Annotated in this window: 103 protein-coding genes and 1 riboswitch (1 of these 104 only partly in view); of the genes, 60 read left to right on the top strand and 43 right to left on the bottom strand. The window is 69.9% G+C overall.

The features are described from left to right. The 7 genes from AB4112_RS00515 to AB4112_RS00485 form a co-directional block, all read left to right on the top strand. Positions 1 to 1,275, top strand: the 3' portion of a protein-coding gene (locus tag AB4112_RS00515; RefSeq protein WP_309797563.1) for a SulP family inorganic anion transporter. It extends 447 nt beyond the left edge of the window; 1,275 of the gene's 1,722 nt are visible here — the last part of the coding sequence; the start codon falls outside the window, past its left edge; its stop codon occupies positions 1,273 to 1,275. Between the two features lie 104 nt (positions 1,276 to 1,379). Then, complete coding sequence (locus AB4112_RS00510) at positions 1,380 to 2,123, top strand: ImuA family protein (protein WP_441716546.1); 744 nt, start codon at positions 1,380 to 1,382, stop codon at positions 2,121 to 2,123. Continuing rightward, complete coding sequence (locus AB4112_RS00505) at positions 2,038 to 3,579, top strand: Y-family DNA polymerase (protein WP_309797568.1); 1,542 nt, start codon at positions 2,038 to 2,040, stop codon at positions 3,577 to 3,579. The genes AB4112_RS00510 and AB4112_RS00505 overlap by 86 nt, the downstream gene beginning before the upstream one ends. Further along, positions 3,579 to 6,815 (top strand): error-prone DNA polymerase, encoded by a 3,237-nt coding sequence (locus AB4112_RS00500; RefSeq protein WP_441716544.1) that lies wholly within the window; start codon positions 3,579 to 3,581, stop codon positions 6,813 to 6,815. Before AB4112_RS00505 ends, AB4112_RS00500 begins: the two co-directional genes overlap by 1 nt. A 157-nt stretch (positions 6,816 to 6,972) precedes the next feature. Further along, positions 6,973 to 7,296, top strand: a complete 324-nt coding sequence (locus AB4112_RS00495) for an ArsR/SmtB family transcription factor (protein ID WP_441716542.1) — start codon at positions 6,973 to 6,975, stop codon at positions 7,294 to 7,296. Then, entirely contained in the window at positions 7,293 to 7,829 is a 537-nt protein-coding gene (locus tag AB4112_RS00490; protein WP_441716540.1) for an SRPBCC family protein, read from the top strand. The genes AB4112_RS00495 and AB4112_RS00490 overlap by 4 nt, the downstream gene beginning before the upstream one ends. A 14-nt stretch (positions 7,830 to 7,843) precedes the next feature. Next, entirely contained in the window at positions 7,844 to 8,209 is a 366-nt protein-coding gene (locus AB4112_RS00485) for a hypothetical protein (protein WP_441716538.1), read from the top strand. Between the two features lie 6 nt (positions 8,210 to 8,215). Here the strand turns inward: AB4112_RS00485 and AB4112_RS00480 are convergent, their stop codons facing one another. Then, the gene (locus AB4112_RS00480) at positions 8,216 to 8,950 is read right to left on the bottom strand and encodes a FadR/GntR family transcriptional regulator (RefSeq protein WP_309797576.1); all 735 of its coding nucleotides are present in this window, start codon (positions 8,948 to 8,950) and stop codon (positions 8,216 to 8,218) included. Positions 8,951 to 9,063: 113 nt separating this feature from the next. Between AB4112_RS00480 and AB4112_RS00475 the strand changes: the two genes are divergently transcribed. From AB4112_RS00475 to rpmB, 6 genes are all read left to right on the top strand, one after another. Further along, entirely contained in the window at positions 9,064 to 10,143 is a 1,080-nt protein-coding gene (locus AB4112_RS00475; RefSeq protein ID WP_441716537.1) for an ABC transporter ATP-binding protein, read from the top strand. A 13-nt stretch (positions 10,144 to 10,156) separates the two neighbouring features. Continuing rightward, on the top strand, positions 10,157 to 11,083 hold the full coding sequence (locus tag AB4112_RS00470; RefSeq protein WP_309797580.1) for a carbohydrate ABC transporter permease: 927 nt from the start codon (positions 10,157 to 10,159) through the stop codon (positions 11,081 to 11,083). 5 nt (positions 11,084 to 11,088) lie between these two features. After that, the gene (locus AB4112_RS00465) at positions 11,089 to 11,955 is read left to right on the top strand and encodes a carbohydrate ABC transporter permease (RefSeq protein ID WP_309797582.1); all 867 of its coding nucleotides are present in this window, start codon (positions 11,089 to 11,091) and stop codon (positions 11,953 to 11,955) included. Between the two features lie 74 nt (positions 11,956 to 12,029). Further along, positions 12,030 to 13,343: an extracellular solute-binding protein gene (locus AB4112_RS00460; protein ID WP_441716535.1), complete on the top strand. Its 1,314-nt coding sequence runs from the start codon at positions 12,030 to 12,032 to the stop codon at positions 13,341 to 13,343. A gap of 73 nt (positions 13,344 to 13,416) precedes the next feature. Continuing rightward, positions 13,417 to 14,937: an arabinosylfuranosidase ArfA gene (gene arfA / locus AB4112_RS00455; protein ID WP_309797585.1), complete on the top strand. Its 1,521-nt coding sequence runs from the start codon at positions 13,417 to 13,419 to the stop codon at positions 14,935 to 14,937. A gap of 131 nt (positions 14,938 to 15,068) precedes the next feature. Further along, entirely contained in the window at positions 15,069 to 15,362 is a 294-nt protein-coding gene (gene rpmB / locus AB4112_RS00450; RefSeq protein ID WP_309797586.1) for a 50S ribosomal protein L28, read from the top strand. A gap of 119 nt (positions 15,363 to 15,481) precedes the next feature. On the opposite strand, the gene AB4112_RS00445 is transcribed toward rpmB, so the two are convergent. Next, positions 15,482 to 16,129, bottom strand: coding sequence for a CatB-related O-acetyltransferase (locus AB4112_RS00445; protein ID WP_309797588.1), 648 nt, complete (start codon positions 16,127 to 16,129; stop codon positions 15,482 to 15,484). A gap of 166 nt (positions 16,130 to 16,295) precedes the next feature. Between AB4112_RS00445 and AB4112_RS00440 the strand changes: the two genes are divergently transcribed. Then, entirely contained in the window at positions 16,296 to 16,967 is a 672-nt protein-coding gene (locus AB4112_RS00440; RefSeq protein ID WP_441716532.1) for a glutathione S-transferase family protein, read from the top strand. 213 nt (positions 16,968 to 17,180) lie between these two features. On the opposite strand, the gene AB4112_RS00435 is transcribed toward AB4112_RS00440, so the two are convergent. Further along, positions 17,181 to 17,969: a carnitinyl-CoA dehydratase gene (locus tag AB4112_RS00435; RefSeq protein WP_441716530.1), complete on the bottom strand. Its 789-nt coding sequence runs from the start codon at positions 17,967 to 17,969 to the stop codon at positions 17,181 to 17,183. Continuing rightward, positions 17,959 to 20,034, bottom strand: coding sequence for an acetate--CoA ligase family protein (locus AB4112_RS00430; protein WP_441716528.1), 2,076 nt, complete (start codon positions 20,032 to 20,034; stop codon positions 17,959 to 17,961). The genes AB4112_RS00435 and AB4112_RS00430 overlap by 11 nt, the downstream gene beginning before the upstream one ends. 128 nt (positions 20,035 to 20,162) lie before the next feature. Between AB4112_RS00430 and AB4112_RS00425 the strand changes: the two genes are divergently transcribed. Beyond that, complete coding sequence (locus AB4112_RS00425; RefSeq protein WP_309797595.1) at positions 20,163 to 20,495, top strand: endonuclease domain-containing protein; 333 nt, start codon at positions 20,163 to 20,165, stop codon at positions 20,493 to 20,495. Positions 20,496 to 20,623: 128 nt separating this feature from the next. On the opposite strand, the gene AB4112_RS00420 is transcribed toward AB4112_RS00425, so the two are convergent. Next, positions 20,624 to 21,775: an acyl-CoA dehydrogenase family protein gene (locus tag AB4112_RS00420; RefSeq protein ID WP_441716526.1), complete on the bottom strand. Its 1,152-nt coding sequence runs from the start codon at positions 21,773 to 21,775 to the stop codon at positions 20,624 to 20,626. 90 nt (positions 21,776 to 21,865) lie between these two features. Between AB4112_RS00420 and AB4112_RS00415 the strand changes: the two genes are divergently transcribed. Beyond that, entirely contained in the window at positions 21,866 to 22,813 is a 948-nt protein-coding gene (locus AB4112_RS00415) for a GlxA family transcriptional regulator (protein WP_441716524.1), read from the top strand. Here AB4112_RS00415 and AB4112_RS00410 read toward each other — a convergent pair. Beyond that, complete coding sequence (locus tag AB4112_RS00410; protein ID WP_309797602.1) at positions 22,782 to 23,777, bottom strand: nitrilase family protein; 996 nt, start codon at positions 23,775 to 23,777, stop codon at positions 22,782 to 22,784. The two genes, AB4112_RS00415 and AB4112_RS00410, sit on opposite strands and share 32 nt — an antisense overlap. A 74-nt stretch (positions 23,778 to 23,851) precedes the next feature. On the opposite strand from AB4112_RS00410, the gene AB4112_RS00405 reads away from it, so the two are divergent. Continuing rightward, entirely contained in the window at positions 23,852 to 24,730 is an 879-nt protein-coding gene (locus tag AB4112_RS00405; RefSeq protein WP_309797604.1) for a LysR family transcriptional regulator, read from the top strand. Here AB4112_RS00405 and AB4112_RS00400 read toward each other — a convergent pair. The 5 genes from AB4112_RS00400 to AB4112_RS00380 form a co-directional block, all read right to left on the bottom strand. Next, positions 24,727 to 25,917, bottom strand: a complete 1,191-nt coding sequence (locus tag AB4112_RS00400; protein ID WP_309797605.1) for an MFS transporter — start codon at positions 25,915 to 25,917, stop codon at positions 24,727 to 24,729. The two genes, AB4112_RS00405 and AB4112_RS00400, sit on opposite strands and share 4 nt — an antisense overlap. Continuing rightward, a complete protein-coding gene (locus AB4112_RS00395) occupies positions 25,914 to 26,492 on the bottom strand; it encodes an NADPH-dependent FMN reductase (RefSeq protein ID WP_441716521.1) in 579 nt (192 codons plus the stop codon). The genes AB4112_RS00400 and AB4112_RS00395 overlap by 4 nt, the downstream gene beginning before the upstream one ends. A 118-nt stretch (positions 26,493 to 26,610) precedes the next feature. Continuing rightward, on the bottom strand, positions 26,611 to 27,501 hold the full coding sequence (locus tag AB4112_RS00390; protein WP_309797609.1) for a LysR family transcriptional regulator: 891 nt from the start codon (positions 27,499 to 27,501) through the stop codon (positions 26,611 to 26,613). 190 nt (positions 27,502 to 27,691) lie between these two features. Then, positions 27,692 to 28,732: an aldo/keto reductase gene (locus AB4112_RS00385; protein WP_309797611.1), complete on the bottom strand. Its 1,041-nt coding sequence runs from the start codon at positions 28,730 to 28,732 to the stop codon at positions 27,692 to 27,694. Positions 28,733 to 28,840: 108 nt separating this feature from the next. Then, entirely contained in the window at positions 28,841 to 29,455 is a 615-nt protein-coding gene (locus tag AB4112_RS00380) for an arylesterase (RefSeq protein WP_441716911.1), read from the bottom strand. 175 nt (positions 29,456 to 29,630) lie between these two features. Here AB4112_RS00380 and AB4112_RS00375 point away from each other — a divergent pair, with 175 nt between their 5' ends. From AB4112_RS00375 to AB4112_RS00350, 6 genes are all read left to right on the top strand, one after another. Further along, positions 29,631 to 30,299 carry an ABC transporter ATP-binding protein gene (locus AB4112_RS00375; protein ID WP_441716518.1) on the top strand — a complete coding sequence of 223 codons (669 nt, stop codon included), beginning with the start codon at positions 29,631 to 29,633 and terminating at the stop codon, positions 30,297 to 30,299. Beyond that, positions 30,296 to 32,821 (top strand): ABC transporter permease, encoded by a 2,526-nt coding sequence (locus AB4112_RS00370; protein ID WP_309797616.1) that lies wholly within the window; start codon positions 30,296 to 30,298, stop codon positions 32,819 to 32,821. The genes AB4112_RS00375 and AB4112_RS00370 overlap by 4 nt, the downstream gene beginning before the upstream one ends. Positions 32,822 to 32,949: 128 nt before the next feature. Beyond that, a complete protein-coding gene (locus AB4112_RS00365; protein WP_309797619.1) occupies positions 32,950 to 33,705 on the top strand; it encodes a Bax inhibitor-1/YccA family protein in 756 nt (251 codons plus the stop codon). Between the two features lie 80 nt (positions 33,706 to 33,785). Then, positions 33,786 to 34,457, top strand: coding sequence for a fused DSP-PTPase phosphatase/NAD kinase-like protein (locus tag AB4112_RS00360; RefSeq protein WP_309797621.1), 672 nt, complete (start codon positions 33,786 to 33,788; stop codon positions 34,455 to 34,457). Positions 34,458 to 34,514: 57 nt separating this feature from the next. Then, positions 34,515 to 34,799 (top strand): type II toxin-antitoxin system Phd/YefM family antitoxin, encoded by a 285-nt coding sequence (locus tag AB4112_RS00355; protein ID WP_309797623.1) that lies wholly within the window; start codon positions 34,515 to 34,517, stop codon positions 34,797 to 34,799. Between the two features lie 5 nt (positions 34,800 to 34,804). Beyond that, a complete protein-coding gene (locus AB4112_RS00350; RefSeq protein WP_309797625.1) occupies positions 34,805 to 35,134 on the top strand; it encodes a type II toxin-antitoxin system RelE/ParE family toxin in 330 nt (109 codons plus the stop codon). 75 nt (positions 35,135 to 35,209) lie between these two features. Here the strand turns inward: AB4112_RS00350 and AB4112_RS00345 are convergent, their stop codons facing one another. Continuing rightward, positions 35,210 to 36,277 (bottom strand): saccharopine dehydrogenase family protein, encoded by a 1,068-nt coding sequence (locus AB4112_RS00345; protein ID WP_309797626.1) that lies wholly within the window; start codon positions 36,275 to 36,277, stop codon positions 35,210 to 35,212. Positions 36,278 to 36,588: 311 nt separating this feature from the next. After that, positions 36,589 to 37,488: an aldose 1-epimerase gene (locus AB4112_RS00340; RefSeq protein WP_309797628.1), complete on the bottom strand. Its 900-nt coding sequence runs from the start codon at positions 37,486 to 37,488 to the stop codon at positions 36,589 to 36,591. Positions 37,489 to 37,607: 119 nt separating this feature from the next. Between AB4112_RS00340 and AB4112_RS00335 the strand changes: the two genes are divergently transcribed. From AB4112_RS00335 to thiD, 12 genes are all read left to right on the top strand, one after another. Next, a complete protein-coding gene (locus AB4112_RS00335) occupies positions 37,608 to 37,763 on the top strand; it encodes a hypothetical protein (RefSeq protein WP_309797630.1) in 156 nt (51 codons plus the stop codon). Between the two features lie 116 nt (positions 37,764 to 37,879). Further along, the gene (locus tag AB4112_RS00330; protein WP_309797633.1) at positions 37,880 to 38,617 is read left to right on the top strand and encodes a FadR/GntR family transcriptional regulator; all 738 of its coding nucleotides are present in this window, start codon (positions 37,880 to 37,882) and stop codon (positions 38,615 to 38,617) included. A 29-nt stretch (positions 38,618 to 38,646) separates the two neighbouring features. Next, a complete protein-coding gene (locus AB4112_RS00325) occupies positions 38,647 to 40,395 on the top strand; it encodes an IlvD/Edd family dehydratase (RefSeq protein WP_309797635.1) in 1,749 nt (582 codons plus the stop codon). A gap of 66 nt (positions 40,396 to 40,461) precedes the next feature. Continuing rightward, positions 40,462 to 41,238, top strand: a complete 777-nt coding sequence (locus tag AB4112_RS00320) for an SDR family NAD(P)-dependent oxidoreductase (protein WP_309797638.1) — start codon at positions 40,462 to 40,464, stop codon at positions 41,236 to 41,238. A 10-nt stretch (positions 41,239 to 41,248) separates the two neighbouring features. Beyond that, the gene (gene araD1, locus AB4112_RS00315; protein WP_309797640.1) at positions 41,249 to 42,253 is read left to right on the top strand and encodes an AraD1 family protein; all 1,005 of its coding nucleotides are present in this window, start codon (positions 41,249 to 41,251) and stop codon (positions 42,251 to 42,253) included. A 135-nt stretch (positions 42,254 to 42,388) separates the two neighbouring features. Further along, positions 42,389 to 43,117: an SDR family NAD(P)-dependent oxidoreductase gene (locus AB4112_RS00310; protein ID WP_309797642.1), complete on the top strand. Its 729-nt coding sequence runs from the start codon at positions 42,389 to 42,391 to the stop codon at positions 43,115 to 43,117. A gap of 4 nt (positions 43,118 to 43,121) precedes the next feature. Then, the gene (locus AB4112_RS00305; RefSeq protein ID WP_309797643.1) at positions 43,122 to 44,120 is read left to right on the top strand and encodes a phosphotransferase family protein; all 999 of its coding nucleotides are present in this window, start codon (positions 43,122 to 43,124) and stop codon (positions 44,118 to 44,120) included. Next, positions 44,117 to 45,391, top strand: a complete 1,275-nt coding sequence (gene eno, locus AB4112_RS00300) for a phosphopyruvate hydratase (protein ID WP_309797644.1) — start codon at positions 44,117 to 44,119, stop codon at positions 45,389 to 45,391. Before AB4112_RS00305 ends, eno begins: the two co-directional genes overlap by 4 nt. A 42-nt stretch (positions 45,392 to 45,433) precedes the next feature. Next, positions 45,434 to 46,786: a DNA recombination protein RmuC gene (gene rmuC / locus AB4112_RS00295; protein WP_309797646.1), complete on the top strand. Its 1,353-nt coding sequence runs from the start codon at positions 45,434 to 45,436 to the stop codon at positions 46,784 to 46,786. 74 nt (positions 46,787 to 46,860) lie between these two features. Continuing rightward, positions 46,861 to 48,300 (top strand): aldehyde dehydrogenase family protein, encoded by a 1,440-nt coding sequence (locus AB4112_RS00290; protein WP_309797647.1) that lies wholly within the window; start codon positions 46,861 to 46,863, stop codon positions 48,298 to 48,300. Positions 48,301 to 48,439: 139 nt separating this feature from the next. Further along, a riboswitch (TPP riboswitch) is annotated at positions 48,440 to 48,534 on the top strand. 64 nt (positions 48,535 to 48,598) lie between these two features. Then, entirely contained in the window at positions 48,599 to 49,276 is a 678-nt protein-coding gene (gene thiE / locus AB4112_RS00285) for a thiamine phosphate synthase (protein WP_309797649.1), read from the top strand. Further along, positions 49,273 to 50,091, top strand: coding sequence for a bifunctional hydroxymethylpyrimidine kinase/phosphomethylpyrimidine kinase (gene thiD / locus AB4112_RS00280; RefSeq protein ID WP_309797650.1), 819 nt, complete (start codon positions 49,273 to 49,275; stop codon positions 50,089 to 50,091). Before thiE ends, thiD begins: the two co-directional genes overlap by 4 nt. A gap of 4 nt (positions 50,092 to 50,095) precedes the next feature. Here the strand turns inward: thiD and AB4112_RS00275 are convergent, their stop codons facing one another. The 5 genes from AB4112_RS00275 to AB4112_RS00255 form a co-directional block, all read right to left on the bottom strand. Beyond that, positions 50,096 to 50,917, bottom strand: a complete 822-nt coding sequence (locus AB4112_RS00275) for a hypothetical protein (RefSeq protein WP_309797652.1) — start codon at positions 50,915 to 50,917, stop codon at positions 50,096 to 50,098. Positions 50,918 to 51,061: 144 nt separating this feature from the next. After that, complete coding sequence (mmsB, locus tag AB4112_RS00270; RefSeq protein ID WP_309797654.1) at positions 51,062 to 52,282, bottom strand: multiple monosaccharide ABC transporter permease; 1,221 nt, start codon at positions 52,280 to 52,282, stop codon at positions 51,062 to 51,064. A gap of 11 nt (positions 52,283 to 52,293) precedes the next feature. Then, positions 52,294 to 53,847 carry a multiple monosaccharide ABC transporter ATP-binding protein gene (mmsA, locus tag AB4112_RS00265; protein WP_441716509.1) on the bottom strand — a complete coding sequence of 518 codons (1,554 nt, stop codon included), beginning with the start codon at positions 53,845 to 53,847 and terminating at the stop codon, positions 52,294 to 52,296. Positions 53,848 to 53,952: 105 nt separating this feature from the next. Beyond that, complete coding sequence (gene chvE, locus AB4112_RS00260) at positions 53,953 to 55,008, bottom strand: multiple monosaccharide ABC transporter substrate-binding protein (RefSeq protein WP_309797656.1); 1,056 nt, start codon at positions 55,006 to 55,008, stop codon at positions 53,953 to 53,955. Positions 55,009 to 55,389: 381 nt separating this feature from the next. After that, entirely contained in the window at positions 55,390 to 55,821 is a 432-nt protein-coding gene (locus AB4112_RS00255; protein ID WP_441716507.1) for a 2'-5' RNA ligase family protein, read from the bottom strand. A 184-nt stretch (positions 55,822 to 56,005) separates the two neighbouring features. Here AB4112_RS00255 and murJ point away from each other — a divergent pair, with 184 nt between their 5' ends. The 3 genes from murJ to AB4112_RS00240 all read left to right on the top strand — a co-directional run bounded on the left by murJ (position 56,006) and on the right by AB4112_RS00240 (position 58,862). Then, positions 56,006 to 57,541 (top strand): murein biosynthesis integral membrane protein MurJ, encoded by a 1,536-nt coding sequence (gene murJ, locus AB4112_RS00250; RefSeq protein WP_441716505.1) that lies wholly within the window; start codon positions 56,006 to 56,008, stop codon positions 57,539 to 57,541. A 62-nt stretch (positions 57,542 to 57,603) separates the two neighbouring features. After that, positions 57,604 to 58,605 carry a tryptophan--tRNA ligase gene (trpS, locus tag AB4112_RS00245; protein ID WP_441716503.1) on the top strand — a complete coding sequence of 334 codons (1,002 nt, stop codon included), beginning with the start codon at positions 57,604 to 57,606 and terminating at the stop codon, positions 58,603 to 58,605. Then, positions 58,602 to 58,862: a TfoX/Sxy family protein gene (locus AB4112_RS00240; RefSeq protein WP_309797662.1), complete on the top strand. Its 261-nt coding sequence runs from the start codon at positions 58,602 to 58,604 to the stop codon at positions 58,860 to 58,862. Before trpS ends, AB4112_RS00240 begins: the two co-directional genes overlap by 4 nt. Positions 58,863 to 59,089: 227 nt before the next feature. Here the strand turns inward: AB4112_RS00240 and cysC are convergent, their stop codons facing one another. Genes cysC through AB4112_RS00225 form a run of 3 tightly spaced genes read right to left on the bottom strand, consistent with a single transcriptional unit; the run spans position 59,090 to position 62,526 of the window. Further along, positions 59,090 to 60,988, bottom strand: a complete 1,899-nt coding sequence (cysC, locus tag AB4112_RS00235) for an adenylyl-sulfate kinase (RefSeq protein ID WP_441716501.1) — start codon at positions 60,986 to 60,988, stop codon at positions 59,090 to 59,092. A gap of 1 nt (position 60,989) precedes the next feature. After that, positions 60,990 to 61,784, bottom strand: coding sequence for a sulfate adenylyltransferase subunit CysD (gene cysD / locus AB4112_RS00230; RefSeq protein WP_309797667.1), 795 nt, complete (start codon positions 61,782 to 61,784; stop codon positions 60,990 to 60,992). A gap of 16 nt (positions 61,785 to 61,800) precedes the next feature. Continuing rightward, positions 61,801 to 62,526, bottom strand: coding sequence for a phosphoadenylyl-sulfate reductase (locus tag AB4112_RS00225; protein ID WP_309797669.1), 726 nt, complete (start codon positions 62,524 to 62,526; stop codon positions 61,801 to 61,803). A 123-nt stretch (positions 62,527 to 62,649) separates the two neighbouring features. On the opposite strand from AB4112_RS00225, the gene AB4112_RS00220 reads away from it, so the two are divergent. From AB4112_RS00220 to AB4112_RS00205, 4 genes are all read left to right on the top strand, one after another. Next, positions 62,650 to 64,368: an NADPH-dependent assimilatory sulfite reductase hemoprotein subunit gene (locus tag AB4112_RS00220; protein WP_441716498.1), complete on the top strand. Its 1,719-nt coding sequence runs from the start codon at positions 62,650 to 62,652 to the stop codon at positions 64,366 to 64,368. Next, on the top strand, positions 64,368 to 64,937 hold the full coding sequence (locus AB4112_RS00215; RefSeq protein WP_441716496.1) for a precorrin-2 dehydrogenase/sirohydrochlorin ferrochelatase family protein: 570 nt from the start codon (positions 64,368 to 64,370) through the stop codon (positions 64,935 to 64,937). The genes AB4112_RS00220 and AB4112_RS00215 overlap by 1 nt, the downstream gene beginning before the upstream one ends. A gap of 62 nt (positions 64,938 to 64,999) precedes the next feature. Next, positions 65,000 to 65,284, top strand: coding sequence for a hypothetical protein (locus AB4112_RS00210; RefSeq protein ID WP_441716494.1), 285 nt, complete (start codon positions 65,000 to 65,002; stop codon positions 65,282 to 65,284). Between the two features lie 27 nt (positions 65,285 to 65,311). Next, a complete protein-coding gene (locus AB4112_RS00205) occupies positions 65,312 to 65,665 on the top strand; it encodes a hypothetical protein (protein ID WP_441716492.1) in 354 nt (117 codons plus the stop codon). 49 nt (positions 65,666 to 65,714) lie between these two features. Here the strand turns inward: AB4112_RS00205 and AB4112_RS00200 are convergent, their stop codons facing one another. Beyond that, a complete protein-coding gene (locus AB4112_RS00200; RefSeq protein ID WP_309797678.1) occupies positions 65,715 to 68,840 on the bottom strand; it encodes an efflux RND transporter permease subunit in 3,126 nt (1,041 codons plus the stop codon). A gap of 25 nt (positions 68,841 to 68,865) precedes the next feature. After that, positions 68,866 to 70,038, bottom strand: coding sequence for an efflux RND transporter periplasmic adaptor subunit (locus AB4112_RS00195; protein ID WP_441716490.1), 1,173 nt, complete (start codon positions 70,036 to 70,038; stop codon positions 68,866 to 68,868). 239 nt (positions 70,039 to 70,277) lie between these two features. Here AB4112_RS00195 and AB4112_RS00190 point away from each other — a divergent pair, with 239 nt between their 5' ends. The 5 genes from AB4112_RS00190 (at position 70,278) to AB4112_RS00170 (ending at position 74,917) form a co-directional block, all read left to right on the top strand. Next, positions 70,278 to 71,198, top strand: coding sequence for a sulfite exporter TauE/SafE family protein (locus AB4112_RS00190; RefSeq protein ID WP_309797682.1), 921 nt, complete (start codon positions 70,278 to 70,280; stop codon positions 71,196 to 71,198). A gap of 3 nt (positions 71,199 to 71,201) precedes the next feature. Further along, the gene (locus tag AB4112_RS00185; protein WP_441716488.1) at positions 71,202 to 71,951 is read left to right on the top strand and encodes a TIGR02186 family protein; all 750 of its coding nucleotides are present in this window, start codon (positions 71,202 to 71,204) and stop codon (positions 71,949 to 71,951) included. 25 nt (positions 71,952 to 71,976) lie between these two features. After that, on the top strand, positions 71,977 to 72,480 hold the full coding sequence (locus AB4112_RS00180) for a universal stress protein (protein ID WP_309797686.1): 504 nt from the start codon (positions 71,977 to 71,979) through the stop codon (positions 72,478 to 72,480). 288 nt (positions 72,481 to 72,768) lie between these two features. Then, positions 72,769 to 73,746, top strand: a complete 978-nt coding sequence (gene corA / locus AB4112_RS00175; RefSeq protein WP_309797688.1) for a magnesium/cobalt transporter CorA — start codon at positions 72,769 to 72,771, stop codon at positions 73,744 to 73,746. A gap of 250 nt (positions 73,747 to 73,996) precedes the next feature. Next, complete coding sequence (locus AB4112_RS00170) at positions 73,997 to 74,917, top strand: LysR family transcriptional regulator (protein WP_441716485.1); 921 nt, start codon at positions 73,997 to 73,999, stop codon at positions 74,915 to 74,917. Here the strand turns inward: AB4112_RS00170 and AB4112_RS00165 are convergent. Continuing rightward, positions 74,914 to 75,810, bottom strand: coding sequence for a DMT family transporter (locus AB4112_RS00165; protein ID WP_441716483.1), 897 nt, complete (start codon positions 75,808 to 75,810; stop codon positions 74,914 to 74,916). The two genes, AB4112_RS00170 and AB4112_RS00165, sit on opposite strands and share 4 nt — an antisense overlap. A gap of 88 nt (positions 75,811 to 75,898) precedes the next feature. Between AB4112_RS00165 and AB4112_RS00160 the strand changes: the two genes are divergently transcribed. After that, the gene (locus AB4112_RS00160) at positions 75,899 to 77,302 is read left to right on the top strand and encodes an aminotransferase-like domain-containing protein (protein ID WP_441716481.1); all 1,404 of its coding nucleotides are present in this window, start codon (positions 75,899 to 75,901) and stop codon (positions 77,300 to 77,302) included. 152 nt (positions 77,303 to 77,454) lie between these two features. On the opposite strand, the gene clpA is transcribed toward AB4112_RS00160, so the two are convergent. From clpA to AB4112_RS00145, 3 genes are all read right to left on the bottom strand, one after another. After that, positions 77,455 to 79,794 carry an ATP-dependent Clp protease ATP-binding subunit ClpA gene (gene clpA / locus AB4112_RS00155; protein ID WP_441716479.1) on the bottom strand — a complete coding sequence of 780 codons (2,340 nt, stop codon included), beginning with the start codon at positions 79,792 to 79,794 and terminating at the stop codon, positions 77,455 to 77,457. A gap of 37 nt (positions 79,795 to 79,831) precedes the next feature. After that, on the bottom strand, positions 79,832 to 80,170 hold the full coding sequence (gene clpS / locus AB4112_RS00150) for an ATP-dependent Clp protease adapter ClpS (RefSeq protein WP_309797697.1): 339 nt from the start codon (positions 80,168 to 80,170) through the stop codon (positions 79,832 to 79,834). Positions 80,171 to 80,370: 200 nt separating this feature from the next. Further along, positions 80,371 to 80,907, bottom strand: coding sequence for a phasin family protein (locus AB4112_RS00145; RefSeq protein WP_441716477.1), 537 nt, complete (start codon positions 80,905 to 80,907; stop codon positions 80,371 to 80,373). A 386-nt stretch (positions 80,908 to 81,293) separates the two neighbouring features. Here AB4112_RS00145 and AB4112_RS00140 point away from each other — a divergent pair, with 386 nt between their 5' ends. Then, a complete protein-coding gene (locus tag AB4112_RS00140; RefSeq protein ID WP_441716475.1) occupies positions 81,294 to 82,409 on the top strand; it encodes a D-alanyl-D-alanine carboxypeptidase family protein in 1,116 nt (371 codons plus the stop codon). Between the two features lie 468 nt (positions 82,410 to 82,877). On the opposite strand, the gene pheT is transcribed toward AB4112_RS00140, so the two are convergent. The 4 genes from pheT to rpmI form a co-directional block, all read right to left on the bottom strand. Next, a complete protein-coding gene (gene pheT / locus AB4112_RS00135; protein ID WP_441716473.1) occupies positions 82,878 to 85,280 on the bottom strand; it encodes a phenylalanine--tRNA ligase subunit beta in 2,403 nt (800 codons plus the stop codon). Between the two features lie 43 nt (positions 85,281 to 85,323). After that, positions 85,324 to 86,400: a phenylalanine--tRNA ligase subunit alpha gene (gene pheS / locus AB4112_RS00130; protein WP_441716471.1), complete on the bottom strand. Its 1,077-nt coding sequence runs from the start codon at positions 86,398 to 86,400 to the stop codon at positions 85,324 to 85,326. Positions 86,401 to 86,532: 132 nt separating this feature from the next. Beyond that, complete coding sequence (gene rplT / locus AB4112_RS00125; RefSeq protein ID WP_309797710.1) at positions 86,533 to 86,898, bottom strand: 50S ribosomal protein L20; 366 nt, start codon at positions 86,896 to 86,898, stop codon at positions 86,533 to 86,535. 18 nt (positions 86,899 to 86,916) lie between these two features. Further along, complete coding sequence (gene rpmI, locus AB4112_RS00120) at positions 86,917 to 87,117, bottom strand: 50S ribosomal protein L35 (protein ID WP_309797712.1); 201 nt, start codon at positions 87,115 to 87,117, stop codon at positions 86,917 to 86,919. A 201-nt stretch (positions 87,118 to 87,318) separates the two neighbouring features. Between rpmI and AB4112_RS00115 the strand changes: the two genes are divergently transcribed. From AB4112_RS00115 to pgmG, 7 genes are all read left to right on the top strand, one after another. Next, complete coding sequence (locus AB4112_RS00115) at positions 87,319 to 88,515, top strand: aspartate aminotransferase family protein (RefSeq protein ID WP_309797714.1); 1,197 nt, start codon at positions 87,319 to 87,321, stop codon at positions 88,513 to 88,515. Next, positions 88,508 to 89,425 (top strand): ornithine carbamoyltransferase, encoded by a 918-nt coding sequence (argF, locus tag AB4112_RS00110; RefSeq protein ID WP_309797715.1) that lies wholly within the window; start codon positions 88,508 to 88,510, stop codon positions 89,423 to 89,425. Before AB4112_RS00115 ends, argF begins: the two co-directional genes overlap by 8 nt. Positions 89,426 to 89,427: 2 nt before the next feature. Continuing rightward, positions 89,428 to 90,327 carry an Hsp33 family molecular chaperone HslO gene (locus AB4112_RS00105; RefSeq protein ID WP_441716468.1) on the top strand — a complete coding sequence of 300 codons (900 nt, stop codon included), beginning with the start codon at positions 89,428 to 89,430 and terminating at the stop codon, positions 90,325 to 90,327. A 60-nt stretch (positions 90,328 to 90,387) separates the two neighbouring features. Continuing rightward, positions 90,388 to 90,972 carry a hypothetical protein gene (locus tag AB4112_RS00100; protein ID WP_309797720.1) on the top strand — a complete coding sequence of 195 codons (585 nt, stop codon included), beginning with the start codon at positions 90,388 to 90,390 and terminating at the stop codon, positions 90,970 to 90,972. 128 nt (positions 90,973 to 91,100) lie between these two features. Further along, on the top strand, positions 91,101 to 91,973 hold the full coding sequence (locus AB4112_RS00095) for a UTP--glucose-1-phosphate uridylyltransferase (RefSeq protein WP_309797722.1): 873 nt from the start codon (positions 91,101 to 91,103) through the stop codon (positions 91,971 to 91,973). A gap of 65 nt (positions 91,974 to 92,038) precedes the next feature. After that, complete coding sequence (locus AB4112_RS00090) at positions 92,039 to 93,361, top strand: UDP-glucose dehydrogenase family protein (RefSeq protein ID WP_309797724.1); 1,323 nt, start codon at positions 92,039 to 92,041, stop codon at positions 93,359 to 93,361. A 38-nt stretch (positions 93,362 to 93,399) separates the two neighbouring features. Then, on the top strand, positions 93,400 to 94,794 hold the full coding sequence (pgmG, locus tag AB4112_RS00085) for a phosphoglucomutase/phosphomannomutase PgmG (RefSeq protein ID WP_441716465.1): 1,395 nt from the start codon (positions 93,400 to 93,402) through the stop codon (positions 94,792 to 94,794). Positions 94,795 to 94,928: 134 nt separating this feature from the next. Here the strand turns inward: pgmG and AB4112_RS00080 are convergent, their stop codons facing one another. The 7 genes from AB4112_RS00080 to AB4112_RS00050 all read right to left on the bottom strand — a co-directional run bounded on the left by AB4112_RS00080 (position 94,929) and on the right by AB4112_RS00050 (position 101,046). Then, on the bottom strand, positions 94,929 to 95,438 hold the full coding sequence (locus AB4112_RS00080) for a GNAT family N-acetyltransferase (protein ID WP_309797728.1): 510 nt from the start codon (positions 95,436 to 95,438) through the stop codon (positions 94,929 to 94,931). Continuing rightward, positions 95,435 to 96,064, bottom strand: coding sequence for a bifunctional 4-hydroxy-2-oxoglutarate aldolase/2-dehydro-3-deoxy-phosphogluconate aldolase (eda, locus tag AB4112_RS00075; RefSeq protein WP_309797730.1), 630 nt, complete (start codon positions 96,062 to 96,064; stop codon positions 95,435 to 95,437). The genes AB4112_RS00080 and eda overlap by 4 nt, the downstream gene beginning before the upstream one ends. 269 nt (positions 96,065 to 96,333) lie before the next feature. Continuing rightward, complete coding sequence (locus AB4112_RS00070) at positions 96,334 to 97,260, bottom strand: sugar kinase (protein ID WP_441716462.1); 927 nt, start codon at positions 97,258 to 97,260, stop codon at positions 96,334 to 96,336. Positions 97,261 to 97,295: 35 nt separating this feature from the next. Next, positions 97,296 to 98,315, bottom strand: coding sequence for an aldo/keto reductase (locus tag AB4112_RS00065; protein WP_441716461.1), 1,020 nt, complete (start codon positions 98,313 to 98,315; stop codon positions 97,296 to 97,298). Positions 98,316 to 98,345: 30 nt separating this feature from the next. Beyond that, positions 98,346 to 99,338: a Bug family tripartite tricarboxylate transporter substrate binding protein gene (locus tag AB4112_RS00060; RefSeq protein ID WP_309797736.1), complete on the bottom strand. Its 993-nt coding sequence runs from the start codon at positions 99,336 to 99,338 to the stop codon at positions 98,346 to 98,348. A 132-nt stretch (positions 99,339 to 99,470) separates the two neighbouring features. Continuing rightward, positions 99,471 to 100,244, bottom strand: coding sequence for a FadR/GntR family transcriptional regulator (locus AB4112_RS00055; protein WP_309797738.1), 774 nt, complete (start codon positions 100,242 to 100,244; stop codon positions 99,471 to 99,473). A gap of 49 nt (positions 100,245 to 100,293) precedes the next feature. After that, positions 100,294 to 101,046, bottom strand: coding sequence for an SDR family oxidoreductase (locus AB4112_RS00050; RefSeq protein ID WP_309797740.1), 753 nt, complete (start codon positions 101,044 to 101,046; stop codon positions 100,294 to 100,296). Positions 101,047 to 101,112: 66 nt separating this feature from the next. Between AB4112_RS00050 and AB4112_RS00045 the strand changes: the two genes are divergently transcribed. After that, positions 101,113 to 101,892, top strand: coding sequence for a 2-keto-4-pentenoate hydratase (locus tag AB4112_RS00045; RefSeq protein WP_309797741.1), 780 nt, complete (start codon positions 101,113 to 101,115; stop codon positions 101,890 to 101,892). Between the two features lie 79 nt (positions 101,893 to 101,971). Beyond that, positions 101,972 to 102,778 carry a class I SAM-dependent methyltransferase gene (locus AB4112_RS00040; protein WP_309797743.1) on the top strand — a complete coding sequence of 269 codons (807 nt, stop codon included), beginning with the start codon at positions 101,972 to 101,974 and terminating at the stop codon, positions 102,776 to 102,778. A 34-nt stretch (positions 102,779 to 102,812) separates the two neighbouring features. On the opposite strand, the gene AB4112_RS00035 is transcribed toward AB4112_RS00040, so the two are convergent. Beyond that, positions 102,813 to 105,248 carry a transketolase gene (locus tag AB4112_RS00035; protein ID WP_441716458.1) on the bottom strand — a complete coding sequence of 812 codons (2,436 nt, stop codon included), beginning with the start codon at positions 105,246 to 105,248 and terminating at the stop codon, positions 102,813 to 102,815. Between the two features lie 175 nt (positions 105,249 to 105,423). Between AB4112_RS00035 and AB4112_RS00030 the strand changes: the two genes are divergently transcribed. Both AB4112_RS00030 and AB4112_RS00025 read left to right on the top strand, forming a co-directional pair. After that, positions 105,424 to 106,743, top strand: coding sequence for a DUF1800 domain-containing protein (locus AB4112_RS00030; RefSeq protein ID WP_309797747.1), 1,320 nt, complete (start codon positions 105,424 to 105,426; stop codon positions 106,741 to 106,743). A gap of 4 nt (positions 106,744 to 106,747) precedes the next feature. Next, complete coding sequence (locus AB4112_RS00025; RefSeq protein ID WP_309797749.1) at positions 106,748 to 107,947, top strand: DUF1501 domain-containing protein; 1,200 nt, start codon at positions 106,748 to 106,750, stop codon at positions 107,945 to 107,947. 26 nt (positions 107,948 to 107,973) lie between these two features. Here AB4112_RS00025 and AB4112_RS00020 read toward each other — a convergent pair whose 3' ends face one another. The 4 genes from AB4112_RS00020 to moaB all read right to left on the bottom strand — a co-directional run bounded on the left by AB4112_RS00020 (position 107,974) and on the right by moaB (position 111,657). After that, on the bottom strand, positions 107,974 to 108,177 hold the full coding sequence (locus AB4112_RS00020) for a hypothetical protein (protein WP_309797751.1): 204 nt from the start codon (positions 108,175 to 108,177) through the stop codon (positions 107,974 to 107,976). A 72-nt stretch (positions 108,178 to 108,249) separates the two neighbouring features. Then, complete coding sequence (gene leuA / locus AB4112_RS00015) at positions 108,250 to 109,920, bottom strand: 2-isopropylmalate synthase (RefSeq protein ID WP_309797753.1); 1,671 nt, start codon at positions 109,918 to 109,920, stop codon at positions 108,250 to 108,252. Between the two features lie 295 nt (positions 109,921 to 110,215). Next, positions 110,216 to 111,118 carry an alpha/beta hydrolase family esterase gene (locus tag AB4112_RS00010; protein WP_309797754.1) on the bottom strand — a complete coding sequence of 301 codons (903 nt, stop codon included), beginning with the start codon at positions 111,116 to 111,118 and terminating at the stop codon, positions 110,216 to 110,218. 5 nt (positions 111,119 to 111,123) lie between these two features. Continuing rightward, positions 111,124 to 111,657 carry a molybdenum cofactor biosynthesis protein B gene (gene moaB / locus AB4112_RS00005; RefSeq protein WP_441716455.1) on the bottom strand — a complete coding sequence of 178 codons (534 nt, stop codon included), beginning with the start codon at positions 111,655 to 111,657 and terminating at the stop codon, positions 111,124 to 111,126. Between the last annotated feature and the right edge of the window lie 459 nt (positions 111,658 to 112,116).

Raw genomic sequence — 112,116 nt, 5'->3', positions numbered from 1 at the left:
TCGCAGCTGCCGGGGCTGCTGGGCCTGCCGGCGCAGGACGGCAGCACGCCGCAGCGCATCGCCGAGACCGTGGCGCAGCTGGGGCAGGTCAATCCCTGGAGCGCGGCGCTGGGGATCGGCGTCTTCCTGGCGGTGTTCGGCGCCGAGCGGATCAGCCCGCGCATTCCGGGCGCGCTGATCGGCCTGGTGGCGGCGACGGCCGCGGTGGTCGCCTTCGGCCTCGAGAATCGCGGCGTCGCGGTCCTCGGCCCCCTTCCCGGCGGCCTGCCGCAGCCGGCGCTGCCGGCGGTGGATTTCGACGAGCTGCGCCGCCTGGTGTCCCTGGCGCTGATCGTCGCGCTGGTCGTCATGGTGCAGACGGCCGCCACCAGCCGCTCCTTTCCGCCCCAATCCGGCGCGCCGCCGGCGCTGAACCGCGATTTCATCGGCGTCGGCGCCGGCAGCATCCTGTCCGGCCTGTTCGGGGCCTTTCCGGTGAACGCCAGCCCGCCGCGCACCGCCACCGTGGCCGAGACCGGCGGCCGGTCGCAGGTCGCCGGCCTGGTCGCCGCCGCCATCGTGCTGGCCCTGGCGCTGCTCGGCGGCGGGCTGCTGTCGCATGTCCCGCATGCGGCCCTGGCCGGGGTCCTGGTGTTCGTGGCCCAGCGGGTCGTCCGGGTCCCGACCTTCGTCGCCGTCTACCACCAGGCGCCGGGCGAGTTCGCCCTGATTCTGGCCACCGCGGTCGCCATCGTGGTGCTGCCGATCCAGGCCGGAGTCGCCGTCGGCATCGGCCTGTCGCTGCTGCACGGCATCTGGGCGATCACCCGCGCCCAGCCGATCGAGTTCGAGAAGGTGCCGCAGACGTCGATCTGGTGGCCGCCCGCCGCCGGCTCCCATGGCGAGACGCTGCCCGGGGTCGCCGTCATCGCCTTCCAGGCCCCGCTGAGCTTCCTCAACGCCGGGACGTTCGAGGCCGGCATCGGCCGCCTGATCGACGCCAGGCGGGACGCGCTGCGCCTGGTGATCCTGGAGGCCAGCAGCATCATCGAGATCGACTATTCCGCGGCCCGCAGCCTGGCCGGGGTGATCGCGCAGTGCCGCGTCGCGGACATCACCTTCGCCATCGCCCGGCTCGAATCGGTCCGCGCGCAGCAGGCCCTGTCCCGCTTCGGCATCCTGGCGCAGATCGGCCCGGACCATGTGTTCCATAGCGTCGACGAAGCGGTGAGGGCGCTGGCCGGCCCGCCCCCCGATCCGGCACCCGGTGCAGGGCACGCATCAGCGAGTCCCTGAGGCCGCGCAAAGCCGCCGTTTCCCTGGGCCCGCCGCCCCGGGCTTGACTCTGCAGCGCTGCAGTGGATTCATACAAGAACAAATATAGAACATCTGTGAGCGCCATGTCCGCCCTCGCCGCCCTGCGCGAGCGCCTGAACCGCTATGGATCCGCCGTCGAGGATCCCGGAATCCTGCCGCTCGACCTGCCGCCGATCGATGCCCGCCTGCCGCGCGGCGGGCTGGCGCTCGGCCGGCTGCACCGGGTCGCCGCGGCCGGCGGGGGCGGGGCCGCCGCAGGGGCGACCGCGACCGGCTTCGCTGCCCGGCTGCTGGCCCGGCTGCAGCGACGCGGGCCGGTGCTGTGGTGCACGACGAGCGACGACCTCTATCCGCCGGCGCTGGCCGCGCTGGGCCTGGCGCCCGACCGGCTGATCCTGGTGCGGCCGCGCGACGAGAAGGGCGTGCTGGCGGTGGTGGAGGAGGCGCTGCGCACCCCCGGCTTCGGCGCCGTGCTGGCCGAGGCGGTGCGGGCCGACCTGCTGGCCGAGCGGCGGCTGCAGCTGGCCTGCGAGACCCGGGGCACCACCGCCCTGCTGCTGCAGCGCGAGCTGCTGGCGCCCCGCCTCGGCCGTACCGCCGCCAGCGCCGCGGTGACGCGCTGGGCGGTGGCCCCGGCGCCCAGCGGCGGCACCGCCACCTGGGTCGGGCCGGTGCGGTGGGAGCTGGCGCTGACCCATTGCCGCGGCGGCGCGCCCGGCCGCTGGATCGTGGAGACAAAGGATGGGACGGATCGTCTCGCTGTGGTTGCCGAACTGGCCGATCACGCGGCTGAAGCTGACCACGCCGGAGAACGCCTGGCCGGCTGAGCCGGTCGCGGTCGTCGAGACCATCGGACAGCGGCGCCAGGTCGTCGCCGTCGACGACCGCGGCTGGGCCGCCGGCATCCGGCCGCAGCAGAAGGCGACCGACGCCCGCGCCGTGCTGCCCACCCTGGCCCTGATCCCGGCGGACCACGCCGCCGACGCCCGCGCCCTGGCCCGTCTGGCCCGCTGGGCCGGCCGCTACAGCCCCGCCGTGGCGCCCTGCCCGCCCGACGGGCTGTGGATCGACATCACCGGCTGTGCCCATCTGTGGGGCGGCGAGGAAGGCTTGGTCGACGACCTGGCCGGACGGCTGCGGCGGCGCGGCCTGCCCGGCCGCATCGCCGTCGCCGGCAGCTTCGGCGCCGCCTGGGCCCTGGCGCATCACGGCCGCGCCGAACGGCCGATCCACATCCTGCCCGACGGCGAGGAACGGGCCGCCCTGTCCCCCCTGCCCGTCGCGGCGCTGCGGCTGGACGAGGATGCGGTGCAGGCGCTGCGCCGGATCGGCCTGACCAAGGTCGGCGACCTGCTGGCGGCGCCGCGCCCCGGCCTGGCCCGCCGCTTCGGCGCCCGGCCGCTGCTGCGGCTGGACCAGGCGCTGGGCCGGGCGGAGGAGACGGTCGGCTTCCGCCGGCCGCCGACGCCCTGGTTCGCCCGCTTGGCCTTCCCCGAGCCGGTCGGCACGCCGGAGGACCTGCAGCGCGCCATCGCGGTGGTGACGGCGGAGCTCTGCGCCCGGCTGGAGGCCCGGATGATGGGCGCCGCCCAGTTCGCCGCCGACTTCCACCGGGTCGACGGGCGGCGCCAGACCGCCGCCATCCGCACCGCTTTGCCGGTCCGCGACGCGGCGCGGGTCGCGCGCCTGCTGGCCGAGCGGCTGGACCGGGTCGACCCCGGCTTCGGGGTCGAGGTGGTGACCCTGCGGGCCGACCGGGTGGCGCCGCTGGACGGGCGCCAGACCGGGCTGAGCAAGCTGGAGGACGAAGGGGCCGCGATCGGCGACCTCGCCGGCTTCGTCGACATCGTCGGCAACCGCATCGGCTTCGACCGGATCTGGCGGCCGGCCGCGGTGGAGAGCCATCTGCCCGAACGCTGCGTCGCCGCCGCGCCGCCGCTGGCCCCGGCCGAGGTCACGGCCTGGCCCGAGGGCTGGGTGCGCCCGCTGCGCCTGCTGCGCCGGCCGGAGCCGATCGAGGCGATCGCCCAGGTGCCGGACGACCCGCCCAGCACCTTCCGCTGGGCCGGGGCGACCCACAAGGTGCGCCGCGCAGACGGGCCGGAGCGGATCGCCTATGAGTGGTGGCGCCGGACAAAGCCGGAGGACCGGAGCGAGCCAGAGATGATCCGCGACTACTACCGGGTCGAGGACGAGGCCGGCCGCCGTTTCTGGGTTTACCGCGCCGGGCTGTACCGCACCGGCGAGAGCGCGCGCTGGTTCCTGCACGGGGTGTTCGACTGATGGTCGATTATGCCGAGTTGCAGGTCACCACCAACTTCTCCTTCCTGCGCGGCGGGTCGCACCCGGCGGAGCTGGTGGAGACGGCGATCCATCTCGGCCTGTCCGCCATCGCCGTCACCGATCGCAACAGCCTGGCCGGGGTCGTGCGCGGCCATGTCGCCGCCAATCGCGACGCGGACCGGCAGAAAGCCCGCCGCATCCCCTACATCGTCGGCTGCCGGCTGGACTTCACCGATGCGCCGAGCCTGCTGTGCTATCCGACCGATCTCAAGGCCTATGGCCGGCTGTGCCGGCTACTGACCATCGGCAAGCGCCGGGCGAAGAAGGGCCAGTGCGACCTGGCCTTCGCCGACCTGCTGCCGTTCAGCGACGGCCAGATCCTGGTGGCGCTGCCGCCCGATACGCTTGACGACGGCTTCGCCGGCCATCTCGACCGGCTGCGGTCGGATATGGGGAAACGGGTCTATCTGGCGGCCAGCCATCGCTATCGCGGCGATGACGCCCGGCGGCTGGAAGACCTCCGCGACCTCGCCTTCCGCACGCGGGCGCCCCTCGTCGCCACCAACGACGTGCTGTACCACCTGCCGGAGCGGCGGCGGCTGCAGGATGTCGTCACCTGCATCCGCGAGCACTGCACGATCGACGAGGCCGGCTGGCGGCTGGAGGCCAATGCCGAGCGGCACCTGAAGACGCCGGACGAGATGGCCCGGCTGTTCCGCGACCATCCCCAGGCGCTGGAGCGGACGGTCGAGATCGCCGAACGCTGCCGCTTCGACCTGGATGAGCTGTCCGCCAAGTACCAGTACCCCGAGGAGATCACCCCCGACGGCGAGCCGGCGCAGGCCCGGCTGGAGCGCATGACCTGGGAGGGGGCGACAACCCGCTATCCCCAGGGTGTGCCGGCCGATCTGCGTAGCCAGATCGAGAAGGAGCTGGCGCTGATCGGCGGGCGCGAATACGCGCCCTTCTTCCTGACCGTGGCCGACATCGTCGCCTTCGCCAAGAGCCAGCACATCCTGAACCAGGGCCGCGGCTCGGCCGCCAACAGCGCCGTCTGCTTCTGCCTGGGCATCACCTCGGTCAACCCGGTCGAGGTCAACCTGCTGTTCGAACGCTTCATCAGCGAGGCGCGCCACGAGCCACCCGACATCGACGTCGATTTCGAACATGAGCGGCGCGAGGAGGTGATCCAGCACATCTACCAGAAGTTCGGCCGGCACCGCACCGGGCTGACCGCGACCGTGATCTGCTACCGAACCCGCGCCGCGGTGCGCGACGTCGGCAAGGCGATGGGCCTGTCAGAGGACATGATCGGCGCCCTGTCGGGATCGGTCTGGGGCTGGAGCATGACCGGATTGGACGAGGACCAGGTGCGCGAGGCCGGGCTGGACCCGGCCGACCCGCGGCTGCGCCTGGCCCTGACGCTGAGCTGCGAGCTGATGGGATTCCCGCGGCATTTGAGCCAGCACACCGGCGGCTTTGTCTTCGCCCGCGACCGGCTGGACGAGCTGGTGCCGATCGAGAATGCGGCGATGGACGATCGCACCGTCATCTGCTGGGACAAGGACGACATCGAGGCGCTGGGCATGCTGAAGGTCGACGTGCTGGCGCTGGGCATGCTGACCGCGCTCAAGCGCTGTTTCGACCTGATGGAAACGCATTACCCCGATAATTTCCGGGAACGGCCGAAGCTGGGCCGGAGGCCGACCGACAAAGCGGTCTTCGACATGCTGAGCCGGGCCGATTCGATCGGCGTGTTCCAGGTCGAATCCCGGGCCCAGCAGTCGATGCTGCCGCGGCTGAAGCCGCAGACCTATTACGACCTGGTGATCGAGGTTGCGATCGTCCGGCCGGGACCGATCCAGGGCGACATGGTGCATCCCTATCTGCGCCGCCGCGACGGCATCGAGCCGGTGAGCTACCCGAAGGACGAACTCAAGGAGGTCTTGGAGAAGACCCTGGGCGTGCCGCTGTTCCAGGAGCAGGGCATGAAGCTGGCCATTGTCGCCGCCAAGTTCAGCCCGGCCGAGGCCGACAACCTGCGGCGGGCGATGGCGACATTCAAGAATGTCGGCACCATCCACCAATACGAGACCCGCTTCGTCGAGGGCATGGTCGCCAACGGCTATGAGCGCGACTTCGCCGAGCGCTGTTTCAGCCAGATCAAAGGCTTCGGCAGCTACGGCTTCCCCGAGGCGCATGCCGCCTCCTTCGCCCTGCTGGTCTATGAGAGCGCCTGGGTGAAGCACTATCACCCCGAGGTGTTCTGCTGCGCCCTGATCAACTCCCAGCCGATGGGCTTCTACGCCCCGGCGCAGCTGGTGCGCGACGCCCGCGAGCATGGCGTCGAGGTTCGCCCGGTCGACGTCAACCGCAGCGACTGGGACTGCACGCTGGAGCCGACCGGGGGCCGCGACCACGCCCTTCGGCTGGGCCTGCGCCTGGTGAAGGGACTGAGCCAGGACGAGGGCGGCGAGATCGTGCGGCACCGCGAGGCCGGATACGCTTCGCCGGCCGATCTCGTCCGCCGCGCCGGCGTCTCGGCCCGCGCCCTGAACCGGCTGGCCGAGGCCGCCGCCTTCGGCTCGATGGGGCTGGACCGGCAGCAAGGGCTGTGGGCGGTGGCCGGCATCGCGGGCGAGGCCCTGCCGCTGTTCGCCGCCCGGCCGGCCCAGCTGGCGCTGTTCGAGGAGCCGCAGGCGGCGCTGCCGCCCCTGCCACCCGGGCTGGAGGTGCTGGAGGACTACGCCACCACCGGCCTGTCCCTGACCCGCCACCCGCTGGCCCTGCTGCGCCCGGCGCTGGCGCCGCTGGGCATCGTCCCCATCCGGACGCTGCGTGATGATGCGACCCGGGACAGCGCCCGCATCCGCCTCGCCGGCATCGTGCTGTTCCGGCAGCGGCCGCAGACCGCCAAGGGCACCATCTTCGTCACCATCGAGGATGAGAGCGGCGCCGCCAACCTGGTGGTCTGGGCCGACGTGTCGGAGAAGTACCGCCGCGCCGTCTATGCCGGGCGCCTGCTGGCCTGCGAGGGCCGGGTGCAGAAGGTGGGCGAGGGCGAGCACATGGTGATCCATGTCGTGGTCGAGCGTTTCGTCGACTGGAGCGACCAGTTGCCCGTCCTGGCCAAGGGCACCGATCAGGTGGTGCTCGACCCCGCCCATCAGGGCCGCCCGCGCGCCGAGGCCGGGCGCGGCCATCGGGTGACCCTGCGCAGCCGCGATTTCAAATAGGCCGGCCGGAAGCCCCCTCTCCGTCATTGCGAGGAGGCGAAGCCGACGAAGCAATCCATGCCAGGCGGCGCCATGGATTGCTTCGCTGCGCTCGCAATGACGGCTGAGTCTATAATTAAGAATTGACTTATTTAAGTTTCAACTTCATAAGAAACCCATGAACGCCTTCGCCGCCCTGGCCGACCCCACCCGGATGCAGATCGTGGAGATGCTGGCGGCAGGGGAGCGGACGGCCGGCGACATCGCCGCGCAGTTCGCCATGAGCGGCCCGGCGATCTCGCAGCATCTGAAGGTGCTTCGCGAGGCCGGGCTGATCACGGTCCGCGCCGAGGCGCAGCGGCGCATCTACGCGCTCGATCCCCGCGGCTTCGGCGCGCTGGACGACTGGCTGCAGCACATCCGCCGCTTCTGGGGCGGCCGGCTGGACGAGCTGGAACGGCAGCTGCGCGCCACCCCCGGAACAGAAGGACAGGAACCATGAGCGATTACGGCGCCATCACCGCCCCCGGCACGGTCCGGTTCGAGCGACTGCTGCCCGGCCCGATCGAGCGGGTCTGGGCCTATCTGACGGAATCAGACAAGCGCGGCACCTGGCTGGCCACCGGCGCCGTCGAGCCCCGAATCGGCGGCCAGGTGGAGCTGCGCTTCCTCCATTCCGGGCTGTCGCCGCTGCCGGACGAGATCCCGGCCAAGTACAAGTCGCTGGAGAAGGGCGCCGACTCCACCGCCCGGGTGACGCGGTGGGAGCCGCCACGGCTGTTGAGCCACAGCTGGCCCGGCGGGGACTCCGAGGTGACCTTCGAGCTGACGCCGCAGGGCGAAGACGTGTTGCTGGTGCTGACCCACCGCCGCCTCGGGACGGAAAAGATGCCGAGCGCCGCCGGCGGCTGGCACACCCATCTCGGCATCCTGGTCGACCGGCTGCACGGCCGGGTGCCGCAGCCCTTCTTCCTCACCCACACGCCGCTGGAGGCCGAGTACGAGAAGCGCGTCGCCTCGGCGTCACAATCCTGATCGGAGGGACTGCCATGACCACCGCATTCGCCGGCGGCCGCAACATCGCGCTGAAGGTGCCGCCGCACCAGTACGACGCCACGGTCCGGTTCTACCGCGACGTCATCGGCCTGAAGCCGCTGGACAACCACCCGCCCGCCATCGGCTTCGAATTCGGCGCCAACCAGCTGTGGATCGACCGGGTCGACGCCATCAGCCAGGCCGAGCTGTGGCTGGAGATCGTGGCCGAGGACGTGCCCAGGGCGGCGGAGCATTTCGCCACGGCCGGCGTGGTGAGGCGCGACGAGATCGAGCGCCTGCCGGACGGCTTCGACGGCTTCTGGATCTCCGACCCAGCCGCGATCATCCACATCGTCACCGCCAAAGACAGCCAGTACTGAGGGCCTTTACGCCCCCTTCGGCGCCGTGGTCAGCGGCAGCAGCCGGGCCTGTGACGCTTCCAGCAGCCGGGCCATCGCCGCCGCCGCCCGCTCCGGCTCGCGGCCGATGATGGCGGTGCGCACCGCGTCGTGCAGCGCCACATCCTCGCTCGGCTTGGCCGCATGGCGCTGCAGCATCTCGGAGGAGACGCGCAGCGCCGACTTCACCGCGGCGCCGATGGTCACGAACAGGCCGTTGTGCGAGGCGGTGATGATGGCGAGGTGGAACTCCAGCGCCGATTCGGACCCCACCTTGACCGGCTGGTTCTCCTCATAGGCCCGCGCCAGCTGGCGGAAATGATGCTCGATCAGCGCGTGGTCCTCGGCCGTGCCGTCGCGCGCCGCCAGGAACGACGCCCGGGGCTCGAAGCACTGGCGCATCTCGTAGATGTCCTCGACGATCTTGGCGTCGAACTGGGCCAGCAGCCGCCACGACAGCACGTCGCGGTCCAGCAGGTTCCATTCGCCGAAGGGCAGCACCCGCGTGCCCGTCTTCGGCGACACTTCGATCAGCCGCTTGCCCGCCAGGTTCTTGATCGCCTCGCGGATCGTGGTCCGGCTGACGCCGTAGATCTGGCACAGCTCGCCCTCGATCGGCAGCGAGTCGTTCGGCCGGAATTCGCCCGACACGATGCGCATCCCCAGGCTGTTCGAGATCTGGCTGCTCATCGTCCCGACCAGGATCAGCTCACGCTCCAGCATCCGACCGTCTCCACCTGCCCCCTCTCGAATAGGCCGGGGAAGGCCCGTTGACAAAACCCATCGATCGCCGCGATGATCGAATCATATGATAATACCATTGGGGAGGAAATGGCGTGGCCGACATCGAGATCCGGGGTGTCAGCAAGCGCTTCGGGCCGGTCACGGTGTTCGACGGCCTGTCGCTGTCGATCACGTCGGGTGAGTTCGTCGTCTTCCTCGGGCCGTCCGGCTGCGGCAAGTCCACCCTGCTGCGCATGATCGCAGGGCTGGAGAGCGTCGACGGCGGCGAGATCCACATCGGCGCCGCCCGGGTCGACACCCTGCCGCCCGGCGCCCGCCAGGTGGCGATGGTGTTCCAGCACTACGCCCTGTACCCCCATATGACGATCTTCGAGAACATGGCGTTCGGGCTGCGCAACATCGGCCTGAAGCGGCTGGAGATCGAAGCCCGGGTCCAGGAAGCCGCCCGGACGCTGGAGATCGAGCCGCTGCTGCAGCGCAAGCCGGGCCAGCTGTCCGGCGGCCAGCGCCAGCGCGTCGCCATCGGCCGCGCCATCGTCAAGGAACCCCGCGCCTTCCTGTTCGACGAGCCGCTGTCCAACCTGGACGCCGCCCTGCGCGTCCGCACCCGGGTCGAGCTGGCCCGGCTGCACCGCCGGCTGCGCGCCACCATGATCTTCGTCACCCATGACCAGGTCGAGGCCATGACCCTGGCCGACCGCATCGTGGTGATGAACGAGGGCCGGATCGAGCAGGTCGGCACGCCGATGGAGATCTATGCCCGCCCGGCCACCCGCTTCGTCGCCCGTTTCGTCGGCGCCCCCGCAATGACCTTCCTAGACGTCACCGTGGTCGGCGAGGATGGCGGCGCGGTGCTGCGCCTGCCCGACGGCACCGAGCTGCGGACCCCCGTGTCGCCCGACGGCCTGCCGGCGCACCAGCCGGTGACGCTGGGGCTGCGGGCCGAGGCGGTGCGGGTCGACGGCCAGGGCGCCACCCGCGGCACGGTCGAAGTGGTCGAGCGGCTGGGCGACCGCACCCATCTGCATGTCCGGCTACGCGACGGGTCGACCCTGATCGCGGAGGATGGCGGCGCCAGCGACGTGGCCGTCGACGACCAGGTGGCTCTGCGCATCGACCCCGCCTCCGCCCACCTGTTCGGCGCCGACGGCCTGGGCCGTCACGCCGCCTGAGGGGAGGATGGCCGTGACCGACGCCACCGCCCCGGCCCGCACCATCGAACGGGCCCGCCGCGCCGGCGGCGCCTGGATCGGGCCGGACTGGCGCAACATCGGCTTCGTGCTGCCCTTCCTGGCGGTCTATGTGGCGCTGCTGGTCTGGCCGCTGTTCGACGGCATCTGGATCAGCCTGCAGAAGTTCGACATGTTCGACGGCACCGGTGCCTATGCCGGGCTGGCCAACTACAAGCGGCTGTTCGCCGACAAGATCTTCCTCGGCACCATCGAAAACACCGCGCTGTTCGTGGTGATGACGGTGCCGGCCTTCGTGGTCATCGGCCTCGGCCTGGCCCTGGCGCTGAACCGGCCGACCCGGATCGCGGCCGTGCTGCGGGCGACCTTCTTCGCCACCTCGGTGCTGTCGGTCACCATCGTCACCATCGTGTGGAAGATGGTGTACCTGCCGGACCGCGGCCTGCTGACCAACATCCTCGCCGTGTTCGGGCATGAGCCGATCGCCTTCCTGAGCAGCCAGACCCTGGCGCTGCCCGCCATCGCCATCGCCACGGTGTGGTGGGGCATCGGCCTGCCGATGATGCTGTTCCTGGCGGCACTGCAGCAGATCCCGCGCGAGCTGTACGAGGCCGCGGCGCTGGATAGCGCCGGCCGCTGGCGGTCGTTCCGGCACATCACCCTGCCTTCGATCCGGCGTACCACCGTGCTCGTGGCGGTGGTCGAGATCGTCTACCAGTTCCAGCTGTTCGGGCAGTCGCTGCTGCTGACCCGGGGCGGGCCCAACAACGCCTCGCGCCCGATCGTGCAGTTCATCTACGAGACGGGCTTCCGCGACTGGGACCTCGGCTACGCCGCCGCGGCGTCGGAGGTGCTGTTCGGGCTGATGCTGATCGCTGCCATGGCGCAGTATCTGCTGACCCGCCGCCGCGGCGAGGGGTGACGGCCATGGCCATGACAGCAACCCAGGGCACGGCCGGCCAAAGCATGGTGGGGCGCAGCCTCGGCGACCGGCTGATCCTCGCGGCCATCATCGCCCTGGTCATCGTCTGGATCGTGCCGATCGCCTGGATCGCCGGCCTGTCGTTCAAGCCCAACAGCGAGCTGATGGCCAGCACCGGCACGCTGTTCCGGGCGCCCTACACGCTGAAGAACTACACCGACATCCTCGCCAGCTCCGGCGTGTTCCGCTGGATCCTGAACAGCGTCGTCGTCGCGCTGGGCCAGACCGTCGGGGTGCTGGTGCTGGCCTCACTGGCCGGCTACGGCTTCGCCCGCACCCAGTTCCCCGGCCGCGGCGTGCTGTTCGCACTGGTGCTGATCGGCCTGGCGGTGCCGGAGCAGGCGGTGATCATCGCCCGGTTCCAGACCTTCAACGACCTGAAGCTGCACAACTCCTATCTCGGGCTGATCCTGCCGCATCTGTCCGCGCCGTTCGGCGTCTTCCTGATGACGCAGTACTTCAAGGCGATCCCGCGCGAGCTGGACGAGGCGGCGATGCTGGACAACGCCTCGCGGTTCAAGACCTTCTGGCGCGTGCTGCTGCCGCTGACCGTGCCGGCCCAGGCGACGCTGGGGATCTTCACCTTCCTGGCCGCCTGGAACGACTACCTGTGGCCGCTGATCTCCGCCACCAAGCCGGAGATGTTCACCCTGACCGTCGGCCTGGCCTCGACCCAGACCAACTTCGCCCAGTCCGAGGGCCTTGGCTTCCTGATGGCGCAGTCGGTCTTCGCCGGGCTGCCGGTGCTGATCGTCTACCTGTTCTTCCAGAAGTACATCGTCACGGCCGTCGCCGGGGCCGCCATCCGCTGAGGCGGCGGCCCCGGGGAACGGGAGGCTTTCGATACCGGCGCCGCACCAATGCCGCCGGAACCGTGGAGGAAATCATGAGAGGCAGCATCACCCTGGCCCTGTTATTCCTGGCTGGCGCCGCCGCCCCGGCCTGGGCGCAGGACAAGACCGAGATCTCTCTGTCGCGCTTCTTCGGCGCCTGCGAGGCCGATTACGGCAGCGTCACCGACGTCGCTCAGGCGCATGGCGAATGCGGGATCATCACCGCGCTGATCAACAAGTTCAACGCCGAGAGCAAGGACGTCCACGTCAAGGTCGATATCGTCGAATGGCCCGGCTACGACCAGCTGACCGCCCGGCTGCGGTCCGGCGAGGCGCCCACCATCTCGGTGATGCACGAGTCGGTGATCTCCGACTACGCCTCGCGCGGCCTCCTGGAGCCGCTGGATGACGGCCTCAAGGCCGCCGGCGTCGACACCGCAGACTTCACCGACGCGGCCCGGACGGGGGTGACCAAGGACGGCAAGGTCTACGCCCTGCCCTTCGACACGCACACCTGGCTGTGGCACATCAACATGAACCTGTTCAAGCAGGCCGGGCTGGTGGCCGCCGACGGCAAGCCGATCCTGCCGAAGTCGCCGGACGAGCTGCTGGCCCAGGCCAAGCAGTTCCGTGAGAAGACCGGCAAACCGTACTTCGTCCAGGCGCTGGCGAACGAGCAGGCGAACTACACCCGCACCCTCTACACCCTCCTGTACCAGCAGAATTCCGACTTCTTCGCCGATCCCACCAAGATCAACCTGCAGACGCCGGAAGCGAAGAATGCGGTGACGCTGTTCAAGGCGATCTACGACGACGGCGACACCACCAAGGACCAGGACTACGCGGCGGCGACGGCCGGCTTCGCCCAGGGCGACGGCGGCGTCTACATCATGGGCACCTGGCTGATCGACAGCTACACCCAGGAGGCCGCCAAGGCCAGCGGCGCGCTGAGCGGCGGCTATGCCGTGATGCCGTTCCCGCAGATCTACGGCAATCCCAAGGTCTGGGCCGACGGCCACAGCTGGGTGGTGCCGAAGGCCGACCTGGACGACGCCCACCGGAAGGCCGCCTTCGAGGTCCTGAAGTTCCTGTGGGACAACGACTTCGAATGGGCCCGCACCGGCCACCTGCCGGTCCGCAAATCGGTGGCCGCGTCCCAGTCCTTCCTCGACCTGCTGCACCGCAGCGACATCGTCAGCCTGACCAAGGACGGCACCGCCCTGCCGCAGGCGGTGAAGCGGCAGTTCGGCCTGCAGTCGATCATCCAGGAGGAGTTCACCGCCGCGGTCCAGGGCGGCAAGTCCATCGACCAGGCCCTGGCCGACGCCGAAAGCCGCTGCAACGAGCTGCTGGCCAACGCCAAGTAACGCGCACCCGGCCATGCCCCGCCGCGGGCATGGCCGTTTCCCTCATCTCCCATCAGACCGAGACGGGCATTCCATGATCTCCGCAAGGCTCATCGTCGATCGCGACTTCGTCCTCTCCGACCTCGACCGCCGCGTCTTCGGCGCCTTCGTCGAGCATATGGGCCGCTGCGTCTATGGTGGCATCTTCGAGCCCGGGCACCCCACCGCCGATGCCCGCGGCTTCCGCGGCGACGTGCTGGAGCTGACCAAGGAGCTGGGGCCGACCATCATCCGCTACCCAGGCGGCAACTTCCTCTCGGGCTACAACTGGGAGGACGGGGTCGGGCCGGTGGAGGACCGCCCGGTGCGGCGCGACCTGGCGTGGTTCTCGACCGAGACCAACCGCTTCGGCACCAACGAGTTCATGGAGTGGTCGCGCGCCGCGGGCATCGAGCCGATGTTCGGCGTCAACCTCGGCACCCGCGGGCCGGACGAGGCGCGCCGCTTCCTGGAATACTGCAACCACGAGGGCGGGTCCGAGCTGTCGGAGCTGCGCAAGTCGCACGGCCATGCCGCGCCGCACGACGTCAAGTTCTGGTGCCTGGGCAACGAGATGGACGGGCCCTGGCAGATCGGCGCCAAGACCGCCGAGGAGTACGGCCGCACCGCGCTGGAGACCGCCAAGGTGATGCGCTGGATCGACCCGACCATCCAGCTCGCCGCCTGCGGCTCGTCCCACCGCAACATGCCGAAATACGGCGCCTGGGAATACGAGGTGCTGGACCACTGCTACGACCAGGTCGACTTCATCTCGCTGCACACCTACTTCAACAACAACGCCGATTCGGCGCCGGAGTATTTCGGCGTGATCGAGCTGATGGACGCCTTCATCAAGGAGGTGGCGGCGATCTGCGACGCGGTCGGGGCCAAGCGCCGGTCGCACAAGAAGATCATGCTGTCCTTCGACGAATGGAACGTCTGGTACAAGACCCACAAGATCGAGCACATGCGCAAGCCGGGCTGGCCCGAGGCGCCGGCCCTGATCGAGGAGGTCTACAACGCCGAGGACGCGCTGATCGTCGGCGGCGCGCTGATCGCCCTGATGAACAACGCCGACCGGGTGAAGACCGCCTGCATCGCCCAGCTGGTCAACGTCATCGGCCCGATCATGACCGAGACCGGCGGCCCGGCCTGGCGCCAGACCATCTTCCACCCCTTCGCCCTGGCCGCCCGCTTCGGCCATGGCAGGGTGCTGCGGACCCAGGTCGAATCGCCGAGCTACGGCGCCACCTCGTTCCCGGAGATCCCGTATCTCTACGCCACCGTGGTCGACAATCCGGCCGACGGCACCACCGCGATCTTCGCCCTCAACCGCAGCCTGTCGGACCCGCTGGAGCTGAATGTCGAGCTGCGCGGCCTGGGCGCCGACCGTCGGCTGGTGACGGCGACCGAGATCCACCATTCCAACCTGAAGGCGGTCAACACCAAGGACGCGCCGAACACCGTGGTGCCGATGGCGAACCCCGATGTGACGGTGGATGGCGAGCGCCTGCGGGCGAAGCTGAAGCCGGCCTCGTGGAACGTGATCGTGACCCGGAGCGTGCCGCGGGCGTAGTCTGCGCCCCGCTTCGATGAGGGGCCGCGACGAACGGCTTGACGTCGGCGGTGCGGCCCCTTATACGAACGCCCTCGTCCCGGCAGCGATGCCGGGGCAATTATTTTTGACCGTGCTTAAGGATACGTGCCATGGCGCGACGCTGCCAGGTGACCGGCAAGGGCGTGATGAGTGGTAACAACGTCAGCCATGCCAAGAACAGGACCCGCCGTCGGTTCCTGCCGAACCTGCAGACCACTTCGCTGGTCTCGGAGGTTCTCGGCGTGTCCGTCCGGATGCGGCTGAGCACCAACGGCATCCGCACCATCGAGCATCGCGGTGGCCTCGACGGCTACCTCGCCAGCGCCGCCGATTCGGCCCTGGACGCCGAGCTGCGTGGCCTGAAGCACCGCATCATCAAGGCCCAGGCCGCTCAGGCCGCCTGATCAGCCGGTTTCGCGGCCCCCCGGGCCGCGGCAAGCTGCGATCAAGCCCGCGACCGCGTCGCGGGCTTTTTCATGCCCTTTGCGGGCCGGTCTCGCCGCCCGGTCTACGCACGCCCCCATCACGCGCGCTTCAGCAGGCGCCGGAAGATGCCCGCGAACCAGCCCGTGGCGGCGACGTCGGCCGCGGTGTCCAGCCCGCCTTTCTCCACGGCGGAGAGGAATGCCTCGATATCCCCGCCCATGAGCAGCGGGATGAAGCGCCCGACCTTCTCGTCCGGCCAGGTCCACCACGCGACGTCCAGGAGACGCTCGACGATCTCCGGCTCGAACCGCGTCCGGACCGCGCGCGCCGGATTCCCGGCAACGATCGCATAGGGGGCGATGTCGCGCGTGACCATCGCCCGGGCGCCCACCACCGCACCATCACCGATCGTGACGCCGGACATGATGGTGCACCCGTCGCCGAGCCAGACGTCGTTTCCGATCAGCACGTCCCCCTTGGTCGCGGGGTGTCCTGCGATGGCGGCAGCCTCCGGCCACCGCTCGATCGCACTGAAGGGATAGGTGCTCACCCAGTCGGTGCGATGATTGCCGCCGAGGAAGATCGTCACCCCTTCCGCGATCGAGCAATAGCGCCCGATGCGCAGCCGGGCCGCCTCGCCCCACCATCGGATCGACGGCGTGCCATAGGTGTGGTCGCCGATCTCGAAGCCGGATTGCGCGACGAGATCGGCGAGGATGGTCTTTGTGTAGAACGAGGTGGTCACCGGCTTCTCCCTTGCCCAGGAGGGATAGAGACCGGCGAGCCGGCCTGTCAAACGGCCATGGCCGCTGACGGCGCCGCCTGTGATGGAACCGTTCGTTTGACGGCATTGTCAGGCCTCATCCCGTTCGCGTAATGTTCTTGTCCTGCGAATCGGAAGGGGCTGCGCGATGGCGATGACGCTGTATTCCGGGCCGCTGAGCCTGTTCTCGCGCAAGGTCGAGATCGCCCTGGTCGAGAAGGCCCTGGCTTGCGAGCGGGTGCTGGTGCCGTTCAGCCAGACCGAGGGCTACGCCCCCAAGCACCCGGCGGTGCTGGCTGCCAACCCCAAGGCCCAGGTGCCGGTGCTGGTCGATGGCGCCCTGACGCTGTTCGATTCGACCGTGATCCTGGAATATCTCGAGGACGCCTATCCGGCGCCGCCGTTGTACCCGCGGGACCCCGCCGACCGCGCCCGCTGCCGGCTGGTCGAGCTGGCGGCCGACGAGGTGGTGATGCCCGACGTCCGCCCGCTGATGCATCGCAGCGAGCCGCCCGACCCGGCGCGGCTGGAGGCGCAGGAGGCCGCCGCCCGCACCGCCGAGGACGCGCTGCGCCGCCATTGGCGCCGGCTGGACGGGCAGCTGGCCGGGCGCGAGTTCTTCTTCGACGCGCTGACCGTCGCCGACATCGCGATGTTCATGACCGTGCTGTTCGCCCTGCGGCTGCACGGCCCCCGGCTGGACGAGTGTCCCGCTTTGGCCGGGTGGTACGAACGCCTGAGCGCCCGTCCGGCCTTCGCCAGGGTGGCGGCGGAGGTGGCGGCGGCGGATCGGGAGCTGTCGCCACATCTGGGCGGGTAGGCCGGCTCCTTCCCCCTCACCCGGCTTTTCGAGTCCCCCCTCCCCCTGCGGGAGGGGGTAGGGGGAGGGGGTTCTCTCGGCGGGTACCGGCGACAATCCAGCGGCCGCAGCGAGAACGGAGACAATCCTACCCATAGGCGCGCGGACGCGCGCAGACCCCTCCCCCTATCCCCCTCCCGCAAGGGGAGGGGGACTCCTTCAGGTTCGGCCTGCCTACCGCCCCTTCCACACCGGCTTGCGCTTCTCGGCGAAGGCGCGGGCGCCTTCCAGTTGGTCTTCGCTGTCGTAGAGCGTCGCCACGGTCGGGAAGCCGCGGGCCATCACCCGGGCCAGCGCCGCCTGGGCCGGCATCGCTTCAGTCTCCCGCGCCACCTCCTTGATCGCGGCGAAGACCAGCGGCGGGCCGTCGGCGAGGTGGCGGGCCAAGGCGCGGGCGCGGTCCATCAGCACCGCCGCCGGCACCACCGCGTTGACCAGGCCCCAGCGCAGCGCCTCCTCCGCCTCCATCCAGCGGCCGGTGTAGAGCAGGTCCATCGCCACGTGATAGGGGATGCGGCGCGGCAGCTTGATCGTCGCCGCATCCGCCAGGGTGCCGGCATTGATCTCCGGCAGCGAGAACCGGACATGGTCGGCGGCCAGGATCAGATCGGCCGACAGCGCCAGTTCGAAACCGCCGCCGACCGCCATGCCGTTGACCGCCGCGATGACGGGCTTGTTCAGGCCCGGCAGCTCCTGCAGCCCGGCGAAGCCGCCGATGCCGTAATCCTCGTCCGGGCGGATGCCCTCCGCCGCCACCGCCTTCAGGTCCCAGCCGGCGGAGAAGAACCGGTCGCCGCCGCCGGTGACGATGGCGACGCGCAGGTCGGGATCGTCGCGGAAGCCGGCGAAGACCTCGCCCATCCGCCGGCTGGTGGCGCTGTCGATCGCATTCGCCTTGGGGCGGTCCAGCACCACCTCCAGCACGGCGCCGTCGCGGGTGACGCGTAGGGGATCATCGGTCATCGGGGTCCTCCACCAGTCGCAGCAGCACATCGGCGGCGACGGCGCCGCGGGGGGTCACGATCAATGGGTTGACGTCGAGTTCGGCCACTCGGCCGGCCTGGGCCAGCGCGAAATCCTGGATCGCCAGCACGGCGTCGACCGCGGCATCAAGGTCGCCGGACGGCCGGCCGCGATGTCCGGCGATCAGCTTTGCCACCTTCAGCGCCCCGATTGCCGCCGCGATTTCCGCCCGCGCCGCCGGCAGCAGCAGGATCCTGGTGTCGCCGACCAGCTCGACCAGCGTGCCGCCGGAGCCGAGCACGAGATGCAGTCCGATCTGCGGGTCGCGGCCGACGCCGACGATCAGCTCCGCCACCGCATCGCCGACCATGCGTTCGACCAGCAGCGCCTCGCCCAGGCCCGCCAGGGCTTCGGCCGCCTGCCGCACCGCGACGGCATCGGCCAGGTTCAGCCGCACCGCACCGAGTTCGGTCTTGTGCGCCAGGGCGGCGCCGGTGGCCTTGAGCACGACCGGGAAGCCGATCCCTTCGGCCGCGGCCACCGCCTCATCCACCGTCCGAGCCAGCCGCCCCTCCGGCACCGGCACGCCATGGCCAGCCAGGCAGCGCTTGCCGTCCCATTCCGACAGGGTGCGGACGGCACCCGGACGCAATGACACCGCCGGGGCGGGATCCGTCCGGCCGGCGTCGCGCAGCACATCGCCCACCGCCGCCGCCACGGCGATGGCCGCCAGCGCATCATCGATGCCCAGCAGCGGCGCGACGCCGGCGGCGACCAGCGCCTCGGCCCGGTCCTCCGGCAGCGCCTCGGGCAGCGAGGCGACCAGCACCCCCTTCCGCCCGGTGCGGTGCACGGCCGCCACCAGCGCCTCCAGCGACGGCAGCCAGGCCGCGTCGCTGCAGCGGTCGCCGCGCGGCAGGTCGAGGACCAGCAGCGTCAGGTCGAATTCCGCCGCCATCATCGCCGAGAAGGTCTCGGTCATGGCCGGGGCGTTGGCCCAGATGAAGGTGTGGTAGTCGAAGGGGTTGGAGACCGTGACCAGCGCCGACACCGTCGTCGCCACCCGGGCGGTCTGCGCCGCATCCAACGGCCGGAAGCGCAGCCCGGTGCCGAGCACGGCATCGGCGATCAGCGCCGCCTCGCCGCCCGAGCAGCTCATCGAGGCGATGTCGCGGCCGGGCAGCGGGCCCACGACATGCAGCAACTTCAGCGCCTCCAGCAGCACCGGCAGCGAGGTGACGCGGACCACGCCGATGCGCTGCAGGAAGGCGTCCATGACGGCATCCGCCCCTGCCAGCGAGGCGGTGTGGCTGAGGGTCAGCCGCGCCCCTTCCGGCGACCGGCCGGTCTTCAGCGCCAGGATCGGCACGCCCTGCCGCCGCGCCCGCGCCGCAGCCCGGGCCAGGGCGGCGGGGTCGGCCAGCCCTTCGATGTGCAGGCCGATGGCGGTGACCCGGGGGTCGTCGAGGAAGGCCTCGACCATCTCGCCCAGACCCGCCACCGCCTGGTTGCCCAGCGTGGCGACATACGCGATCGGCAGGCCGCGCCGCTGCATCGTCAGGTTGATGGCGATGTTGCTGGACTGGGTGACCAGGGCCACGCCGCGCTCCACCCGCTGCCCGCCATGCTGGTCGGGCCACAGCAGCGCGCCGTCGAGATAGTTGATCACGCCGTAGCAGTTGGGGCCGAGCACCGGCATCGCCCCGGCGGCCGCCACCAGCCCCGCCTGCAGATCCGCCCCCTCGGCCCCGACCTCGGAGAAGCCGGAGGCGTAGCAGATGGCCCCGCCGGCGCCGCGTGCGGCCAGGGCCGCCGTGATCTCGACGGTGGCATGCCGGTTGATGCCGAGGAACACGGCGTCGGGCGCATCCGGCAGGTCGGCGACCGAGCGGAAGGCGGGCAGGCCTTCGACCATGTCGTGCTGCGGATGCACCGGCCAGATCTCGCCGGCGAAGCCCATGCGACGGCTCTGCCGGATCACCTCAGCCGCAGGTTTCCCGCCGATCACCGCGATCGAGCGCGGGCGCAGCAGGCGGGAGAGGTCGAAGCGTCGGGGCTGGGTCATGCCCGAGCCTCCGCGTGTACAGAGCTATGGCCCCTAGGCTTCTCGTCATTGCAAACTTGAGTCCCCCCTCCCCTTGCGGGAGGGGGGTAGGGGGAGGGGGTTCCCTCAGCAAGAGAAGGCCTGCCCGGATGGCCGACCGTCGCGTCCAGTTCCTGCGCCGGCATCTGACGGAGGCCGAACGCCTGCTGTGGCACCAGCTGCGCGATAGGCGGGTCGGCGGTGTCCGCTTCCGGCGGCAATATCGGCTGGGTGCCTATGTCGTCGACTTCGTCTGCCTTCCGGCCCGGCTGGTGATCGAGGTCGATGGGCCGTCGCACGAGTTCACCGCGGAGGCGGATGGGCGGAGGACCCAGTGGCTGGAGAGCCAGGGCTTCCGTGTCGTTCGCCTTTCCAATGAGCAGGTCATGAGCAACCTTGCGGGGTCGGTTCAGACGATCGAGGTCGCCTTGGCGAGCAGTTGAACCGGCCTGCGCCAACGGCGCGAACCCCCTCCCCCTACCCCCCTCCCGCAAGGGGAGGGGGGACTGAATTGGGTGGCAGCCGCTCGAGACTGGAGCAATCAGAGAATTCAGCATCCAGGCCATCTCGCTCAAGCCCCCAGCGGGCGCAGCAGGTCGCGCGCGATGATGTGGCGCTGGATCTCGCTGGTGCCGTCCCAGATCCGCTCCACCCGCGCGTCGCGCCAGAAGCGCTCGATCGGCAGATCGTCCATCAGCCCCATGCCGCCATGGATCTGCAGCGCCGCGTCGGTGACCCGGCCCAGCATCTCCGACGCGAAGAGCTTGGCCTGGCTGATCGCGCGGTTGGCGTCCTGGCCCTGGTCGATGCGCCAGGCGGCGGACAGGGTCAGCCAGTCGGCCGCATCGATCTCGGTGATCATGTCGGCCAGCTTGAAGCCGGTGCCCTGGAAGCGGCCGATCGGCTGGCCGAACTGCTTGCGCTGGGCGGCATAGAAGAGGGCCAGGTCGAAGGCGCGGCGGGCGCGGCCGACGCACATCGCCGCCACCGTCAGGCGGGTGGCATGCAGCCAGGTGTTGGCCAGGTCGAAGCCCCGCCCCTCCTCGCCCAGCATCTGCGCCGCCGGCACCCGGCAATCGTCGAAGGTCAGCGTCGCATTGTGGTAGCCGCGATGCGAGACCGAGGCGTAGCCGGGATGGATTCCGAAGCCTGGCGTGTCGCGGTCGACCAGCAGGCAGGAGATGCGCTTGCGCCCGGCCGCATCCTCGCCCGTCGCCACGAACAGGATGACGAAATCGGCGACATCGGCATGGCTGATGAAATGCTTGGTGCCGTTGATCACCCAGTCGCCGCCATCCGGCCGGGCGGTGCAGGACATGCCGCGCAAATCGGAGCCCGCATCAGGCTCGGTCATCGCCAGGGCGTCGACCTTCTCGCCGCGGACGCAGGGCAGCAGGTACCGCTCGCGCTGCTCCGGCGTGCCGGCGCACAGGATGTTGGAGGGCCGGCCCCAGAACACCGTCAGCGCCATGGACGCGCGGCCCAGCTCGCGCTCCAGCAGGGTGAAGGTCAAATGGTCGAGGCCGCCGCCGCCGAATTCCTCGGGGATGTTGGGGGCGTAGAAGCCGAGGTCGCGGACCTTGTGCTGGATCTCGCGGCCGACCTCCAGCGGCACCTGGCCGGTGCGCTCGACCTCCCGCTCCAGCGGCTGCAGCTCGTGCTCGACGAAGCCGCGCACCGTGTCGACCACCAGTTGCTGCTCTTGGCTCAGTCCGAAATCCATCATCGCCTCCCAGGCTTTCCCGGAGGCTATTGCGGCCCGGCATCTACGGGCGATACCATTTCGGATCAGAACGATACGGAATCGGATGTCATGAGCGGGCCGCGCCGCATCGCGATCCTGGTCCTCGACGGGTTCTCCAACCTGACCCTGGCGGCGCTGATCGAGCCGCTGCGCGCCGCCAACCGGATGGCGGGGCGGCCCCTGTTCGCCTGGACCGTGCTGAGCGAAAGCGGCGGCCCGGTGGCCAGCAGCAGCAACCTGCGGCTGGAGGCCGATGCGGCGATGGCGGCGGCCGGCGAGGCCGACGACCTGTTCGTGGTCGCCAGCTACGAGGCCGAAGCCCGGGCGACGCCCGCGGGCCGGCGCTTCCTGCGGGCGGCGGCCCGGCGCGGCACCATGATCGCCGGGCTGGAATCCGCGCCCTATGTGCTGGCCCTGGCCGGGGTGCTGGACGGCCACCGCGCCACCACGCATTGGGAGGATCTGCGCGACTTCGCCGAGCGCTTCCCGGCCGTGGACGCCGTGCCCGACCGCTTCGTCATCGACCGCCGCCGCATCACCGCCGGCGGCGCGCTGCCGACGCTGGACCTGATGCTGGATCTGCTGCGGCGGGAGCAGGGGTTGAGCCTGGCGCTGGCCGTCTCCAGCACCTTCCTGTACGAGGGCGCGCATCCCGGCCACGACCCGCAGCACATGGTCGCCGCCGGAAGGCTGGCCTGGCAGGACCCGCTGCTGGTGCGGGCGATCCGGCTGATGGAGGCGAACATCGAGGCGCCGCTGCCGGTCGAGGCGATCGCGGCCACGCTGGGCATCGGCCCGCGCGCCCTGCTGCAGCGCTTCACCGCGACGCTGGGCACCGGCCCCAAGGCCTATTACGCCGAACTGCGCCTGACCCTGGCCCGACGCCTGCTGGAAAACACCGATCGGTCGGTCAATGATATCGCCGCCGATTGCGGCTTCGCCTCCGGCTCAGCCCTCGCCCGCGCCTTCCGCACCCGCTACGGGGTCAATCCGGCGAGGGCGCGGCGGGCCGCTTGACCACCGGCTCCGGCGAGAACCGGGCCTGGCGGGGATCGAGCTCATGGCCCTGGCGTTCGGTCAGCAGGCCGTAGAGCTCCGGCCGCCGGCCGCGGATCCAGCGCCGGCCGGTCGCCAGCGGCAGCAGGTCGAGGTCGAGATCGGCCACCACCATGGCGTCGTCCGCCACGCCGGTCTCGGCCAGGATGCGGCCATAGGGGTCCAGCACCATGGCGTTGCCGGTGCGCACCTCGCCGTCGTCCTCGCCGACGCCGTTGCTGAACAGCAGGAACAGGCCGTTGTCATGCGCCCGCGCCGGCAGCCAACGCATCAGCCAGCCGCGGCCCTTCGGCCCGGCGAACTCCGCCTCGATCGCCGCGGGATCCTCGTGCCGTCGATGCCACAGGTCAGGGTCGATCAGCCCCATGGCGTGAGGGCTGCGCGAGGCGCAGCCGCCGGTCTGGTGCGGGGCCAGCAGGACCTCGGCGCCCAAGAGGGCCGTGGCGCGCGCATTCTCCACCAGGTTGTTGTCCCAGCAGATCAGCACGCCCAGCCGCACGCCCCAGGGCGTGTCGAACACGGTGTAGCGGTTGCCGCTGGCGATGTGGTCGCTTTCGAAGGCGTGCAGCTTGCGGTGGCAATGCACCGTGCCGTCGGGCAGGCAAACGGCGTAGGAATTGTAGAAGCGGCCGTCACCGCCCACCTCGACCAGCCCGGCGCCGATCGCCATGCCGTGCTGCGCCGCCAGTTCCTGCAGCACCGCGACGGACGGCCCGTCCGGCACCGGCTCGGCCAGGGCGGCGATGGCGTCACGATCGAGGTTGCGGACATGCCAGTAGCCGGTGATGCACATCTCCGGAAAGGCCAGGATCTTCATGCCATCCGCCGCGGCGGCCGTGGTGAAATGGCGGATGCGGGACAGGTTGTACGGTTTGTCACCGGCACGGTGATGGAACTGGACGGTGGCGGCGCGCAGCAGGGTCATCACGGCCTCGCGGGATGTCGATGGCGAGACTCTAGCTGCCCGGCGGCCTGTGCGTGGACTATCATCCCTGCACCATGCCCGATCGAAACCGCACAGCCCGGCTGGACTGGGACGATGTCCGCTACGCCGTCGCCCTCGCCCGGCACGGCAGCCTGTCCGCCACCGCCCGGGCGCTGGGGGTCAACCACGCCACCGTGTCGCGCCGGCTGGACGGGCTGGAGCGGGCGCTGGGCCGGCCGCTGTTCGACCGCCGCCCCGACGGCTATCGCCCGAATGCGGCCGGCGCCGCGGTGCTGGCCGAGGCCCAGGCGATGGAGGACGGCGCCCTGGCCCTGCTGCGCCGGCTGGACCATGCCGAGGACGGCCTGGCCGGCCGGGTGCGGCTGACCACCGCCCGGGCGCTGGCGCTGGGCTTCCTGATCGACCGGCTGGGGGACTTGCGGGCGCGTTGGCCTGACATCGACCTGGAGCTGGTGCTGGAGACGCGGATCACCAGCCTGGCCCGGCGCGAGGCCGACATCGCGCTCCGACTCGGGCGGCCGGCGGACAGCGCCCTGGTCGGGCGGCGGGTGGCGACCATCGCCTATGCCGCCTACGCCGCGCCGGCGATCGCGGCCACCGACGGCGCCCCCCTGATCGGCGACGATGGCGCGGATGCGGCGTCGGAGACGGCGTGGCTGATCCGCCGCCATCCCGGCCGCCGCGTCGCCTTTGCCTGCAACAGCCAGCTGGCCCAGGCCGCCGCCGCCCGCGCCGGCTGGGGCGTGGCGCTGCTGCCGCGCTATCTCGGAGATCCCGATCCCGGGCTGGTGCCGGTCGATCTCGGCGCCCTGCCGCCGCCCCGCGAGATCTGGCTGCTGATCCGCCCCGATCTGACCGATGTGCCGCGGGTGCGGGCAGTGGCGGATGCGCTGGTGGACCTGTTCGCGGCGAACCGGGCGCGGTTCGGCTAGATCAGGAACACCCGCCGCAGCCGGACGGCGACCGCGATGCCGATCAGGCCCGCGACCGCCACCGGGATCGCCGCGGCGGGCCAGCCGGCGGCATCGACCGCACCGCCGACCACCACCGGGGCGACCACCTGGCCGAGAGCGCTGCCCTGCATCACCAGCCCGACCACCATCGGCCCCAGATCCGGCCGCGGCGCCGCCAGGGAGGCGCCGCCGATGACGCTGGCCGGCAGCAGGCCGGCCACACCGGAGAACAGGACGCAGAGCAGGAACACCGCGGTCGGCGGCAAGGCGAGCCAGAAGATCGCGACGCCGCTGAGGGCCATGACGGCGCAGGCGGCCGCGACCAGGGCCCAGCGCGCCGTGCCGCGGCCCAGCAGCAGGCCGGCGGCAAGGTTGCCCAGCACATTGGCACCGACCGCGACGGCGCTGAGCGCGCCGGCCACGGCGACCGACACGCCCATCCGCTCCGCCAGCAGCACCGGCAGGAAGCCGACCAGGGCGAAGTACATCACGTTGTAGAGGGTGAAACTGGCGGCCAGCAGCAGCGGGCCGGACGAGGTCACGGTCAGCACCGCGTCGCGGCCGGCGGCGCGCCAGGACAGGGCGGCCGCAGTGCCACGCGGCACCAGCAGGAGCAGCAGCAGGACGAAGGCGGCGGCCAGCACCGCGTTGGCGACCCAGAACGGCCGCCACCCCGCCAGGGCGGCACCCAGCAGCAGGGCGATCGCCATGCCGGCGGGCATGTAGGCGCTCCAGATCCCGAAGGCGAGGTCGCGATCCCCCGCGGCGGCGATGCGCTGCAGCAGGGCCGGTGCCGCGACCGACACCAGCAGGAACCCCAGCCCTTCCACGACCCGGGCGCCCAGCAGCAGGGCGAAGCTGCCGGCCAGCGCCCCCACCAGCCCGCCGACGGCCAAAGCGAGCAGGCCCAGCGCCAGCAGCCGGCGGTCGCCGAACCGGCTGACCGCAGCCCCGGCCGGAATGCCGCCGACCACGCCGAGCACCGCGAAGACCGACAGGACCCAGCCGGCGGCCTCCAGCCCCAGCCCGAACTCGGTGCGCAGGGCCGGCAGGGTGATCACGCCCTTGCCGACCTGCAGCGCGGTGACCACGCCGCAGGCGACGACGATGCCGGCGGCGATCCAGTCGGTCCGCAGCGGCCGGGCGGCGACGGCCGGCGCGGTCACGCCACCCGCTCCGCCGCCGGTCCCTGGATCCGGCGGGTCCACACCACCAGCCCGTCCAGCATCCGGCCGATGATCGCCCGCGTCGGTTCGTCGGCCAGCCGCAACGTCTCGTCGAATTTGCCCCCGGCCTGGCCGACGAACACCTCGGGCCGGTTCAGCACATGCATGCCGGTGCCGATCGCGACCTCGCGCAGATGCATCTGCGCCCGCACCGTGCCGAGGCCGGGGGAGGCCCCGAACAGGGCGACCGGCTTGCCCTCGAGCACCGATTCGCCATGGGGACGCGACGCCCAGTCCAACGCGTTCTTCAGGGCCGGGGCGAAGGAGCCGTTGTATTCCGGCACCGCCAGCAGCAGGGCGTCGGCGGCCACGATCTTCGCCTTGAGCGCCGCGACCGCCGCGGGGATTCCGTCCGCCTCCACATCCTCGTCGAAGAACGGCAGGCCGTTGAGCGGATGGATGTCCAGCACCGCACCGGCCGGCAGCATTTCGCCGGCGGCGCGCAGCAGGGCAGTGTTCAGCGAGCCCCGGCGCAGGCTGCCGGACAGGCCGAGGATGCGGATGCGGTTCGACATGACGAGCCCTTCCGAGAGGCGCCGGCAGCGGTGCCGGCCGATGCTCAATCTGGGCCGGATGCCCGCCGGCACCTATCGGCGAGCTTCGTATGCGCCCCATACGATTCCGTATAGGCGATCAGGCCGGGTTGAGCTCTGCCGCGCGGGTCTTCAGCATCGCGACCGCGAAGTCGATGAAGGCGCGGATGCGCGGCACATCCCGCAGATCGGCATGCACCCCCATCCGCACCGGCTGGGTCGGGCACGGCAGCGGCGTGTCGATGCGCCGGAGCGCCGCCCGTCCGTCGCCCAGCAGGCGCGGCAGGGCCGCCATCGCCGCGCCGGTCTCGGCGGCGGCCAGTTGCGAGCCGAGGCCGCTGCTGCGCAGGATCACCCGGGCCGCCGGCGCGGTCGCCTGCAGCCAGACCGACTGCACCGGCCGGCCGGCGAATTCATACATGGTGACCACGGCATGGCCGGCGCAGCCGGCCGCGAAGTCGGGATCCCCGTGCCGGTCGAGATAGGCCGGCGCGGCGTAGAGGCCGTAGCCGATCTCGGCCACCTTGCGCTCGACCAGATCCTCCTGCTGGAACGGGCCGAAGCGGAAGGCAATGTCGGCCTCACGCCGCGACAGGTTGAACACGCGCGGCTCGACCAACAGTTCCACCGCCACCAGCGGGTGCAGCGCGCCGAACCGCGCCGCGATCGGGGCGATGACGCCATCCCCCAGCCAGTCCAGGCTGGTGACGGAGATCGGGCCCTGCAGGCCGGTATCGCGCGCCGCGATGCGCCGTTCGACCGCCAGGGCGCCGTCTTCCATGCGCTGCAGCCCGTCGACCAGCGCGGCGCAAAGGGGTGTCGGCGACAGGCCGCTGGCGCCGCGTTCGAACAGCTTGACCCCGATCCGCCGCTCCAGCCCGTCGAGCCGTCGGCTGACCGTCGGCTGGGTGGTGCCCAGAACCCGCGCCGCGGCGCTGAGCGACCCGTGCCGGGCCACGGCGAAGGCGAATTTCAGATCGTCCCAATCCATGCGCGATGACTCCGGCCGGCCGGAGTCATCTATACGCTGTTGTATGGGGCGTGCAGACTATTTTAGATGTCATGCCACGGCTTGACCGTGCAATCCAGGGGCGGCCAGAGCGGCTCTCGGTGGCCCCTGGATTGCCCGGTCAAGCCGGGCAATGACAGGAAGAAGGCAATCGTGGTGGTGGGCTGTTCCCTCAGGGACAGGGGTTGGGGAACGCCGTGTGGATCGCCTCGATCCCCTCCAGCACCTCTGGCGACAACGTGATGTCGGCCGCGGCGATGTTGGCGCGCAGATGGTCCATCGAGGTGGCGCCGATGATCACCGAGGTCATGAACGGCCGCGACAGGGCATAGGCGATCGCCATCTGCGCCGGGTCCAGCCCATGGTCGCGCGCCAGGGCGATGTAGCGCTTGGTCGCCGGCTCGGCGTTCAGCCGGTCGTAGCGCGACTTGCGGCGGTCGACGTCGCGGCGCGACCCCGGCGGCACCTGGCCGTCGAGATACTTGCCGGTCAGCGTCGCGGCGGCGAGCGGGGCGTAGCCCAGCAGGCCGACCGCCTCGCGATGGGCGCATTCCGCCAGCCCGACCTCGAAGCTGCGGTTCAGCAGGTTGTAAGGGTTCTGGATCGAGACCGGGCGCGGCAGGCCCAGCCGGTCCGACGCCTCGACGAAGCGCATCAGGCCCCAGGGCGTCTCGTTCGACAGGCCGACATGGCGGATGCGCCCGGCCTTCACCTCGTCGGCCAGCGCCGCCAGCGTCTCCTCCGGCGCGACGAAATCCTCCGCCTGGTCATGGGCGTAGCCGAGCTTGCCGAAGCTGTTCACCGACCGGTTCGGCCAATGCAGCTGGTACAGGTCGATCCAGTCGGTCTGCAGCCGCTTCAGGCTGGCCTCGACCGCGGCCTTGATATTCCTGGCGTCGAGCCGGGGCTTGCCGTCGCGGATATAAGCCATGTGGCCGCCCGGGCCGCTGATCTTGGAGGCCAGGAACACCTGGTTGCGCTTGCCGGTGCGGGCGAACCAGCTGCCGATGATCCGCTCGGTGCTGCCATAGCTCTCGGCCGTCGGCGGCACCGAATACATCTCGGCCGTGTCCCAGAAGGTGACGCCGCGGTCGAGCGCGTAGTCCATCTGGGCGTGGCCTTCGGCCTCGGTGTTCTGCGTGCCCCAGGTCATGGTGCCGAGGCAGATCGCGCTGACGTCGAGACCGGTGCGGCCGAGCGGACGCTGTTCCATCGAGAAGGGCTCCGGAAGGGCGGTTCGGGACTTAGGTCGGACGATTCCGCCCGATCCTCGCTCTATACCCGGAAACGCCGCCGCACGGAACCGCCCGCGGCGGCGGCCTTACCCGGTCTTGGCAAAGCCGCCGGCCTTGATCAGCGAAACCACGGCGGGGGTGATCCGGTCGACGATGACCTTCACCCCGGCCGCGTTAGGGTGCATGCCGTCAGCCTGGTTCAGCGCCGCCTGGGCCGCCACCCCGTCGAGGAAGAAGGGGTACAGCGGCACGCCATGGGCCTTGGCCAGATCGGGATAGATCGCGTCGAAGGCCGCGCCATAGGCGGGCCCCAGATTGGGCGCGGCCAGCATGCCGGCCAGCAGGGTCGGGATCTTGGCATCGCCCAGCCTGGCCAGGATCTTGTCGAGATTGGCGCGGACGGCGGTCGGGTCGACGCCGCGCAGCATGTCGTTGGCGCCGAGTTCGACCAGGGCGAGGTCGGGCTTGTCGGCCAACGCCCAGTCCAGCCGGTCCAGCCCGCCGGCGGTGGTGTCGCCCGACACCCCGGCGTTCAGCACCCGGACGTCGTAGCCCTGCGCCTTCAGCGCTGCCTCCAGCTGCGTCGTGAAGGCGTCCGCCTCACTCAGGCCCAGACCGGCGGTCAGGCTGTCACCCAACGCCAGGATGCGGATCGCCTCGGCCTGGGCCTGGCCGGCCGATCCGACCGCCAGGCCGAACACCAGGGCCAACGCCGCCGCATTGAAAAGCCGCCGCGGGGTGCTATTTGTCCGAAGTTGACGGAAAGACCACGGAATGCGCATGGACGGGACTTCTCCTGCACCGCCGACCGAGTCCGGAGCGGCGCGCGCAGGGGGCGCGGCGCCGACGATCCGGCTGACGGATGTGCATCTTGAATTGGCGAGCGCGGCCGGCCCCGTCAACATCCTCCGTGGAATCGACTTGCGCGTCGGCGCCGGCGAGGTGGTGTCGATCGTCGGCCCCTCCGGCTCCGGCAAGTCCAGCCTGATGATGCTGCTCGGCGGGCTGGAGCGGCCGACCAAAGGCCGCATCGCCGTCGCCGGCCGCGACCTGACGGCGCTGGGCGAGGACGCCCTGGCGCTGTTCCGCCGCGACCATGTCGGCATCGTGTTCCAGAACTTCCACCTGATCCCGACCATGACGGCGCTGGAGAATGTCGCCATCCCGCTGGAGTTCGCCGGCACCGCCGACGCCTTCGACCGGGCGGCGGAGCGGCTGCGCGCCGTCGGGCTGGGCCATCGCCTGACCCATTATCCCGGCCAGCTCTCAGGCGGCGAGCAGCAGCGCACCGCCCTGGCCCGCGCCTTCGCCGCCGACCCCGACGTGATCCTGGCCGACGAGCCGACCGGCAATTTGGACGGCGAGACCGGGCGGCAGGTGATCGAGCTGATGTTCGACCTGTCGCGCAAGCGCGGCGCCACCCTGCTGCTGATCACCCACGACCCGGCGCTGGCGGCGCGGTGCGACCGCATCATCCGGCTGGTCGACGGCCGCATCGCCGATGACGGCACCGCCACCTCCGCCGCGCTGGCGAAGCTGCGATGACCCTCGCCGTCGCCGCCCGCCTGGCCCGGCGAGAGCTGCGCGGCGGGCTGAAGGGCTTCCACATCTTCCTGGCCTGCCTGGCGCTGGGCGTCGGCGCCATCGCCACGGTGCAGTCGGTCGCCGACGGCATCCGCAGCAGCATCGCCCAGGACGGCCAGGCCATCCTGGGCGGCGACGTGGCGCTGCACCGGCTGTACGAGCCGGCGACCGCGGCGGAGCGGGCCGAGCTGGATGCCGCCGGCCGGGTGGCCGAGGTGGTCGAGACCCGCGGCATGGCCCGCAGCCCGAAGGACGAATCGACCACGCTGGTCGAGCTGAAGGCGGTCGACGGCGCCTATCCGCTGTACGGCAAGGCCGAGCTGGACGAGGGCGGCGACCTGCAGGCCGCCCTGGCGCAGCGCGACGGCGTCTGGGGCGCGGTGGCCGACCCGGAGGTGGCGGCGCGGCTGGGCCTGGCCGTCGGCGACCGGATCGCGGTCGGCGATGCGGTGCTGCAGCTGCGCGGCACCATTGCGCGCGAACCCGACAAGGCGGGCGGCAACGGCTTTTCGATCGGCCCGCGGCTGATGATCGGCCGCGGCGCGCTGGACGCGACCGGGCTGGTCCAGCCCGGCTCGATGCTGGCCTACGATTATCGCCTGGCGCTGCCGCGCGGCAGCGACGCCCACGCCTTCGCCACCGGTCTGAAGACTCGCTTCCCCGACGGCACCTGGCGGATCCGCGACGACCGCGACGCGGCGCCGTCGCTGCGCCGGACCATCGACCAGCTGACCATGTACCTGACCCTGGTCGGGCTGACCGCGCTGCTGGTCGGCGGCGCCGGGGTCGGCAACGCGGTGCGCGCCTGGCTCGACGCCCGGCTGGCCACCATCGCCACGCTGAAATGCCTGGGGGCGCCCGGCCGGCTGATCTTCGAGACCTATCTGATCCAGGTGCTGGTGCTGGCCGGCCTGGGCATCGTCATCGGCTTGGGCGTCGGCGCTGCGGCCCCGCCGGCCGTGGCCGCCCTGATCGACGGGCTGCTGCCGGTGGAGACCAGGATCGGCGTCTATCCCGGTGCCCTGCTGCTGGCCGCCGGCTTCGGCCTGCTGACCGCCCTGACCTTCTCGCTGTGGCCGCTGGCCCGCGCCGCCCGCACCCCGGCCGCGGCGCTGTTCCGCGACCGGGTGGCGCCGCGCCACATCCGCCCCGCCGCCATCTTCATCGCCGCCACCGCGCTGTGCGGCGCGGCGCTGGCCGCCCTGGCCGTGGCCACCGCCTCCGACACGATGCTGGCCGCGATCTTCGTGGCCGGCGCCATCGCCGCGATCGGCCTGTTCCACGGCACTGCGCTGGGCGTCATGGCGCTGTTGCGCCGGGCGCCGCGGCCGCGCCGGCCGGGCCTGCGGCTGGCCCTGGCCAACCTGCACCGGCCGGGCGCGCCGACGCCGCAGATCGTGCTGTCGCTCGGGCTGGGCCTGACCGTGCTGGCGGCGATCGCCCTGATCCAGGGCAACATGGACCGCCAGATCCAGGACACCCTGCCCGGCGCCGCGCCGTCCTTCTTCTTCGTCGATGTCCAGAAGTCGCAGAAGGACCAGTTCGACGCCCTGATCCAGGGCACATCGGGCGCCAGCGACCTGGCCGAGGTGCCGAGCCTGCGGGGCCGCATCGTCTCGGTCAACGGCGTGCCGGTGGAGAAGGCGGTGGTCGACCCCAAGACCGCCGGCTGGGTGCTGCGCGGCGACCGCGGCATCACCTACGCCACCGCCAAGCCGCCCAAGGACAAGATCCTGCAGGGCGAATGGTGGCCGGCCGATTACGACGGCCCGCCCAAGGTCTCGACATCGCAGGAGATCGCCGGCGCCTTCGGGCTGAAGCCGGGCGACCGCATGACCCTGAACGTGCTGGGCCGCGACATCGACGCCGAGGTCGCCAACATCCGCGAGATCGACTGGGGCACGCTGGGCATCAATTTCACCCTGATCATGTCGCCGAAGCCGCTGTCGGCCGCGCCGCACACCTGGCTGGCCACGGTGAAGGTGCCGCCGGCGGCGGAGCCGGGGCTGCAGCGGGCGGTGACCGACGCCTTCCCCAACGTCACCACGGTGCGCCTGAAGGATGCGCTGGAGACGGTGAACGCGCTGCTGTCCCAGATCGGCACCGCGGTGCGGTCCACCGCCGGCATCACCCTGCTGGCCGGCGCGCTGGTGTTGGCCGGGGCGGTCGCGGCCGGACACCGGCGGCGGATCTACGACGCGGTGGTGCTGAAGGTGCTGGGCGCCACCCGCGGCGACGTGATGCGCGCCTTCCTGATCGAATACGGGCTGCTGGGCCTGCTGACCGCCGCGATCGCCTGCGTCCTCGGCACCATCGCCGCCTGGGGCGTTCTGACCTATGTCATGAAGATCGGCTGGACCTTCCTGCCGCTGACCCTGCTGGGCACCGCCGGCCTGTGCGTCGCCATCACCCTGGGCTTCGGCTTCCTCGGCACCTGGGTCGCGCTGGGCCAGAAGGCGGCGCCGCTGCTGCGCAACGAATAGGCCGGTTGAGGCCTTTCTGGACCGGCTTCACCTGAGGCCCTTCGGCGCAGGCCGCACCTGTTGTATGTTGGCCCCGCGCTGCCAATATTTCAGCCGCGTGGTTCTTCACCACCCATAGAGGTTTTGAGATGGCCTTCGATCCACAGGGCCGTTACGCGACGGGGCCGGGCGCCAATGCGCACGCCATCGAGCGTGCGGCGTTCGACGAGGGTCTGCGGCAGTACATGCTGCGGATCTACTGGTACATGGCTGGGGGCCTGCTGATCAGCGGCATCACCGCCGCGCTGGTGATGTTCACCCCGCTCGGCGGCACCTTCCTGGCCGTGAACGCCTTCGGGCGGGTCGGCCTGACCGGGCTGGGCTGGGTTGCGCTGCTGGCGCCGATCGGCCTGATCTTCTGGATGAGCATGGGCATCCGCTCGATGAGCGCGTCCACGCTGCAGACTCTGTACTGGGCGTTCGTCGCCCTGCAGGGCATCGGCCTGGCGCCGGTGCTGATGGCCTATACCGGCGAGAGCGTGGTGCGGGTGTTCTTCATCACCGCGGCGTCCTTCGCAGGCCTGAGCCTGTACGGCTACACCACCAAGCGCAGCCTGTCGGCCTTCGGCTCGTTCCTGGTGATGGGCCTGTTCGGCATCATCATCGCCAGCCTGGTCAACATCTTCCTGGCCTCGAGCGGCCTGGCCTTCGTCATCAGCGTGCTCGGCGTGCTGATCTTCGCCGGCCTGATCGCCTACGACACCCAGCGGCTGAAGGAGCAGTATGCCGAGGGGCAGGGCCATGAGGTCGAGACCAAGACCGCGGTCTGGGGCGCCCTCACGCTGTATCTGAACTTCCTCAACCTGTTCATGTTCCTGCTGCGGCTGCTCGGCAACCGCAACTGAGCGAGCAGACCATAGCCGCAGACAGCCCGGCGGTCCCATCCGCCGGGCTTCGTCTTTCTGGGCCCCCCATCGACATGGACATGACCGACGCCGTTCCCGATCAGCCCCGAAAGGGCTGGGGCCGCCTGGCCGACGCGTTCGACAGCTGGATCGTCGACCATTGCGCGTTCCGCACCTTCGTCAACACGCGGGTCGAGTTCGCGCCCGGCGTGTGGCGCTCGGGCCAGCCCCTGCCCTACCAGATCCGCGGCATGGCCCGCGACGGCATCCGCACCATCATCAACCTGCGCGGCCCACGCGACTGCGGCTCGTACCGCCGCGAGGCCGAGGCCTGTCGCCGCCACGGCATCACGCTGGTCGACCTGACCCTGAAGTCGCGCGACGCGCCCAAGGTCAGCGTGCTGCACCAGATCCGGCGGGTGCTGGACGCGGCGGAGCATCCGATCCTGGTGCATTGCAAGTCCGGCTCCGACCGCGCCGGGCTGATGGCGGCGCTGATCCTGATGACGCGCGAGGGCCGCCCGGCCGCCGAGGCGCTGCGGCAGCTGCACTGGCGCTACCTGCACTTCAAGAAGTCGCCGACCGGCCTGCTCGACCGCTTCATCGAGGCCTATGCCGAGGCCGATGCGCGCGAGCCGATCGCCTTCTGGGACTGGGTCGACACCGGCTACGACCGCAAGGCGGTGAAGGCCTCCTTCGTGCCCAGCGGCATCGCCACCATGATCGTCGACGGGCTGCTGGGGCGGGAGTAGCCGACTTTCCGCAGGTCCGAATTCGGTCTATATTCGGACTGAGCCCAGGAGGCCGCGATGAAACTGTCCGACCGCATCAAGCCGATCAGCTATCTGAAAGCCCATGCCCCGGAGGTGATCCAGGGGCTGCGGGAGGGGCAGGAGCCCTTCATCATCACCGTCAACGGCGAAGCCAAGGCGGTGCTGCAGGACATCGACAGCTACGAAGAGACCCAGGAAACGCTGGCGCTGCTGAAGATCCTGGCGCTGGGCGAGCGCGACTATGAAGCGGGCAGGTTCCGGCCGGCCGAGGACGTCTTTGCCGACCTGGAAGCCCGCCTCGAGGCCCGCCTCAAGGATTGATCCCCGTGTCCCTGCCGGTCATCGTGCTGCGGGAAGCGGAACGGGACCTCGAAAGCATTGTCGACTTTATCGCCGAGCACGATTCAGCGGAGAACGCTCGTCGTATCCTCCGATCCCTGAACGACGTGATCCGGCGGCTGGCAAACCTGCCATCACGCGGCAGCATCTCGAAGGAATTGCGCGCCCTCGGACTGGCTCAGTTCCGCGAGGCCCACCACAAGCCCTACCGCATCATCTATCGGATCCGCGAGGACGCGGTGGTCGTCCATTGCGTTGTCGACGGGCGGCGCGACATGCAGAGCCTGCTGCGGCACCGATTGCTGCAAATGCCCTGAGCCAAATGAAAAGGTCGCGACCTCGGCCGCGACCTTTCCCGTTTCTTCCCTAAACCCGATTCTTGTGCCCGGTTCTCAGGCGTAGTGCTGGCCGAAGCGGTTGGCCAGGAAGTCGGACAGGTTGGCCTGCTCCTGCCGCACGAAGCCGCTCTGCGGCAGCTGGCCGGCGCGGTGCAGGTCGACCATGGCACAGATGCCCGCCGCGGTGGTGACCTGGATCGCGCTCCAAAGCTGGCCGCCGATCTCCTTGGCGTAGACCTTCTTGGCGTAGGTCTCCTGCATCAGCCGGCCGTCCTTCTTGCCCCAGGCGGTGACGAAGATCAGGACCACGTCCTGCTTGGTCATCGGGATCGAGGCCTCGAGCACGTCCTTCAGGATGTCGCGGCGCTGCCCCAGCTGCAGCTCGTTGACCAGGATCTTGACGATGTCGCGATGGCCGGGATAGCGCACGGTCTTGTAGTTCAGGAACTTGACCTTGCCCTCCAGCGTCTCGCACAGCGTGCCCAGGCCGCCCGAGGTGTTGAACGCCTCGTAGTCGATGCCGTCGAGCGAGATGTGCTCCATGCCCTCGAGCGGCAGCACCTCGCGCAGCTCGCCCTCATGGATCGCCTCGCAGGGGTTGCAGTACTCGTTGATCAGGCCGTCGGTCGACCAGGTCAGGTTGTACTTCAGCGCGTTCGACGGATAGACCGGCAGGGCGCCGACGCGCATGTGCACGGTGTGCAGCTCGTCGAAGCGCTTGGCCAGGTCGTAGCCGACGATCGAGATGAAGCCCGGGGCCAGGCCGCATTGCGGGGTGAAGGCGGTCTTCGCGCCCTCGGCCAGGGCCTTGACCCGGCGGGTGCTCTCGACGTCCTCGGTCAGGTCGAAGTAATGGGCGCCGCGGTCCTTCGCCGCCTCGGCGATCAGCGGCGTCAGGTGGAACGGCGCGGCCGAGATCACGACGTCGTGGCCGGACACCGCGTCGCGCAGCGCCTGGGCGTCGTCGAAGCGCAGCTGGCGCTTGGCGACATTGCCCTCGAGCCGGTCGAGCATGCCCTGATCCTGGTCGCCGACGGTGAGCTGGTAGTCCCCGGTGGCGGTCAGCAACGCGGTGATGCAGGTGCCGATCTTTCCCCCGCCGAGCAGCAGAACCTTGGTCATGGCGCGTGTCCCTCACAAACGGACGCCCCGGGGCGAGGTCGCGCCGGGGCGGTACGGATGGATGAGGTCTACATCAGCCGGAAAGCCGCAGAAAGCCTGGTGAACAGCCGTTCCGGAAGGTGCGCGCGGGGGCCGGGCGACCTTCGAGTCGCCGGCCGATCCGGGGCGCCGAGCAAGATAATTAGCCGACCTGAAATTGTGAGTCAGATGGCATTCAACACTGATTCTTCGACGTAGGTTGGGTTCGCCTCGACGAACCCAACGCGCCACAGAAAGATGTTGGGTTCGCTGGCGCGAACCCACCTACACCGCTACGCCACCACCTCCGGCCGCAGGCGGATCACGCCGCGCAGCACCTCGCCGGGCTGCAGCACCGTCGTCCCGGTGTCGGTGCGGCCGGCCTCGGCGAGATTGAAGGCGTCGGTGATGTTGCTGACCGGCTCGACGCAGACATAAGGGTCGTCGGGTGCGTAGCAGACCAGGAAGTCGAGCGGCGCCTCGGCCTCGATCGCGATCCAGGCCCGCCGCTCCGGCCACTCGATCACCGCCCGGCGGTCCCAGTCGGTGAAGGTGTTGTCGGTCCGCACATCCTCCGGCCGGAAGCCGCGGCGCAGGTCCTTGCCCGGCGGCGGCTCGACCAGTTCCAGCGGCATCACCTCGGCGTCATTGGCCCACATCCCGGTGATCCCGGCGGTAACGGTGGTGGCGGGGGTGCGCGGGAAGTAGAGGTGCTGGCCCAGCCCGGCCGGCATCGCCGTATCGCCGGTGTTCTCGACCGAGATCGCCAGGTCGAGCCCGGCCTCGCTCAGGGTGAAGTCCTGCCGGGCATGATAGGGGAAAGGCCAGGCGTCGGCCGCGTGGTCGTAGCCGATGGCGCAGTGGGTCGCCGACTGTTCCAGCACCCGCCAGGGCCGCTGCCAGCCATAGCCGTGCAGTTGATGCCGTTCCGCCGCCGTGTTCAGGGGCAGCGCCACCTCCCGCCCCTGGAAGCGGAAGCGGCCTTCGCGGATCCGGTTCGAGAACGGGGTCAGCGGGAAGTTGCCGAGGCCGAGCGGGTCGCCCGCCGCCAGAGCGGCGGCGGTGGCCGGCCGCAGCCAGTCGCGCCGGGCTTCCCCGGTGCCGGTCCAGTAGGCGGCGATCCCGCCGCCGATCGCCGGCACAAGGTCGAGGCCGCTCGCCCCCGCCCGCAGCCGCACCGTCTCCACCGCCATTCCGTTTCTCCCTTTCGGCAATGCTTGACGCCGATCTTGAGACAGCCCAATACTCTATTTGTATGATGAATAGCAAAGAGCACGATCGGCAAGTCTGATCGTGCCGCTGGGGAAAGGCCGTGGTCGAGAAGAGCGATGAGAATGCCGTCTCCATGGACGGCATCCGGATGGTCTACGTCAAGACCATTGCCCTGCGCGACGCCAGCCTGCAGGTCGGCCGCAACGGGATCGCCGGGCCGCGGCCGCCGCTGATCCGGAAAGGCTTCCGCCAATGACGGGCGTGCCCTACCCGCCCGTGACGGCGGATCCCGCCGCGCCCGGGCGCGACAAGGGGGAAGACCATCCGGCCGAACCGCTCCCCCCAGGCGGCCAGCCACCGCGGGCGAGAGTCATGGTCGAGCATTCCCGCAGCAGCAAGACCTTCTCCCGCCGGTCGCTGCACGGCCAGATCGCCTACGACATCGGCGTGCGGATCGTGCGCGGCGACGTGCAGCCCGGCACCGTGCTGCCGAACGAAGCCGACCTGTCGGTGCAGTTCTCGGTCAGCCGCACCGCGCTGCGTGAGGCGATCAAGGTGCTGGCGGCCAAGGGGCTGGTCGAATCCCGGCCCAAGACCGGCACAAGGGTGCGGCCGCGCGACGAATGGAACATGCTGGACCCCGACCTGCTGGCCTGGCAGTTCGCCACCCAGCCGATCGAGCGCCTGGCCAAGGACCTGTTCGAGATCCGCCAGGTCATCGAGCCCGCGGCCGCGTCGATGGCGGCGGAGCGCGCGACCGACACCCAGCGCGAGGCCATCGCCCGCGCCTTCTCGGACATGGAGGCGGCGCCGGACGGCGACGCCTCGATCGAGCCCGACCTGCGCTTCCACCAATCGATCCTGGCGGCCTCGAACAACGAGTTCCTGCACCCGCTCGGCGCCCTGATCGAGACCGCGATGGCAACCAGCTTTCGCATCACCAACAACGAACCCGGCGCGCTGCAGATCTCGCTGCCGCGCCACCGCGCGGTGCGCGACGCAATCCTGGCGCGGGAGCCGGAGGCGGCGCGCCAGGCGATGCGCGTCCTGCTCGAAGATGCGGTGGAGGATCTCCGCCGCGCCCTGCCGCACATGATTCCAACGCCCTGACCACAGCCTAGCCAGACAAGGACCCCGTGATGGCTGACGACGCCAGCGACAACAACAACAAGAAACCCCTCCGCTCTGCGGCCTGGTTCGGCCCGCACGACAAGGACGGCTTCCTCCATCGCAGCTGGATGCGCAACCAGGGTTTGCCGGACCATGTGTTCGACGGCCGCCCGGTGATCGGCATCTGCCAGACCTTCTCCGAGCTGACCCCCTGCAACGCGCATTTCCGCAAGCTGGCGGAGCATGTGAAGCGCGGCGTGTGGGAGATGGGCGGCTTCCCGCTGGAGTTCCCGGTGTTCTCGACCGGCGAGACCAACCTGCGGCCGACCGCGATGCTGTACCGCAACCTGGCGGCGATGGATGTCGAGGAGGCGATCCGCGCCAACCCGATCGACGGCGTCGTGCTGCTGACCGGCTGCGACAAGACCACCCCGTCGCTGCTGATGGGCGCCGCCAGCTGCGACATCCCCGCCGTCGTCGTTTCCGGCGGGCCGATGCTGAACGGCCGCTACCAGGACCAGACCATCGGGTCGGGCACCAGCGTCTGGCAGTTCGACGCCGACGTGAAGGCCGGCGTCATCAGCCTGCAGCAGTTCATGGAGGCCGAGGCCGGGCAGTCCCGCTCCGCCGGCCACTGCATGACCATGGGCACGGCCAGCACCATGAATTCGATGGCCGAGGCGCTGGGCATGAGCCTGACCGGCTGCGCCGCGATCCCGGCGGTCGACGCCCGCCGCTACGTCATCGCCCACATGACCGGCCGCCGCATCGTCGAGATGGTGCATGAGGACCTGCGCATCTCGAAGATCCTGACCCGCGAGAACTTCCTGAACGCCATCCGCGTCAACGGCGCCATCGGCGGGTCGACCAACGCGGTCATCCATCTGCTGGCCATCGCCGGCCGCGTCGGCATCCAGTTCGAACTGAAGGACTGGGACGAGTTCGGCCGCGACGTGCCGACCCTGGTCGACCTGATGCCGTCGGGCCGCTTCCTGATGGAGGATTTCTACTACGCAGGCGGTGTCCCCGCGGTGACCCGGGCGCTGGGCGAGAACGGCATGCTGTTCAAGGACGCCCCGACCGTCACCGGCAAGTCGATGTGGGAGAACGTCAAGAACACCGCCAACTGGAACCCGGAGGTGATCCGGGCCTGGGACAACCCGCTGGTGAAGCAGGGTGGCATCACCGTGCTGAAGGGCAACCTGGCGCCGGACGGTGCCGTGCTGAAGCCCTCCGCCGCCACGCCGGAGCTGATGCAGCATCGCGGCCGCGCCGTCGTGTTCGAGAACATCGAGCACTACAAGGCACGGGTGGACGACCCCGATCTCGACATCGACGAGACCTGCATCATGGTGCTGAAGAACTGCGGCCCGAAGGGCTATCCCGGCATGGCCGAGGTCGGCAACATGGCGCTGCCGCAGAAGGTGCTGAAGAAGGGCGTGCGCGACATGGTCCGCATCTCCGACGCGCGCATGAGCGGCACGGCCTACGGCACGGTGGTGCTGCACACGGCGCCGGAAGCGGCCGCCGGCGGCCCGCTGGCCCTGGTGCAGGACGGCGACATGATCGAGCTGGACGTCGCCAACCGGCGCCTGCATCTCGAGGTCTCGGACGAGGTGCTGGCCGAGCGGCGCAAGCTGTGGTCGCCGCCGGAGCCGACGATGAAGGGCGGCTACCAGTCGCTGTATGTCCAGCACGTGATGCAGGCCGACAAGGGCGCCGACCTCGACTTCCTGGTCGGCAGCCGCGGCCATGCCGTGCCGCGCGACAGCCACTGACGATCGAACCGCAGGCCCGCCCCTGATCGGGGCGGGCCGCTCTCTATTCTGGCCAAGCGGATCATCATGACCGACTACGCAAGTTATCCATCGCTGCGCGACAAACCCGTCTTCGTGTCGGGCGGCGGCAGCGGCATCGGCGAGAGCATCGTCGAGCATTTCTGTCGCCAGCAGGCGCGCGTCTTCTTCGTCGATATCAACGAGGAGGCGTCGACCGCCCTGGTCGACCGGCTGAAGGCCGAGGGCCTGGCCGCGCCGGTGTTCCGCCGCTGCGACCTGCGCGACATCGCCGACCTGCGCAAGGCGGTGGCCGAGGCCAAGGAGGCCGTCGGGCCGATCCGCATCCTGGTCAACAACGCGGCGCACGACCAGCGCCACGCCCCCGAGACGGTCGAGCCCGACTATTGGGACGACCGCATGGCGGTGAACCTGCGCCACCAGTTCTTTGCCGCCCAGGCGGTGCAGCCGATGATGCAGGCGGCCGGCGGCGGTTCGATCATCAATTTCGGCTCGGTCTCCTGGCGGCTGAAGCAGGGCAACATGCCCGCCTACACCACGGCCAAGGCCGGGGTCGAGGGGCTGACCCGCGGCCTGGCCCGCGACTGGGGCAAGCAGCACATCCGGGTCAACACCGTGATGCCGGGCTGGGTCATCACCCAGCGCCAGAAGGATTTGTGGCTGACACCGGAGGCCGATGCCCGCCGGGCCGAGGACCAGTGCATCCCCGACTATGTGATGCCGGTGCACCTGGCCCAGATGGTGCTGTGGCTGTCCGCCGATGATAGCGCCCTGTGCACCGGCCAGACCTTCGTGGTCGATGCCGGCTGGGCCACGGGATTGTGAGGCAAAAAAGATGAACCTGATCCAGATCCGCACCCAGGCCGGCGAACGTCGCGTCGGCGTCGTCTCCGGCGGCGGCGACACGCTGAAGCTGCTGTCGGTCTTCGAGACCACCTACGACCTCGCCCAGGCGGCGATCGGCGCGCGCAAGGGCATTGCCGAGCTGGTCGCGGCCGATGAGGGCGACGGCACCGACTCCTACGCCGCCGTCATCGCCGAGGGCCGGCTGCTGGTGCCGCTAGACCATCCCGACCCGGCGCATTGCATCGTCACCGGCACGGGGCTGACCCATCTCGGCAGCGCCGACGCCCGCGACCAGATGCACAAGACTCTGGGCGAGGCGGAAAAGCTGACCGACAGCATGAAGATGTTCCGTGACGGCATCGCCGGCGGCAAGCCGGCCGGGGGCCAGGCGGGCGGCAAGGCCGGGGTCCAGCCGGAATGGTTCTACAAGGGCGACGGCTCGATCGTGGTCGCCGGTGAGCAGCCGCTGACCATGCCCGACTTCGCCCTGGACGGCGGCGAGGAGCCGGAGATCACCGGCTGCTACCTGGTCGGGCCGGACGGCACGCCCTGGCGCGTCGGCTTTGCCATCGGCAACGAGTTCTCCGATCACATCACCGAGCGGCAGAACTACCTGCTGCTGGCCCATTCCAAGCTGCGGCAGTGCTCGGTCGGGCCGGAGCTGCTGATCGGCCCGCTGCCGGACGACGTGCGCGGCACCAGCCGGATCACCCGCGGCAACCAGGTGATCTGGGAGAAGCCGTTCCTGAGCGGCGAGGCCAATATGAGCCATTGGATCGCCAATCTGGAGCACCACCACTTCAAATACGGCCTGTTCCGCCGGCCCGGCGACGTGCACCTGCACTTCTTCGGCACGGCGACGCTGAGCGTCACCGACGGCATCAAGCCCGAGCCCGGCGACCGCTTCGAGATCGAGGCCGCCGCCTTCGGCCGGCCTTTGCGCAACCCACTGGCGCGCGCGGCGGAGGAGACGGTCGTGGTGCGGGCGCTGTAGGCTCGGGGCACGGACCACTCCCTTACTGTCATTGCCGGGCTTGACCCGGCAATCCAGAGGGTCTCGACAGACTCTGGATGCCCGGGCCAGGCCCGGGCATGACAGGCAGAAACGACGGAAGACGGGGAAACGCAGATGAACAGGATCGACCTCGACGGCAAGATCGCCGTCGTCACCGGCGGGGCGCAGGGCATCGGCCGCGCCGTCGCCGAACGCTTCATCGCCTCCGGCGCCCGGGTGGTGCTGTGGGACCGCGACCAGGCGCTGGTCGAGCAGACGGCGAAGGCGATGGGCGCCACCGGCACCGCCATCGACGTCACCGACGCGGCCGCGATCGCCGCCGCGGTCGAGGCCCAGGGCCAGATCGACATCCTGATCAACAACGCCGGCATCGCCGGGCCTTCGGTGAAGACCTGGGACTATCCGATCGACACTTGGCGCCAGGTGATCGAGCTGGACCTGAACGCGGTCTACTACTGCTGCCGCGCGGTGGTGCCGGGGATGATCGCCCGCGGCTATGGCCGCATCGTCAACGTCTCGTCGATCGCCGGCAAGGAGGGCAACCCGAACGCCAGCGCCTATTCCGCCGCCAAGTCGGGCGTGATCGCCCTGACCAAGTCGCTGGGCAAGGAGTTGGCCGGCCAGGACATCGCGGTCAACTGCGTCACCCCGGCCACCGCAAAGACCCGGATCCTGGAGCAGATCAGCCAGGAGCATATCGACTACATGCTGTCGCGCATCCCCCGCGCCCGCTTCCTGAAGGTCGAGGAGGCGGCGTCGATGATCGCCTGGCTGTGTTCGGCCGAGAACAGCTTCACCACCGGCGCCGTGTTCGACCTGTCCGGCGGCCGCGCCACCTATTGACCCGATGACGGCCCCCGACCTGCTGCCGGCCCTGCGCCGGATGGGGCTGGCGGGCCCGGGCGAGACGCCGCGCTTCACCGCGCTGACCGGCGGCGTCTCCTCCGACATCTGGCGGGTCGACCTGGCCGCCGGCCCGGTCTGCGTCAAGCGGGCCCTGCCGAAGCTGCGGGTCGCGGCCGACTGGCAGGCGCCGGTGGTGCGCAACCTGTATGAGGCGCGCTGGATGCGGGTGGCCGCCGGCATCGTGCCGCAGGCGGTGCCGGCCCTGCTGGGCCAGGACGATGCCGCCGGCGCCCTGGCCATGGCCTATCTGGCGCCGGAGGACCACCCGGTGTGGAAGGCCCAACTGCGCGACGGCCAGGCCGATCCGGCGGTCGCGGCCGAGGTGGGACGGCGGCTGGTCAGGATCCATGCGGCGACGGCGGCGGATCCGGGTCTGGCGGCCGAATTCCCGACCGACGGCATCTTCTACGACATCCGGCTGGAGCCCTATCTGGTCGCGACCGCGGCCGCGCATCCGGATTGCGCCGACGCGCTGTTGGCCCTGGTCGAGACCACGCGGGCGACCAAGCGGGCGCTGGTCCATGGCGACGTCAGCCCGAAGAACATCCTGATCGGACCGCAAGGCCCGGTGTTCATCGACGCCGAATGCGCCTGGTGGGGCGACCCGGCCTTCGACCTCGCCTTCTGCCTGAATCATTTGCTGCTGAAGGGGCTGTGGCGGCCCGAATCGGCCGGGCAGTTCCTGGCTTGCTTCGACGCGCTGGCCGTCGCCTATCTCGCCGGCGTGGACTGGGAACCGGCCGCCGCCTTCGAGGCCCGCGCCGCGCGGCTGCTGCCCGGGCTGCTGCTGGCCCGGGTCGACGGCAAGTCCCCGGTCGAATACCTCACCGACTCCGCACAGAAGGACCGGGTGCGCCGGGTGGCGAAACCGCTGCTGCTGGCCCCGCCGAACAGACTGGCCCAGATCCGCATCGCCTGGGCCGAGGAGTTGAGCCTGTGACCCGCACCACCATCGCCGAGATCCGTGGCCGCCGCGTGTGGGACAGCCGCGGCCGGCCGACCGTGGAGGCCGAGATCCGGCTGGAGGGCGGCGCGATCGGCCGCGCCATCGCCCCAGCCGGGGCCTCCACCGGCTCGGGCGAGGCGCTGGACCGGCGCGACGGCGGCACCGGCTTCGGCGGCCATGACGTGCGCGGCGCGGTCGATGCGGTGAATGGTGAGATCGCCCGCGCCCTGGCCGGCTTCGACGCTTCCGACCAGGCCGGGCTGGACCAGGCCCTGATCGGCCTGGACGGCACCGCGAACAAGGCGCGGCTGGGCGGCAACGCCACCATCGCCGTGTCGATGGCCACGGCCCATGCTGCCGCGGCCGCCGCCGGCCTGCCGCTGTGGCGCCATCTCGGCGGCGACGATGCCGTGCTGCTGCCCCTGCCGGAGATCCAGATCTTCGGCGGCGGCGCCCATGCCGGACGGCGGCTGGACCTGCAGGACTTCATGGTGATCTGCCCCGGCGCCGGCAGCTTCGCCGAGGCGCTGGACTGGACCGCGGAGGTCTACCGCGCCGCCGGGTCGCTGATGGCCGAGTCCGGCAAGCTGTGCGGCGTCGCCGACGAAGGCGGCTTTTGGCCGGCCTTCGCCGATTCGGCCGAGGCGCTGGACATGCTGGTCCGCGCCATCGAGACCGCCGGCCGCCGGCCGGGCGATGAGGTCGCGATCGCGCTGGATGTCGCCGCCTCCGAATTCGGCCGCGACGGCCGCTACCGCTTCGAGGGGCGGGAGCGCGACACCGGCGAGATGGTCGAGCTGGTCGCCGGCTGGACCCGGCGCTGGCCGATCCTGTCGGTCGAGGACCCGGTGGCGGAGGACGATGCCGCCGGCTTCCGGGCCATCACCGCGGCGATCGGCGACCGGGTGCAGATCGTCGGCGACGATTTCCTGGTCACCGATGCGGCGCGGGTGCGCGAGGCCGCGGCGACACGGGCCTGCACCACCGTGCTGATCAAGCCGAACCAGCGCGGCACCCTGACCGAGACCAGGGCGGCCTGGGATGCGGCGAAGGCGGTCGGGCTGACCGGCATCGTCTCCGCCCGCTCGGGCGAGAGCGAGGACACCACCATCGTCGACCTGGTGGTCGGCTGGGGCGTCGGCCAGCTGAAGGTCGGGTCCTTCGCCCGGTCGGAGCGGATGGCGAAATGGAATGCGGCGCTGCGGATTGAGGAGGCGCTGGGCGGCCGCGCCATCTTCGCCGGCCGAAGCACCTTGCGCGGGTGAGCGGTCTGGGGTGTTCTGCCGGTCCCGCATCCGGATGAGCTTATGAATTTCGACCTCGCCTCGATCGATCTCCGCATCCTCGGCCTCGTCATCCTCGGCGTCGCGCTGCTGACCCTGCTGGTCGCGCTGTTCCGGCGGACCCGGCTGGATCTGAGCCCGCTGACCGGCGCGATCGAGGATCTGCGCCGCGACCTGGGCCGGGTGGAGCAGGAGTTGCAGACGGCGGAGCGTCGCGCCGAAGCCTCGGCCGAGGCCCGCGACAGCCGCCAGCGGCAGGAGATCGCGGCGTCCCTGCGCCACACCGGCGAGACGCTGGTCGGCGCGATGCGGGCGATCGGCGAGACCCAGCAGACCCGGCTGGACACCGTCGCCACCCGGCTGCAGGCCCTGTCCGAATCGATGGCGCAGAGCCAGGGCCGGCTGCGCGAGACGCTGGACCTGAACCTGCAGAAGCTGCGCCAGGAGAATGAGGCGAAGCTGGAGCAGATGCGCGCCACCGTCGACGAGAAGCTGCAGGCGACGCTGGAGACCCGGCTGCAGGCCCAGTTCCAGACCGTGAGCGAGCGGCTGGAGCGGGTGCATCAGGGCCTGGGCGAGATGCAGGTGCTGGCCGGCGGCGTCGGCGACCTGAAGAAGATGCTGTCCGGCGTGAAGACCCGCGGCACCTTCGGCGAGGAGCAGCTGGACGCCCTGCTGGAGCAGGTGCTGACCGAGGACCAGCTGGTGCGCAACGCCCGGCCGCGGCCGGATAGTTCCGAGACGGTGGAGTTCGCCATCCGCCTGCCCGAAGGCGTGCTGCTGCCGGTCGACAGCAAGTTCCCGCAGGAGGATTACGAGCGGCTGAACCTGGCGCTGGAGGCCGGCGATACCGTGGCGGCCGAGGCGGCAGGCCGGCAGCTGGACCGGCGGATCCGCGACGAGGCCAAGAAGATCGCCACCAAATACATCTATCCGCCTGTCACCACCGATTTCGCGGTGCTGTTCGTGCCGACCGAGGGGCTGTTCGCCGAGATCCTGCGCCGGCCCGGCCTGCGCGAATCGGTGCGCGAGCAGTACCGCGTCACCATCCTGGGCCCGACCACGCTGGGCGCCTTCCTGTCCAGCCTGCGCATGGGCTTCCGCACCCTCGCCATCCAGCACAAATCGGCCGAGATCTGGCAGGTGCTGGGCGCGGTCAAGGCGGAGTTCCAGAGCTATGGCGAGCTGATGGACAAGGTCGGCAAGAAGCTGCAGGAAGGGCAGAACGTGATCCAGCAGATCGGCACCCGCACCCGCGCCATCCACCGCAAGCTGCGCCAGGTCGAGGAACTGCCGATGGACAAGGCGGCGCCGCTTCTGGAGCTGGACGTACCCGAGGCCGACATGCCGGCCATGACGGAAGACGAAACGCCATAGCCTTGTTGCATCGGATATCGGCACGACCTATCCAGTAGCCATTCATCCGACAATAGGTCGAGAGAGGGAACGAAATGAGCGTCCACGCCAATTACATCGCCGGATCCTGGGTCGAAGGCCCGGACGCCGCGAAGAACGTGAACCCGTCGGACCTGTCGGACGTGGTGGGCGAATACACCCGCGCCGACCGCGCCCAGGCGGAGCAGGCGATCGCCGCGGCCCGCGCCGCCTTCCCGAAGTGGTCGATGACCACGCTGCAGGAGCGGCACGACCTGCTGGACAAGATCGGCAACACCATCCTGGCGAAGAAGGAAGAGCTGGGCCGGCTGCTGTCGCGCGAGGAGGGCAAGACCCTGCCCGAGGGCATCGGCGAGGCCGCCCGCGCCGGCCAGATCTTCAAGTTCTTCGCCGGCGAGGTGCTGCGCATCCAGGGTGAGAAGCTGGCCTCGGTCCGCCCCGGCATCGATGTCGAGATCACGCGGGAGCCGATGGGCGTCATCGGCCTGATCACGCCGTGGAACTTCCCGATCGCGATCCCGGCCTGGAAGATCGCCCCGGCCCTGGCCTACGGCAACTGCGTCGTGTTCAAGCCGGCCGACCTGGTGCCGGGCAGCGCCTGGGCCCTGTCGCAGATCATCATCGACTCCGGCGTGCCGTCCGGTGTGTTCAACCTGGTGATGGGCCGCGGCTCGGTGGTCGGCGAGGCCTTCGTCGCCAGCCGCGATATCGACGCCATCAGCTTCACCGGCTCTGTCGGCACCGGCCGCGCCATCGCGGTGCGCTGCGCCGAGATCGGCAAGAAGGTGCAGCTCGAGATGGGCGGCAAGAACCCGATGGTCATCCTCGACGATGCCGACCTGAACACCGCCGTCGGGGCCGCCACCAACAGCGCCTTCTTTTCCACCGGCCAGCGCTGCACCGCCTCGTCCCGCCTGATCGTGACCGAGGGCATCCATGACCGCTTCGTCGCGGCGATGACCGAGAAGCTGAAGTCGCTGAAGGTCGACAACGCGCTGAAGCAGGGCACCGAGATGGGCCCGGTGGTGGACCAGAGCCAGCTGGACCAGGACCTGTCCTACATCGACATCGGCGTCAAGGAAGGCGCCAAGCTGGCCTTCGGCGGCGAGCGGCTGAACCGCGAGACCGAGGGCTTCTACCTGTCCCCGGCGCTGTTCATCGAGACCACCAACGACATGCGGATCAGCCGCGAGGAGATCTTCGGGCCGGTCGCCTCGGTGATCCGGGTCAAGGACTACGAGGCTGCACTGGCAACGGCGAACGACACCGAATTCGGCCTCTCCGCCGGCATCGCGACCTCGAGCCTGAAATACGCCAGCCACTTCAAGCGGGCCAGCCAGGCCGGCATGGTGATGGTGAACCTGCCGACCGCGGGCGTGGATTATCACGTGCCGTTCGGCGGCCGGAAGGGCTCCAGCTACGGCCCGCGCGAACAGGGCCGCTACGCCGCGGAGTTCTACACGGTGGTGAAGACCGCTTATACCTTCCCAGGCTGATCGGCTGAAGGCCGATCATGGCCTCGGGCTGATCTGACGCAGGCTGATCAATGCAAAGGGCCCGGCCGGCGACGGCCGGGCCCTTTCATTTGGCCGGGCGCGCTTGACACCCCGCCCGGCCCTTGCGAGCCTCGGCCCTGGAAGTGACACGGGGTGCCCGCGCTCGGGCTGAGATCATACCCGTCGAACCTGATCTGGGTCATGCCAGCGAAGGGAACCGTCACGCGATGCCTGGCCCACGGGCCATGATCCTCTTGGATCGATCGCCGACGCCCCCTTCGCCACGGCGGAGGAATGGATGAGCACGGCATTTCAGGCATTCGGATCGACCGGGCGGCGACGCTTCGACCTGTCGGTCTATCTCGTCACCGACACCCGGCTGAGCGGCCCGCGCGGCGTCGCGGCGGTGGCCGCGGCGGCGGTGCGGGGCGGCGTCACCCTGGTGCAGCTGCGCGACCCCGACGCCACCACCCGGTCCCTGATCGAGGCGGCGCGGCAGCTGCAGGCGGTGCTGGCGCCGCTGGGCATCCCGCTGATCGTCAACGACCGGGTCGACGTGGCCCTGGCGGTCGGCGCCGACGGCGTGCATCTGGGCGACCGCGACATGCCGGCGGAGACCGCGCGCCGGCTGCTAGGCCCTGAGCTGATCATCGGCGTCACCGTGCATGACGCGGCGGAGGCGCGGGCGGTCGATGCCGCCATCGCCGACTACGCCGGCATCGGCCCGGTCTTCGCCACCTCGACCAAGGCCGAGGCGCGGCCGGCGATCGGCGTCGACGGCTTCCGCACCCTGCGCGAGCAGGTGCCCCTCCCCGTGGTCGGCATCGGCGGCATCGATGCGGCCCTGGCCGCCGCCGTGGTCGCGGCCGGGGCCGACGGCGTCGCCGTGGTCTCGGCGATCTGCGCCGCCGCCGACCCGGAGGCCGCCGCCCGGGCGATCCGCGGGGCGGTGACCAACGGGCGGGGAACGGCGTGATCCCCGCCGGCACCATCCCCAACGTCCTGACCATTGCCGGCACCGACCCGTCCGGCGGCGCCGGCATCCAGGCCGACCTCAAGGCGTTCTCCGCCCTCGGCGCCTACGGCACCACGGTCATCACCGCGCTGGTGGCCCAGAACACCCGCGGGGTCGAGGCGGTGGAGCTGGTGTCGCCGGCCTTCGTGACCCGGCAGATCGACTGCCTGCTGGCCGATGTGCGGATCGACGCGGTCAAGATCGGCATGCTGGCCACCGCCGGGATCGTGCGCGCGGTGGCCGACGCGCTGCGCCGGCACGGGCTGACCCAGGTGGTGGTCGACCCGGTCATGGTGGCCAAGAGCGGCGACCGGCTGCTGCGCCAGGACGCCGTCTCCGCCCTGCGCGAGGAGATCCTGCCGCTGGCCGCGTTGGTCACCCCGAACCTGCCGGAGGCGGCCGACCTGCTGGACCGGCCGGCGGCCGCGCGCCGGGCGGAGATGCCGGAGACCGCGGCGGCGCTGCTGGCACTGGGGCCGCGCGCGGTGCTGCTGAAGGGCGGGCACCTGGAGGACGAGGCGGAGAGCCCGGACCTGCTGCTGGGCCCGGCCGGCGCCGTCATCCTGACCGCGCCGCGCATCGCCACCCGCAACACCCACGGCACCGGCTGCACCCTGTCGGCCGCGATCGCCGCCCTGCTGCCGCAGCGTCCCGACCTGGAGACGGCGGTGCGCGAGGCGAAGTCCTATCTGACCGGGGCGCTGCAGGCCAGCGGCCGCCTGTCGGTCGGCGGCGGCCACGGCCCGCTGCACCATTTCCACGCGCTATGGGGCTGACCGGTCAGGCGGCCGCCGCCTGATCCCGCTGCTGCGCTTCGAGCAGCCCCGCCCGCTCCGCCTCGGTCAGCTCGATCCGGGTCAGCCCGGCATCGAGCAGGAACGGAACGCCGCCCGCCGCGCCGGTCACGGCGAGCGCGCGCTTGCCCTTGGCGTCGAGCGTGAACGGCAGGAAGTCCTTGGCGGTCATCACATTCGCCTTGGCCTCACGGCCGGCGGACGGATAGCTGAACCGCCAGGCGATGGATTTCCGGACCTTCTGGCGGGTCCGGATGGTCACCGCCACTGGGGTCAGCTTCTGGCCGTCCAGCGCCAGGGCCTGCCGCTCGCCGCGATGCTGGCCGATCGAGGCGCGGACCATCCCGATGACGCCGACGACCAGCAGCACCACGGCCGCCGCGAAGCAGAGGACCCGGTCCCAGAAATAGTCGAGCCCCAGGGTCGTGGTCAGCAGATGCGGGTCGTCGGCGCTCTGCACCACCTCGGTGTCGTAGTCGCCGGAATGGATGTCGAGGAAGAAGTAGGAGACGTCGGAGCGGAAGGCGGTGCCGTCCGGGCCGGGCGCGGTCAGGGTGGCATCGCAGAAGGTGATGGCCAGTCTTGTCTGGCAGCTGCCGTCCGCAACCTCACCGTCCTGCGCGATTGCCGGATTCTGGCGGATCCGCGCATCGTTCAGCAGCGGCGGCGCCATCCACACGAACAGGGCGGCAAGCATTCCCAGCAGGATCACCTCGACGAAGACGAGCATGATCACGCGACGCACCGTCTTCGGCTTGGGCGCGTTCACCCGCAGCGGCCGGGTCGGGAAGGCGGACAGGGTCTGCATGCGGGAACTCGTCGTCAGTGATTTCTGTGGGCGGGCGGGTCGATACCGCCCGCCCGCAGAAAGCGACTGAAGAGGATTTTGTTCCCGCCCCGACGCTGGCGACCGACTTCGCCGACCTCGCGATCGGCTTCGCCGACGCGGGGATCAGCCCTTGTTCTTGTTGTAGACGTCGAAGGCCACGGCGGCGAGCAGCACCAGGCCCTTGATCACCATCTGCAGGTCGATGCCGAGGCCGAGGATCGACATGCCGTTGTTCATCACGCCCATGATGAAGGCACCGATCACCACACCGGTGATCTTGCCCACGCCGCCCGAAGCCGAGGCGCCGCCGATGAAGCAGGCGGCGATGGCGTCGAGCTCGAACTGGTTGCCGGCCTGCGGCACCGCCGAGGTCAGGCGCGCCGTGGTGATCAGCCCGGCCAGCGCCGCCAGCACCCCCATGTTGACGAAGGTCAGGAACACCAGCCGTTCGGTGTTGATGCCGGACAGCTTGGCCGCCTTCTCGTTGCCGCCCACCGCGTAGATGCGGCGGCCGAGCGTGGTGCGGGTGGTGACGAAGGCGTAGAGCACCACCAGAACGCCCATCAGGATCAGGATGTTGGGCAGGCCGTTGTAGGTCGCCAGCAGGTAGCCGAGCCCGGCCAGGGCCACCAGCGTCGCCACGTTCTTGATGACGAAGAACAGCAGGGGCTCCTGCTCGACGCCGTGCTGGATCTCGTTGCGCCGGTTCTTGATGTTGAACCAGACCAGGATCAGCGGCACGGCCAGGCTGATCAAGAGCGTGGTGATCCAGACCTTGCCGTTGCCGGTGAACAGCTCCGGCACCGAGCCGAACGGCTCGGCGATGAAGCCCGAGGACATCTTCTGGAACTCGACCGGCACCGGCCCGGCGCGCTCGCCGTTCAGCACCATGATGCAGAGGCCGCGGAAGGCCAGCATCCCCGCTAGGGTGACGATGAAGGACGGGATCTTGCGGTAGGCGACGAAATAGCCTTGGGCGGCCCCGATCACCGCGCCCAGCACCAGGCAGGCGATGGCGGAGAGCCAGGGGTCGACGCCCTCCCACACCATGAGCGCGCCGCCGACCGCGCCGACGAAGCCCGCGATCGAACCGACCGACAGATCGATATGGCCGCTGACGATGACCAGCAGCATGCCGAAGGCCAGCACGATGACGTAGGCGTTCTGCTGGATCAGGTTGCTCAGGTTCAGGGGGGTGAACAGCCGACCGTCGGTCGCGAACTGGAAGAAGACCATGATCGCGACCAGCGACAGCAGCATCGCGTATTCGCGGATGTTGTTCTTCAGGAACTCGCCGATCCGGGTGTTCACCCGAGTCTGCAGGGCAGTGGTTTCGGTGGTCATCGCCTTGGTCCCTAGGCCCGTTCTCTCGAGCGCATGATCGCCCGCATGATGTTTTCCTGAGAGGCTTCCTTCGCCGGCATCTCGGCGACAAGGCGGCCCTCGTTCATGACGTAGATCCGGTCGCACATGCCCAGCAGTTCGGGCATCTCCGACGAGATCATGATCACGCCCTTCCCGGCCGCGACCAGCTGGTTGATGATGGTGTAGATCTCGTATTTGGCGCCGACATCGATGCCGCGGGTCGGCTCGTCGAGGATCAGCACCTCGGGCCCCGCGAACAGCCACTTGCTCAACACCACCTTCTGCTGGTTGCCGCCGGACAGGTTGACCGTCCGCTGCTGCACGCCGGAGGAGCGGATGTTGAGCTTGCGCCGGTAGTCGAAGGCGACGCCGAGCTCACGCATCTCGTCGATGATGCCGCGGCGGGCCACGCCGGGAAGGCGGGCCAGCGGGATGTTGTGCTGGATCGAATCGCCCAGCACCAGGCCCAGCTGCTTGCGGTCCTCGGTGACGTAGGCGAGGCCGGCGGCGATCGCCTTGGGCACGGTGCCGAGGTCGGCCGGCTGGCCGCGCATGGTGGCGGTGCCGGTGATCTTCTGGCCGTAGGACTTGCCGAAGACGCTCATGGCGAATTCGGTCCGCCCCGCCCCCATCAGCCCGGCGATGCCCACCACCTCGCCGGCCCGGACATGCAGGTCGATGCCCTTGATCATCTGCCGGTCGCCATGCAGCGGGTGGTAGACGCTCCAGCCCTTCACCGCGAGCAGGGTCTCGCCCGGCTCCGGCTCGCGCCCGGGATAGCGGTCGGTCAGGTCGCGGCCGACCATGCCCTTGATGATGCGGTCCTCGTTGACCACGCCGCCGCGCGCGTCCAGCGTCTCGATGGTCGAGCCGTCGCGCAGGATGGTGATCGAATCCGCGACCTTGGTGATCTCGTTCAGCTTGTGCGAGATCAGGATCGAGGAGATGCCCTGGCGCTTGAACTCCAGCAGCAGCTCCAGGAGCGCGTCGCTGTCGCTCTCGTTCAGGCTGGCGGTCGGCTCGTCGAGGATCAGGAGCTTCACCTCCTTCGACAGGGCCTTGGCGATCTCGACCAGCTGCTGCTTGCCGATGCCGATATTGGTGACCAGCGTCGCCGGGTTCTCCTTCAGCCCGACCTTGCCGAGCAGCGCCCGCGCCCGGACCAGCGTCTCGTTCCAGTCGATGACGCCCCGGGTCGCCACCTCGTTGCCGAGGAACAGGTTCTCGGCGATCGACAGGAGCGGCACCAGCGCCAGCTCCTGATGGATGATGATGATGCCGGCGTGCTCGCTGTCCGCGATCGAGCGGAACTGTCGTTCCCGCCCCTCGAAATGGATTCCGCCTTCATAGGTGCCGTGCGGATAGACGCCGGACAGGACCTTCATCAGCGTCGACTTGCCGGCGCCGTTCTCGCCGACCACGGCATGGATCTCGCCGCGCCTGACCGCGAGATTGACGTCACTGAGCGCTTTCACGCCCGGGAACGTCTTGGTGATGCCGCGCATCTCCAGGATCGTATCGACCGTAGGATTAATCGTATCCACCTCAAGGCTCCGCTCGCCACGGGCGCCGACCTGCCGCTTGGGCGCGGCAGATGCAACGGCAGGGCCCCGCGCCCGGAGGCGCGGGGCCCTGGGGGCATTGTCAGATTACTTCAGTTGGGCGGCGGTGTAGTAGCCGCTGTCGACCAGGGTCTTCTGGACGTTGGCCTTGGTCACCGGCACCGGAATCAGCAGGTAGGACGGCACCACCTTGACCCCGTTGTTGTAGGTCTTGGTGTCGTTGACCTTCGGCTCGGCGCCCGACATCACGGCGTCGATCATGTCCACCGTCACCTTGGCGAGGTCGCGCGTGTCCTTGAACACGGTCGAGTACTGGTCGCCGGCAAGGATCGACTTGACCGACGGGACCTCGGCGTCCTGGCCGGAGACGAAGGGCAGCGGCCGGTCGCCCGAGCCGTAGCCGACCGCCTTCAGCGAGGCGATGATGCCCATCGACAGGCCGTCATAGGGCGACAGCACCGCGTCCACCTTCTTGTCGCCGTAATAGGCCGACAGCAGGTTGTCCATGCGGGCCTGGGCAGTGTTCGGGTCCCAGCGCAAGATGCCGACCTTGTCCATGCCCATCTGGCCGCTGGGCACCACCACCTTCTTGCTGTCGATGTAGGGCTGCAGCACCGACATCGCGCCGTTGTAGAAGAAGAAGGCGTTGTTGTCGTCCGGCGAGCCGCCGAACAGCTCGACATTGAACGGGCCCTTGCCGTCCTTCAGGCCGAGCGCGTCGACCAGCGAACCCGCCTGCAGCACACCGACCTGGAAGTTGTCGAAGGTGGTGTAGTAGTCGACATTCGGCGTGTCGCGGATCAGGCGGTCATAGGCGATGACCTTGATCCCGGCATCATGCGCCTGCTGCAGCACCGAGGTCAGCGTGGTGCCGTCGATCGACGCGATCACCAGCACCTTGGCGCCCTTGGTGACCATGTTCTCGATCTGGGACAGCTGGGTCGGGATGTCGTCGCCCGCATATTGCAGGTCGGCGCTGTAGCCCTTGGCCTGCAGCGACTTGACCATGTTGTCGCCGTCGGCGATCCAGCGCGCCGAAACCTTGTTCGGCATGGAGACGCCGACGAGGCCCTTGTCGGCCGCCTGTGCCTGGGAGGCGAGGGCGAACAGCCCCACCGCCAGCGCCGCGATTGCGGATTTCATCGTGCTCAAATGTCTCTCCCTCGATTTTGTGTTGAGCCGCCGGAGGGACCGAAATGGTACGGTTCCGGTGGCCGGTTTCGACGTGGATGGTCCAGGGGCACCGCCCCCGGTCATCTAAGCCGAACCATTCGCTTTCATGCGCTTGGGTGGAGTGTGGCGCCCGCGGCCCCGGCAAGACAAGGCCGTCGCGACGCCCGGCAGCCGTCCTGGCGCGATGGCCGGGCCGGTCGCGGCCGAAGGGTCAAGGTCGGCGCCCCGTGATTGATCTGGAATGCATGTCGTCCTCCCTGGCTCGGGCGCGGTTCGGCCGCGCCATCAATCCTCATACAAATAGGCCGCCACTTTCCTTCGGCGCCGGGATGCTGTCAAGCGGCGCCCGCGTCACCCGGTGAAAGGAAGCGTCGCCACCGGGCGGATGCTGTCGGCCGTGCAGCGCAGCACCGTCACCGCCTCGATCCGCCCGGCGATGGAGAGCCCGTCCCTCCGGATGTCATTCGCCAGCGCGGCCGCGCCGGCCGCATCGGCAAACCGGGCCACCGTGATGTGTGGGCAATAGGGCAAGTCAGGGCGCAGGGCCGGGGCCAGCGCGCCGGTGTAGAGTCGGTCGTGCAGCGCCGTGAGCGCGACGCGGCCGTGGCCGGGCAGCAGGAAGACCAGGTGCTCGCCCATCGCGTCGTCCACGGCCGGTTCCGCCGCCGACAGGGTGAATTCGATCGGCGCATCGCCGCGCAGCCGATCGTGCAGATGAGCCAGAACCGCATCCTCGTTCAGCAGGCCGGTCGGGAACACGAAAGTGACATGGGCCGCGATCATCGCAGCCTTGGCCGGTCATGACGCCGGCGAATGCCCTCGACCCGGTCGCGATCCGCATCCGACCAGGCGGGATAGCCGACCACCGCGATCTTGACTGATGCCCCGCCCATCGCTTCACCCAAGCTGCTTCGAAACACTAGCCACACCTTCCCGCCGCCGCAAAACCCGGCTAAAGCTCCGCCCCATGTCCCTGCTGCGCGGCATGGCGACGGTCGGGGGATTGACGGCCGTCAGCCGGATTGCCGGATTCGCCCGCGATATCCTGACCGCGTCCCTCCTGGGCGCGGGGCCGATGGCCGACGCCTTCGTCATCGCGGTCAAGCTGCCGAACCTGGCCCGCCGGCTGTTCAGCGACGGCGCCTTCATGGTCACCTTCGTGCCGCAATACGCCGCCGAGCGCGGCGAGAACGGCCGCCGGGCGGCGCTGGATTTCGCCGGCGAGACGCTGGCGGTGATGCTGGCGGTGCTGATCCCGCTGACCGTCTTGGCCCTCTTGGCCATGCCCGGCATCCTGGCGGTGATCGCGCCCGGCTTCGTCGCCGACCCGGCGCGCCAGGTCCTGGCGCTGGACTATGCCCGCCTCGCCTTCCCCTACCTGCTGCTGATGTCGGTGTCGGCCCTGCTGGGCGGCGTGCTGAACGCGCAGGAGAGGCTGGCGCCCTTCGCCGCGGCGCCGATCCTGTTCAACCTGGTGCTGATCGCGGCGCTGCTGTTCGGCACCCATATCGCGGGGTCGCCCGGCCGGGCGCTGGTGGTCGGGGTCACCCTGTCGGGCATCGTCCAGGTGGCCTGGCTGGCCCTGGCCTGCCGCCGGCACGGCGTGTCGATCCGGCTGATGCCGCCACGCATCGGGCCGCGGCTGAAGCGCCTGCTGGTGCTGATGGGGCCGGGCGCGGTCGGGGCCGGCATCACCCAGATCCAGATGTTCCTGAACACGCTGATCGCCAGCTTCCTGCCGGCCGGCGCGGTCAGCGCCCTATACTACGCCGACCGCCTGACCCAGCTGCCGCTCGGCATCGTCGGCATCGCGCTCGGCACCGCCCTGCTGCCCACCCTCACCCGCCTCCTGGTCGAGGACCGGCCGCAGGATGTGACGGCGACGCAGAGCCGGGCGATCGAGTACGCGCTGCTGCTGGGCCTGCCCTCCGCCGCCGGGCTGATCGCCCTGGCCGGGCCGATCATCCACACCCTGTTCGAGCGCGGCGCCTTCGGCCCGGCGCAGACCGTGGCGGTGTCCGGCGCCCTGGCCGCCTACGCGCTGGGCATCCCGGCCTACATCCTGATCCGGGTGTTCTCGACCCTGTGCTTCGCCCGCGCCGACACGACGACGCCGATGCGCACCGGCGCGGCCGCCACCCTGCTGGCCGTCGCCGGCGCCGTGGTCCTGATGCGGCCGCTGGGCCATGTCGGCATCGCCCTGGCGACCGGCATCGCCGCCTGGGTCAATGCCGGGCTGCTGGCCTGGTCGCTGCACCGCCGCGACGCCCTGCCGCTCGATTCCGGACTGCGGCGGCGGGGCTGGAGGATCGTGCTGGCGGCGCTGGGCATGGCCGCCGGCCTGCTGCTGGGCCGGCAGGCGCTGGGCGCCGTCGGCGGCGGCGCGCTGGCCACGCTGATCGGCGGCGGCGTGGTCCTCTACACCGCCCTGTGCCTGCTGCTGGGGGCGGTCGACCGCGGCGAACTGGCCCGGTTCCGCCGCCGCGCGCATCTGGCGGGTTGACCCGACCGCTGCGGCCCGGCGATATACCCAGCCTTCCCCAACCCCTGTCGGCATCGGCGGACATGAAACGCATCTTCTCGGGCATCCAGCCCACCCACAACATGCACCTCGGCAACTACCTGGGCGCCGTGCGGAACTGGGTGGCGCTACAGGGGGACGAGTTCGAGACGATCTACTGCGTCGTCGACCTGCACGCCCTGACCCAGCCGCAGGATCCGGTCGAACTGCGGGCTCATATCCGCGAGCTGGCAGCGACGCTGCTGGCGGTCGGCATCGACCCGGCGCGCAGCATCCTGTTCGCGCAGAGCCAGGTGCCGGGGCACAGCGAGCTGGCCTGGCTGTTCTCCTGCGTCACCCCGCTGGGCTGGCTGCGCCGGATGACCCAGTTCAAGGACAAGGCCGGCAAGCAGCAGGACACGGCGATGCACGGCCTGCTGGCCTATCCCGTGCTGATGGCGGCCGACATCCTGCTGTACAAGGGCACCCATGTGCCGGTGGGCGAGGACCAGAAGCAGCATCTGGAACTGACCCGCGACATCGCCCAGTCGTTCAACCAGCGCTACGGCGTCGACTTCTTCCCGTTGCCGGAGCCGCAGATCCTGGGATCGGCGACGCGGGTGATGAGCCTGCGCGACGGGTCGAAGAAGATGAGCAAGTCGGACCCGTCCGACTACAGCCGCATCAACATGACCGACGACGCCGACACCATCGCCCTGAAGTTCCGCAAGGCCAAGACCGACCCGGAGCCGCTGCCGACCGAGGCGGAGGGCCTGGCGACGCGGCCCGAGGCCGAGAACCTGGTCAACATCTACGGCGCGCTGGCCGGCAAGGATGTGGCGGCGGTCCTGGCCGAATTCGGCGGCACGCCGTTCTCGACCTTCAAGGGTGCGCTGACCGACATCGCGGTCGCGGTGCTGGCCCCGATCGGCGGCGAGATGCGCCGGCTGATGGCCGACCCCGGCCATGTCGACGGCGTGCTGCGCCAGGGCGGCGAAAAGGCGACAGCGCTGGCGGCGCCGGTGCTGGCCGAGGTGCAGGACATCATGGGGCTGTTGCGGCCATGAGGGAGCGCCCGATCTCCACCTTGCCGAATCTCGGCCCCAAGACCGCCGACTGGCTGGCCGAGGTCGGCATCAGCACCGAGGCGGAGCTGCGCGCGCTGGGCCCGATCACGGCCTGGCAGCGGCTGAAGGCGTGGCAGCCGGAGAAGATCACGGTCAATGCGCTGTACGCCCTGCATGGCGCCCTGACCAACCAGCACTGGGCCTCGCTGACCCAGGAGCTGCGCGCCGAACTGCGCCGGGACGCCGGGGTGGAGTGAGGCAAACCGCGTAGGTTGGGTTCGCCTCGGCGAACCCAACATCGGTCGAACGGAAAAGTGTTGGGTTCGCGATGCGAACCCAACCTACGCCTCATCTTCCATTGTCATTGCCGGGCTTGACCCGGCAATCCAGGGGCCACCAAGGACCGCTCCGGCCGCCCCTGGATGCACCCCTCGGACTTGATCCGGGGCAAGCCGTGGCATGACAGGAACGGAGAGTGCAGGCGCTAGATCGACGGATCGACGCCTTCCGCCACCCGCTTGGCCGAGCCGGCGAAGCTGGTGATGGTGAAGGATTCCAAGAGGTCGATCGCCGCATCGATCGGCATCGTGCCGGTGTCGATGGCGAGGTCCGGCGTTTCCGGTGCCTCATACGGCGCGGACACGCCGGTGAAGCTCTGGATCTCGCCGCGGCGGGCCTTGGCGTAGAGCCCCTTGGGGTCGCGCTGCTCGCAGATCGCCAGGTCGGCCTTGACGAAGATCTCGCGGAAGCCGTCGCCGACCACGTCGCCCGCCAGCGCCCGGTGCCAGCGCTCCGGCGAGATCAGCGCCACGATGGCGATCAGCCCGGCCTCGGCGAACAGCCGGGCCACCTCGGCCGCGCGGCGCACATTCTCGGCCCGGTCCTCGGTGGAGAAGCCGAGGTCGCGGCCGAGGCCGGTGCGCAGCGAATCGCCGTCCAGCACCGTGGTCTGCCAGCCGCGGGCGAACAGCCGCAGCTCCAGCGCCGTCGCCAGCGTCGACTTGCCGGAGCCGGAGAGGCCGGTCAGCCAGACCACGCCGCCGGAATGGCCGTTGGCCAGGCGCCGGGCCTGGGCATCGACCCGCCGTTCGGTCGGGAACAGCAGGCGGCTGTCGACCGTGGCGTCGAGGATGGTGACGCCGCCGACCACGTCATAGCCGTCGATCAGCACGCCGCGGCCGGTGCCCGGCAGGTCGGCATGGCGGTCGAAGGCCATCGCGGTGCGGCCGACCACCTCGATCTCCGCCGTCTCGTTGCGCCGCACCAGCTCCGCCGTCCGGGTCTCCAGCGTGTGGACCTCGACCACATGGTCGATCCGCTCCACCGTCACCGTGTGCTCGGCGGTGGCCAGGCGCAGCGTCAGCCGGGCGCCGGGGCGCAGCGGTTCGCGCGCCAGCCAGAACAGCCGCAGCTTGATCCGGGTCGCGGTCGGCGGCGCCGCCTCGGCCAGGGTCGCGATCTGGCCGCGTTCGACGAAGATCGGCGGGTCCAGCGTCAGCCCGACCGCCTCCCCGGCCTTGGCGATGGTCTGGTCCGCTGCAGCCGGCCAGTTCTCGATCGTGGCGATGCGCGCCACCTTGCCCGAAGGGGCGAAGCGCAGGGTCTGGCCGACCTTGAGCGTGCCGCTCTCGATCCGGCCGGCGACGATGCGGCGGTCGTCGAATTTGTAGACGTCCTGCACCGGCAGGCGCAGCGGCCGGTCGGTCGGCGCTGGGGCGGCTTCCAGCCCGTCCAGCGCCTCGACCAGCGACGGCCCCTCGTACCAGGGCATCAGCGCCGACCGGGTGACGATGTTCTCGCCATGGCGGGCGGCGAGCGGCACCACCACCCAGGGGGTGATACCGACGCTGTTGAGATAGGCCGAGATCTCGTCGGTCACCGCCTGGTAGCGGGCCTGGTCGTATTCGACCAGGTCCATCTTGTTGATCGCCACCACCACCTGGGTGATGCCGAGCAGGCCGAGGATCAGGGCGTGGCGGCGCGACTGCTCCAGCGTGCCCTCGCGGGCATCGACCAACAGCAGGGCGGCATCGGCCCCGGCGGCGCCGGAGACCATGTTCTTGAGGAATTCGGCATGGCCCGGCGCATCGATCAGCACATAGCGCCGGCGCGGAGTGCGGAACTGCACCTCGGCCGTGTCGATGGTGATGCCCTGGTCGCGCTCCGACTGCAGCGCGTCGATCAGGAACGACCACTCGAACGGCATGCCGCGCTTCTTGCTCATCGCCTCGACGGCGGTGACGCGCTCGGGGCCGAGGGTGCCGGTGTCGTGCAGCAGCCGGCCGATCAGGGTCGACTTGCCGTGGTCGACATGGCCGGCGATGACGACGCGCAGGGTGCGGGCGGCGGCGAGCGCCGGATGCAGGGCGACGATGCCTTCCATGTCACATGTACCCCGCGCTGCGGAGGCGTTCGAAGCCGTCCTCGGTTTCGTTGTCGATGATCCGGCCGGAGCGTTCGGAGACCTTGGTGGTCTCCAGCTCGGCGATGATCGCGTCGATGGTGTCCGCGTCGCTTTCGACCGGCAGGGTGATGTTCTTCTCGCCCAGCGAGCGGTAGCGCAGCCCGTCCTTGGCCAGGTACAGCGGCACGATCGGGATGCCTTCGCGCTGGGTGTAGCGCCAGACGTCGATCTCGGTCCATTTCAGGATCGGGTGGATGCGGACATGGGTGCCGGGTTCGAACCGGGTCTTGTACTGGCCCCAGAATTCCGCCGGCTGGTCGGTCACGTCCCAGCCGCCCTCGAAGCTGCGCGGGCTGAACACCCGTTCCTTCGCCCGCGTCCCCTGCTCGTCCCGGCGGATGCCGACGATGATGCCCTCGAAGCCCTCGCGGTGGATCACCGACTTCAGCCCCTCGGTCTTGCGCGCCGCCGCCCGGGCGCCGGCCGCCAGCGTCGGGTCCATCGCCGCTTCCGGCGGGCAGTCCTCGATGATCAGCGGCAGATTCCACTCGCGCACCAGCCGGTCGCGGAACTCATAGACCTCCGGCAGCTCCATATGGGTCTCGAGCTGGACCAGCGGGAACGGGATATGGCCGAAGAACGCCTTGCGCAGCAGCCACAGGATGAGGGTCGAATCCTTGCCGATGGACCACAGCAGGCCGAGACGATCGATACGGGCGAAGGCTTCGCGGAGAATCGTGATGCTCTCCGCTTCCAGTTCGTCGAGATGATTCATTTTTACGGGGTATCGCTCAAAGAGAGACAGGATCGGCGGGGCGATGGATGCCGCATTCGGTCTTGGCCTGGCCAGACCAGCGGCCGGAGCGCGGGTCGGCGCCAGGCGCCACCCGCTCGGTACAGGGCATGCAGCCGATCGAGGGGAAGCCGTCGGCCTCCAGGGGATGGTGCGGCAGGCCGCGGGCGTCGAATTCCGCCGCCACCCGGTCGGGCGCCCAGCTGGCCAGCGGGTTGATCTTGAACCGGCCCTCGTCCGGCGCCCATTCGACCGCCGGCAGCACCGCGCGGGTGGCGGCCTGGAAGCGCTTGCGCCCGGTGATCCAGCCGCCGAAGCCGGTCAGCGCCCGCGCCAGGGGTTCGACCTTGCGCAGGCCGCAGCAGGCATCCGGGTCGCGCTGGAACAGCAGCAGGTCGGGGTCGCGGCGGGCGATCTCCGCCGAGTCGGGTTTGACCGAGCGCACATCGGTCAACCCGAGATGCGCCACCAGCTTGTCGCGGTAGCGCAGGGTCTCGCCAAAGTGTCGCAGGGTGTCGAGGAAGATCACCGGCGTGGCCGGCGCCACCTCGGCCAGCAGGGCCAGCAGCACCGCCGCTTCCGTGCCGAAGGACGAGACCAGGGCGATACGACCAAGCCGTGGTTCTGCCAGCGCTTTTTCGATCAGGACGCGCCCGTCCAGCCCATCGAACTGGGCGGCGATCAGCTCCGGATCGAGCGGCGAGGATGCGGCGGCGGCAGGCATCGGGTACTCATACTCAGCAAATTGCCCGTACTTTCCTGTAAAATAGAGCCTATTTGCTGATTGACTGTGTGTGAATCTCGAAGCTAATGTCAACACTCAATTTGTGGATAAGAACGCCGCCTCATGTCCGCCGATCTTCCCGCCGCCCCCGCGGCCCCGCCGAAGCTTTCCGCTGTAGAAGGCGTGAAGGAACAGAGCCGATTCCTGCGCGGCGACATCGCCGCCGACCTGACCGCACCCGGCACATCGGTCACGGAAGCGAGCTATAACCTGCTGAAATTCCACGGCAGTTACGAGCAGTACGATCGTGACACCGCGACCGCTCTGAAGAAGCAGGGGCTGGAGAAGGAATACCAGTTCATGATCCGCGCCCGCATTCCGGGCGGGCGGATCACAGCGGACCAGTACCTCGCCCTCGACGCCATCGCCGACAGATATGCCAACGGAACGGTGCGGATTACCACGCGCCAGGGCATCCAATTCCACGGCGTGCTGAAGGGAAATCTGAAGCCCACCATCGCCGACATCAACCATTCGCTGCTGACCACCATGTCGGCCTGCGGCGACGTGGTGCGCAACGTCATGACCACCCCGGCGCCGATCCGCGATGCGGTGCATGGCCGGCTGGAGGCCGACGCGCGGTTCCTGTCGCAGCGCCTGCTGCCGAAAAGCCGCGCCTATTACGAGATCTTCCTGGACGAAGAGAACCTGACGCCGGATGTGCCGGTGGCGGAGCCGCTGTACGGCACCACCTACCTGCCCCGGAAGTTCAAGATCGGCCTGGCCGCGCCCGAGGACAACACGGTCGACATCCTGACCCACGACCTCGGCGTCCTCGCCGTGTTCGAGGGCGACCAGTTGCAGGGCTACAACCTCAATCTCGGCGGCGGCCATGGCCTGACCCACACCAAGCCCGGCACCTACGCCCGCATGGGCTCGCCGATCGCCTCGGTCGGCCCCGGCGAGCTGCTGCAGGGCGCCGAGGCGGTGATCCGGCTGTACCGCGACCACGGCAACCGCGCCGACCGCAAGCGCGCCCGGCTGAAATACGTGCTGGACGACATGGGGCTGGACTGGACCCGGGCGGAACTGGAGCGCCAGTTCCGCCGGGTGCTGGCCGACCCGCTGCCGCACGCCCCATTCCAGGTGCCCGACCATCTCGGCTGGCACGAGCAGGGCGACGGCCGCTTCTGGCTGGGCCTGCCGATCGCCAGCGGCCGCATCCAGGACGGACCGCAGATCCGCCTGCGCACCGCGCTGCGCACCCTGTTCGAGAATTGGGCCAAGCCGGCGGTGCTGACGCCGCAGCAGGACATCCTGATCGCCGACATCGCCGCCAATGAGCGCGACGAGATCGAGGCGCATCTGCGCAGCCACGGCGTGGTCTTCGCCGAGGAGCTGACGGCGGTGCGGCGCTGGGCCCTGGCCTGCCCGGCCCTGCCGACCTGCGGCCTGGCCCTGTCCGAGGCCGAGCGCATCCGCGAGCCGCTGATCGATTCGGTCGAGGTGGCGCTGCGCAAGCATGGGCTGATCGACGAGCGGATCAGCATCCGCATCACCGGCTGCCCGAATGGCTGCGCCCGCCCCTATGCCGGCGACATCGGCCTGGTCGGCCGCACGCCGGGCACCTTCGCCCTGTTCGTGGGCGGCGATTTCGAAGGCACCCGGCTGAACGCCAAGCTGACCGAGAAGGTGCCGGAGGCGTCGATCGCCGACACGCTGGACCCGCTGTTCGGCGCCTTCGCCAAGGAGCGGCTGCCGGGCGAAGGCTTCGGCGACTACTGCCACCGCCAGGGGCTGGAGCGGCTGGCCACCCTGCTGCCGGGCGGAAAGGCGCTCTGATGCTGCCGATCACCCTGTGCCCCGAGGCGGTGCCGGTCGCCCTGGTCGGCATCGGCGACAAGACGGTGCATCGCTTGGCCCAGCTCGACGAGGGCGGCTTCACGGTGACGGTGTTCTCGGACGCCCCGTCGCCGGACCTGGTCCTGGCCGCCGGCAAGCGCCTGCACCGCCGGCTGCCGACCGCCGCCGATCTCGGCGTCCAGCGCCTGCTGCTGGTGGCCGATCTCGACGAGGCCCGCGCCGCCGACCTCGCCTTCCTCGCCCGCCAGCTCGGCCTCTTGGTCAATGTCGAGGACCGCACGGCGCTGTGCGACTTCCATCTGCCGGCGATCGTGCGCCGCGGCGACCTGGTGGTGGCGATCTCGACCGGCGGCCACAGCCCGCGGCTGGCCGGCCGGCTGCGCCGCGCCGCCGAGCGGCTGATCCATCGCGACTGGGGCGCCCGCCTCGCCCGGCTGGGCCTGCTGCGCACCGAACTGCGGGCGCAGGGACGCGGCCCGGCCGAGATCGCCCGCGCGGTGGATGTGGTGATCGACCGCGAAGGCTGGCTGGGCCGCCCCGGGACCTGACCCGCTTCTCCACCCGCGATTCGACCTCTATCGTCCGGCCGGTTTCCACCGCCGGACCGATGATGACCAGCCCCACGATCGACCTTGCGGACGCCGAAGCCCGCCTCGAGGCGGTGGCCACCGCGGCCGTGCCCGCCGGCGACGGGTCGCACGACCTCACACATCTGCGCCGCGTCCGGGCCAATGCCCGCGCCATCGCGGCGGACGAGGCCGAAGCCGGCGATCCCCTGGTGCTGGCCGCCGCCTGCTGGCTGCACGACCTGGTCGCGATCGAGAAGAACGACCCGCGCCGGGCGGAGGCGTCACGCCTGTCGGCCGTGGCCGCCGCCGACCTGCTGCGCAGCTGAGGCTGGGACGAGGGCCTGATCGCCGGCGTGAGCCATGCGATCGAAGCCCACAGCTTTTCCGCCTGCATCGCGCCACGGACGGCGGAGGCGCGGATCCTGCGCGACGCCGACCGGCTGGATGCGATCGGCGCCGTCGGCATCGCCCGCGCCTTCGCGGTGTCGGGGCGGCTGGGCCACGCCCTGTACGATGCCGAGGATCCGGCTGCGGCACACCGGCCGCTGGACGACCGCCGCTTCGCCATCGACCATTTCCGCACCAAGCTGCTGGGCCTCGCCGACGGCATGCTGACCGCGGCCGGCCGCCGGATCGCGGCGGAGCGCACCGCGGTGCTGCGCGAGTTCCTGGACCGCTTCCTGGCCGAGATCGACGGCCGCGCCTGAACCAGGAAGGGCCCATCCGGTGGGACGGGCCCTTGTGCCGGGCGGCCGGCTATTCCGCCGGGGTCGGGGTCGGATGCGCCGGCGGCGCGTCGTCCTCGACCACGCGGTGATGGTCGCGCGCCAGGAAGGTGTAGACCATCGGCACCACGAACAGGGTGAACAGCGTGCCGATCGACATGCCCGACGCGATCACCAGGCCGATCGAGAAGCGCGCCGCGGCGCCGGCGCCGCTGGCGTAGAGCAGCGGCACCACGCCCAGCACCATCGCCGCCGTGGTCATCAGGATCGGCCGCAGGCGGATCGCCGCCGCCTGCTCGATCGCGTCGCGCCGCGACAGCCCCTGCTCCTCCTGCAGCTTGTTGGCGAACTCCACCATCAGGATGCCGTGCTTCGTGATCAGCCCGACCAGGGTGATCAGCCCGATCTGGGTGTAGATGTTCAGGCTGGCCCCGGGCAGGTCGGCGAGCTGCATCCCGTGCAGGATCCCGCCGACATTCAGCACCGCCAGCGCGCCGAAGATCGACAGCGGCACCGACATCATCACGATCAGCGGGTCGCGGAAGCTCTCGAACTGCGCCGCCAGCACCAGGAAGATCACGATCACCGCGAACAGGAAGGCGATCATGATGGTGTTGCCTTCCGTCACGTATTGCCGCGAATCCCCCTCGTAGTCGTAGGAGACGCCGCGCGGCAGGACACGGTTGGCCGTGTCCTTCAGGAAGTCCAGCGCCTGGCCCAGCGTCACCACGTTCGGGATCGGCACCGCCTGGATGGTCGAGCTGTTCAGCTGGTTGAACTGGGAGAAGGCATTGGCCGTGGCCTGGGTCTTCAGCTTGACCAGGGACGACAGCGGCACCAGATCGCCGCCGCTGGACCGCACGAAGTACTTGTCCAGCTCCTCCGGGTTCAGGCGGTCCGCCTGGGCGACCTGCGGGATCACCTTGTAGCTGCGGTTGTCGCGGTCGAAGCGGGCGATGTCGTTGCCGCCCAGCATCACGTTCAGCGTGGTGCCGATGTCGGCCATGGCGATGCCCAGCGCCGCCGCCTTGTTGCGGTCGATCTCGACCGACAGCTCCGGCCGGTCGAAGGACAGGGTGGCGCTGGCGAAGATGAACATGCCGCTCTTGCGGGCCTCGTTCGCCACCTGCTCGGCCAGGGCATAGACCTGTTCGGGAGAGCCGGGGGACTTGATGACGAACTGGATCGGCGGGCCGCCGCCCGACCCCGGCAGGGCCGGCGGCGTGGCGGCGAAGCCTTCCACCCCGGCGATGGCGGACAGGGCGGCCTGGACCGCCGCTTCCTGGGCCGCGGCCGTGGTCGTCCGTTCGCTCCAGGGCTTGAACACCATGCCGCCGAAGGCCGAGGACAACCCGTCGAAGCCCGAGACCAGGAAGATCTTGTCCTTGTCGGGAATGCCGTTGAGATCCTGGATCAGCTTGTCGCTGAACCGGTTCATGTATTCGAGATTGGCGTAGCGCGGGCCGTTCATGATCATGAACATGAAGCCCTGGTCTTCCTTCGGTGCCAGCTCGCTGGGCGTCTTGAGGAAGAGGAAGGCCGTGGCCCCGAGCAGGACCACGCCCATGAAGACGGTGACCGGGCGGTAGTTCAGCGAATGGTGCAGCCGCCGCTGATACCAGCCCTGCAGCCCGGTGAAGAAGCGGTCCACCACACGCTGGAACCGGCCGGCCCCCTGGCCGTGCGGCTTCAGCAGCTTGCTGGTCATCATCGGCGACAGGGTCAGCGCGACGATGCCCGAGATGATCACCGCGCCGGCCAGGGTGAAGGCGAATTCGCGGAACAGCGCCCCGGTCAGGCCGGTGGCGAAACCGATCGGGGCATAGACCGCGGCCAGGGTGATGGTCATCGACACCACCGGCCCGGCGATCTCCCCCGCGCCCTGCAGCGCCGCCTGCCTGGGCGTCAGCCCCTCCTCGATGTGGCGGTGGATGTTCTCGACCACGACGATGGCGTCGTCGACCACCAGGCCGATCGCCAGCACCATGGCCAGCAGCGTCAGGGTGTTGATCGAATAGCCCAGCACGTAGAGGCAGAACAGCACGCCGATCAGCGACAACGGGATGGTGACGACCGGGATGATCACCGCCCGGAACGATCCGAGGAACAGCAGGATGACGACCACGACGATCGCCACCGCCTCGGGAATGGTCTTGCCGACCTCGTAGATCGATTCCTCGATGAACTTGGTCGCGTCGTAGACGATCTGGCCGCTCATGCCCTCCGGCATCTGGCGGAGGATGGTCTCCATCGTGCCGCGCACATTCTCCGCCGTCACCAGCGGGTTCGCCGCCGGCGTCGGGTTGATGGCGACGAAGATCGCCTCCTTGCCGTCGAAGGTGACGCGGGCGTCGTAGCTTTCGCTGCCCAGCTCGACCTTCGCCACATCCTTCAGGCGGATGATGTTGTCGCCGGACGACCGCACGACCAGATCGCCGAACGCCTCGGCGGTGCGCAAGGTGGTGTCGGTGCGGATCGCGAAGGTGACCAGCTCGCCTTCGGTGCGGCCCGGGGCCGACAGGAAGTTGTTGGACCTGATCGCGGTCACCACATCGGCCGCCGTGACCTGGCGCGCGGCGAGGCGGAGCGGGTCGACCCACACCCGCATGGCGAAGCTCTTGGCGCCGAGGATCTTCGCCTCGGCCACGCCTTCGGTTGTCGCCAGCTGCGGCTGGACCACGCGGGTGATGTATTCGGTCACCTCCTCCGGCGACATCCGATCGCTGTTGAAGGAGAGATACTGGATGGCGACGTCGTTGCCGGTGCCCTTCACCACCACCGGATCCTTCGATTCGGTCGGCAGGTCGTTGCGGACCTGCTGCACCTTGGTCAGGACCTCGGTCAGCGCCGCATCGGGGTTGGCGTTCAGCTTCATATGCACCGACACGGTGCTGAGGCCCTGGACGGATGAGGAGGTGACGTAGTCCAGGCCCTCGGTGCTGGCCACGGCCTGGGCGATCGGGGTGGTGATGAACCCCTGCATCAGGTCGGCATTGGCGCCAGGATAGGAGGTGGTGACGGAAATCACCGTCTCTTCCGTCTTCGGGAACTGGCGCACCGGCAAGGTGGACAGCCCCTGCAGGCCGAGCAGGAGGATGAGAAGGCTGATCACCGACGCCAGCACCGGCCGGCGGATGAAGATCGAGGTGAAGTTCATGGCGTTCCCCCCTTCCCGGCCGGGCTTAGGAGCCGGCCTGCGGCGGACGGGTGGGATCGACCGAGTTGTCGACCACCACCGGGAAGCCGTTCTGCAGCTTGAGCTGGCCGGAGGTGACGACCTGGTCGCCGGCCTTCAGCCCCTCCAGGATCTCGGCGATGTTGCCCTGGCGCTGGCCGACGCGGACGAACACCTGCTCGACCACCAGCGCCGGCCCGGCCGGCGCGTGGGCGCCGCCGGCCGCCGCCTGCGGCTCGGGCTGCGCCGGCTGTCCGGCCTCGGCCTTCTTCTCCCGGATCACGAAGACCGTGTCGCCATAGAGGCTGTAGGTGATGGCGGTCTGCGGCACCGTGACCACGTCCGGCCGTTCCGGCAGGATCAGCCGGACATTGGCGAAGAAGCCGGGGCGCAGCTTGAGGCCGGGATTGTCGATGGTCGCCCGCACCTTGACCATCCGGCTGGCCGAATCGATCACCGGCTCGATGCCGCTGACCTCGCCGCGGAACACCTCGTTCGGGAAGGCGTCGGCCCGCACCTCGACCTTCTGGCCCTGGCTGACGCGGCTGATCGCCTGTTCCGGCAGGGTGAAGTCGGCATAGACCTGGTCGAGGCGCTGCAGCGTCACCAGCGGGTCGCCGGCGGCAACGTAGCGGCCGACATCGATCTTGCGGATGCCGACCATGCCCGCGAAGGGCGCCGCCACGGCCTTCTTCTCGATCATCGCCTGGGCGCGCGACAGCTGCGCCTGGGTCTTCAGCAGGTCGGCATTGGCATTGTCGAGATCGGCCTGCGGGGCATTGCCGCGCGAGCGCAGCGTCGACACCCGGGCCAGCGTCTGCTTGGCCAGGTCGATCGACGCCTGGTACAGCCGCGCATCGGTCTGGTCGACCGTGTCGTCGAGCTGCACCAGCCGCTGGCTGGCGCTGACCGTGTCGTTGGCCTTGAAGTCGATCGACTTGACCATGCCCGGCACTTCCGAGGCGACCTCGATGCCCTCGATCGCCGCCACCGTGCCGATGCCCTCGAGATAGTCGGTCCAGGTCTTCGCCTCGACCTTGGCCGCGGAGATGGTGACCGGCGGCATCTGCATGTTGGCGAAGAAGTCGGCCGTGCCCTTCTCACGCATGACATTCATACCGACAAGCGCACCGACGACGAGGACGAGGGCCACCCCGACCAGGAAGAAACGGAGGATCATGTGGAGACCTGTTCCCTGGCAGCCGATCCGTCTTATCGGGGCCGAGCAAGAATCGAAAGGCAGCGCAACATACACCAGACTGTTACAGATGACATAATTCGAAACATACATGCATGAACGGCATGGGTAACCGACCAGCCCTGCCGCCGCTGCATCCGTTTGTTTTCGCTGCCATTAGCCTTCGCATCCGCCGCCGCACCGATTAAGGTGCCGGACGGAGACAGGACGGACCCGCCCCGATGCAAGTCTATCTGCCGATCGCCGAGGTGTCGGTGAACGCCCTGCTGATTCTCGGCATGGGCGGGCTGGTCGGTTTCCTGTCCGGCCTGTTCGGCGTCGGCGGCGGATTCCTGATGACGCCGCTGCTGATCTTCATCGGCATCCCGCCCGCGGTCGCCGTCGGCACCCAGGCCAACCAGCTGGTCGCGGCCAGCGTGTCCGGCATGCTGGCGCATTGGCGGCGCGGCAATGTCGACGTCAAGATGGGGCTGGTGCTGCTGGCCGGCAGCACCGTCGGCAGCGTGCTCGGCGTCTGGCTGTTCGGCATCCTCAAGGCGCTCGGCCAGATCGACCTCGCCATCAACCTGTTCTACCTGATCTTCCTGGGATCGGTCGGCGCGCTGATGCTGCTCGAAAGCGTGCGCTCGATGCTGCGCTACCGCCGCACCCCGGGGCAGCGGCGCAAGCTGCACAAGCACGGCTGGTTCCACGGCCTGCCGTTCAAGACCCGGTTCCCGAAGTCGCGGCTGTACATCAGCGCGTTGGCGCCGCTGGCGATCGGCGCGCTGGGCGGATTCCTGACCGCGATCATGGGCATCGGCGGCGGCTTCATTCTGGTGCCGGCGATGATCTACCTGCTCGGCATGCCGGCCTCGCTGGTCGCCGGCACCTCGCTGTTCCAGATCATCTTCACCACCGCCCTGGTCTGCTTCCTGCAGGCCTTCCAGAACCAGACCGTGGACGTGCTGCTGGCCCTGCTGCTGCTGGCCGGCGGGGTGATCGGCGCACAGTTCGGCACCCATGCCAGCGGCCGGCTGCGTGGCGACCAGGCCCGCGCCCTGCTGGCGACGCTGGTGCTGATCATCTGCGTCAAGGTCGCCTTCGACCTGATGGGGACGCCGCCCGACCTGTTCACCATCGCCATGCGCCGGGGGGGCTGAGTCTTGGCCCGCCTGCTGCTGCTCGCCGCCCTCCTGTGGACCGCGGCCTTCCTGCCCCGCGAGAGCCGCGCCCAGGACCTGGTCGCCGACCTGTCCGACCATGTCATCGCCATCAACACCGGCTTCACCGGCACCCGCGTCCTGCTGTTCGGCGCCACCGAAGGCAACGGCGAGGTGGCGGTGGTGGTGCGCGGCCCGGTCGACCGGGCGACGGTGCGCGAGAAGGACCGCGTCGCCGGCATCTGGATCAACCAGGCCAGCATGAGCTTCAACGGCGTGCCCGGCTTCTACGCCGTGGCGTCGAGCAAGCCGCTGGAGGAGCTGGCGCCGGCCAGCGTGCTGGACCGCATCGGCATCGGGCTGAACCATCTGCAGCTGGCGACGGCCGACGCCAACGACGCCAGCCCCGAAACCGTCGCCGCCTATCGCGGCGCGCTGATCCGCGGCCTGCAGCGCCGCAGCCTCTATGTCACCGAGACCGGCCAGGTCAGCTTCCTCAGCGGCCGGCTGTTCCGGACCCGCATCGACTTCCCGGCCAACGTCCCGACCGGGCAGTACCAGGTCGAGGCCTATCTGTTCCGGAACGGCCAGGTGGTCGACGCCCAGACCACGCCGCTGATCGTCGGCAAGGTCGGGCTGGGTGCCGAGATCTATGATTTCGCCCACCGCGAATCGGCCCTGTACGGGCTGGCCGCCATTCTCGTCGCCGTCGCCGCCGGCTGGCTGGCGAGCGTCGTCTTCCGCCGCGCCTGATCGTCTTTCCAACCCAGAGGGTGCCATGACCGACAACGCCCCAGAGACCCCGCAGAAGGAGATGCCGCGCATCTTCCTCGTGGTCGTCGACAATTCGGAGGAATGGCGGGCGGCCCTGCGCTACGCCTGCCGGCGGGCGCAGCACACCGCCGGCCGGGTCGCCCTGCTGCATGTCCTGAGCCCCAGCGAAATCCAGCATTGGGGCGCGATCGAGGACGTGCTGCGCGAGGAGGCCCGCAACGACGCCGAGCAGCGGCTGCAGCGGGTGGCGCGCGAGGTCAACCAGCTGACCGGCACCATCCCGATCCTGCACATCCGCGAGGGCGCGCCGCGCGACGAGCTGATCGCCCTGATCGCGGAGGAGCCCTCGATCTCGGTGCTGGTGCTGGGCGCCGACACCGTCTCCTCCGCCGGACCGGGCCCGCTGATCCAGTACCTGACCAGCAGCCGGGGCATGGCCAAGCTGCGGGTGCCGCTGACCATCGTGCCGGGCAACCTGTCCACCGACGCGATCGACGCCCTGACCTGAACACCCTCTGCGGCCTGCCGGCGCTTGACGCCGCCGGCCCGCAGTGGCATCCGAGCCAAGACGGGCAACGGGTGCCGCAACGGGCCCGATGCCGCCATCGACGAATCGAGACATGGACGACCCTGACAGTCGCCCCGCCAGGGGTGCCATCGAACCGGACGGGCGATCGACCCGGATCGCCCCGAGACATGACGGACGGCCGGGCATCGGACCGGCCGGGGTGACCCGCTAGGGCAGCGCGGGCCTCCGGCCCGGCACGGTGCGCCGGCCCGCAGAGGAAGCACCGCGATGCTGCGTGCCTATACGCTTTCCAACGCCCATTTCGCGACGATCGACCCGTCGGCCGGCGCCCCCTTCCCGCCGGATGCGGTCTGGATCGACCTGTTCAACCCGACGCCCGAGGAAGAGCACTTCTCCGAGCAGCATCTGGGCCTGCTGCTGCCGACCCGCGAGGAGATGCAGGAGATCGAGGCGTCGAGCCGGCTGTACCAGGAAGACGGCGCGATGTTCATGACCGCCAGCGTCCTGTTCGCCACCGAGACCGATGCGCCGGGCACCGCCCCGATCACCTTCGTTCTGAAGGGCCAGACTCTCGTCACCATCCGCTATGCCGAGCCGAAATCCTTCGCCGGCTTCATCGCCCATGCCGAGCGCCAGCCGATGCTGTGCCCTTCGGGCTCGGCGACGCTGATCGGCCTCTTGGAGGCGATCGTCGACCGCACCGCCGACATCCTGGAGCGGGTGGCGACCGAGGTCGACGCCCTGTCGCAGCGCATCTTCAAGGTGCATGAGGCCGTGCACAAGCGCACCACCAACGAGGAGCTGGAGGCCAATCTGAAGCTGATCGGCCGCAGCCAGAACCTGGTGTCGAAGGTGCGCGAGAGTCTGGTCAGCCTGGCCCGGCTGCTGAGCTTCCTGGCGGTCGGCGACGCCACCAAGGACAAGGCGTTCCGCATCCATCTGAAGAGCCTGAGCCGGGACGTGCTGTCGCTGACCGACCACGCCACCTATCTCGGCAACAACATCACCTTCCTGCTCGACGCCTCGATGGGGATGATCAACATCGAGCAGAACGCGATTATCAAGATCTTCTCGGTGGCAGCGGTGGTGTTCCTGCCCCCGACCCTGGTCGCCAGCATCTACGGCATGAACTTCACCAACATGCCGGAGCTGCAATGGCTGTTGGGCTATCCCTGGGCGATCGCGCTGATGATCCTGTCCGCAGTGCTGCCCTACTTCTGGTTCAAGCGGAAGGGCTGGCTGTAGGAGCCCATTCGACAATGCTACTGGTGCGGCCGTCTGATGGCGGTTTCTGCGCTTCCGGTGCTCACGGACCCAAACGTCCGCTGCGCGCCGGTTCTCGACACCACCACCAGCCGACTCACACCAGCGCATTCTCGAACGGTCTCGCGGCCGAGCTGGCGACCGTATCGATCGCAACCGTGGCCAACCGGACCGCGTCGGCATAACAGTGGGCGTATTGCGGTTCGCCGCCCCATATTCCACGGATATGCCGATGATCGAGTTGCGTCATCTCCGCTACTTCATCGCCGTGGCCGAGGAGGGCCACCTGACCCGCGCGGCGGAGCGGCTGGGCATCCAGCAGCCGCCGCTGAGCCAGCAGATCAAGGCGATGGAGCAGGAGCTCGGCGTCACCCTGTTCCGCCGCCTGCCCCGCGGCATGCAGCCGACCGAGGCCGGCCTGGCCCTGCTGGCCGAGGCGCGCGCCATCCTGGCCCATCTCGACCGTGCGCTGGAGACCGCGCGCCGGGTGGCGCTGGGCCAGGAGGGGCGGATCGCCATCGGCTTCACCAGTTCGGCCGCCTTCCACCCCTTCGTCTCCGCCGCCATCCGCGGCTTCCGCGAGGCGGCACCGCAGGTCGCGCTGGCGCTGGAGGAGAGCAGCACCGGCGAGCTGGTCGAGTCGCTGCGGGCGGAGCGGCTGGACGCGGCCTTCATCCGCTCCCCGGTCGGCGAGGCCGCCGATCTCGTGGTCGAGCCGCTGCTGGACGAGGAGATGCAGGTGGCGGTGCCGGCCGGCCACCCCCTGGCGTCGGGACCTGGCGTCATCCCGCTGTCCGCCCTGGCCGAGATCCCGTTCGTGCTGTACCGCCGCCCGAGCGGGCCCGGCCTCTACGATTCGATCATCGCCGCCTGCCGCGCCGCCGGGTTCAGCCCGCGCATCGCGCAGGAGGCGCCGCGGATGGTGTCGACGCTGAGCCTGGTCGAGGCCGGGCTGGGCGTGTCGATCGTGCCGGCCTCGATGTGCCGGCTGGACACCGGCGGCATCGCCACCCTGCGTCTGGCCGACCGCCCGGCCTTGACCGCGCCGCTGCACCTGGCCCGCCGCGACGTCGAGCCGCTGGGCGCCACCCGGCGCTTCATCGAGCATGTCCGACGCATGGCCACGGCGCTGCGCAGCGAAGACCCGGCCTAACGGGCGAAACGCTTGGCCCCGGCGACGCAGAGCACGACGGCGGCGGCGCAGCCGACCAGGGACCAGCCCACCGGCTCATGCAACAGCGCTGCGGCGAGCGCAAAGCCGAAGAAGGGCTGCAGCAGCTGCAGCTGGCCGACCGCGGCGATCCCGCCCAGCGCCAGGCCGCGATACCAGAAGATGAAGCCGATCAGCATGCTGAACAGCGAGACGTAGCCGAGCGCCGCCCAGGCCGGCCAGCCGATGGCGCCCCAGTCCCCCGGCAGGGTCAGCAGCGTCGCCGGCAGCGACAGCGGCAACGAGATCAGCAGCGCCCAGGAGATCACCTGCCAGCCGCCGAGACGACGCGACAGCCGGGCGCCTTCGGCATAGCCCAGGCCGCAGGCCAGGATGGCCGCCAGCATCAGCCCGTCGCCCAACGCCGAGGCGTCGCCCCCCTGGCGCAGGGCATAGGCGCCGACGATCAGCGCGCCGAGGATCGAGAACGCCCAGAAGGCCGGCCGCGGCCGTTCGCCGCCGCGCAGCACGCCGAACACCGCCGTCGCGATCGGCAGCAGCCCGACAAAGACGATGGCGTGGGCAGAGGTGACGTAGCGCAGCGCGATGGCGGTCAGCAGCGGGAAGCCGACCACGACGCCGAGCGCGGTCACGACCAGGGGCCCGATGTCCGACCGGTCCGGCCGCCGCGGCCGCAGCGCCAGCAGCAGCGCCGCCGCGAGCAGGCCGGCGATCGCCGCGCGCGCCACGGTCAGGAACAGCGGGTCGAGGTCGAACACCGCCAGCCGGGTCGCGGGCAGCGAGCCGCTGAAGATCAGGACGCCGAGCAGGCCGTTGATCCAGCCCGCCGCGGCGTCGCTGGACGGGACGTTCATGGTCGCGATTGCCGTTTTCATGCCGGCACCCTGGCCGCCTCGCACAGGATGCACCAGACATGGTAAGGTACAATTCTGATGAACTGTACTGATCCGGAGTCCGGTACGGATGCTCGACATCGCCCCCGCGCCGAAGCCCGGCACCACCCTGGTGGCCATGGTGATGCAGACGATCCGCGACCGGATCGCGGCGCGGGTCCTGGCGCCGGGCGCCCGGGTGCCGTCGATCCGCCGCCTGGCCGAGACGCTGGGCGTGTCCAAATCGACCGTGGTCGAGGCCTATGACCGGCTGGCGGCGGACGGGGCCATCGCCGCCCGCGCCGGGTCCGGCTTCTACGTCACCCGGCGGGCCCAGCCCTTCGCCCTGGCCGAACCCGGCAGGCGGCCGGAGCGGGAGATCGACCCGCTGTGGATCATGCGGCAGGCGCTGGAGGAAGGCGGGCCGGCGCTGAAGCCCGGCTGCGGCTGGCTGCCGGCCGACTGGATGCCCGACGCCGCGATCCGGCGGGCGCTGCGGGCCCTGGCCCGGTCGGACACCGCGGGCCTGGTCGAGTACGACTCGCCGCTCGGCTTCGCGCCGCTGCGCCACCATCTGGCCGGCCGGCTGGCGGAGCGCGGCATCGCCGCCCAATCCGGCCAGGTCCTGCTGACCGACAGCGGCACCCAGGCGATCGACCTGGTCTGCCGCCTGCTGCTGCAGCCCGGCGACACGGTGCTGGTCGACGACCCCTGCTACTTCAACTTCCTGGCGGTGCTGCGGGCCCATCGGGTCGAGGTGGTCGGCGTGAAGCGCACCCCCGCCGGCCCGGACCTCGACGCCTTCGCCCGGGCCGCGGCGGAGCACAAGCCGCGGCTGTACGTCACCAACGCGGCGCTGCACAACCCGACCGGCGCCAGCCTGTCGCCGGCGGTGGCGCACCGGCTGCTGATGCTGGTCGAGGCGCATGACCTGATCGTGATCGAGGACGACATCTTCGCCGATTTCGAGATCGAGCCGTCGCCGCGGCTGGCCGCCCTGGACGGGTTCGACCGGGTGATCCATATCGGCAGCTTCTCCAAGACGCTGTCGGCGGCGGTGCGCTGCGGCTTCATCGCCGCTCGGCCGGACTGGATCGAGGGGCTGATCGACCTGAAGCTGGCCACCGGCTTCGCCAGCGGCGCGGTGGCGGCCCGGCTGGTCCACCGGCTGCTGACCGACGGCAGCTACCGCCGCCATGTCGAGGGGCTGCGCGGCAAGCTGGCGCGGGCGATGGGCGAGACGCGGCGGCGGCTCGAGGCGCTGGGGCTGGTGCCCTGGGTCGAACCGCGGGGCGGCATGCTGCTGTGGGCCGCCCTGCCCGACGGGCTGGATTCGGCGGATGTCGCGCGCCGCGCCCTGGCGCAGGACGTGGTGCTGGCGCCGGGCGACGTGTTCAGCCCGTCGCGCACCGCCGGCCGCTTCCTGCGCTTCAACGTCGCGCAATGCGCCAGCCCCCGGATCTTCACGGTGCTGGAGGAGGCGATGCGGGGGTGAGTGTGCCGCAGAGTTTGTAGGTTGGGTTCGCTCTTGCGAACCCAACAATGGACCCGGCTGCAGGATGTTGGGTTCGCAAGCCGCGAACCCAACCTACACAATGCAAAAGGGCGCCCCTGGAGGCGCCCTTCTGTCTTCGGCCAAACCAGCGGTCAGGCCAGTTCGGGTTCCTTGGCCGCGTCGTCGGAGGAGACGGGGGCGGTCGGATTCTCGATGTAGTCGAAGCTCAGGCTGTCGCCGTCCGGCGCGACGTCGACCCGGACCTGGCCGCCCTTGACCAGCTTGCCGAACAGGAGCTCGTTGGCCAGCGGCTTCTTGATGTACTCCTGGATCACCCGGGCCATCGGCCGGGCGCCGTAGAGTTCGTCATAGCCGCGCTTGACCAGCCACTGCCGCGCCGTCGAGGTCAGCTCGATCGTGACGTGGCGGTCGGCCAGCTGGGTCTCCAGCTGGATCACGAACTTGTCCACCACCTGGGCCACGATCTCCGGCGTCAGATGGCCGAAGGCGATGGTGGCGTCGAGACGGTTGCGGAACTCCGGCGTGAACATCCGGTTGATCGCCTCGGTGCCGGCATCGTCCTTGCGGGTGGCGCCGAAGCCGATCGACTGCTTGGTCAGTTCGGTGGCGCCGGCGTTGGTGGTCATGATCAGGATGACGTTGCGGAAGTCGACCGACTTGCCGTTGTGGTCGGTCAGCTTCCCGTGATCCATGATCTGCAGCAGGATGTTGAAGACATCAGGGTGCGCCTTCTCGATCTCGTCCAGCAGCAGCACGCAATGCGGATGCTGGTCGACCGAGTCGGTCATCAGCCCGCCCTGGTCGAAGCCGACATAGCCCGGCGGGGCGCCGATCAGCCGGCTGATCGAGTGCCGTTCCATGTATTCCGACATGTCGAAGCGAACCAGCTCGATGCCGAGCAGCTTCGACAGCTGGCGCGCCACCTCGGTCTTGCCGACGCCGGTCGGGCCGGAAAACAGGTAGTTGCCGATCGGCTTCTCCGGCTCGCGCAGCCCGGCCCGGGCCAGCTTGATCGCGGCCGACAGCGCATCGATCGCCGGATCCTGGCCGAACACCAGCGTCTTCAGGTCGCGGTCGAGGGTCTGCAGCAGCGTCTTGTCGTCCCGGCTGACGCTCTTCGGCGGGATCCGGGCGATCTTCGCCACCACCGCCTCGACGTCGCGCATGCCGATGGTCTTCTTGCGCCGCGACGGCGGCAGCAGCATCTGGGCGGCGCCGGCCTCGTCGATCACGTCGATCGCCTTGTCCGGCAGCTTGCGGTCGCCGATGTAGCGGGCCGACAGCTCCACCGCGGTGCGGATCGCATCGGCGGTGTAGCGCACCTGATGGTGCTTCTCGTAATAGGTCTTCAGCCCCTGCAGGATCTTGATCGTGTCCTCGATCGTCGGCTCGTTGACGTCGATCTTCTGGAACCGGCGGACCAGGGCGCGGTCCTTCTCGAAATAGTTCCGGTATTCCTTGTAGGTGGTCGACCCGATGCACTTCAGCGCGCCCGAAGCCAGCGCCGGCTTCAGCAGGTTGGAGGCGTCCATCGCCCCGCCCGAGGTGGCGCCGGCGCCGATCACGGTGTGGATCTCGTCGATGAACAGCACCGCGCCGGGCAGGTTCTCCAGCTCGGTCATCACGGCCTTCAGCCGCTCCTCGAAGTCGCCGCGATAGCGCGTACCGGCCAGGAGCGCGCCCATGTCGAGCGCGAAAATGGTGGCGTCGGCCAGCACCGGCGGCACTTCGCCGTCGACGATGCGGCGGGCCAGGCCCTCGGCGATGGCGGTCTTGCCGACCCCGGGATCACCGACATAGAGCGGGTTGTTCTTCGAGCGGCGGCACAGGATCTGGATCGTCCGCTCGATCTCGGCCTCACGGCCGATCAAGGGGTCGATCTTGCCCTTCGTCGCCTTCTCGTTGAGGTTGACGCAATAGGTCCTGAGCGCTTCCGAGCCCTTCTTCACGACCTTCTCCGCCTGCGCATCCTCGTCGGCGCCCGAGACCGGACGCGATTCGCCCGACCCTGCCCCTGTCCGTGTTCCGCCCGAGGCCCCGGCCTTGGCGATGCCGTGGCTGATGTAGTTCACCGCATCGAAGCGGGACATGTCCTGCTCCTGCAGGAAGTACACCGCATGGCTCTCGCGCTCGGAGAACAGGGCGACCAGCACGTTGGCGCCGGTCACCTCCTCCCGCCCCGAGGACTGGACGTGGATCGCGGCGCGCTGAAGCACGCGCTGGAAGCCGGCGGTCGGCTTCGCGTCCTCGATCCCGTCGATCTTCAGGGTGGCGAGTTCGGTGTCGATATAGCCCACCAGATCGCGGCGCAGCTTTTCGAGATTGACGCCGCAGGCACGCATCACCGCGACGGCATCCTGGTCTTCGGACAGCGCCAGCAGCAGGTGTTCGAGCGTAGCGTACTCGTGCCGTCGCTCATTGGCGAAAGCGAGAGCCCTGTGCAGCGTCTGCTCCAGATTACGCGAGAGCATCGGTCGTCCCCATGCCGGGAGGGCCCGCCAAGCCTGGTCAGGCCTTCTCAAGAATACATTGTAGAGGATGCTGGTTGCGGCGCGCGAAGTCCATCACCTGCGCCACCTTCGTCTCCGCCACCTCGTAGGTGAAAACGCCGCAGACGCCCACACCCCGCCGGTGAACATGGAGCATGATGGTGGTCGCTTCCTCGCGGCTCTTCGCGAAAAAGCGTTCCAGGATATGGACGACGAACTCCATCGGCGTGTAGTCGTCATTCAGCATCAAGACCTTGTACATGGACGGCTTCTTCGTCCGCGGCTTGGTCTGAATGACAACCCCGGTGCCGGCGTCGTTGCCGCCTCCTTGATCATCCTTCCGTTCGATATCGCTCATGGATATGGGATGTGCATTGCCGGTTTTGAACCCAAGGAAGAACCCTGGGTTAGATGATAGTGCCGCAGAGGCCGGAGTTGTAGACCCGCAACGCGGAATAGCTGAAATGAGAACGGCCCCGCCGACGATGTCGACGGGGCCGTTGGCCGCGATCCCGGGACCGGTGCCCACTGGGTCACCGGTCCGGGAAAGAGGGTCGATCAGGCGGCGAGCGGCTTGGACAGCTTCTCGACGGCGACGTTGACGCGGGCGGCGATCGGCGCCACGGCGTCGTTGGTGACCTTCAGGCCCAGCTCCGACAGCTTGCTGCTCTCGGCGACGAAGCCGTCGAAGGCGGTCTTGCTGTAGGTCGACTGCAGGTCGACGACCTCACGCAGGGTCTTGGCGGCGAACAGCGAACGGGTCGCCTCGGCGGCCTGCTCGGCGGCACCCTGCTGCAGCGCGAACCAGGCGCGGCTCAGCTGCTCGGTGCCCTGGGCGAAGACGGCGGCCGACGCGAAGAAGGCGTCGACATTGCCCTTGGCGAGGGTGACGAGGTCGTCGAAGCCCTTGGTGGCGGCGATGGTGGTCTTCTCGAAATGCTCCTTCGACAGGGCGAGGCCCTGGGCGAGGTTCTTTTCGACGGCGGCCTGGCTGGTCTTCACGGTGTCTGCCACGGTGTTCCTCACGATCTCGGTGTTGGATTCGACGGCTTCGAGCACCTTGCTCGTCCCGGCGCGGGTCTTGCTGGTCGTCATGACGACAGCACTCCTGTAAGTGGTTGACCGACGCAGCCGACCTGCGATGCCCCGGGGGCAACCGGTCATGCTGCACTGCAACATGCCGTGAATATGGGCAGGTCGATGCACTCTGTCAACGAATTTTGTGCACTGCAACATAACTGACCCGGGACGAGGCCAGGGGCGAGCCGCGGCGGCGGCCGCCGGCTCTTGCCGCAATGCCGTTGCCTTGACCCGGCCAAGCCTGCCAAAATCCCTGCGGCCGCGCCGGGCGACACCTCTGCCCGGTGAAATTTATGGCCTTGCCATCAATTGAATTATAGACAGAAATCAACGGGTTATTTTACACTTCTGAAATCACGCCTGAACCAAGACCGGCCAATGGCGTGAAGCGGGGGGTTGGCATGCCAGGTTTCCTTGCGCGATCGGCGGCGGCTGCTCTTGCCTGTCTTGCTCTCGCGCTTCTGCCGATCCGGGCCGAGGCGGCGGGGCGGTATGCCGCCTATGTCATCGACGCGCGCACCGGCGAGGTGCTGCACCAGGAAAACGCGAATCAGCAGCTGTACCCGGCGTCGCTGACCAAGCTGATGACGCTGTACCTGACCTTCCGCAGCCTGCAGCAGGGCGACCTGACGCTCGACACCCGGCTGGCCGTGTCCGGCTACGCCGCCGCCCAGTCCCCGACCAAGCTGGGCCTCGTGACCGGGTCCCGCATCCGGGTCGAGGACGCGGTCCTGGGCCTCGTCACCCAGTCGGCCAACGACGCGTCGGTGGTGCTGGCCGAGGCGATCGGCGGCAGCGAATCCCGCTTCACCCGGATGATGACGCAGCAGGCGCGGGCGCTGGGCATGAGCCGCACCAACTTCAGCTCGACCAACGGCCTGCCGGACCCGGACAATGTCTCGACCGCGCATGACATGGCGGTGCTGGCCCGGGCGCTGATCAACGACTATCCGCAGTACTATCCCTATTTCGCGACCAAGAACTTCCGCTATCGCGGCCGCAACTTCCCGAACCACAACCGGCTGATGCAGGCCTATCCCGGCATGGACGGCATGAAGACCGGCTACATCCGCGCCGCCGGCTTCAATCTCGTGGCGTCCGCGGTGCGGGGCCGGACCCGGCTGATCGGCGTGATCTTCGGCGGCACCAGCCCGACCGAGCGCAACGCCCGGATGGCGGAGCTGCTGGACGAGGCCTTCGAGGCTGGTCCGGGCACCGGCGCCTATGTCGCCGACGCGCCGGCGGCCGCCCCGCCCGCGGTGGCCGCGACGCAAGTGGCGAGCGTGCCGTTCGAGCCGCCGCTGCCCGACCGGCGCCCGTCCGACACCGATGCCATGCTGGCGTCGGCGGAGGGTGATGCCGAAGAGGAAGGGTCGACCGGCAGCGACGGCATCGGCGCCATGATCGCAATGCACGCCCCGGCCCGGGCGCAGAAAGTCAGCTTCGAGCCGGTGCCCCGCGCCCTGGCCAACATTCCCCTGCCCAAGCACTTGCCGGCCCGGCGCGCCTCGCGCTGAGCATTTCGATCCAGGGCGCGGCGTAACCTCTCCCGCCTGGCGGGAGAGGTCGGGCTTGCGCAGCGAGACCGGGTGAGGGCTGGTTCCGGCCTCGACGCCCCCCTCACCCGGAGCCGCTTCGCGTCTCCGGCATATCCCGCAAGCGAGACCTTTTCATAGGCCTCCGAATCGTCCTGGCGGCTCACAACGACATCGGCCGAGGGTAAAATGAGTCCCCCCTCCCCTCGCGGGAGGGGGTTAGGGGGAGGGGGCTTTCGATGCCCAGAACCGGCCCTGACTCTGGCCATTTGGCTCCGACGGCGAAGCCTGTCCTTTGCGCATTCGCGCGCGGACGCGCGCAGACCCCTCCCCCTACCCCCTCCCGCAAGGGGAGGGGGAGCAAGAATGGAGCAGGCTCGGTCTATTCCGGAAAGGCCCCGCAAGCGCGAGAGGCGACACGAGCGTTTGTCGAGCGGCGCTGTGCAGGCGTCAGCCGCGCAGCGTGCCGCCCTGCTTCTCCACCGCGGCGACGATCTTCTTGCCGACCGTCTCGATCGCCTCGTCGGTCAGGGTCGCCTCGACCGGCTGCAGCGTCACCGCCAGGGCCAGCGACTTGCGCCCCTCCCCCAGCCCCGCGCCGCGATAGACGTCGAACAGCGCGACATCGGCGACCAGCGCCTTGTCCGCGCCCTTCGCCGCCTTGACGATGCGGTCGGCCGGCACGTCCTCGGCCACCACGAAGGCGAAGTCGCGCACCACCGGCTGGAACGTCGCCAGCTTCAGGAGCGGCTTGGCCGTGCCCGCCTTCTTCTTCGGCTGCGGCACCGCGTCGAGGAACACCTCGAAGCCGACCACCGGCCCGTCCACCGCCAGCGCCGACAGCACCGCCGGGTGCAGCTCGCCGAAATGGGCCAGCACGGTCGGCCCCAGCCGCAGGCAGCCGGAGCGGCCGGGGTGGTACCAGTCCGGCGCGTCGGTCGAGACCGCCAGGTTGGCGACCGGCGCCCCGGCGGCGTCGAGCGCCCCGATGGCATCGGCCTTGGCGTCGAAGGCATCGACCGGCCGCGGCGGCTGGGCCCAGTGTCGCGGCCCGCTCTGGCCGCTGCGCACGCCGGAGGCCACCATCTGCTGGCCGGTCTCGGTGGCATCGCGATAGACCGGGCCGATCTCGAACAACGCCGCGTCGGCCAAGCCGCGCGCGGCGTTGCGGCCGGCGGCGCGGATCAGGTTCGGCAGCACCGAGGGCCGCATGGTGTCGAGGTCCGAGGCGATCGGGTTGAGCAGCTTCAGCCCGCTGTTCTGGAAGCCGAACCAGGACGCGTCGCGGCCGTCCATGAACGACCAGGTCACCGCCTCGTCCAGGCCGCGCGCCGCCAGGCCACGGCGCACCAGCTCGCGCGCCTTCTGCTGCGGCGTCAGCGCCGACTGGGTCAGGGTGCTCATGCGCGGCAGCGGCACCGCCGGGATGGCGTCGTAGCCGTTGACCCGCAGCACCTCCTCGACCAGGTCGGCCTCGCCCTGGACGTCGCCGCGCCAGGACGGCACGGCGGCCACCGTGGCGCCGTCGGCACCGTCGGAGACGCCGAAGCCGAGCGCCGCCAGGATCGCCTGCTGCCGCTCGCGCGGCACCACGATGCCGCCCAGGCTTTCGACCCGGCTGGGACGCAGGGTCAGGCTGCGGCGCCAGTCGGGCTCATGCCCGGCGACCACCAGCTGCGAGGCCTCGCCGCCGCAGAGCTCGAGGATCATGCGCGTCGCCTGCTCGACCCCCACGAACACTGCCGCCGGGTCGACGCCGCGTTCGAAGCGGTAGCGGGCGTCGCTGGTGATGCCGAGCGCGCGGCCGGTCATCGCCGTGCGGATCGGGTCGAACAGCGCGGCCTCGAGGATCACCTCGGTGGTGTCCCCGGACACGCCGGTCGAGGCGCCGCCCATGATGGCGCCGAGGCTGAGCACCCCGGCGTCGTCCGCGATCACGGTGACGCCGCCGCCGAGGGTGTAGGTCTTGTCGTTCAGCGCCTCCAGCGTCTCGCCCGGCTGCGACAGGCGCAGCGACAGCCCGCCCCGGACCTTGGCCTTGTCGAAGACGTGCAGCGGCCGGTTGCGGTCGAAGGTGAAGAAGTTGGTGATGTCGACCAGCGCCGAGATCGGGCGCAGGCCGATCGCCTTCAGCTTCTGCTGCAGCCAGGCCGGGCTGGGGCCGTTCCTGACGCCGCGGAAGACGCGGGCGACGAACAGCGGGCAGGCCGAGGCGGCGTCGGCGGGGAAGTCGAGGCTGACCGTCAGGTCGGTGTGGAAACGGCCTTCGACCGGGGTTTCATCGAGCGGCTTCAGCGTGCCGAGGCCGGCGGCGGCGAGGTCGCGGGCGATGCCGCGGATGCCGGCGCAATCGGCGCGGTCGGGGGTCAGCCCGATCTCGATCACCGGGTCGTCCAGCCCGCGCCAGGCGGCGAAGGAGGCGCCCAGCGGCGCGTCGTCCGGCAGCTCGATGATGCCGTCATGCTCGTTCGACAGCCCCATCTCGCGCTCGGAGCACAGCATGCCGTTCGAGGCCTCGCCGCGGATCACGCCGGGCTTGAGGTCGACGCCGGTGCCGGGGATGTGCGCCCCCGCCGGGGCGAACACGCCCTTCATGCCGGTGCGGGCGTTGGGCGCGCCGCACACCACCTGGACCTCGCCGCGGCCGGTGTCGACGATGCAGACCCTCAGCCGGTCGGCGTTGGGGTGCTGCACCGCCGATTTGACATAGGCGATGGTGAAGGGCGCCAGCGCTGCGGCCGGGTCCTCGACGCCGTCGACCTCGAGCCCGAGGCTGGTCAGCGTCTCGGTGATCTCGCCCAGCGACGCCGTGGTCTCCAGATGATCCTTCAGCCAGGACAGGGTGAACTTCATGGTCTCGGCCTCGATGCGGCAGGACGGGTCAACGGGGGGCGGGTCAACGGGTGAGGCCGGTGGCCAGGCTGGGGACGTCCAGCGGCAGGAAGCCGTAGTGCTTCAGCCAGCGCAGATCGGCGTCGAAGAAGGTGCGCAGGTCGGGGATGCCGTATTTCAGCATCGCCGGCCGCTCGATCCCCATGCCGAAGGCGAAGCCCTGGTAGCGGGTGGAATCGATGCCGCAGGCCTCCAGCACCTTGGGATGGACCATGCCGCAGCCCAGGATCTCGAGCCAGTCGCCGTAATTGCCGATCTTCAGCTCGCCGCCCTTGCGCGAGCAGCCGATATCGACCTCGGCCGACGGCTCGGTGAAGGGGAAGAAGCTGGGGCGGAAGCGGAGCGGCAGGTCGGGCACGTCGAAGAAGGTGCGGCAGAACTCGATCAGGCAGCCGCGCAGATGGCCCATATGGATGGCCTCGTCGATCACCAGCCCCTCGATCTGATGGAACATCGGGGTGTGGGTCTGGTCGTAGTCGGACCGGAAGGTCCGGCCCGGCACCACGACGCGGATCGGCGGCTTCTGAGACAGCATGGTGCGGACCTGCACCGGCGAGGTGTGGGTGCGCAGGACCGCCGCCTTCCCGTCCGGACGGTCCGGCAGGTAGAAGGTGTCGTGCATCTGCCGGGCGGGGTGTTCCGGCGGGATGTTCAGGGCGGTGAAGTTGTGCCAGTCGTCCTCGATGTCGGGCCCCTCGGCGACCGAGAAACCCATCTCGGCGAAGATCGCGACCATCTCGTCCCGGGTCTGGCTGATCGGGTGGATGCGGCCCGTCCGCTCCGGCCGCACCGGCAGTGAGATGTCCAGCCGCTCCCGCGCCAGCCGGGCGTCGAGCGCCGCCCGCTCCAGCACCGCTTTGCGCGCGTCGAGCGCCGCCGAGATCTCGTCCTTGACCACGTTCAACGCCGCGCCCGCGGCCTTGCGCGCCTCGGGGTCGAGGTCGCGCAGGCCGGCCATCAGCCCGGTCAGGCGGCCCTTCTTGCCCAGCGCCCCGACCCGGACCGCGTCCAGCGCCGCGAGGTCCTGGGCGGCGGCCACGGCGTCGGCCAGCTCCTGCTTCAGCGTCTCAACCTGTTCCATCGCCTGAATTCCCCGATGGGCATGCCGGCTATCCCGGCGGCCATATCACGGCCATGAAAAAAGGGGCCGAGCCTTTCGGCCCGACCCCCGCTTCTCTATCGCTATATCCTGTCCCGCCGGGGCGGGATCGGATCAAGCGGCGTTCTTCAGCGCGGCCTGGGCCTGATCGACCAAGGCCTTAAACGACTCCGGCTCGCGCGTGGCGATGTCGGACATGACCTTGCGGTCGATGTCGATGCCGGCCAGCTTGATGCCGTGCATGAACTTCGAATAGGTCAGCCCGTGCTCGCGGACACCGGCGTTGATGCGCTGGATCCACAGGCCGCGGAAATCGCGCTTCTTGTTGCGGCGATCCCGGTAGGCGTATTGCAGCGCCTTCTCGACCTTCTCGATCGCGACGCGATAGTTGGTCGAAGCGCGACCCCGATAGCCCTTGGCGAGCTTGAGGATCTTCTTGTGACGGGCGTGGCTGGTGACGCCGCGTGAAACTCTTGCCATTGCTTAGCGCTCCCCTGCTCAGCCGTTGACCAGGAAATAGCGCTTCACCTTCGTCGCGTCGGCGTCGCACATGATCTTGGTGCCCTGGTTCCGCTCCTTCGCTGCCTTGGTCTTGGTCAGCAGTCGGTGGCGGCGATAGGCCGAGTTGTAGCGGACCTTGCCGGAGGCGGTCAGCCGGAAGCGCTTCTTGGCGCTGGAGTGGGTCTTCATCTTGGGCATTTTCAGTCCTTCCGAGGGAAGACGATGGAAGGGTGGTTGGGCATGCCCCGGGGGTCGTACCCCGGCCTCGCCACCCCGAACGAAGCGCGCGTTATAACGGCACGGGCGCGCGTTGACAAGCACCGCATAAACTGGGCTAAGTCGCTGCCTTCCCGCAACCCACGAGACTCTGTCCAAGACTCTCTCTCAGCGAGCCTGTCCATGATTCCCGCCGTGATGCCGACCTATGCGCGTGCCGACCTCGCCTTCGAGCGGGGCGAAGGGGCGTATCTGTTCGGGACCGACGGGCGACGATACCTGGACCTGATCGCGGGAATCGGCGTGTGCGCGCTCGGCCACGGCCATCCGCATCTGGTCAAGGCGCTGCAGGACCAGGCCGCGAAGCTGTGGCACACCTCGAACCTGTACCGGATCCCGGAGGGCGAGCGCCTGGCCCAGCGGCTGGTCGACAGCACCTTCGCCGACACGGTGTTCTTCACCAATTCCGGCGCCGAGGCGTGGGAGGGCGCGACCAAGCTGGTGCGCAAATACCACTACACCCGCGGCAACCCGAAGCGCTGGCGGGTCATCACCGTCACCTCCAGCTTCCACGGCCGGACCCTGGCCGCGATCTCGGCCGCCAAGGGCGAGAAACTGATCAAGGGCTTCGGCCCGCTGGTCGACGGCTTCGACCAGGTGGCCTGGGGCAACATGAACGAGTTGCGCGCGGCGATCACCGACGAGACCGCGGCGATCTGCATCGAGCCGATCATCGGCGAGGGCGGCATCAAGGCCGCCACGCCGGAATATCTGCGCGAGCTGCGCCGCGTCTGCGACGAGTTCGGCCTGCTGCTGTTCTTCGACGAGATCCAGTGCGGCTACGGCCGCACCGGCAAGTTCTTCGCCCATGAATGGGCGGGGATCACGCCGGATGTGATGTGCATCGCCAAGGGCATCGGCGGCGGCTTCCCGCTCGGCGCCTTCATGGCGACCGAGGAGGCGGCCTGCGGCATGACCCCCGGCACCCACGGGTCGACCTATGCCGGCAACCCGCTGGCCATGGCGGTCGGCAACGCCGTGCTCGACATCGTCCTGGCCGACGGCTTCTTCGAGACGGTCGAGCGCACCGGCCAAGCCTTCAAGGCCGAGCTGGAGGCGCTGGTGAAGCGCCACCCGACGGTGCTGGAGGAGGTGCGCGGCAACGGGCTGATGCTGGGCCTGAAATGCGTGCAGCCGAGCGACCAGATCGTCCCCGAGCTGCGGGCCGCGGGCCTGCTGACCGTGGGCGCCGGCGAGAACGTCATCCGCATCCTGCCGCCGCTGACCATCGGCGCGGCCGAGATCGCCGAGGCGATCGCGGCCTTCGACAAGGTCTGCGGCGCGCGGGCGACATCGGGCAAGGCGGCGGCGAATGGCTGACATCCGGCACTTCACCGACCTGCACCATCTGTCCAAGGGCGACCTGCGGCAGATCATCGACCGGTCGCTCGACCTCAAGCGCACCGATCCGCGCGGCACCCGGTCGAAGCCGCTGGCCGGCCAGACCCTGGCGCTGATCTTCGAGAAGCCGTCGACCCGCACCCGCGTCTCCTTCGAGGTCGGCATGCGCCAGCTCGGCGGCGAGGTGGTGATGCTGACCGGGGCGGAGATCCAGCTGGGCCGCGGCGAGACCATCGCCGACACCGCCCGGGTGCTGTCACGCTATGTCGACGCCATCATGCTGCGGACCTCGGACGAGGACCGCCTGCGCGAGATGGCGGAGAACGCGACCGTCCCTGTCATCAACGGCCTGACCGACGAGACCCATCCCTGCCAGCTGATGGCCGATGTGATGACCTTCGAGGAGCTGCGCGGCCCGATCGCCGGCCGCGTCGCCGCCTGGAGCGGCGACGGCAACAACGTCGCCCGGTCCTGGATCCGCGCCGCCGCCATGTTCGATTTCGAGCTGCGCCTGGCCTGCCCGGACGAGCTGGCGCCGCCGGCCGACCTGATCCACTGGGCGCATCGCGAGGGGGCCCGGGTCTCGGTCGGCACCGATCCGGACACCACGGTGCGCGGCGCCGACCTCGTCGTCACCGACACCTGGGTGTCGATGGGCGACAAGGATGCCGCGTCGCGCCACAACCTGCTGCGGCCCTACCAGGTCGACGAGCGGCTGATGGCGCAGGCCAAGCCCGATGCGCTGTTCATGCACTGCCTGCCGGCCCATCGCGGCGAGGAGGTGACGGACGGCGTGATCGACGGGCTGCAATCGGTGGTCTGGGACGAGGCGGAGAACCGCCTGCACGCCCAGAAGGGCATCCTGCTGTGGTGTCTCGGAGCGTTGTGACCATGGTGGCCGACGATATCGTCCTCCCCTTCCAGATCGAGGCGTCGGGGCTGCGCGGCCGGCTGGTCCGGTTCGGCCCGCTGCTCGACGACATCCTCGGCCGCCACGCCTATCCCGAGCCGGTCGCCCATCTGCTGGCCGAGACCGTGGTGCTGACCGCGCTGCTGGCCAGCGCCCTGAAATACGAGGGCGTGTTCACCCTGCAGGCCAAGGGCGACGGGCCGGTGCGGCTGGTGGTGGCCGACGTCACCGCGGACGGCGCCGTCCGCGCCCATGCCGTGTTCGACGAAGCCCGGCTGGCCGAGGCCGAGGGCAGCACCACGGTGCCCGCCCTGATGGGCCGCGGCCACCTGGCCTTCACCGTCGACCAGGGTGCGGACACCGAGCGCTACCAGGGCATCGTCGACCTGTCCGGCGAGACGCTGTGGGAATGCGCCCAGCATTACTTCCGCCAGTCGGAGCAGTTGCAGGCGGGCCTGCGCTCAGCCGTGCGGCTGACCCCGCCAGAGGAAGGTCGAGGGGGCTGGCGCGGCGGCGGCATCATGCTGCAGCGCCTGCCCGACCCCGAGAAGGAGGTGCCGACCGACCGCGAGGACGATTGGCGCCGCTCCATGGTGCTGCTGGGCTCCGCCACCGATGACGAGCTGACCGAGCCGCAGCTGGCGGGCGAGGCGCTGCTGTACCGCCTGTTCAACGAGGACGGGGTGCGGGTCTTCGCCGCCCAGCCGATGCGCTTCTCGTGCCGCTGTTCGCGCGAACGGGTGACGGCGATGCTGTCCTCGCTGCCGCGGGCGGAGGTCGAGAGCCTGGCCGTCGACGGCCGGGTCGAGGTCGACTGCGAGTTCTGCAACACCCGCTACGTGTTCGACGAAGACCAGCTCGCGGCGCTGTACGCCGCCTGACCCGGCGGGAGGCCGGGTCCGCCCGGACACCCGCAGATGTTCCAGTCCCGGAGAGCCCCGATGCCCCATCTCACCCGACGCAGCCTGCTCGCCGGCGCCGCCCTGCTGCTCGCGGCCTGCAGCGGCCCGGCCGACCTGACGCCCTTGCAGCCGGTGAATTTCGCCGGGCGTGCGCCGATCCGGCTGAACGTCGCCCGGGTCGACACCGTCGACCAGTCCGCTGCGGGCGCGGCCGGCTTCGGTGCCACCCTGGCGCAGAGTCCGGCGGCGGCGATCCGCAACTGGGGCGCGGCGCGGCTGCAGGCGGCCGGGCGCGCCGGGACCGCCCGGCTGGTCATCCAGCAGGCCAGCCTGACGCAGGAGCGGCTGGCCACCCAGGGCGGCCTGACCTCGCTGTTCAACGACCAGCCGGCGCAGAAGCTGACCCTGCACTTGGTCGCCCGGCTCGAGATCGGCCCCGTGGGCACCTACACCGGCGGCTACACCGACGTGAAGGTCGAACGCTCGACCACCCTGACCGACGGGTCCAGCGCCGCCGACCAGGCCCAGGCGACGAGCGGCCTGGTGCGGGACGGCATGGATGATTTCGACCGCCAGTTCGAGGCCAACATCCGGCAGTATCTGGCGCCGCTGCTGCTGCCCTGACAGCCATTGGTACGACCGCGCGGCCGGGCCTCATCCGTCCGGCCGCTTTCCTTTTCGCCGTCGCCTATGGCACAAGGCATGAGGTGAAGCGTTCTTAGCGGCGTTCCAGGTTTCAGAAGAAGGCGTTCATGTCCGAGCCCGTCAAGGTTGCCGTCTTCCCCGTCGCGGGTCTTGGCACCCGGTCGCTGCCCGCCACCAAGGCGGTGCCCAAGGAAATGCTCTGCGTCGTCGACAAGCCGGTGCTGCAATACGCGGTCGAGGAGGCCAAGGCCGCCGGGATCGAGGAGTTCATCTTCGTCTCGAGCCGGGGCAAGACCGCGCTGGAGGACCATTTCGACCAGCACACCGAGCTCTATGCCAGCCTCGAGGCGCGCAACAAGACGGAGCAGCTGAAGGCGGCGCGGGATGCCGAGCTGCCGCCCGGCCAGTTCAGCTTCGTGCGACAGGCCCAGCCGCTCGGCCTCGGCCATGCCGTGTGGTGCGCCCGCCACCTGGTCGGCAACCGGCCCTTCGCGGTGCTGCTGCCGGACGAGATCTTCAAATGCAAGACCCCGCTGCTGGCGCAGATGGCCAAGGCCTATGCCAGCCATGGCGGCAACGTGATCGCGGTGCGCGAAGTGCCGAAGGCGCTGACCTCGCGCTACGGCATCCTCGCCATCGGCCAGGATGACGGCACCGTCGCCGAGGTCACCGGCCTGGTCGAGAAGCCGAAGCCGGAAGACGCACCGTCCGACCTCTCGGTCGTCGGCCGCTACATCCTGCAGCCCGAGGTGTTCGCCCATCTCGACCGGCAGGAGCGCGGCGCCGGCGGCGAGATCCAACTGACCGACGCGATGGCCCGGCTGATCGGCAACCAGCCCTTCCACGGCACCCGCTTCGAGGGCGACCGCTTCGACTGCGGCGACAAGGTCGGCTTCATCGCCGCCAATCTGGCCTACGGGCTCGATCGCGCGGATCTGTCGGCGGCGCTGCGCGAGGCGATCGCCCCCTATCTGCGATGATCGCGCCGGAATGATTTGGCCGGCTTGGGTCCGGCGGTCCGTCTGACACTGGAGTACATGGGCCCATGCGCATCGCCATGATCGGAAGCGGCTATGTCGGCCTCGTCTCCGGCGCCTGCTTCTCCGAATTCGGCCACGACGTCGTCTGCGTCGACAAGGATGCCGGCCGGATCGAGCGGCTGAAGCGCAACGAGATGCCGATCTACGAGCCCGGCCTCGACGCGCTGGTGGCGAAGAACGCGGCCGCCGGCCGGCTGTCCTTCACCACCGACCTGGCCGCCGCGGTCGACGGCGCCGACGCCGTGTTCATCGCCGTCGGCACGCCCAGCCGGCGCGGCGACGGCCATGCCGACCTGACTTATGTCTTCGCCGCGGCCGAGGAGATCGCGCGGGCCCTGACCGGCTACACCGTCGTGGTCACCAAATCGACGGTGCCGGTCGGCACCGGCCGCAAGGTCGCCGAGGTGATCCGCCAGACCCGGCCGGACGCCGATTTCGACGTCGCGTCGAACCCGGAATTCCTGCGCGAAGGCTCGGCGATCGGCGACTTCATGCTGCCCGACCGGGTGGTGATCGGCACCGAGGGCGAACGCGCCAAGAAGATCCTGTCCGACGTCTACCGGCCGCTGTACCTGATCGAACGGCCGATCGTGATCACGGCGGTGGAAACGGCGGAGCTGATCAAATATGCCGCCAACAGCTTCCTGGCGATGAAGGTCACCTTCATCAACGAGGTTGCCAATCTGTGCGAGCAGGTCGGCGCCAACGTGCATGACGTCGCCCGGTCGATCGGGCTGGACAAGCGCATCGGGCCGAAGTTCCTGCATCCCGGCCCGGGCTATGGCGGATCGTGCTTCCCCAAGGACACGCTGGCCTTCGTCCAGACCGCGCGCGAGGCCGGGGCGCCGCAGCACCTGATCGAGGCGGTGATCGAGGTCAACGAGGCCAGGAAGACGGAAATGGCCGATCGCGTGATCGCGGCCTTCGACGGCGATGTCGCCGGCAAGACCATCGCGGTGCTGGGCCTGGCCTTCAAGCAGAACACCGACGACATGCGCGATTCCCCCAGCCTGACCGTGGTGCCGGCGCTCCAGCAGGCCGGGGCCCGGATCCGGGCCTACGACCCGGCGGCGATGACCGAGGCGCGCAAGCTGCTGACCGACATCGACTACGCCACTGGCGCCTATGAGGCGCTGCGCGGCGCCGACGGCGCGGTGATGCTGACCGAATGGAACGAGTTCCGCGCCCTCGACCCCGCCCGTATGCGCCAGCTGCTGACCGGCCCGGTGTTCGTCGACCTGCGCAACGTCTACAAGCCGGCCGACATGACCGAGGCCGGCTTCCGCTATCACAGCATCGGCCGCCCGGTCCCCGGCTCCGCCGGCTGACCTGGCCAACAAGACCCGTCCTCAAGGAACGCGCCCGCATGACCCACAGCTTCCACCCCACCGTCCTTCGCGAGTACGACATCCGCGGGGTCATCGGCAAAACCCTCAACGCCGCCGACTATCGCGCGGTGGGATCCGCCTTCGGCACCATGGTCAAGGGCAAGGGTGGCCGGCAGGTGGTGGTCGGCTATGACGGAAGGCTGAGCTCGGTCGAGCTGGAGGCGGCGCTGGTCGAGGGGCTGGCTTCGACCGGGCTGGAGGTGGTGCGGGTCGGCCTGGGCCCGACGCCGATGCTGTACTTCGCGCAGAAGCATCTCGACGCCGATGCCGGGGTGATGGTCACCGGGTCGCACAACCCGCCGGACTACAACGGCATCAAGATGGTGGTGCGCGGCGGCCCGGTCTATGGCGACCAGATCCTGGAGATCGGCCGCATCGCCGCCGCCGGCACCCTGGCCAAGGGCGAGGGCCGCGTCAGCAACGTCGACCTGCAGGACCTCTATGTCGAGCGCATGCTGCGCGACTATGACGGCACCCGCGACCTGACGGTGGTGTGGGACAACGGCAACGGCGCCGCCGGCGAGATCCTGCGCCGGCTGACCAGGAAGCTGCCGGGCAAGCACATCCTGCTGTTCGACGACATCGACGGCCATTTCCCCAACCACCATCCGGACCCGACCATCCCGGACAACCTGGTGGCGTTGCAGGCCAAGGTGGCCGAGACCAAGGCCGACATGGGCATCGCCTTCGACGGCGACGCCGACCGCATCGGTGCCATCGACGGCAACGGCCGGATCATCCCGGGCGACATGCTGGTGGCGATCTATGCCATCGACGTGCTGCCGCGCCATCCCGGCGGCGTCGTCATCGCTGACGTCAAGACCAGCAAGACGGTGTTCGACGCCATCGCCAAGCTGGGCGGCACACCGCTGATGTGGAAGACCGGCCATTCCCTGATCAAGGCGAAGATGGCCGAGACCAAATCGCCGCTGGCCGGCGAGATGTCGGGCCACATCTTCTTCGCCGACAGATGGTACGGCTTCGACGACGCGCTGTATTGCGGCCTGCGCCTGGTGGCCCAGGTCAGCCGCAGCGGCGGCACGCTGGCGGCGCTGCGCGACACCTTCCCCAGCACGGTGTCGACCCCCGAGGTCCGCTTCCAGATCGACGAGACCAGGAAGTTCGCGGTGATCGACGAGGTGATGGCCCGGCTGCGCCAGTCCGGCGCCGACGTCAACGACATCGACGGCGCCCGGGTGACCACGGCGGATGGCTGGTGGCTGCTGCGCGCCTCGAACACCCAGGACGTGCTGGTGGCCCGGGCCGAGAGCGGCGACGGGGCCGGTCTGGAGCGGCTGAAGGCCCAGATCGTCGACCAGCTGAAGGCCAGCGGCCTGGCCGAACCGAGCTTCACCGACTCGGCGCATCACTGAGGGATGAGGGGGCTCTCCCCTTTTCTGTCATTGCCCGGCTTGACCGGGCAATCCAGGGGCCGCCAAAACTGCTCTCGATGGCCCCTGGATCCTCGGGTCAAGCCCGAGGATGACAGAGGGAGCAATGCGGTTCCCTACCCTGGAAGACCCCGGAGCCGCGCCATCGCCAGCACATCGGCATAGGCGCCGTCGCGATAGCCGTAGGCGCGCAGCCGACCCTCCTCGACGAAGCCGGATTTGCGGTACAACGCCAGGGCCGGCGCGTTGTCGGCCCACACCGTCAGCTCCAGCCGCTTGAGGTCCAGCCAGTTGTCGGCGGCGTCGATCAGCGCCGCCATCAGGGCGGTGCCGATGCCCTGGCCCTGCCAGCCGTCATGCACGCCCATGCCGATCCCGGCGGCGTGCCGGCGGCGGCCCCGCCCGCAGGTCAGGTCGGTCAGCCCGACCACCTGGCCCTCGGCCTCGGCCGCGATGTAGAGGTCGCCCGGCGACCGGTCCTCGAGCCATTTGCGGACGGCGTCGCGGGATTCATAGGGCGGCCGCAGCGTGCCCCAGCGAAAGCCCGGCTGGGCCTGCATCTCGGCGACGTCAGGCCAGTCTTCGGTGTGCAGCGCCCGCAGGGTGAAGCCGGGCGCGGCGGTCACGCCTCCTCCTCGCCCCGGGCGATGGCCACGGCACGGCGGGCGCGGGCGGTGATCGCCGCCCAGTCGCCCGCTGCCATCTCCGACTTGCCGGCCAGCCAGGTGCCGCCGACCACCGCCACGTTCGGCAGGGCCAAGTAGGTGCGCAGGTTGGATTCGCGGACGCCGCCGGTCGGGCAGAAGCGCATGCCGCCGAACGGGCCGGCCAGGGCCGCCAGCGCCGACTGGCCGCCATAGATCTCGGCCGGGAAGAACTTCAGGACGCCATAGCCCAGATCCCGCGCGGCCATGATCTCCGACGGCGTCACCGCGCCGGGCAGGAAGGGATAGCCCTCCGCCGCGCGCGCCAGCTCCGGCGTCAGGCCCGGGCTGACCCCGAACACCGCGCCGGCCTTGCGCGAGGCCTCGAGGTCGGCCGGCGACAGCACCGTGCCGGCCCCGACCACGGCGCCGGGGACCTGCGCCATCGCGGCGATGACCTCGAGCGCCACCTTGGTGCGCAGCGTCACCTCCAGCACCGGCAGGCCGCCTTCGACCAGGGCACGGGCCAGCGGTATCGCCGCCTCCACCGTCTCGACGGTCAGCACGGGGATGATCGGGGCGCGGGCGATGATGGCGTCGATGGTCATGGCGGATCTCGGGTCAATCAGCGGGTCATTCGGTTGCGCCGCACCTTAGCAAATTGCAGCGCCCGGAGGAGAGTCATCCGCCCGGAGCGGCGATGAAACGCTGTCGCGTGGCCTTTCCGGCTTGCTGGACCATTTCACCACACCCATTCCCGGTCGTCATTGCGAGGAGGCGAAGCCGACGAAGCAATCCATGGCGCCGGTTCGAGCCGCCCGATGATTGCTTCGCTGCGCTCGCAATGACGGTGTTGGGAATTCCGAAAACGATCTCGTCAGGCCGCCGGCCCGCGCGCGAAATCCGGCATGGCGTCGCGCGGCACGATGGCGCCGCGATGGCCGATCACCACCGCGGCCAGGCGGTGGCCGCGCCCCGCCGCCGCCGCCGGATCCAGCCCGGCGAAGCGGCCGGCGAGGTAGCCGGCGTTGAAGCTGTCGCCCGCGGCGGTGGTGTCGACCGGGGTCACCCGCACCGGCACCGGCACCGTCGTCTCCGCCCCGTCCGCGGCGATGTGGCAGCCCTCGGCCCCGCTCTTCACCACGATCTCGCCGACGCCCCAGCCGCGCAGCCGGGCGATGGTGGCCTGCGGGTCGGCGTCGCCGAACAGCGCCTGTTCGTCGTCGAAGGTCGGCAGGGCGTGGGTCGCCAGCCGCAGGAAGCGTTCGAACACCGCCTGCGCCCGGGCCTTGTCCGGCCAGCCGCGCGGCCGGTAGTTGCCGTCGAAGGCGATGCGCGCGCCCTTCGCCCTGGCCGCCGCCAGCGCGGCGTGGAAGGCGTCGCGGCCGCGGTCGCTGTACAGCGACAGGGTGATGCCGGAGAAGTAGAGCAGGTCGTAGCCCAGCAGCCGCTCGACCAGTTCGGGCGACCCCGGCAGCTCGAACAGCTCGCGCGCCGGCGCCCGGTCGCGCCAGTAGTGGAAGCTGCGCTCGCCGCGGTCGTCGGTGCGGATCATGTAGAGGCCGGGCACCCGGCCGGGCAGGCGCGGCACCAGGCCGGTGCCCACCTCTTCCGCCTGCCAGCGCGCCAGCATCTCGTCGCTGTAGGGGTCGTCGCCCAGCGCGGTGGCATAGTCGACCGCGACGCCCTGGCGGGCGAGATAGACCGCGGTGTTCAGCGTGTCGCCGCCGCTGGCGAGCTGGGCATCGCCCCCGGACTTCACCGCAATCTCGATCATGCACTCGCCGATCGACGCTACACGCATGGCACCACACCCTTCCCGGCTCACCGCCGGTCCAATCAAGGTGTCGGCGCGTCGTCGCGAATCAAGTTTTCCGATTTCAGATCCGACCACAGCCCGGCGGGGATCGGGTAGCGGAAATTCTCGACGTTGCGCACCACCTGGTCGGGCGACAGCGCCCCGGGGATGACCGAGGCTACGATCGGATGGCCCAGCGGGAACTGCAGCGCCGCCGCGGCCAGCGGCACGCCATGCGCGGCACAGACCCGCTCGATCCGGCGGCAGCGCTCCAGCTCCTCCGCCGTCGCGTCGCGGTAATTGTACTTGGCGCCGGCGACCGGACCGGTGGCGAGCAGGCCGGAGGCGAAGACGCCGCCGATGACGATGCCGGCACCGTGGCGCTGGCACATCGGGAACTCCTCGGCCAGCGGCGCCTGGTCCATCAGCGTGTAGGGCATCGCCACCAGGAAGGCGTCGAGATCGGCGGCGTCGAGCAGCCGCGGGATCATGCCGTTGACGTTGATGCCGGCGCCGACCGCGCCGATGACGCCCGAGGATTTCAGCTGCTCCAGCGCCCGCCAGCCCGATGACGACAGCTGGTCGAGATGGGCCCGCACCCGGCCTTCGGTGGCGTGGTGCGGCAGGTCGAGGTCATGGATCAGCAGCAGGTCGATCCGCGGCAGGGTCAGCCGCATCCAGATCTGCTCCATCGCCCGCATGATGCCGTCATAGCCGTAGTCGAAGACGACGTCGAAGGGCAGCCCGCCGGCCCATTTGTCGGAATGGTAGCTCTCGGGATGCGGTGAGGGCCGCAGCCAGCGCCCGACCTTGGTCGAGACCCTGAACTCACCGCGCTTCTGGCCGTGCAGGAAGCTGCCCAGCCGGTGCTCGGCCAGGCCGAGCCCGTACCAGGGGGCGGTGTCGAAATAGCGGATGCCGGCATCCCAGGCCGCCTGCAGCGTGGCCTGGGCCTGGGGTTCCGGCACCTTGACGAAGAGTTCGCCGAGCGCCGCACTGCCGAAGCCGAGCGTGGTCACGGCGACATCGGTCCGGCCCAGGCGGCGGGTCTCGAACGGCATCGGCGAACTCTCCCTGTCAGTCCTCGGAGGTCACTGTTGGTCGGCGCCGGAGGCCTTGACGATCGGCGCCCATTTCGCGAGTTCGAGCACCACATGCTTGGCCAGCTCGTCGGCGGAGGAGCCGACCACGGTGGCGCTGAGATCGGCCAGGCGCGGCTGCAGGCCTGGGTCCTTAACCGCCTTGACCGCCGCGGCGTTCAGCCGGTCGACCACCGCCTGGGGCGTGCCGGCCGGGGCGAACAGGGCGTTCCAGGTGTAGGTCTCGTAGCCCGGCACCCCCGCCTCCTCCATCGTCGGCAGGTCGGGGAAGCTGGGGGAGCGGGTCTTGGTGGTGACCGCCAGGGCCCGCAGCGTGCCCGCCTTGATGAACTGGGTCGAGGACGGCAGGTTGTCGAACATGATCGGCACCTGGCCCGCCACCACATCGTTCAGCGCCGGCCCGGCGCCGCGATAGGGCACATGCACCATGTCGACGCCGGCCAGGGCCTTGAACAGCTCGCCCGACAGATGCAGCGGGGTGCCGATGCCGGAGGAGGCGTAGCTATATTCGCCCGGCTTGGATTTCAGCAGCGCGATCAGCTCCTGCACCGACTTGACCGGCAGCTCGGGGTTGACCTCGAGCACGTTGGGCACCAGCACCAGCAGCGAGATCGGCGCGAAGCTCTTCACCGGATCATAAGGCATGTCCTTCATGATCGCGGGGTTCAGCGCGTGGGTCGCGATGGTGCCCATCAGGATGGTGTAGCCGTCGGGATCGGAGGTCGCGACGGCGGCGGCGCCGATGTTGCCGCCCGCCCCGGCCTTGTTCTCGACGATCACGGTCTGGCCGAGATCCTCGGTCATCTTCTCGGCGATGATGCGGGCCACCAGGTCGGTCGACCCGCCGGCGGCGAACGGCACCACCATGGTGATCGGCCGCGACGGATAGTCGGCGGCCGACGCCGTCCCGGCCGGAAGCGCGACGCAGGCCGCCAGCCCCGCCAGCAGGATGGTTCGTCGAATCAGGCCGTGCGGCATGGTCATGGTTCCCCCCTCTTTGATCCGATGGCTGGTGCGCGGTTCTTGTCGTTCGGACGCCGCATCCTGGCGGCGGCGTCCGGTCCCGGCGATTGTCGCGGAGGATGGCGGCGCTGACAACCCGCGCCGCGGCCGCTATCAGGCCGGCGCGTCGGCGGCGATCGCGACGGCCGGGCTGGCGGCCTCGAGCTCGCGGGCGCTCTGGTTCATGATGAACTGCATCGCCTTGCGCGCCGCCTTGGCGTCACCCGCCGCGATGCCCTCATAGACCGCGCGGTGGTCGCCCACCGCCAGCGGGAAGGCCCGGTTGTGCCGCGCCTGGGCCTGGAAGCTCATGGTCAGCAGCGGCCCGAGGATGGTGCTGAGCCGGTCGATCAAGACGTTGCGGCTGGCGGCGAACACGGCGAGGTGGAAGCGGACATCGGCGCTGTAGAAGGCGCGCGGGTCCTCGCCCGCCTTCTCCATCTCGTCCAGCGCCTCCAGGATCACGGCGCGGTCCTCGGGCTGCGACCGGCGGGCCGCCAGCTCCGCCGCCGCCGGCTCGATCGCCCAGCGCAGCTCGACCAGGTCGCGGCGGAAGCTCGGGATCAGCGCCTCGGGCGAATGCCAGCCGAGGATGTCGGGGTCCAGCAGGTTCCAGGATTCACGCGGCCGCACCCGGGTGCCGGAGCGGCGGCGCGGTTCCACCAGCCCCTTGGCCGCCAGCACCTTCACCGCCTCGCGGATCGCCGAACGGCTGGCCCCGTAGGTCTCGGCCAGCTCGCCTTCGCTGGGCAGCGTATCACCCGGCGGGATCTTGCCGGAGACGATCCGGGCTCCGATGTCGTGGACGACGCGGCCATGCAGGCCGGCGGAGGGGTATCCGTTTTTCTTCATGCCGCGGTCGTCGACCTTCTTTGGATCCTGGGCCATTGTCGCCGTTTTCTCCCGCGTTGCAATGATTTGACAAAAAAAGGGGGTGTCAGCGCCCCCCCGACACGTCGATGGTGGTCGCGGTCATGTAGGAGGCGGCGTCGGACAGCAGGAACAGCGCCGCCTCGGCGATCTCCTCCGGCCGGCCGATGCGGCCGAGCGGGATGGTCGGCGCGATTACGCCCAGCACCGACTTGCCGCCGTCATGGCCGTCATTGATGTCGGTGTCGGTCAGGCCCGGGCGCAGCCCGACGACGCGGATGCCGTCGGCCGCCACCTCACGCGCCAGGCCGGTGGTCAGGGAGTCGATGGCGCCCTTGGACGAGGCGTAGGCCACCTCCCCCGCCAGCCCGCCATGGCGCGCCGCGACCGAGGAGATGTTGATGATCACCCCGCCCGGGCCGCCCCGGCGCCGCGACATCCGCCGGATCGCCTCGCGGCTGCAGTGGAACACGCCGAAGACGTTGGTGGCGTAGAGCGCAACCAGGGCCTGCGGGTCGTCCAGCGCCTCGACCCGAGCCACCGGGCCGATGATTCCGGCGTTGTTGACCAGCGACGTGACCGGCCCCAGCACCTGGTCGATCTCGGCGAACATGGCGGTGACCGCGGCGCTGTCGCCGATGTCGGCGGCGAAGGCGGCCGCCTCGCCGCCCGCCGCCGCGATCTCCGCCACCAGCGCTTCGGCCGGCGCGCGCGACCGGCTGTAGTTGACCGCGACGCGCCAGCCGCGGGCGGCGCCCAGCCGGGCGATCGCGGCGCCGATGCCGCGCCCCGCGCCGGTGACGAGCAGCACTCCTGCCATGGCGTCCTCCTCTTGTCCGACGAATGAAGGTAGCAGAGGATGAGGGTCCTACCAATGGAGTGTGATGTGGCCACCCCGCCGAATGCGGCCGATCTCCTGGCCGCCAACCGCCTGCGGCCCGGCGCCTTCGCCGGCCTGCCGCAGGGCCTGCGCCCGGCCGACGCCGCCGCCGGCCGCCGCCTGCAGGATGCGGTGCACCAGCGCCTGTCCGCCGCCGGGCTGGGGCCGCGGGTCGGCTGGAAGATCGGCTGCACCACCCCGGTGATGCAGCGCTTCCTCGGCATCCCCGAACCCTGCGAGGGCGGCATCTTCCAGGCCAATGTCCAGCCGAGCCCCGGGCGCTTTGCGGCAGCGGCGCATCACCGCCTCGGGGTGGAGTGCGAGATCGCGGTGCGGATCGGCCGTGACCTGCCGCCCGGCCCCCATGACCGCGCCAGCGTGGCGGCGGTGGTGGAGGCGGTGCTGCCGGCGATCGAGGTGGTGGACGACCGCTATGCCGATTTCGCCGCACTGGGCGCCCCGACCCTGCTGGCCGACGATTTCTTCCAGGCCGGCTGCGTGCTGGGCGCCCCGGTGGCGGATTGGCGCGGCCTGGACCTGGCCGCCCTGTCCGGCCGCATGCTGGTCGACGGCGTCGAGGTCGGGCGCGGCCATGGGCGGGACGTGCTGGGCCATCCGCTGGCGGCACTGGCCTGGCTGGCCACCACGCTGGGCACCCGCGGCCGGGGCCTGATGGCAGGCGAGACCGTGCTGCTGGGCAGCCTGGTGCAGACCCAATGGATCGGGCCGGGCGCCCATGTGGCGATCGAGATCGAGGCGCTGGGCCGGGTCGAGATGACGGCCTGAGCGTTCGCGCTGGACTTTCCGTCCCGCCCGCCGTCGAGTCATGGAGGTGCCGAGACAGAACCAACGGGAGGCTGCCGCCATGGAGGCCGATCGGATCTTCCAGGGACCCATCCCTGCCTTGTACGACCAGCATCTGGGACCGATGATCTTTGCGCCCTATGCCAGCGATCTGGCATCCCGGCTGACAGGCCTGCGGCGCGGCCGCGTGCTGGAGACGGCCGCCGGAACCGGCATCGTCACGCGGGCGCTGCTCTCCGCCCTGCCGGATGAGGTTTCCATCGATGCGACGGACATCAATCAGGCGATGCTCGACCGGGCATCGGGCCTGATCTCGTCGCCACGGGTGACGTGGCGTCAGGCGGATGCCCAATCCCTGCCGTTCCCGGACGGGATGTTCGACGCCGTGGTGTGCCAGTTCGGCGCGATGTTCTTTCCCGACAAGGTCCAGGCGTTCTCCGAAGCGCATCGCGTCCTGAAGCCGGGGGGACGCTTCCTGCTCAACGTCTGGGACCGGATCGAGGCCAACGAGTTCGCCGATGTGGTGGTGAGATCGGTCGCACGCCTGTTCCCCGACGACCCGCCGATGTTCCTGGCCCGCACGCCGCACGGCTTCCACGACGTCGCGGCCCTGGAAGTCCAGCTGCGAGCCGCGGGGTTCGGGTCGGTGACATCAGACACGGTCACGCGGCAAAGCTCGGCGCCGGATGCGCTGTTCGCCGCCATCGGATACTGCCAGGGCTCGCCGATGCGGAAGGAGATCGAGGACCGCGCCGCCGGCCGGCTGGCGGAAGCGACCGAAGCCGCAGCCGCCGCGATTGCCGCCCGCTTCGGCCCCGGCCCCGTCGTCGGGCAGATCCAGGCCCATGTGATCACCGCCGGGCGATGAGATCCCGGCGGCTCAACCGTGATCCAGGCGCCCGTCACCGCCCCAGGCACGCCGCGGCGCAGGCGTCGAGGATGGCGTCGGCGTCGAGGCCGTACTTCTTGTAGAGCTGCGGGATGGTGCCGGACTGGCCGAAATGCTCGACCCCCAGCGGCTTGACCCGGTGGCCGTGCACGCCGCCCAGCCAGGACAGCGTCGCGGGATGGCCGTCCAGCACCGTGACCAGCGCCGCGTCGGGCGCCAGCGGCGCCAGCAGCCGGCGGGCCAGGCAGGGTTCGACCGGATGGCCGGCGCGCACCGCCGCCAGCTCGGCATGCCAGCCGGCGTTCAGCCGGTCGGCCGAGGTCACCGCCAGCAGGCCGGCGCCGGGGATGTCCTCCAGGATCTGGTCGAAGGCGGCGATCGCGTCCGGCGCCACCGCGCCGGTGTAGACGATGGCGAGCGAGGCGCCCGGCGCCGGCTCGCGCAACCAGTAGCCGCCGGCGATGATCGCCTGGCGCAGCACGTCGGTCATCTCGCGCTTGGGCTGCTCCAGCGGCCGGGTCGACAGCCGGAGATAGACCGAGCCGCCGTCATGGTCGCGCACCCAGTCGGCGGCCTTGTCGGACTCCGCCGGCTCGGGCGACCGCTGCATGTACTCGAAGCCCCAGGCCATCACCGCCGCCAGTTCGTCGACATAGGCCGGCTCGAAGCTGGCCAGGCCGTCCTGCGCCATGCCGATCAGCGGCGTGCCGATCGACTGGTGCGCCCCGCCTTCCGGCGCCAGGGTCAGGCCGGACGGCGTCGCCACCAGCATGAAGCGCGCGTCCTGGTAGCAGGCGTAGTTCAGGGCATCGAGGCCGCGGGCGATGAACGGGTCGTACAGGGTGCCGACCGGCAGCAGCCTTTCGCCGAACAGCGAATGGGTCAGGCCCAGCGCCGCGAGATTGATGAACAGGTTGTTCTCGGCGATGCCCAGCTCGACATGCTGGCCGTCCGCCGACATGCCCCAGCGCTGGGCCGAGACCACCTTCTGCTCCTTGAACACATCGGCACGGCCGTGGCGGTCGAAGATGCCGCGCCGGTTCACCCAGCCGCCGAGATTGGTCGAGACCGTGACGTCGGGCGAGGTGGTGACCACGCGTTCGCCCAGCCTGTCCTCGCGCTTGGCGAGGTCGCCCATGATCCGGCCGAAGCCCTCCTGGGTCGACGCGGTCTCGGCCGGGGTGAAGTCGAGGTCGCGCGGCACCGCGATCCGCGCCGCCCGGTAGCGCCGACGCCCCTCCGCCGTGAACGGCACGGCGCCGAGGAAGGCCCGCAGCTCGTCCGCCAGGTCGTCGATGCCGGCGAAGGGCTCCCACTCGCGGCCCTCGGGCACGCCCTGGCTGGCCTGGAACGCGGCCATCTGGTCCGGGTTCATCAGCCCGGAATGATTGTCCTTGTGCCCGGCGAAGGGCAGGCCGAAGCCCTTGATGGTGTAGGCGATGAACACCGTCGGCACGTCGTCGGTGATGCCGTGGAATCCCGCCAGCACCGCTTCCATGTCGTGGCCGGCCAGGTTGGTCATCAGCGCCGCCAGCGCCGCATCGTCATGGTCGGCCAGCAGCTCCGGAATGCCCGTCTCGCCGCCGATGTCGGCCAGCAGCTGGCGCCGCCAGGCCGCGCCGCCCTGGTAGACCAAAGCGGAGTAGAGCGGGTTCGGGCATTCGTCGATCCAGCGCTGCAGCGCCTTGCCGCCGGGGCGCTTGAACGCGGCCTCCAGCAGACGGCCGTATTTCAGCGACACCACCCGCCAGCCCATGTTCTCGAACAGCTTGTCGATGCGGGTGAACAGCCGGTCGGTGACGATCGAATCCAGGCTCTGGCGGTTGTAGTCGATCACCCACCAGACATTGCGGACATCGTGCTTCCAGCCCTCGAGCAGGGCCTCGTAGATGTTGCCCTCGTCGAGCTCGGCGTCGCCCATCAGGGCGATCATGCGGCCGCCGGCCTTGGCCCCGCGGCCCCAGTCCTTCAGCGCCACGTAGTCCTGCGCGATCGAGGCGAACAGCGTCATGGCGACGCCGAGCCCGACCGAGCCGGTGGAGAAGTCGACATCGTCGACATCCTTGGTGCGCGAGGGGTAGGACTGCGCCCCGCCGAGCGATCGGAACTGTTCCAGCTTGTCCTGCGTTTGGTTGCCGAGCAGGTATTGGATGGCGTGGAACACCGGGCTGGCATGCGGCTTCACCGCCACACGGTCATGCGGCCGCAGCACGTCGAGATAGAGCGCGGTCATCACCGTGACCAGCGAGGCGGAGGAGGCCTGGTGACCACCCACCTTGAGCCCGTCCGGGCTGGGCCGGAGATGATTGGCGTTGTGGATCGTCCAGGCCGAAAGCCAGAGGATCTTCTTCTCCAGCGCCTTGAGCAGGCGCAGCCTGTCGGCTGCCGCCGACGCCGCGCCGTCCGTCTCGATGCGGGCGTCCCGCGCCCTGCGACCAACCGTCCCCATCGCCCGCAATCCTCGTCCTGCCGCGGTTTTGACTCTATCTATGGAGCACATCAGTGAACCGGACGCAACGCGACCCGACGGCCCCAATCGCGACGCTTGCCGACGGAATCCCACCCGATGATCGTGGGTTGGGGTAGAAGGGGCCGACATTCGAAAGCGGAGACGGAGGAGCCCAATGTCTCTCGTCGAAGCGGCCATTGCCGCGAACCGGTTCGGCTTCGGCGCCCGGCCCGGCGACCTCGACACCATCGCCCCCAATCCCAAGGGCTGGCTGCAGGCGCAGATCAAGCAGCCCGCCGCCCCGGCCGGTGACATGCCGCTGACCCGGGCCGGCGTGGCCCTGCTGAGCGCGATCCAGTCGGCGCCGGCCATGGCGACGCAGAGTCCGCAGCAGAAGGAGGCGTTCGCTCTGCGCGACCGCGACCGCGTCGCCCACATCCAGGCGGCGATCGCCAGCGACACCCCGTTCCGCGAGCGGCTGGTCAAGTTCTGGACCAACCACTTCACCGTGTCCTACGCCCAGAACTATGTGATGCCCTTCGCCGGCGCCTATGAGGCCGAGGCGATCCGGCCCAACGTCACCGGCCGCTTCCGCGACCTGCTGGGCGCCGTGGTCCACCATCCCGCCATGCTGTACTACCTCGACAACGCCCGGTCGATCGGGCCGAATTCGAAGCAGGGGGCGAAGGCCGACATCGGGGTGAACGAGAATCTCGGCCGCGAGCTGATGGAGTTGCACACCCTGGGCGTCGACGGCGGCTACACCCAGGCGGATGTCCACAGCCTGGCCCTGATCCTGACCGGCTGGTCGGTGGGCGGCACCCGGGACCCCGCCGGCACGACCTTCATCTACCGCCCCTTCGGGCATGAGCCGGGGCCGAAGACCTTCCTCGGCAAGACCTACGCCCAGGGCGACCAGGCGGAGGGCGAAGCCGCGCTGGACACGCTGGCGGCCCATCCCTCGACCGCCAAGCACATCGCCACCCAGCTGGTGCGCCACTTCATCGCCGACGACCCGCCGCCGGCCGCGGTGGACCGGCTGGCGAAGACGTTCCAGGACAGCGGCGGCGACCTGGCCGCGGTGTCCCAGGCGCTGATCGATTCGCCCGAGGCCTGGACGCCGGACCGGCGCAAATACAAGGCGCCGCTCGACCTGGTGGCCTCGGCCTTGCGCGGCCTCGGCGTCGAGACCGCCGACCTGAACACCGTGAACTGGCTGCGCCGGCTGGGGCAGCTGGTCTACAACGCCCCGTCGCCGGAGGGCTGGCCCGACCGCGAGGCCGACTGGCTGGCGCCGGAGCTGATGATGCAGCGGATCGAATGGGGCTACCTGTCGATCCCGCGCAACGTCGCCGACCAGCCGCCCGTGCCCTTCGCCGAGGCGGTGCTGGGCCCGACCCTGTCCGACAAGACCCGGTCCGCGCTGAGCGCCGCGCCCAGCGCCCGCGAGGGCATCGCGCTCGCCCTGCTCAGCCCGGAATTCCAGAGGAGGTGAGAGCATGATCCTCACCCGACGCCATCTGCTCGGCGGCCTGGCCGCCACCGCCGCCGCCACGACGCTGCCCGCCAGGCTGCTGCTGGCCAAGGCGCCAATCGAGCAGCGCTTCGTCCTGATCATCCTGCGCGGCGCGCTGGACGGCCTGGCCGCGGTGCCGCCCTATGGCGACCCGGACTACCGCACGCTGCACGGGGCGCTGGCCCCGCCCGACCCCGCCAAGGACGGCGGCATGGTCGATCTCGACGGCCATTTCGCCCTGCATCCGGGGCTGGCGCCGCTGAAGCAGTGGTACACGGAAGGCAGCCTGCTGCCGCTGCATGCCGTGGCCTCGCCCTATCGCGACCGGTCGCATTTCGATGGGCAGGACCTGCTGGAGACCGGCGCCGCCAAGCTGGACGGCACCCGCGACGGCTGGCTGAACCGCACGCTGGGGCTGATCGGCGCCACCGACCGACGCTTCGGCATCGCCTTCGCCGAGGAGATCCCGCTGGTGCTGCGCGGGTCGACCGCCGTCACCTCCTGGCTGCCGGACCGGCCCTCGGGCCTGCCCCCGGGCTTCCCGGACCTGGTCTCCAACCTCTACGACAAGGACCCGGCGCTGCACGCCGCCTATGTCGCCGGGCTGGACACCACCGCCTTCGGCAAGCAGATGCAGGACATGGCCCAGGGGGGCGCCAATGCCCGAGGCGCCGGGGGCGATGCCGCGCTGGCCCAGGCCGCGGGCAAGTTCCTGGCCGACCCCGCCGGGTCGCGCATCGCGGTGATGGAGCTGTATGGCTGGGACACCCATGTGCTGCAGGTGAAGCGGCTGAACGAGCTGCTGGCCAGCTACGCCGCCACGCTGCAGGCCCTGCGCACCGGGCTGGGTCCCGCCTGGAAGCAGACCACGATCCTGACCGTGACCGAATTCGGCCGCACCGCCGCGGCCAACGGCTCCGGCGGCACCGACCACGGCACCGGCTCGATCGCGCTCTTGGCCGGCGGCGCGGTGCATGGCGGCCGGGTGCTGGCCGACTGGCCCGGCCTGTCCAAGGACAAGCTGTACCAGGCCCGCGACCTGGCCCCGACCACGGATCTGCGTGCCGTGGTCAAGGGCGTGTTCCGCGACCATCTCGGCCTGCCGGAGGACGCGCTGAACCGCGTCGTCTTCCCCGGCAGCACCGAGGCGGCGGCGATGCACGATCTGGTGAAGAAGGCCTGACGGGAACCCGTCAGGCCGGCAGTGCTCTACTCGTCGAGCTTCTGCAGCCCGATGGTGGCGAGCAGGACGCTGCCGTCATTGGTCAGCGCCCAGCCGCCGCCCGCCGGCGCGATCAGCCCGCGCGACTGCAGCGACCGGCACAGGCGGTCGTCGACCGCGCCGCCGCTGTTGATGCGGCCCAGCGCGTCGCGCTCATCGGCCGCCAGGTCTTCGGGTCGCAGTTGCGGCATGGTCGTCCTCCCAGCAGGAATGTCCCCGGCGGCCGGCCGGGTCCGCCGCGGCGAACCCGGCCAGCCTGACCCTCAGGCCGCGGCCTTGCGCAGGCCCCGGTTGACCGCCCCGGCCACCGCCTTGAGCGAGGCCATGACGATGTTGCTGTCGATGCCGACGCCGAACAGGGTCTTGCCGCCGATCTGCGCCTCGACATAGGTCGCGGCGCTGGAGTCGGACCCGCTGCGCAGTGCGTGCTCGCGGTAGTCGGCGATGTCGACATCGATGTCGATCTCGCGCTTCAGCGCGTCGACGAAGGCGTTGAGCGGGCCGTTGCCCTCGCCCCGGATGGTCTTCTCCACCCCGTCGATCCTGACCTGCGCCTCGATGTGGCGCTCGCCGCGGCCGGTCGGCAGCGTGGTGTGGCCGATCACCTCGACCCGGCCGGGCACGAGGTATTCCTGCTCGAACTCATGCCAGATCACCTTGGACGAGATCTCCTTGCCGGTCTCGTCGGCCAGTTTCTGGATCACCTGGCTGAACTCGACCTGCAGCTTGCGCGGCAGGTCCAGCCCGTGATCGGTCAGGAGGAGATAGGCGACGCCGCCCTTGCCCGACTGGCTGTTGACCCGGATCACCGCCTCGTAGCTGCAGCCGATGTCCTGCGGGTCGATCGGCAGATACGGCACCTCCCACAACCCGCTGTTGCTCTTCTCCATAGCCGCGAAGCCCTTCTTGATCGCGTCCTGGTGCGAGCCGGAGAAGGCGGTGAACACCAGCTCGCCGCCATAGGGGTGGCGCGGATGCACCGGCAGCTGGTTGCAGTATTCGACGGTGCGGACGATGTCGCCGACATCGTGGAGGTCGAGCTCCGGGTTCACGCCCTGGGTGAACATGTTCAGCCCCAGGGTGACGATGTCGACATTGCCGGTGCGCTCGCCATTGCCGAACAGCGTGCCCTCGACCCGGTCGGCGCCGGCCATCAGGGCCAGCTCGGTCGCGGCGATGCCGGTGCCGCGGTCGTTGTGCGGATGGACCGACAGCACGAAGCTGTCGCGCCGGGCGAAGTTGCGGTGGCACCACTCGATCTGGTCGGCATAGACGTTCGGCGTCGCCATCTCGACCGTCGCCGGCAGGTTGAGGATGGCCTTGTGCTGCGGCGTCGGCTGCCAGGCGTCGAGCACCGCGCCGCAGATGTCGCGGGCGTAGTCGAGCTCGGTGCCGGTGAAGCTCTCGGGCGAGTACTGGAACACGATCTCGGTCTCCGGCACCGTCGGCACCAGCTCCTTGATCAGCTTGGTGCCCCGCACCGCGATCTCGGTGATGCCGTCGCGGTCGAGGCCGAACACGACGCGGCGCTGCAGGGTCGAGGTCGAGTTATAGAGATGGACGATCGCCCGCTTCGCTCCACGGATCGCATCGAAGGTGCGGCGGATCAGCTCTTCCCGCGACTGGGTCAGCACCTGGACGGTGACGCCGTCGGGGATCAGGTCGTTGTCGATGAGGTGGCGGACGAAGTCGAAATCGGTCTGCGAGGCGGCGGGGAAGCCGACCTCGATCTCCTTGAAGCCCAGGCGGACCAGCAGGTCCCACATGCGCTGCTTGCGGTCGGTCCCCATCGGCTCGATCAGCGCCTGGTTGCCGTCGCGGAGATCGACCGAGCACCAGATCGGAGCGCGGTCGATGACCCGGTTCGGCCATTGCCGGTCGTGCAGCGCGACGGTCTGCACCGGGCGGTATTTGTCGATTGGCATCACGGACATCGGAGGTCTCTCTCGCACCGGCCGGAGGACGGCCGGAAATAGCAGGATAGGACGGAATGACGACGGGCGCATGACATGGATGCGCCAAGGGGCCGCGGGGCGCGCGATGCGCCGCTCAGCGGCCGGTGATAAGTCGCAGCGTGGACCGGATGGTGTGGGAAACGGCCGGTCGAAAAGGTCGGGCGGGGGTCATGGTGAGGATCCGGACAGAGGTCGCAAAGGCTTCGGCACGACGCCCCTTGGGGCGTCGGTCAGATAAGTCGAAGCGTGCGACGGTGGATCACCATGCCTCCACCTAAGGGGCGGGCGGGTTCTCTGTCAACTGAATCCGTGGGTCGGTCAGCCGGTCGAAGAAGCTCACGATGGTCGGGCCGGTGCCGTCCGGCCAGCCATGGGCATAGGGCCGGCTGCGGTTGAAGGTCGAGGGCAGGTCGCAGAACACCACGGGGTCGGAGATGGCGCGCGCCCCCCAGCGCTTGCAGCGGAAGGTGGCGCTGGCGTCGACCGGGTTGGGCTGCAGCCGGTTCTGGGCGATGCGCTTGTCGCGCTCGATGATGCCCTGGCTGTAGGCCACCATGTTGTCCTTGGGATTGTGCAGCAGGATCGCCGCGATCTCGCCGCGGCAGGGCCGCACGCTGCCGATGCCGCCGGCGACCACGGCGGTGGCGCGGAACACCCCGGTGCGGGCGCAGGACAGGTCATTGACGAAGCTGCCGCCCATCGAATGGCCGGCGGCGAAGATCTGGGTCTGGTCGACGCACAGCGTCGCCTTCAGCCGGGCCAGCAGGGTGTCGACATAGGCCATGTCGCGGTCGGCCTTGCCGCCCCAGCCGGATTGGGCCTGGGGGTAGACCACCACCGCCGGGCGGGCGGCCGGGCCCTCCAGGTCGAAATAGGTACGCACCTTCTCCGCCGTGCCGGTGCGGCCGTGGAAGGCCACGATCAGCCGGTAGGGGTGCGATTTGTCGTAGCCGGGCGGCAGGTCGACGATGTAGCGCCAGGACGCGCCCTGGAACTTCAGCGTCTGCGTGCCCGCCGCCGCCGGGATGCCGCAGCCGCTGGTGGGCTGCGGCGGCACATCGGCCACGGCGGCCTGCTGGCTGCCCGGCCGGCCGGTGCCGCCGGGGGCGGCGCAGGCGGCGAGGACGAACATCAGGGAGAGGACGGCCAGCCGGCCGAGGCGAAGAAAGGGCGGCATGGCGGTCACTTCTCGAGCAGCCGGGGCATCAGTTCGACGAAATTGCAGGGCCGGAACCGGTTGTCGAGCTGGTCCTTCAGGATCAGGTCCCAGGCGTCGCGGCAGGCCGAGGGCGATCCCGGCAGCGCGAACAGGTAGGTGCCGCCGGCGACCCCGGCGGTCGCCCGGCTCTGGATCGTCGAGGGGCCGATCTTGTCGTAGGACAGCCAGCGGAACAGCTCGCCGAAGCCCGGGATGTGCTTTTCATAGACCGCATGGAAGGCCTCGGGCGTGACGTCGCGGCCGGTGACGCCGGTGCCGCCGGTGGCGATCACGGCGTCGATCTCGGGGTCGGCGATCCAGGTCCGCAGCTGCGCCTCGATCCCGGCCTGGTCGTCCCGGACGATCAGCCGGGAATGGACCCGGTGGCCGGCGCCGGTGACCCGCTCCACCAGCGTGTCGCCGGACTTGTCGTCGGCGGGCGTCCGCGTGTCCGACACGGTCAGGACCGCGATGTTGACGGCGATGAATGGACGAGTCTCGTCGATCCGGCCCGGCATGCGCCCCCCTGTCCCTGGGTCGAAGGAAGCGGCCAAGCTAGCCGAGACGATCCGGCAGGAAAAGCAAAACAGGCTGGCCCATGGGAGAGGCCGTCTACCCCCTCACCCCGGGGAGAGGGCAAAGCCCTCTTCCCCCTTCACCGTCATTGCGAGCGCAGCGAAGCAATCCATCGGGCAGCCCATGCGGCGCCATGGATTGCTTCGTCGGCCTCGCCTCCTCGCAATTGTCTGTTGGAAAGAGGGTAGAAAGGATCATTCCGCGAGAGCGGGATGCCCCGGTCCGGGTGGCCACCCGGACCGGGGCGCGGAAAGACAGACCGCCTCGCAATCGGGCTCGACGCCCGTCGTCATCCGGGTCGTCTTTCCGCTTCCCTGGCCACGCTTGATGAGTTGAAGGGGCCTCTTCGTCCCACCGGCGAACGCCCGCAGACAATCACAAGCTGCTGGAGGATACCCCCT

Origin of the sequence: Inquilinus sp. 2KB_23, assembly GCF_052115705.1 — a bacterium.
Taxonomy (GTDB): Bacteria; Pseudomonadota; Alphaproteobacteria; order DSM-16000; family Inquilinaceae; genus Inquilinus; species Inquilinus ginsengisoli_A.
Note: the sequence above shows the minus strand (reverse complement) of the source record. Positions and strands in the feature narration are given on the sequence as shown.

What these genes read in the sequence shown, in the direction of transcription:
- AB4112_RS00030 (WP_309797747.1), top strand. Translation starts at nt 105,424, where the DNA reads ATGTCTCTCGTCGAAGCGGCCATTGCCGCGAACCGGTTCGGCTTCGGC.
- AB4112_RS00420 (WP_441716526.1), bottom strand. Translation starts at nt 21,775, where the DNA reads ATGGATTTCGGACTGAGCCAAGAGCAGCAACTGGTGGTCGACACGGTG.
- AB4112_RS00320 (WP_309797638.1), top strand. Translation starts at nt 40,462, where the DNA reads ATGACCGACTACGCAAGTTATCCATCGCTGCGCGACAAACCCGTCTTC.
- AB4112_RS00145 (WP_441716477.1), bottom strand. Translation starts at nt 80,907, where the DNA reads ATGACGACCAGCAAGACCCGCGCCGGGACGAGCAAGGTGCTCGAAGCC.
- trpS (WP_441716503.1), top strand. Translation starts at nt 57,604, where the DNA reads ATGAAACGCATCTTCTCGGGCATCCAGCCCACCCACAACATGCACCTC.
- AB4112_RS00330 (WP_309797633.1), top strand. Translation starts at nt 37,880, where the DNA reads ATGGTCGAGCATTCCCGCAGCAGCAAGACCTTCTCCCGCCGGTCGCTG.
- thiE (WP_309797649.1), top strand. Translation starts at nt 48,599, where the DNA reads ATGAGCACGGCATTTCAGGCATTCGGATCGACCGGGCGGCGACGCTTC.
- rplT (WP_309797710.1), bottom strand. Translation starts at nt 86,898, where the DNA reads ATGGCAAGAGTTTCACGCGGCGTCACCAGCCACGCCCGTCACAAGAAG.
- AB4112_RS00325 (WP_309797635.1), top strand. Translation starts at nt 38,647, where the DNA reads ATGGCTGACGACGCCAGCGACAACAACAACAAGAAACCCCTCCGCTCT.
- clpS (WP_309797697.1), bottom strand. Translation starts at nt 80,170, where the DNA reads ATGAGCGATATCGAACGGAAGGATGATCAAGGAGGCGGCAACGACGCC.
- pheS (WP_441716471.1), bottom strand. Translation starts at nt 86,400, where the DNA reads ATGGAACAGGTTGAGACGCTGAAGCAGGAGCTGGCCGACGCCGTGGCC.
- AB4112_RS00225 (WP_309797669.1), bottom strand. Translation starts at nt 62,526, where the DNA reads ATGCCTGCCGCCGCCGCATCCTCGCCGCTCGATCCGGAGCTGATCGCC.
- murJ (WP_441716505.1), top strand. Translation starts at nt 56,006, where the DNA reads ATGTCCCTGCTGCGCGGCATGGCGACGGTCGGGGGATTGACGGCCGTC.
- AB4112_RS00070 (WP_441716462.1), bottom strand. Translation starts at nt 97,260, where the DNA reads ATGCGTGTAGCGTCGATCGGCGAGTGCATGATCGAGATTGCGGTGAAG.
- AB4112_RS00305 (WP_309797643.1), top strand. Translation starts at nt 43,122, where the DNA reads ATGACGGCCCCCGACCTGCTGCCGGCCCTGCGCCGGATGGGGCTGGCG.
- corA (WP_309797688.1), top strand. Translation starts at nt 72,769, where the DNA reads ATGCTGCGTGCCTATACGCTTTCCAACGCCCATTTCGCGACGATCGAC.
- AB4112_RS00365 (WP_309797619.1), top strand. Translation starts at nt 32,950, where the DNA reads ATGGCCTTCGATCCACAGGGCCGTTACGCGACGGGGCCGGGCGCCAAT.
- AB4112_RS00425 (WP_309797595.1), top strand. Translation starts at nt 20,163, where the DNA reads ATGGCCGACCGTCGCGTCCAGTTCCTGCGCCGGCATCTGACGGAGGCC.
- AB4112_RS00430 (WP_441716528.1), bottom strand. Translation starts at nt 20,034, where the DNA reads ATGACCCAGCCCCGACGCTTCGACCTCTCCCGCCTGCTGCGCCCGCGC.
- AB4112_RS00200 (WP_309797678.1), bottom strand. Translation starts at nt 68,840, where the DNA reads ATGAACTTCACCTCGATCTTCATCCGCCGGCCGGTGCTGGCGTCGGTG.
- AB4112_RS00100 (WP_309797720.1), top strand. Translation starts at nt 90,388, where the DNA reads ATGCCCCATCTCACCCGACGCAGCCTGCTCGCCGGCGCCGCCCTGCTG.
- leuA (WP_309797753.1), bottom strand. Translation starts at nt 109,920, where the DNA reads ATGTCCGTGATGCCAATCGACAAATACCGCCCGGTGCAGACCGTCGCG.
- pgmG (WP_441716465.1), top strand. Translation starts at nt 93,400, where the DNA reads ATGACCCACAGCTTCCACCCCACCGTCCTTCGCGAGTACGACATCCGC.
- AB4112_RS00040 (WP_309797743.1), top strand. Translation starts at nt 101,972, where the DNA reads ATGGAGGCCGATCGGATCTTCCAGGGACCCATCCCTGCCTTGTACGAC.
- AB4112_RS00190 (WP_309797682.1), top strand. Translation starts at nt 70,278, where the DNA reads ATGCAAGTCTATCTGCCGATCGCCGAGGTGTCGGTGAACGCCCTGCTG.
- AB4112_RS00105 (WP_441716468.1), top strand. Translation starts at nt 89,428, where the DNA reads ATGGTGGCCGACGATATCGTCCTCCCCTTCCAGATCGAGGCGTCGGGG.
- pheT (WP_441716473.1), bottom strand. Translation starts at nt 85,280, where the DNA reads ATGAAGTTCACCCTGTCCTGGCTGAAGGATCATCTGGAGACCACGGCG.
- argF (WP_309797715.1), top strand. Translation starts at nt 88,508, where the DNA reads ATGGCTGACATCCGGCACTTCACCGACCTGCACCATCTGTCCAAGGGC.
- AB4112_RS00340 (WP_309797628.1), bottom strand. Translation starts at nt 37,488, where the DNA reads ATGGCGGTGGAGACGGTGCGGCTGCGGGCGGGGGCGAGCGGCCTCGAC.
- araD1 (WP_309797640.1), top strand. Translation starts at nt 41,249, where the DNA reads ATGAACCTGATCCAGATCCGCACCCAGGCCGGCGAACGTCGCGTCGGC.
- AB4112_RS00180 (WP_309797686.1), top strand. Translation starts at nt 71,977, where the DNA reads ATGACCGACAACGCCCCAGAGACCCCGCAGAAGGAGATGCCGCGCATC.
- AB4112_RS00195 (WP_441716490.1), bottom strand. Translation starts at nt 70,038, where the DNA reads ATGATCCTCCGTTTCTTCCTGGTCGGGGTGGCCCTCGTCCTCGTCGTC.
- rpmB (WP_309797586.1), top strand. Translation starts at nt 15,069, where the DNA reads ATGGCGCGACGCTGCCAGGTGACCGGCAAGGGCGTGATGAGTGGTAAC.
- AB4112_RS00505 (WP_309797568.1), top strand. Translation starts at nt 2,038, where the DNA reads ATGGGACGGATCGTCTCGCTGTGGTTGCCGAACTGGCCGATCACGCGG.
- AB4112_RS00010 (WP_309797754.1), bottom strand. Translation starts at nt 111,118, where the DNA reads ATGCCGCCCTTTCTTCGCCTCGGCCGGCTGGCCGTCCTCTCCCTGATG.
- AB4112_RS00395 (WP_441716521.1), bottom strand. Translation starts at nt 26,492, where the DNA reads ATGTCGAACCGCATCCGCATCCTCGGCCTGTCCGGCAGCCTGCGCCGG.
- AB4112_RS00050 (WP_309797740.1), bottom strand. Translation starts at nt 101,046, where the DNA reads ATGGCAGGAGTGCTGCTCGTCACCGGCGCGGGGCGCGGCATCGGCGCC.
- AB4112_RS00465 (WP_309797582.1), top strand. Translation starts at nt 11,089, where the DNA reads ATGGCCATGACAGCAACCCAGGGCACGGCCGGCCAAAGCATGGTGGGG.
- AB4112_RS00435 (WP_441716530.1), bottom strand. Translation starts at nt 17,969, where the DNA reads ATGACCGATGATCCCCTACGCGTCACCCGCGACGGCGCCGTGCTGGAG.
- AB4112_RS00490 (WP_441716540.1), top strand. Translation starts at nt 7,293, where the DNA reads ATGAGCGATTACGGCGCCATCACCGCCCCCGGCACGGTCCGGTTCGAG.
- AB4112_RS00095 (WP_309797722.1), top strand. Translation starts at nt 91,101, where the DNA reads ATGTCCGAGCCCGTCAAGGTTGCCGTCTTCCCCGTCGCGGGTCTTGGC.
- AB4112_RS00485 (WP_441716538.1), top strand. Translation starts at nt 7,844, where the DNA reads ATGACCACCGCATTCGCCGGCGGCCGCAACATCGCGCTGAAGGTGCCG.
- AB4112_RS00460 (WP_441716535.1), top strand. Translation starts at nt 12,030, where the DNA reads ATGAGAGGCAGCATCACCCTGGCCCTGTTATTCCTGGCTGGCGCCGCC.
- AB4112_RS00360 (WP_309797621.1), top strand. Translation starts at nt 33,786, where the DNA reads ATGACCGACGCCGTTCCCGATCAGCCCCGAAAGGGCTGGGGCCGCCTG.
- AB4112_RS00345 (WP_309797626.1), bottom strand. Translation starts at nt 36,277, where the DNA reads ATGACCAAGGTTCTGCTGCTCGGCGGGGGAAAGATCGGCACCTGCATC.
- AB4112_RS00255 (WP_441716507.1), bottom strand. Translation starts at nt 55,821, where the DNA reads ATGATCGCGGCCCATGTCACTTTCGTGTTCCCGACCGGCCTGCTGAAC.
- eda (WP_309797730.1), bottom strand. Translation starts at nt 96,064, where the DNA reads ATGACCATCGACGCCATCATCGCCCGCGCCCCGATCATCCCCGTGCTG.
- AB4112_RS00065 (WP_441716461.1), bottom strand. Translation starts at nt 98,315, where the DNA reads ATGCCGTTCGAGACCCGCCGCCTGGGCCGGACCGATGTCGCCGTGACC.
- AB4112_RS00370 (WP_309797616.1), top strand. Translation starts at nt 30,296, where the DNA reads ATGACCCTCGCCGTCGCCGCCCGCCTGGCCCGGCGAGAGCTGCGCGGC.
- cysC (WP_441716501.1), bottom strand. Translation starts at nt 60,988, where the DNA reads ATGGAAGGCATCGTCGCCCTGCATCCGGCGCTCGCCGCCGCCCGCACC.
- AB4112_RS00385 (WP_309797611.1), bottom strand. Translation starts at nt 28,732, where the DNA reads ATGGAACAGCGTCCGCTCGGCCGCACCGGTCTCGACGTCAGCGCGATC.
- chvE (WP_309797656.1), bottom strand. Translation starts at nt 55,008, where the DNA reads ATGAAATCCGCAATCGCGGCGCTGGCGGTGGGGCTGTTCGCCCTCGCC.
- cysD (WP_309797667.1), bottom strand. Translation starts at nt 61,784, where the DNA reads ATGAATCATCTCGACGAACTGGAAGCGGAGAGCATCACGATTCTCCGC.
- AB4112_RS00355 (WP_309797623.1), top strand. Translation starts at nt 34,515, where the DNA reads ATGAAACTGTCCGACCGCATCAAGCCGATCAGCTATCTGAAAGCCCAT.
- AB4112_RS00440 (WP_441716532.1), top strand. Translation starts at nt 16,296, where the DNA reads ATGGCGATGACGCTGTATTCCGGGCCGCTGAGCCTGTTCTCGCGCAAG.
- arfA (WP_309797585.1), top strand. Translation starts at nt 13,417, where the DNA reads ATGATCTCCGCAAGGCTCATCGTCGATCGCGACTTCGTCCTCTCCGAC.
- AB4112_RS00240 (WP_309797662.1), top strand. Translation starts at nt 58,602, where the DNA reads ATGAGGGAGCGCCCGATCTCCACCTTGCCGAATCTCGGCCCCAAGACC.
- AB4112_RS00165 (WP_441716483.1), bottom strand. Translation starts at nt 75,810, where the DNA reads ATGAAAACGGCAATCGCGACCATGAACGTCCCGTCCAGCGACGCCGCG.
- AB4112_RS00210 (WP_441716494.1), top strand. Translation starts at nt 65,000, where the DNA reads ATGACCAGCCCCACGATCGACCTTGCGGACGCCGAAGCCCGCCTCGAG.
- AB4112_RS00510 (WP_441716546.1), top strand. Translation starts at nt 1,380, where the DNA reads ATGTCCGCCCTCGCCGCCCTGCGCGAGCGCCTGAACCGCTATGGATCC.
- AB4112_RS00390 (WP_309797609.1), bottom strand. Translation starts at nt 27,501, where the DNA reads ATGGATTGGGACGATCTGAAATTCGCCTTCGCCGTGGCCCGGCACGGG.
- AB4112_RS00170 (WP_441716485.1), top strand. Translation starts at nt 73,997, where the DNA reads ATGATCGAGTTGCGTCATCTCCGCTACTTCATCGCCGTGGCCGAGGAG.
- AB4112_RS00025 (WP_309797749.1), top strand. Translation starts at nt 106,748, where the DNA reads ATGATCCTCACCCGACGCCATCTGCTCGGCGGCCTGGCCGCCACCGCC.
- mmsB (WP_309797654.1), bottom strand. Translation starts at nt 52,282, where the DNA reads ATGACCACCGAAACCACTGCCCTGCAGACTCGGGTGAACACCCGGATC.
- AB4112_RS00140 (WP_441716475.1), top strand. Translation starts at nt 81,294, where the DNA reads ATGCCAGGTTTCCTTGCGCGATCGGCGGCGGCTGCTCTTGCCTGTCTT.
- rmuC (WP_309797646.1), top strand. Translation starts at nt 45,434, where the DNA reads ATGAATTTCGACCTCGCCTCGATCGATCTCCGCATCCTCGGCCTCGTC.
- AB4112_RS00500 (WP_441716544.1), top strand. Translation starts at nt 3,579, where the DNA reads ATGGTCGATTATGCCGAGTTGCAGGTCACCACCAACTTCTCCTTCCTG.
- AB4112_RS00310 (WP_309797642.1), top strand. Translation starts at nt 42,389, where the DNA reads ATGAACAGGATCGACCTCGACGGCAAGATCGCCGTCGTCACCGGCGGG.
- AB4112_RS00020 (WP_309797751.1), bottom strand. Translation starts at nt 108,177, where the DNA reads ATGCCGCAACTGCGACCCGAAGACCTGGCGGCCGATGAGCGCGACGCG.
- AB4112_RS00275 (WP_309797652.1), bottom strand. Translation starts at nt 50,917, where the DNA reads ATGCAGACCCTGTCCGCCTTCCCGACCCGGCCGCTGCGGGTGAACGCG.
- AB4112_RS00035 (WP_441716458.1), bottom strand. Translation starts at nt 105,248, where the DNA reads ATGGGGACGGTTGGTCGCAGGGCGCGGGACGCCCGCATCGAGACGGAC.
- AB4112_RS00215 (WP_441716496.1), top strand. Translation starts at nt 64,368, where the DNA reads ATGCTGCCGATCACCCTGTGCCCCGAGGCGGTGCCGGTCGCCCTGGTC.
- AB4112_RS00055 (WP_309797738.1), bottom strand. Translation starts at nt 100,244, where the DNA reads ATGGCCCAGGATCCAAAGAAGGTCGACGACCGCGGCATGAAGAAAAAC.
- AB4112_RS00090 (WP_309797724.1), top strand. Translation starts at nt 92,039, where the DNA reads ATGCGCATCGCCATGATCGGAAGCGGCTATGTCGGCCTCGTCTCCGGC.
- AB4112_RS00495 (WP_441716542.1), top strand. Translation starts at nt 6,973, where the DNA reads ATGAACGCCTTCGCCGCCCTGGCCGACCCCACCCGGATGCAGATCGTG.
- AB4112_RS00415 (WP_441716524.1), top strand. Translation starts at nt 21,866, where the DNA reads ATGAGCGGGCCGCGCCGCATCGCGATCCTGGTCCTCGACGGGTTCTCC.
- rpmI (WP_309797712.1), bottom strand. Translation starts at nt 87,117, where the DNA reads ATGCCCAAGATGAAGACCCACTCCAGCGCCAAGAAGCGCTTCCGGCTG.
- AB4112_RS00160 (WP_441716481.1), top strand. Translation starts at nt 75,899, where the DNA reads ATGCTCGACATCGCCCCCGCGCCGAAGCCCGGCACCACCCTGGTGGCC.
- AB4112_RS00220 (WP_441716498.1), top strand. Translation starts at nt 62,650, where the DNA reads ATGTCCGCCGATCTTCCCGCCGCCCCCGCGGCCCCGCCGAAGCTTTCC.
- AB4112_RS00410 (WP_309797602.1), bottom strand. Translation starts at nt 23,777, where the DNA reads ATGACCCTGCTGCGCGCCGCCACCGTCCAGTTCCATCACCGTGCCGGT.
- AB4112_RS00405 (WP_309797604.1), top strand. Translation starts at nt 23,852, where the DNA reads ATGCCCGATCGAAACCGCACAGCCCGGCTGGACTGGGACGATGTCCGC.
- clpA (WP_441716479.1), bottom strand. Translation starts at nt 79,794, where the DNA reads ATGCTCTCGCGTAATCTGGAGCAGACGCTGCACAGGGCTCTCGCTTTC.
- AB4112_RS00290 (WP_309797647.1), top strand. Translation starts at nt 46,861, where the DNA reads ATGAGCGTCCACGCCAATTACATCGCCGGATCCTGGGTCGAAGGCCCG.
- AB4112_RS00115 (WP_309797714.1), top strand. Translation starts at nt 87,319, where the DNA reads ATGATTCCCGCCGTGATGCCGACCTATGCGCGTGCCGACCTCGCCTTC.
- moaB (WP_441716455.1), bottom strand. Translation starts at nt 111,657, where the DNA reads ATGCCGGGCCGGATCGACGAGACTCGTCCATTCATCGCCGTCAACATC.
- AB4112_RS00060 (WP_309797736.1), bottom strand. Translation starts at nt 99,338, where the DNA reads ATGACCATGCCGCACGGCCTGATTCGACGAACCATCCTGCTGGCGGGG.
- AB4112_RS00480 (WP_309797576.1), bottom strand. Translation starts at nt 8,950, where the DNA reads ATGCTGGAGCGTGAGCTGATCCTGGTCGGGACGATGAGCAGCCAGATC.